Annotated in this window: 107 protein-coding genes, 2 rRNA genes, 2 pseudogenes and 1 riboswitch (1 of these 112 running past the window's edge); of the genes and pseudogenes, 91 read left to right on the forward strand and 20 right to left on the reverse strand. The window is 47.6% G+C overall.

The annotated features are described in order from the left end of the window. From ACFQ3W_RS00005 to ACFQ3W_RS00055, 11 genes are all read left to right on the forward strand, one after another. Positions 1-250 (forward strand): 23S ribosomal RNA (locus tag ACFQ3W_RS00005); the annotation flags it as partial. Between the two features lie 135 nt (positions 251-385). Then, positions 386-502 (forward strand): 5S ribosomal RNA (rrf, locus tag ACFQ3W_RS00010). Positions 503-1,106: 604 nt separating this feature from the next. Further along, on the forward strand, positions 1,107-1,571 hold the full coding sequence (locus tag ACFQ3W_RS00015; protein WP_379315353.1) for a DinB family protein: 465 nt from the start codon (positions 1,107-1,109) through the stop codon (positions 1,569-1,571). Positions 1,572-1,774: 203 nt separating this feature from the next. Further along, complete coding sequence (locus tag ACFQ3W_RS00020; protein ID WP_379315356.1) at positions 1,775-3,406, forward strand: formate--tetrahydrofolate ligase; 1,632 nt, start codon at positions 1,775-1,777, stop codon at positions 3,404-3,406. 93 nt (positions 3,407-3,499) lie between these two features. After that, complete coding sequence (locus tag ACFQ3W_RS00025) at positions 3,500-4,681, forward strand: GNAT family N-acetyltransferase (protein WP_379315358.1); 1,182 nt, start codon at positions 3,500-3,502, stop codon at positions 4,679-4,681. A 211-nt stretch (positions 4,682-4,892) separates the two neighbouring features. Beyond that, positions 4,893-6,239 carry an ABC transporter substrate-binding protein gene (locus tag ACFQ3W_RS00030; protein ID WP_379315360.1) on the forward strand — a complete coding sequence of 449 codons (1,347 nt, stop codon included), beginning with the start codon at positions 4,893-4,895 and terminating at the stop codon, positions 6,237-6,239. A gap of 115 nt (positions 6,240-6,354) precedes the next feature. After that, the gene (locus tag ACFQ3W_RS00035; protein WP_379315362.1) at positions 6,355-7,314 is read left to right on the forward strand and encodes a carbohydrate ABC transporter permease; all 960 of its coding nucleotides are present in this window, start codon (positions 6,355-6,357) and stop codon (positions 7,312-7,314) included. Beyond that, positions 7,311-8,174, forward strand: coding sequence for a carbohydrate ABC transporter permease (locus ACFQ3W_RS00040; protein WP_379315364.1), 864 nt, complete (start codon positions 7,311-7,313; stop codon positions 8,172-8,174). Before ACFQ3W_RS00035 ends, ACFQ3W_RS00040 begins: the two co-directional genes overlap by 4 nt. Positions 8,175-8,259: 85 nt before the next feature. Beyond that, positions 8,260-9,981 carry a sensor histidine kinase gene (locus tag ACFQ3W_RS00045; protein ID WP_379315366.1) on the forward strand — a complete coding sequence of 574 codons (1,722 nt, stop codon included), beginning with the start codon at positions 8,260-8,262 and terminating at the stop codon, positions 9,979-9,981. 37 nt (positions 9,982-10,018) lie between these two features. Next, positions 10,019-11,380: an ABC transporter substrate-binding protein gene (locus ACFQ3W_RS00050; protein ID WP_379315367.1), complete on the forward strand. Its 1,362-nt coding sequence runs from the start codon at positions 10,019-10,021 to the stop codon at positions 11,378-11,380. 18 nt (positions 11,381-11,398) lie between these two features. Then, the gene (locus tag ACFQ3W_RS00055) at positions 11,399-12,991 is read left to right on the forward strand and encodes a response regulator (protein ID WP_379315369.1); all 1,593 of its coding nucleotides are present in this window, start codon (positions 11,399-11,401) and stop codon (positions 12,989-12,991) included. A 113-nt stretch (positions 12,992-13,104) separates the two neighbouring features. On the opposite strand, the gene ACFQ3W_RS00060 is transcribed toward ACFQ3W_RS00055, so the two are convergent. From ACFQ3W_RS00060 to ACFQ3W_RS00070, 3 genes are read right to left on the reverse strand one after another with little or no spacing between them, the layout of a single operon-like run. Beyond that, positions 13,105-15,006, reverse strand: coding sequence for a CotH kinase family protein (locus ACFQ3W_RS00060; protein WP_379315371.1), 1,902 nt, complete (start codon positions 15,004-15,006; stop codon positions 13,105-13,107). Between the two features lie 21 nt (positions 15,007-15,027). After that, entirely contained in the window at positions 15,028-15,732 is a 705-nt protein-coding gene (locus ACFQ3W_RS00065; RefSeq protein WP_379315373.1) for a DUF4956 domain-containing protein, read from the reverse strand. Positions 15,733-15,735: 3 nt separating this feature from the next. Then, positions 15,736-16,449, reverse strand: a complete 714-nt coding sequence (locus ACFQ3W_RS00070) for a polyphosphate polymerase domain-containing protein (RefSeq protein ID WP_379315375.1) — start codon at positions 16,447-16,449, stop codon at positions 15,736-15,738. A gap of 283 nt (positions 16,450-16,732) precedes the next feature. Between ACFQ3W_RS00070 and ACFQ3W_RS00075 the strand changes: the two genes are divergently transcribed. Next, a complete protein-coding gene (locus ACFQ3W_RS00075) occupies positions 16,733-17,956 on the forward strand; it encodes a purple acid phosphatase family protein (RefSeq protein WP_379315377.1) in 1,224 nt (407 codons plus the stop codon). A 486-nt stretch (positions 17,957-18,442) separates the two neighbouring features. Here the strand turns inward: ACFQ3W_RS00075 and ACFQ3W_RS00080 are convergent, their stop codons facing one another. Beyond that, complete coding sequence (locus ACFQ3W_RS00080) at positions 18,443-19,981, reverse strand: DHA2 family efflux MFS transporter permease subunit (RefSeq protein WP_379315379.1); 1,539 nt, start codon at positions 19,979-19,981, stop codon at positions 18,443-18,445. A gap of 159 nt (positions 19,982-20,140) precedes the next feature. Between ACFQ3W_RS00080 and ACFQ3W_RS00085 the strand changes: the two genes are divergently transcribed. Further along, positions 20,141-20,884, forward strand: coding sequence for a TetR/AcrR family transcriptional regulator (locus ACFQ3W_RS00085; protein ID WP_379315381.1), 744 nt, complete (start codon positions 20,141-20,143; stop codon positions 20,882-20,884). Between the two features lie 91 nt (positions 20,885-20,975). On the opposite strand, the gene ACFQ3W_RS00090 is transcribed toward ACFQ3W_RS00085, so the two are convergent. Beyond that, complete coding sequence (locus ACFQ3W_RS00090) at positions 20,976-22,757, reverse strand: SulP family inorganic anion transporter (protein ID WP_379315383.1); 1,782 nt, start codon at positions 22,755-22,757, stop codon at positions 20,976-20,978. Positions 22,758-22,857: 100 nt separating this feature from the next. Continuing rightward, the gene (locus ACFQ3W_RS00095) at positions 22,858-23,187 is read right to left on the reverse strand and encodes an ArsR/SmtB family transcription factor (RefSeq protein WP_379315385.1); all 330 of its coding nucleotides are present in this window, start codon (positions 23,185-23,187) and stop codon (positions 22,858-22,860) included. Positions 23,188-23,387: 200 nt separating this feature from the next. On the opposite strand from ACFQ3W_RS00095, the gene ACFQ3W_RS00100 reads away from it, so the two are divergent. The 14 genes and pseudogenes from ACFQ3W_RS00100 to ACFQ3W_RS00165 all read left to right on the forward strand — a co-directional run bounded on the left by ACFQ3W_RS00100 (position 23,388) and on the right by ACFQ3W_RS00165 (position 37,500). Then, positions 23,388-23,723, forward strand: a complete 336-nt coding sequence (locus ACFQ3W_RS00100; RefSeq protein ID WP_379315387.1) for an antibiotic biosynthesis monooxygenase — start codon at positions 23,388-23,390, stop codon at positions 23,721-23,723. A 58-nt stretch (positions 23,724-23,781) separates the two neighbouring features. Then, positions 23,782-24,537: an exodeoxyribonuclease III gene (locus tag ACFQ3W_RS00105; RefSeq protein ID WP_379315389.1), complete on the forward strand. Its 756-nt coding sequence runs from the start codon at positions 23,782-23,784 to the stop codon at positions 24,535-24,537. Between the two features lie 103 nt (positions 24,538-24,640). Continuing rightward, positions 24,641-25,314 (forward strand): annotated as a pseudogene (locus ACFQ3W_RS00110) (hypothetical protein). Between the two features lie 505 nt (positions 25,315-25,819). Beyond that, complete coding sequence (locus tag ACFQ3W_RS00115) at positions 25,820-26,554, forward strand: ABC transporter ATP-binding protein (protein WP_379315391.1); 735 nt, start codon at positions 25,820-25,822, stop codon at positions 26,552-26,554. After that, complete coding sequence (locus tag ACFQ3W_RS00120) at positions 26,551-27,645, forward strand: ABC transporter permease (RefSeq protein ID WP_379315393.1); 1,095 nt, start codon at positions 26,551-26,553, stop codon at positions 27,643-27,645. Before ACFQ3W_RS00115 ends, ACFQ3W_RS00120 begins: the two co-directional genes overlap by 4 nt. Positions 27,646-27,691: 46 nt before the next feature. Next, positions 27,692-28,360: a TetR/AcrR family transcriptional regulator gene (locus tag ACFQ3W_RS00125; protein ID WP_379315395.1), complete on the forward strand. Its 669-nt coding sequence runs from the start codon at positions 27,692-27,694 to the stop codon at positions 28,358-28,360. 254 nt (positions 28,361-28,614) lie between these two features. Then, positions 28,615-29,403: an alpha/beta fold hydrolase gene (locus tag ACFQ3W_RS00130; RefSeq protein WP_379315397.1), complete on the forward strand. Its 789-nt coding sequence runs from the start codon at positions 28,615-28,617 to the stop codon at positions 29,401-29,403. Positions 29,404-29,438: 35 nt separating this feature from the next. Further along, positions 29,439-30,236, forward strand: coding sequence for a DUF1684 domain-containing protein (locus ACFQ3W_RS00135; protein ID WP_379315399.1), 798 nt, complete (start codon positions 29,439-29,441; stop codon positions 30,234-30,236). Positions 30,237-30,334: 98 nt separating this feature from the next. Further along, positions 30,335-31,942 carry an ABC transporter substrate-binding protein gene (locus ACFQ3W_RS00140; RefSeq protein ID WP_379315401.1) on the forward strand — a complete coding sequence of 536 codons (1,608 nt, stop codon included), beginning with the start codon at positions 30,335-30,337 and terminating at the stop codon, positions 31,940-31,942. 5 nt (positions 31,943-31,947) lie between these two features. Then, positions 31,948-32,946: an ABC transporter ATP-binding protein gene (locus ACFQ3W_RS00145; protein WP_379316335.1), complete on the forward strand. Its 999-nt coding sequence runs from the start codon at positions 31,948-31,950 to the stop codon at positions 32,944-32,946. Beyond that, positions 32,943-33,944 (forward strand): ABC transporter ATP-binding protein, encoded by a 1,002-nt coding sequence (locus ACFQ3W_RS00150; RefSeq protein ID WP_379315403.1) that lies wholly within the window; start codon positions 32,943-32,945, stop codon positions 33,942-33,944. The genes ACFQ3W_RS00145 and ACFQ3W_RS00150 overlap by 4 nt, the downstream gene beginning before the upstream one ends. Positions 33,945-33,963: 19 nt before the next feature. Further along, positions 33,964-34,917 (forward strand): ABC transporter permease, encoded by a 954-nt coding sequence (locus tag ACFQ3W_RS00155; protein ID WP_379315405.1) that lies wholly within the window; start codon positions 33,964-33,966, stop codon positions 34,915-34,917. A 71-nt stretch (positions 34,918-34,988) separates the two neighbouring features. Next, positions 34,989-35,861 (forward strand): oligopeptide ABC transporter permease, encoded by an 873-nt coding sequence (opp4C, locus tag ACFQ3W_RS00160; protein WP_379316337.1) that lies wholly within the window; start codon positions 34,989-34,991, stop codon positions 35,859-35,861. Positions 35,862-36,090: 229 nt separating this feature from the next. Then, on the forward strand, positions 36,091-37,500 hold the full coding sequence (locus ACFQ3W_RS00165) for a deoxyguanosinetriphosphate triphosphohydrolase family protein (RefSeq protein ID WP_379316339.1): 1,410 nt from the start codon (positions 36,091-36,093) through the stop codon (positions 37,498-37,500). A 343-nt stretch (positions 37,501-37,843) separates the two neighbouring features. On the opposite strand, the gene ACFQ3W_RS00170 is transcribed toward ACFQ3W_RS00165, so the two are convergent. Both ACFQ3W_RS00170 and ACFQ3W_RS00175 read right to left on the reverse strand, forming a co-directional pair. Beyond that, the gene (locus ACFQ3W_RS00170) at positions 37,844-38,413 is read right to left on the reverse strand and encodes a thymidine kinase (RefSeq protein WP_379315407.1); all 570 of its coding nucleotides are present in this window, start codon (positions 38,411-38,413) and stop codon (positions 37,844-37,846) included. 88 nt (positions 38,414-38,501) lie between these two features. Next, the gene (locus ACFQ3W_RS00175) at positions 38,502-39,254 is read right to left on the reverse strand and encodes a hypothetical protein (RefSeq protein ID WP_379315409.1); all 753 of its coding nucleotides are present in this window, start codon (positions 39,252-39,254) and stop codon (positions 38,502-38,504) included. Between the two features lie 215 nt (positions 39,255-39,469). Between ACFQ3W_RS00175 and ACFQ3W_RS00180 the strand changes: the two genes are divergently transcribed. The 3 genes from ACFQ3W_RS00180 to ACFQ3W_RS00190 are packed head-to-tail and all read left to right on the forward strand — an operon-like array spanning position 39,470 to position 41,969. Beyond that, a complete protein-coding gene (locus ACFQ3W_RS00180) occupies positions 39,470-39,967 on the forward strand; it encodes a PH domain-containing protein (protein ID WP_379315411.1) in 498 nt (165 codons plus the stop codon). Continuing rightward, on the forward strand, positions 39,964-41,490 hold the full coding sequence (locus ACFQ3W_RS00185; RefSeq protein WP_379315413.1) for a PH domain-containing protein: 1,527 nt from the start codon (positions 39,964-39,966) through the stop codon (positions 41,488-41,490). The genes ACFQ3W_RS00180 and ACFQ3W_RS00185 overlap by 4 nt, the downstream gene beginning before the upstream one ends. Further along, a complete protein-coding gene (locus ACFQ3W_RS00190; RefSeq protein WP_379315415.1) occupies positions 41,487-41,969 on the forward strand; it encodes a hypothetical protein in 483 nt (160 codons plus the stop codon). Before ACFQ3W_RS00185 ends, ACFQ3W_RS00190 begins: the two co-directional genes overlap by 4 nt. Positions 41,970-42,101: 132 nt before the next feature. Here ACFQ3W_RS00190 and ACFQ3W_RS00195 read toward each other — a convergent pair whose 3' ends face one another. The 3 genes from ACFQ3W_RS00195 to ACFQ3W_RS00205 all read right to left on the reverse strand — a co-directional run bounded on the left by ACFQ3W_RS00195 (position 42,102) and on the right by ACFQ3W_RS00205 (position 43,500). Then, positions 42,102-42,374, reverse strand: coding sequence for a hypothetical protein (locus ACFQ3W_RS00195; RefSeq protein WP_379315417.1), 273 nt, complete (start codon positions 42,372-42,374; stop codon positions 42,102-42,104). 34 nt (positions 42,375-42,408) lie between these two features. Then, entirely contained in the window at positions 42,409-42,534 is a 126-nt protein-coding gene (locus ACFQ3W_RS00200) for a hypothetical protein (RefSeq protein WP_379315419.1), read from the reverse strand. Positions 42,535-42,651: 117 nt separating this feature from the next. After that, positions 42,652-43,500, reverse strand: a complete 849-nt coding sequence (locus ACFQ3W_RS00205; protein WP_379315421.1) for a sulfurtransferase — start codon at positions 43,498-43,500, stop codon at positions 42,652-42,654. Between the two features lie 220 nt (positions 43,501-43,720). Here ACFQ3W_RS00205 and ACFQ3W_RS00210 point away from each other — a divergent pair, with 220 nt between their 5' ends. Then, positions 43,721-44,659, forward strand: a complete 939-nt coding sequence (locus tag ACFQ3W_RS00210) for a DMT family transporter (RefSeq protein ID WP_379315423.1) — start codon at positions 43,721-43,723, stop codon at positions 44,657-44,659. Between the two features lie 60 nt (positions 44,660-44,719). On the opposite strand, the gene ACFQ3W_RS00215 is transcribed toward ACFQ3W_RS00210, so the two are convergent. Beyond that, complete coding sequence (locus ACFQ3W_RS00215; RefSeq protein ID WP_379315425.1) at positions 44,720-44,932, reverse strand: hypothetical protein; 213 nt, start codon at positions 44,930-44,932, stop codon at positions 44,720-44,722. A 196-nt stretch (positions 44,933-45,128) separates the two neighbouring features. Here ACFQ3W_RS00215 and ACFQ3W_RS00220 point away from each other — a divergent pair, with 196 nt between their 5' ends. Continuing rightward, positions 45,129-46,085, forward strand: a complete 957-nt coding sequence (locus tag ACFQ3W_RS00220) for an acetylxylan esterase (protein WP_379315427.1) — start codon at positions 45,129-45,131, stop codon at positions 46,083-46,085. Positions 46,086-46,225: 140 nt separating this feature from the next. Here ACFQ3W_RS00220 and ACFQ3W_RS00225 read toward each other — a convergent pair whose 3' ends face one another. Further along, the gene (locus ACFQ3W_RS00225) at positions 46,226-47,224 is read right to left on the reverse strand and encodes a ketoacyl-ACP synthase III (RefSeq protein WP_379315429.1); all 999 of its coding nucleotides are present in this window, start codon (positions 47,222-47,224) and stop codon (positions 46,226-46,228) included. Between the two features lie 239 nt (positions 47,225-47,463). Here ACFQ3W_RS00225 and ACFQ3W_RS00230 point away from each other — a divergent pair, with 239 nt between their 5' ends. The 30 genes from ACFQ3W_RS00230 to ACFQ3W_RS00375 all read left to right on the forward strand — a co-directional run bounded on the left by ACFQ3W_RS00230 (position 47,464) and on the right by ACFQ3W_RS00375 (position 78,618). After that, positions 47,464-49,593, forward strand: coding sequence for a DNA topoisomerase III (locus tag ACFQ3W_RS00230; protein ID WP_379315431.1), 2,130 nt, complete (start codon positions 47,464-47,466; stop codon positions 49,591-49,593). A gap of 77 nt (positions 49,594-49,670) precedes the next feature. Next, the gene (locus ACFQ3W_RS00235) at positions 49,671-49,808 is read left to right on the forward strand and encodes a hypothetical protein (RefSeq protein WP_379315433.1); all 138 of its coding nucleotides are present in this window, start codon (positions 49,671-49,673) and stop codon (positions 49,806-49,808) included. A gap of 114 nt (positions 49,809-49,922) precedes the next feature. Continuing rightward, positions 49,923-50,192, forward strand: coding sequence for a DUF1294 domain-containing protein (locus ACFQ3W_RS00240; protein ID WP_379315435.1), 270 nt, complete (start codon positions 49,923-49,925; stop codon positions 50,190-50,192). Positions 50,193-50,238: 46 nt separating this feature from the next. Beyond that, complete coding sequence (locus tag ACFQ3W_RS00245) at positions 50,239-50,676, forward strand: universal stress protein (protein ID WP_379315437.1); 438 nt, start codon at positions 50,239-50,241, stop codon at positions 50,674-50,676. Between the two features lie 327 nt (positions 50,677-51,003). Then, a complete protein-coding gene (locus tag ACFQ3W_RS00250; RefSeq protein ID WP_379315439.1) occupies positions 51,004-51,732 on the forward strand; it encodes an amino acid ABC transporter ATP-binding protein in 729 nt (242 codons plus the stop codon). 27 nt (positions 51,733-51,759) lie between these two features. Continuing rightward, positions 51,760-52,578, forward strand: a complete 819-nt coding sequence (locus tag ACFQ3W_RS00255) for a glutamate ABC transporter substrate-binding protein (RefSeq protein WP_379315441.1) — start codon at positions 51,760-51,762, stop codon at positions 52,576-52,578. A gap of 168 nt (positions 52,579-52,746) precedes the next feature. Next, on the forward strand, positions 52,747-53,397 hold the full coding sequence (locus tag ACFQ3W_RS00260) for an amino acid ABC transporter permease (RefSeq protein ID WP_379315443.1): 651 nt from the start codon (positions 52,747-52,749) through the stop codon (positions 53,395-53,397). Between the two features lie 50 nt (positions 53,398-53,447). Continuing rightward, the gene (locus ACFQ3W_RS00265) at positions 53,448-54,098 is read left to right on the forward strand and encodes an amino acid ABC transporter permease (RefSeq protein ID WP_379315445.1); all 651 of its coding nucleotides are present in this window, start codon (positions 53,448-53,450) and stop codon (positions 54,096-54,098) included. Between the two features lie 92 nt (positions 54,099-54,190). After that, positions 54,191-55,474 carry a sensor histidine kinase gene (locus tag ACFQ3W_RS00270; protein ID WP_379315447.1) on the forward strand — a complete coding sequence of 428 codons (1,284 nt, stop codon included), beginning with the start codon at positions 54,191-54,193 and terminating at the stop codon, positions 55,472-55,474. 3 nt (positions 55,475-55,477) lie between these two features. After that, complete coding sequence (locus ACFQ3W_RS00275) at positions 55,478-56,377, forward strand: response regulator (protein ID WP_379315449.1); 900 nt, start codon at positions 55,478-55,480, stop codon at positions 56,375-56,377. Between the two features lie 517 nt (positions 56,378-56,894). Then, positions 56,895-58,814, forward strand: coding sequence for a heavy metal translocating P-type ATPase (locus ACFQ3W_RS00280; protein WP_379315451.1), 1,920 nt, complete (start codon positions 56,895-56,897; stop codon positions 58,812-58,814). 200 nt (positions 58,815-59,014) lie between these two features. After that, positions 59,015-59,116: riboswitch (purine riboswitch) on the forward strand. 276 nt (positions 59,117-59,392) lie between these two features. After that, the gene (gene purE / locus ACFQ3W_RS00285; RefSeq protein ID WP_379315453.1) at positions 59,393-59,890 is read left to right on the forward strand and encodes a 5-(carboxyamino)imidazole ribonucleotide mutase; all 498 of its coding nucleotides are present in this window, start codon (positions 59,393-59,395) and stop codon (positions 59,888-59,890) included. After that, complete coding sequence (gene purK, locus ACFQ3W_RS00290) at positions 59,887-61,065, forward strand: 5-(carboxyamino)imidazole ribonucleotide synthase (RefSeq protein WP_379315455.1); 1,179 nt, start codon at positions 59,887-59,889, stop codon at positions 61,063-61,065. The genes purE and purK overlap by 4 nt, the downstream gene beginning before the upstream one ends. After that, positions 61,062-62,360: an adenylosuccinate lyase gene (gene purB, locus ACFQ3W_RS00295; RefSeq protein ID WP_379315457.1), complete on the forward strand. Its 1,299-nt coding sequence runs from the start codon at positions 61,062-61,064 to the stop codon at positions 62,358-62,360. Before purK ends, purB begins: the two co-directional genes overlap by 4 nt. Before the next feature lie 46 nt (positions 62,361-62,406). Continuing rightward, positions 62,407-63,306, forward strand: coding sequence for a phosphoribosylaminoimidazolesuccinocarboxamide synthase (locus ACFQ3W_RS00300; protein ID WP_379315459.1), 900 nt, complete (start codon positions 62,407-62,409; stop codon positions 63,304-63,306). Positions 63,307-63,378: 72 nt separating this feature from the next. Continuing rightward, complete coding sequence (purS, locus tag ACFQ3W_RS00305) at positions 63,379-63,624, forward strand: phosphoribosylformylglycinamidine synthase subunit PurS (protein WP_379315461.1); 246 nt, start codon at positions 63,379-63,381, stop codon at positions 63,622-63,624. A 3-nt stretch (positions 63,625-63,627) separates the two neighbouring features. Beyond that, entirely contained in the window at positions 63,628-64,317 is a 690-nt protein-coding gene (gene purQ, locus ACFQ3W_RS00310; protein WP_379315463.1) for a phosphoribosylformylglycinamidine synthase subunit PurQ, read from the forward strand. Next, positions 64,295-66,538, forward strand: a complete 2,244-nt coding sequence (gene purL / locus ACFQ3W_RS00315) for a phosphoribosylformylglycinamidine synthase subunit PurL (protein ID WP_379315465.1) — start codon at positions 64,295-64,297, stop codon at positions 66,536-66,538. Before purQ ends, purL begins: the two co-directional genes overlap by 23 nt. Beyond that, the gene (gene purF / locus ACFQ3W_RS00320) at positions 66,523-68,001 is read left to right on the forward strand and encodes an amidophosphoribosyltransferase (RefSeq protein ID WP_379315467.1); all 1,479 of its coding nucleotides are present in this window, start codon (positions 66,523-66,525) and stop codon (positions 67,999-68,001) included. The genes purL and purF overlap by 16 nt, the downstream gene beginning before the upstream one ends. Positions 68,002-68,108: 107 nt before the next feature. After that, positions 68,109-69,152 carry a phosphoribosylformylglycinamidine cyclo-ligase gene (purM, locus tag ACFQ3W_RS00325; RefSeq protein WP_379315469.1) on the forward strand — a complete coding sequence of 348 codons (1,044 nt, stop codon included), beginning with the start codon at positions 68,109-68,111 and terminating at the stop codon, positions 69,150-69,152. Then, the gene (gene purN, locus ACFQ3W_RS00330; protein WP_379315471.1) at positions 69,152-69,778 is read left to right on the forward strand and encodes a phosphoribosylglycinamide formyltransferase; all 627 of its coding nucleotides are present in this window, start codon (positions 69,152-69,154) and stop codon (positions 69,776-69,778) included. The genes purM and purN overlap by 1 nt, the downstream gene beginning before the upstream one ends. Before the next feature lie 125 nt (positions 69,779-69,903). Beyond that, on the forward strand, positions 69,904-71,451 hold the full coding sequence (gene purH, locus ACFQ3W_RS00335) for a bifunctional phosphoribosylaminoimidazolecarboxamide formyltransferase/IMP cyclohydrolase (protein ID WP_379315473.1): 1,548 nt from the start codon (positions 69,904-69,906) through the stop codon (positions 71,449-71,451). A gap of 71 nt (positions 71,452-71,522) precedes the next feature. Next, on the forward strand, positions 71,523-72,788 hold the full coding sequence (gene purD / locus ACFQ3W_RS00340) for a phosphoribosylamine--glycine ligase (RefSeq protein ID WP_379315475.1): 1,266 nt from the start codon (positions 71,523-71,525) through the stop codon (positions 72,786-72,788). A 118-nt stretch (positions 72,789-72,906) separates the two neighbouring features. Continuing rightward, positions 72,907-73,128 carry a hypothetical protein gene (locus tag ACFQ3W_RS00345; protein ID WP_379315477.1) on the forward strand — a complete coding sequence of 74 codons (222 nt, stop codon included), beginning with the start codon at positions 72,907-72,909 and terminating at the stop codon, positions 73,126-73,128. Positions 73,129-73,337: 209 nt separating this feature from the next. Further along, positions 73,338-74,600, forward strand: coding sequence for a threonine ammonia-lyase IlvA (gene ilvA / locus ACFQ3W_RS00350; protein WP_379315479.1), 1,263 nt, complete (start codon positions 73,338-73,340; stop codon positions 74,598-74,600). Between the two features lie 434 nt (positions 74,601-75,034). Further along, the gene (locus tag ACFQ3W_RS00355) at positions 75,035-75,979 is read left to right on the forward strand and encodes an ABC transporter ATP-binding protein (RefSeq protein WP_379316341.1); all 945 of its coding nucleotides are present in this window, start codon (positions 75,035-75,037) and stop codon (positions 75,977-75,979) included. 4 nt (positions 75,980-75,983) lie between these two features. After that, a complete protein-coding gene (locus ACFQ3W_RS00360) occupies positions 75,984-76,733 on the forward strand; it encodes a DUF2705 family protein (protein WP_379315481.1) in 750 nt (249 codons plus the stop codon). 53 nt (positions 76,734-76,786) lie between these two features. Then, on the forward strand, positions 76,787-77,161 hold the full coding sequence (locus tag ACFQ3W_RS00365) for a GntR family transcriptional regulator (protein ID WP_379315483.1): 375 nt from the start codon (positions 76,787-76,789) through the stop codon (positions 77,159-77,161). A gap of 18 nt (positions 77,162-77,179) precedes the next feature. Continuing rightward, a complete protein-coding gene (locus tag ACFQ3W_RS00370; RefSeq protein ID WP_379315485.1) occupies positions 77,180-77,881 on the forward strand; it encodes an ABC transporter ATP-binding protein in 702 nt (233 codons plus the stop codon). Beyond that, positions 77,875-78,618, forward strand: coding sequence for a hypothetical protein (locus tag ACFQ3W_RS00375; protein ID WP_379315487.1), 744 nt, complete (start codon positions 77,875-77,877; stop codon positions 78,616-78,618). The genes ACFQ3W_RS00370 and ACFQ3W_RS00375 overlap by 7 nt, the downstream gene beginning before the upstream one ends. A gap of 246 nt (positions 78,619-78,864) precedes the next feature. Here the strand turns inward: ACFQ3W_RS00375 and ACFQ3W_RS00380 are convergent, their stop codons facing one another. Further along, positions 78,865-79,566, reverse strand: a complete 702-nt coding sequence (locus tag ACFQ3W_RS00380; RefSeq protein WP_379315489.1) for a DUF1129 family protein — start codon at positions 79,564-79,566, stop codon at positions 78,865-78,867. 264 nt (positions 79,567-79,830) lie between these two features. On the opposite strand from ACFQ3W_RS00380, the gene ACFQ3W_RS00385 reads away from it, so the two are divergent. The 3 genes from ACFQ3W_RS00385 to ACFQ3W_RS00395 all read left to right on the forward strand — a co-directional run bounded on the left by ACFQ3W_RS00385 (position 79,831) and on the right by ACFQ3W_RS00395 (position 81,931). Further along, complete coding sequence (locus ACFQ3W_RS00385) at positions 79,831-80,055, forward strand: hypothetical protein (protein ID WP_379315491.1); 225 nt, start codon at positions 79,831-79,833, stop codon at positions 80,053-80,055. A 122-nt stretch (positions 80,056-80,177) separates the two neighbouring features. Next, positions 80,178-81,005: an alpha/beta hydrolase gene (locus tag ACFQ3W_RS00390; RefSeq protein ID WP_379315493.1), complete on the forward strand. Its 828-nt coding sequence runs from the start codon at positions 80,178-80,180 to the stop codon at positions 81,003-81,005. A 119-nt stretch (positions 81,006-81,124) separates the two neighbouring features. Continuing rightward, complete coding sequence (locus tag ACFQ3W_RS00395; protein ID WP_379315495.1) at positions 81,125-81,931, forward strand: dioxygenase family protein; 807 nt, start codon at positions 81,125-81,127, stop codon at positions 81,929-81,931. 54 nt (positions 81,932-81,985) lie between these two features. Here ACFQ3W_RS00395 and ACFQ3W_RS00400 read toward each other — a convergent pair whose 3' ends face one another. After that, positions 81,986-82,465, reverse strand: coding sequence for a DoxX family protein (locus ACFQ3W_RS00400; RefSeq protein WP_379315496.1), 480 nt, complete (start codon positions 82,463-82,465; stop codon positions 81,986-81,988). A 227-nt stretch (positions 82,466-82,692) separates the two neighbouring features. Here ACFQ3W_RS00400 and ACFQ3W_RS00405 point away from each other — a divergent pair, with 227 nt between their 5' ends. From ACFQ3W_RS00405 to corA, 4 genes are all read left to right on the forward strand, one after another. Then, the gene (locus ACFQ3W_RS00405) at positions 82,693-83,766 is read left to right on the forward strand and encodes a DUF3048 domain-containing protein (protein ID WP_379315498.1); all 1,074 of its coding nucleotides are present in this window, start codon (positions 82,693-82,695) and stop codon (positions 83,764-83,766) included. A gap of 191 nt (positions 83,767-83,957) precedes the next feature. Further along, entirely contained in the window at positions 83,958-84,572 is a 615-nt protein-coding gene (locus ACFQ3W_RS00410; RefSeq protein ID WP_379316343.1) for a DUF47 domain-containing protein, read from the forward strand. Positions 84,573-84,656: 84 nt separating this feature from the next. Then, positions 84,657-85,640 (forward strand): inorganic phosphate transporter, encoded by a 984-nt coding sequence (locus tag ACFQ3W_RS00415; protein ID WP_379315500.1) that lies wholly within the window; start codon positions 84,657-84,659, stop codon positions 85,638-85,640. 106 nt (positions 85,641-85,746) lie between these two features. Continuing rightward, positions 85,747-86,706 (forward strand): magnesium/cobalt transporter CorA, encoded by a 960-nt coding sequence (gene corA, locus ACFQ3W_RS00420; protein ID WP_379315502.1) that lies wholly within the window; start codon positions 85,747-85,749, stop codon positions 86,704-86,706. Positions 86,707-86,738: 32 nt separating this feature from the next. Here the strand turns inward: corA and ACFQ3W_RS00425 are convergent, their stop codons facing one another. Beyond that, positions 86,739-87,251, reverse strand: coding sequence for a hypothetical protein (locus tag ACFQ3W_RS00425; protein WP_379315504.1), 513 nt, complete (start codon positions 87,249-87,251; stop codon positions 86,739-86,741). Between the two features lie 285 nt (positions 87,252-87,536). Between ACFQ3W_RS00425 and ACFQ3W_RS00430 the strand changes: the two genes are divergently transcribed. The 4 genes from ACFQ3W_RS00430 to rlmD all read left to right on the forward strand — a co-directional run bounded on the left by ACFQ3W_RS00430 (position 87,537) and on the right by rlmD (position 91,923). Beyond that, positions 87,537-87,827 (forward strand): YerC/YecD family TrpR-related protein, encoded by a 291-nt coding sequence (locus ACFQ3W_RS00430; protein ID WP_019639846.1) that lies wholly within the window; start codon positions 87,537-87,539, stop codon positions 87,825-87,827. A gap of 60 nt (positions 87,828-87,887) precedes the next feature. Then, positions 87,888-88,679, forward strand: coding sequence for a sirohydrochlorin chelatase (locus ACFQ3W_RS00435; protein WP_379316345.1), 792 nt, complete (start codon positions 87,888-87,890; stop codon positions 88,677-88,679). A 31-nt stretch (positions 88,680-88,710) separates the two neighbouring features. Next, positions 88,711-89,592, forward strand: coding sequence for a diacylglycerol kinase (locus tag ACFQ3W_RS00440; RefSeq protein ID WP_379315506.1), 882 nt, complete (start codon positions 88,711-88,713; stop codon positions 89,590-89,592). Positions 89,593-90,462: 870 nt separating this feature from the next. Next, a complete protein-coding gene (gene rlmD / locus ACFQ3W_RS00445) occupies positions 90,463-91,923 on the forward strand; it encodes a 23S rRNA (uracil(1939)-C(5))-methyltransferase RlmD (protein ID WP_379316347.1) in 1,461 nt (486 codons plus the stop codon). Positions 91,924-92,229: 306 nt separating this feature from the next. On the opposite strand, the pseudogene ACFQ3W_RS00450 reads toward rlmD, so the two are convergent. Together ACFQ3W_RS00450 and ACFQ3W_RS00455 are read right to left on the reverse strand one after the other, a co-directional pair. After that, positions 92,230-92,415: pseudogene (locus ACFQ3W_RS00450) on the reverse strand (site-specific integrase); the annotation flags it as partial. 172 nt (positions 92,416-92,587) lie between these two features. Continuing rightward, the gene (locus ACFQ3W_RS00455; RefSeq protein ID WP_379316349.1) at positions 92,588-93,409 is read right to left on the reverse strand and encodes a DUF932 domain-containing protein; all 822 of its coding nucleotides are present in this window, start codon (positions 93,407-93,409) and stop codon (positions 92,588-92,590) included. Positions 93,410-93,832: 423 nt separating this feature from the next. Here ACFQ3W_RS00455 and ACFQ3W_RS00460 point away from each other — a divergent pair, with 423 nt between their 5' ends. From ACFQ3W_RS00460 to ACFQ3W_RS00520, 13 genes are all read left to right on the forward strand, one after another. Further along, positions 93,833-94,048 carry a helix-turn-helix domain-containing protein gene (locus ACFQ3W_RS00460; RefSeq protein ID WP_379315508.1) on the forward strand — a complete coding sequence of 72 codons (216 nt, stop codon included), beginning with the start codon at positions 93,833-93,835 and terminating at the stop codon, positions 94,046-94,048. Between the two features lie 64 nt (positions 94,049-94,112). Beyond that, positions 94,113-97,121 (forward strand): type I restriction endonuclease subunit R, encoded by a 3,009-nt coding sequence (locus ACFQ3W_RS00465; protein ID WP_379315510.1) that lies wholly within the window; start codon positions 94,113-94,115, stop codon positions 97,119-97,121. Continuing rightward, positions 97,114-98,388, forward strand: coding sequence for a restriction endonuclease subunit S (locus ACFQ3W_RS00470; RefSeq protein WP_379315512.1), 1,275 nt, complete (start codon positions 97,114-97,116; stop codon positions 98,386-98,388). The genes ACFQ3W_RS00465 and ACFQ3W_RS00470 overlap by 8 nt, the downstream gene beginning before the upstream one ends. Further along, positions 98,385-99,701: an AAA family ATPase gene (locus tag ACFQ3W_RS00475; RefSeq protein ID WP_379315514.1), complete on the forward strand. Its 1,317-nt coding sequence runs from the start codon at positions 98,385-98,387 to the stop codon at positions 99,699-99,701. The genes ACFQ3W_RS00470 and ACFQ3W_RS00475 overlap by 4 nt, the downstream gene beginning before the upstream one ends. Continuing rightward, the gene (locus ACFQ3W_RS00480) at positions 99,698-101,452 is read left to right on the forward strand and encodes a type I restriction-modification system subunit M (RefSeq protein ID WP_379315516.1); all 1,755 of its coding nucleotides are present in this window, start codon (positions 99,698-99,700) and stop codon (positions 101,450-101,452) included. Before ACFQ3W_RS00475 ends, ACFQ3W_RS00480 begins: the two co-directional genes overlap by 4 nt. Before the next feature lie 828 nt (positions 101,453-102,280). Beyond that, positions 102,281-103,168 carry an alpha/beta fold hydrolase gene (locus ACFQ3W_RS00485; protein ID WP_379315518.1) on the forward strand — a complete coding sequence of 296 codons (888 nt, stop codon included), beginning with the start codon at positions 102,281-102,283 and terminating at the stop codon, positions 103,166-103,168. Positions 103,169-103,378: 210 nt separating this feature from the next. Next, entirely contained in the window at positions 103,379-103,915 is a 537-nt protein-coding gene (locus ACFQ3W_RS00490; protein ID WP_379315520.1) for a PadR family transcriptional regulator, read from the forward strand. Between the two features lie 40 nt (positions 103,916-103,955). Continuing rightward, positions 103,956-104,510 carry a flavodoxin family protein gene (locus ACFQ3W_RS00495; protein WP_379315522.1) on the forward strand — a complete coding sequence of 185 codons (555 nt, stop codon included), beginning with the start codon at positions 103,956-103,958 and terminating at the stop codon, positions 104,508-104,510. A gap of 345 nt (positions 104,511-104,855) precedes the next feature. Further along, positions 104,856-105,935 (forward strand): NHL domain-containing protein, encoded by a 1,080-nt coding sequence (locus ACFQ3W_RS00500; protein ID WP_379315524.1) that lies wholly within the window; start codon positions 104,856-104,858, stop codon positions 105,933-105,935. Between the two features lie 545 nt (positions 105,936-106,480). Further along, the gene (locus ACFQ3W_RS00505) at positions 106,481-107,245 is read left to right on the forward strand and encodes an SDR family NAD(P)-dependent oxidoreductase (RefSeq protein WP_379315526.1); all 765 of its coding nucleotides are present in this window, start codon (positions 106,481-106,483) and stop codon (positions 107,243-107,245) included. Beyond that, on the forward strand, positions 107,242-108,489 hold the full coding sequence (locus tag ACFQ3W_RS00510) for a hypothetical protein (RefSeq protein WP_379315528.1): 1,248 nt from the start codon (positions 107,242-107,244) through the stop codon (positions 108,487-108,489). The genes ACFQ3W_RS00505 and ACFQ3W_RS00510 overlap by 4 nt, the downstream gene beginning before the upstream one ends. Position 108,490: 1 nt before the next feature. Further along, positions 108,491-108,973 carry an NUDIX hydrolase gene (locus tag ACFQ3W_RS00515; RefSeq protein ID WP_379315530.1) on the forward strand — a complete coding sequence of 161 codons (483 nt, stop codon included), beginning with the start codon at positions 108,491-108,493 and terminating at the stop codon, positions 108,971-108,973. Positions 108,974-109,166: 193 nt separating this feature from the next. Then, positions 109,167-110,573 (forward strand): helix-turn-helix transcriptional regulator, encoded by a 1,407-nt coding sequence (locus ACFQ3W_RS00520; RefSeq protein WP_379315532.1) that lies wholly within the window; start codon positions 109,167-109,169, stop codon positions 110,571-110,573. A 270-nt stretch (positions 110,574-110,843) separates the two neighbouring features. Here the strand turns inward: ACFQ3W_RS00520 and ACFQ3W_RS00525 are convergent, their stop codons facing one another. Further along, positions 110,844-111,920 (reverse strand): radical SAM protein, encoded by a 1,077-nt coding sequence (locus ACFQ3W_RS00525; RefSeq protein ID WP_379315534.1) that lies wholly within the window; start codon positions 111,918-111,920, stop codon positions 110,844-110,846. Between the two features lie 6 nt (positions 111,921-111,926). After that, a complete protein-coding gene (locus ACFQ3W_RS00530; protein ID WP_379315536.1) occupies positions 111,927-112,499 on the reverse strand; it encodes a TetR/AcrR family transcriptional regulator in 573 nt (190 codons plus the stop codon). 160 nt (positions 112,500-112,659) lie between these two features. Between ACFQ3W_RS00530 and ACFQ3W_RS00535 the strand changes: the two genes are divergently transcribed. The 5 genes from ACFQ3W_RS00535 to ACFQ3W_RS00555 all read left to right on the forward strand — a co-directional run. Continuing rightward, on the forward strand, positions 112,660-112,989 hold the full coding sequence (locus ACFQ3W_RS00535; protein WP_379315538.1) for a DUF485 domain-containing protein: 330 nt from the start codon (positions 112,660-112,662) through the stop codon (positions 112,987-112,989). Beyond that, a complete protein-coding gene (locus ACFQ3W_RS00540; RefSeq protein WP_379315540.1) occupies positions 112,989-114,503 on the forward strand; it encodes a solute symporter family protein in 1,515 nt (504 codons plus the stop codon). Before ACFQ3W_RS00535 ends, ACFQ3W_RS00540 begins: the two co-directional genes overlap by 1 nt. 85 nt (positions 114,504-114,588) lie before the next feature. Then, positions 114,589-114,879, forward strand: coding sequence for a type II toxin-antitoxin system Phd/YefM family antitoxin (locus tag ACFQ3W_RS00545; protein ID WP_379315542.1), 291 nt, complete (start codon positions 114,589-114,591; stop codon positions 114,877-114,879). Continuing rightward, complete coding sequence (locus tag ACFQ3W_RS00550) at positions 114,857-115,174, forward strand: type II toxin-antitoxin system RelE/ParE family toxin (protein ID WP_379315544.1); 318 nt, start codon at positions 114,857-114,859, stop codon at positions 115,172-115,174. The genes ACFQ3W_RS00545 and ACFQ3W_RS00550 overlap by 23 nt, the downstream gene beginning before the upstream one ends. Positions 115,175-115,287: 113 nt before the next feature. Further along, positions 115,288-115,343, forward strand: partial view of a DUF4256 domain-containing protein gene (locus tag ACFQ3W_RS00555; RefSeq protein WP_379315546.1) — the 5' end (the start) only. Its footprint extends 481 nt past the window's final position; the window shows 56 of its 537 coding nt (coding positions 1-56); it begins with the start codon at positions 115,288-115,290; the stop codon falls past the right edge of the window.

The following is a 115,343-nucleotide window of genomic DNA, read 5'->3' on the forward strand; positions in this document are numbered from 1 at the left end:
GGAGCTGTCCTTAGTACGAGAGGACCGGGATGGACGCACCGCTGGTGCACCAGTTGTTCCGCCAGGAGCATAGCTGGGTAGCTAAGTGCGGACGGGATAAGCGCTGAAAGCATCTAAGCGTGAAGCCCCCCTCAAGATGAGATTTCCCAATATGTAAGACCCCTTGAAGACGACGAGGTTGATAGGCCTGAGGTGGAAGTGCAGCAATGCATGGAGCTGACAGGTACTAATCGGTCGAGGGCTTATCCTAAAAAATGTTAAAACGCAAATAAGTTTCGTATCCAGTTTTCAGGTGATCAAACATCTGAACAAAGCTGCAAGTCCTTTATAAGGGCTGATATTTTCTCGCAGCGATTTCGAGAAGCGAAAGCTTCGAAAAATCACGTTTGGTGGCGATGGCGGAGGGGTTCCACGCGTACCCATCCCGAACACGACCGTTAAGCCCTCCAGCGCCGATGGTACTTGGACCGAAGGGTCCTGGGAGAGTAGGACGCCGCCAAGCCATAAAGAGCACTGCCGATCACACGGTGGTGCTCTTTTTTGGCTAAACGGTGTAAGTATTGGGTGGTGCCACGTTAGAGCTAGGGATTAACTGTATTTCGTGCAGTTATTTTTCCGATTTTTGCAGAGTGAGACCAAGTAAATGCAAAAAGTGCAGCTAAATGGCGGAAATGGTGAAGTAGGCGGTAGTGGGCTTGTTTTAAATGCACTTTTTACAACTAAAGTTCAAAAATGAGATATGTGGGGCCAAATAGATGTACTTTTTGCATTTATTTGGCTATTTGTGTTATGGAGTGACTGTCAAACAAGCTATGGCCTCATTTTAAGTGTACTTATTATTGGAACTAAATGGAATCATTCAAAATTTTAGTTAAAACAGATGTAATATATAAATCCACTACAGATGGTTTGTGCCAATTTAAGCTCATTCGAACATTCCAAAAAAGGGAGAGTTTTGACAACATCTGTATGCGTGAGATCTCACCGACGCATTGCACTTCGACCAAAGGTGCTGAGATTGAAATCCATGCTAGTTTTAATTACTCGCTAGCAGGTATTCTTTAATTTTTATCTAATTAATTATGAAATAAAAAGGAGGCGAAGGAATGGAAAAAAGACATCAGGTATTATTTGAACAACTAAAAACTTATCGGACCGAACTGTTAGAATTAGTCAGTGACATCACTGAAGAAGAGGCAAACTTTATCCCTAAAGGCTTTAACAATAACATTCGTTGGAATCTAGGACACGTTTGCCTCGACCAGTATTTGTGGATACGGACTTTGACGATGGAGGAGATACCAATTCCACTCCGATTCAACGAATGGTTTGGATTTGGTACCAGTCCGGCAGATTTTACGCAAGATACACCTTTGCTACCAGAGTTGATCGAACTGCTAAAGGAGCAGCCAGATTTAATCATAGAGCAGAATCAGAACCGAATGGATAAAGAGTTTCCGCCAACGGACATGGGAATGCAAACTATCGAACAAGTCCTTGTGAGAACCATTTTTCACGAAGGCCTTCATTTTGGAGCAATTTTGGCTTTACGAAGACATTTACATTTATAACCTTTAAGTTAATTTCATAACGGTAAGCCCTGCAGAGGGCTTTTTCTTTTTATTGACCGTCCATACCCGTCATACAAATTTACACGATTTGTTCATTGGAGAAAGAATACCTATACGCATATTAAGGCGCTTTTCATGTACAATAATAACTATGTGATTTGTAAATTTTCACGAATTATATTAGCTGGAGGGTACCTACAGGAATGAAGCCAATTTTGGAAGTTGCCGAATCTTTTGGAATCTCAGAAAAATATCTAGAGTTGTACGGCCATTATAAGAGCAAATTGGATTTATCTCTTTGTTCTGATTTGCAAAATCGGCCTAACGGAAAGCTCGTCCTTGTTACAGCGATGAATCCAACACCAGCCGGGGAAGGTAAAACGCTAACGACTATTGGACTCGCCCAGTCTTTAAATGCCATTGGGGAGCCAACGATTGCAGCATTAAGAGAGCCATCACTCGGCCCGTGCTTCGGTATGAAGGGCGGTGCAACCGGCAGCAATAAAGCCCAAATCATGCCGTCGGAGGATATCAACTTGCATTTTACCGGCGATTTGCATGCTATTACTTCTGCGCATAATTTGCTTTCTGCGATGATCGATAACCATATTTTTCAGGGGAATGCGCTGCAAATTGATCCTGGGCAAATTTTATGGAAACGTGCCATGGACATGAATGACCGTAGTCTGCGACAAATTGTTGTAAGTCTCGGGGATGGAAACGGAAATGTTCATGAATCCGGCTTTATGATCACAACGGCTTCAGAGGTAATGGCGGTTCTCTGCCTTAGTGAAAATTTGGATGATCTCAAAAGTCGACTTGGACGGATGATTGTTGCTTACACCATAACCGGTGAACCTGTTACAGCTCTGCAAATCGGTGCAGTTGATGCCATGACCGTGCTGCTGAAGGATGCCATCAAGCCGAATATGGTTCAGACGGCGGAAGGAACACCAGCTATTGTCCATGGTGGACCGTTTGCAAACATAGCTCATGGCTGCAGTAGCGTGATCGGGACGAAGACAGCGCTGAAGCTGGCGAACATCGTCGTGACGGAAGCAGGGTTTGGTGCTGACCTAGGGGCTGAGAAGTTTTTTGACATCAAATGCCGCCAAGCGGGATTAGTTCCATCCGCAGCCGTACTTGTCGTGACGGTAAAAGCTCTGAAATATAACGGTGGAGTCCCTAAAGCAGAAGTGGAAAAGCCGAATACCGAGGCATTAAAAGCAGGCTTGGCCAACATGAGACGACATCTAGAAAATATTGGAAAATTCAGCGTTCCTGTTATGGTAGCGATCAACCATTTTACAAGTGACACGAATGAAGAGCTGCAGCTTGTCAGCGAAGAATGTCAGAAGCTTGGGATTAAAGCGGAAATTTCCGATGTTTGGGCCGAAGGAAGTCAAGGCGGGCTTAAAATGGCGCAGACGCTTCGTGATATTTTGCAGCAAGGAATGTCCCGGTTTACTCCTCTCTATCCGGAGGACATGGAGATCAAAGCCAAAATTGAAACGATTGTAAAAGAAATCTATCGCGGCGGCGGAGTACAATTCAGCGCAAAAGCGGCAGCGAAAATCGCGGAGTTTGAGCGTCAAGGCTTCGGACGTTTACCGGTATGTATGGCGAAAACGCCATACTCTTTTTCCGACCAGCCTCGTTTATTGGGAGCACCTGAAGGATTTATCGTTCAGGTGAAGGATGTGACGCTATCCGCGGGAGCTGGCTTTGTTGTAGCCCTCACAGGCAACATCGTGACGATGCCCGGTTTGCCTAAAGCTCCAGCAGCTGAGCACATTTATCTTGATGAAGATGGAGAAGTAGCTGGCTTATTATAATCATTATTCTAAGTGAAGATTAGATGATGGTGATTGACATCATTGGTCATTTCTGCCAAACTCATCGTAGAATCCGACTACTTCTAAAATGGGGTGAGTTTGTTGGAAATCAGACAATTGACCGCGCAAGAATACGATGTAAGCTTGGCTTTAGCAGAATATGCCTTTCAGTACAAATTATCGCCGGAGGAGCGGGAGAAGGGGCGCGAAAGGTTCATCCCGGAACGCATCTGGGGTGTCTTTGAAAATGGAGAATTGCTTGCCCGTTTAGGATTGCTTCCCTTTCAGACATACTTACAGGGCAAAGCCTTCCGGATGGGCGGAATCGGAGGGGTATCGACCTGGCCGGAGAAGCGGCGGAGCGGATTGGTTAGCGGGCTTCTGTCCCGGGTGCTGGTTCATATGAAGGAACAAGGGTGTTCCCTGTCTTTTTTGCATCCTTTTTCCATTTCATTTTACCGAAAGTTTGGCTGGGAGGTTCTGTCTGATTGCAAGAAATATACGATCAGCTCGGAGAAGTTTCCGGCAAAGACGAAAGTAGTCGGCTCGGTTAAGCGTGATGTTAAAGATATAATACTGCTTGACCAGATATATCAAACCTTCGCCCAAAAGTATAACGGGGCTTTAGTGCGCGATTCCGCTTGGTGGGAGCGGGGGGTCCTAAACAAAGAGATATATTCTGCCGTTTATTTTTCGGAGGCAGGTGAACCTGAAGGCTATACGTTCTACAATATCCAAAATAGGGAGCTGCTGGTCGAGGAGTTTATCTTCTTAAACAAGACGGCGCATCAAGCATTATGGACCTTTCTCGCCAATCACGATTCTATGGTGAATCAGGCGGTGGTAAATCGTGTGCCGGCGGATGATATTTTGCCGTTCATGCTCCAGGATCCTCGCTGCAAGCAGGAATACATCCCTAATGGTATGGCTCGCATAGTCGACGCTAGCGCCTTTGTCCGCGAATATCCGTTTCAAGCCCCGGCTGCTCATGTTCGGATAAATATCAATATCGAAGATTCATTTGCTCCCTGGAACGATGGATGGTGGAGCCTTGATGTTTCCACGGACGGCACAGGCCGACTCGTTAAGTCAGAACAGGGCACCTCTAGCTCGGGCTTGGTCTGCGATATAAACACGCTAACGGCCATGCTGATCGGATACAAAAGGCCTAAGGAAATGCTTACTTGCGGACGCTTGCATGGTTCAGAAGCGGAAGCTACTGCTTTAGAACAGCTCATTCCTCGTAGTACAACGGCATTGTTTGACTTTTTCTAAACCAAATACCGTATTCATAAGCAACTAATTTCATACGTATTGAGACAAAACCGATCATTGCCTGTAAAAGGGTAGGGTCGGTTTATTTTTTGTCTCCACAGGTAATCAGAAAAATTCCAACCATAAATCGCAATATTACCTCCTCAAAAAATGTATCCGTTTTCGTTAGACTAAAAATGCAAATAAGAAATATAGGAAGGGGTTATACGCAATGAAGACAAGAAAGATGTGGGCTGTTCTGCTGGTTGCTGTTCTAATGCTTTCGTCATTGGCAGCTTGCGGCGGCGGAAACAACAAGGCAAACAGCGGCGGATCCAATGCTCCTGCAACGAATGAGAGCAAAGGATCAACCAACACGGGAAAAGATTCCAATGAGAAGATCGAGCTTACCTTCTGGTCGCTCGGAACAACCAACTACGAGGATCTTGCTAAAGAATATACGAAGGAGCATCCGAACATTACGTTCAAGTTCCAAAATACGTCCGACCAAACGGCGCATCACAACAACCTGACGACGGCGCTGTCTGCAGGATCGGGCGCACCTGACATTTTCATGTTGGAAATCGGATTCATGGAACGCTTCATTAGCGCTCAAGACAAATTCTACAACCTGTATGATCTTGGGGCCAAAGATATCGAAAGCAATTATCTTGACTGGAAATGGAAACAAGCTTCATCCAAGGATGGTTCGTTTCAATTGGGCCTTCCAACTGACGTAGGTCCAACCGTTGTGTACTACCGGACCGATTTGGCTGAAAAAGCCGGATTACCTACAGATCCAGATCAATTCAGTGCAGCAATTGATTCTTGGGATAAATTTGCAACCGTTGCCAAACAGTTTAAAGAAAAAACCGGCAAGCCTTTCGCTGATTTAACGGACCTGGTGTACAACGCATTGCGTGACCAATCTCCTGACCAAATTTACTTTAACAAAGCGGACGGCGCCTTTATCGGTGATACTAACCCGCAAGTGAAGAAAGCTTTTGATTATACTGTAAAAGGTATTCAAGAGGGTTGGATTGGCAACTGGACGCTTTGGTCTCCAGAATGGCAAAAAGCGATTAACGACGGCGATTTCGGGGTTATGCTCGGCCCGGCTTGGATCGCAGGTACGATCAAAAATGGTAAAGACTCCGCAGGCAAATGGAAAATTGCCCAAATGCCTGAAGGCGCAGGCAACTGGGGCGGCTCTTTCCTGACACTGCCTAAGGAAGGCAAGCATTCGAAGGAAGCTTATGAGTTTATTTCCTGGCTCGTTAACAAGGATAACCAACTGAAATCGTTTAAGGAAAGCGGTTTGTTCCCTTCGATACCAGCTGTATACAAAGAGCCAGCATTTAGTGATCAAAAAGACGATTTCTTCGGCGGTCAAATAACTGCACAAGCGTTTGCGAAATCGGCAGAACGCGTAAAACCGGTCTACTACGGACCGCTGCACGACCAAACCGATACGATCATCAAAAACGCACTGAAGAACGTGCTGGAGAAGAAATCCGATCCTAAGAAGGAATGGGATGACGCTATGAAACAAATCAAGACTTTGGTGGATCGCAGTTAAGACCACTCTTACAAAATAAACGGTGATTATAAAGCCGTATGCCTTTCAAATTCGCAAGAAGAGCTTCTCTTCTTGCGAATTTGGATTTATCAAAAACACCCTAGGAGGTACTTCCATGGCTGATACAGCTACCGCTCAACCGGTCCAGCCTATGCCGAATAAGAAGCGGTTTTGGAATGAGACCCGGCGAAGCCGGGCAACGGCGTATGCATTTATATCCCCCTTCTTCATATTGTTTGCCATATTTGGCTTATACCCGATTCTTTTTACATTCTATTTGTCGTTTTACAAATGGGATGCGCTAGGACCGATGAAATATGTCGGGTTCAAAAACTATCACTTGGTAACCAGTGATCCGACATTTTGGATTTCCTTCAGCAATACGCTCATTATGGGCTTGATGGGTACGGTACCACAGCTGATCGTTGCGCTGCTTGTCGCCGTTATGCTCAACTCGGCCTTGAACAAATTTAAGAATACGTTTCGGATTCTATATTTCATGCCGAATATTACTTCCATAGTTGCCGTTACACTGGTGTTTAGTACGATGTTCGGGAACAATGGGATGGTCAACTGGCTGCTGAACGGCATGGGGCTTGAAAGCGTTCCTTTCAACTCGGGCTGGTGGGGCGTCAAAATTGCGATCTCTACCATGGTGATGTGGCGCTGGATGGGCTATAACGCCATTATTTTCTTGTCAGGTTTACAGAGCATTCCAACGGATGTATATGAAGCTGCCCGCATTGACGGCGCTAACCGGGGACAGCAGTTGCTCTACATTACGCTGCCGCTTCTTCGTCCGTTCATCCTATTCGTTACACTGGTGTCCACCATTGGTGCCCTGCAATTATTTACTGAACCTTATGTCTATCTCGGACAATCAGGTACAGGCTCAACACGTCAGGAAGGGGTTACGATGGTAACCTATCTTTATAATGAGGCGTTCGGGAACGGCTTCTTTGGCACGGCTGCTGCTACTGCGGTTCTGTTGTTTATCGCCACGATTTTATTCTCTGTCTTGAACATGGTGCTTTCTAGCCGCATGGGCGGAGATACTGGAGGGAAAAGAGCATGAGTACAGTCGCAGCAAAAAAAAGAAAACCGGACGATCCTGGACTCGTATCCAAAACGTTGTTCAACCTTGTTCTGATCATCGGGGCCCTTCTATCGATATTCCCGTTTTATTGGATGTTCGTTGTTGCCACCAATGAGAAGAATGCTGCGTTCGAAATGCCGCCTCTGCTAGTTCCGGGGATGGAGTTTTTCAACAACTTTCAGCGCGTGCTCGAGCGGACGGATTTTTTCCAGTCACTGCTTAACTCGATCATCGTCGCTTCGGCGGTAACCGTTTCGGTCGTATTTCTTTGTACGCTGGCCGGTTATGCCTTTGCCAAATATGAGTTTCCGCTCAAGAAGACGCTGTTTGTTTTTGTTATTGCCACGATGCTCGTACCTGCGCAATTGAGCGTTTTGCCTCAGTATGTTATTATGGCAAAGCTACATTGGATCGATAGCTATAAAGCGCTAATCGTTCCGGCGATGGTCAATGCGTTCGGGATTTTCTGGATGCGGCAGTACATTTCCTCCGCCGTCCATCCGGAATTGTTAGAAGCCGGGCGGATCGATGGCGGCGGACACTTCCGTATTTTCTGGAATATCGCGATCCCGGTAGTTACACCGGCTATGGCTACACTCGGTATACTGAATTTCATGAACGTATGGAATGATTTCTTCTGGCCGCTAGTTGTGCTGAAAAATAAAGAGCACTATACGATTCAGCTGGCGCTTCAGCAATTGTTCACCAACAAAGACGGACTGGATTTCGGGATGATTATGTCCGCCACCTTTACGGCTACCTTGCCTCTATTAATCGTGTTCCTGCTATTCAGCAGATGGGTTATTGCCGGGTTGACTTCGGGTGCCATTAAAAGTTAACGGGAACAATCTCCTTTTTCTGCAAGGAATATGAAGTATAACGAAGAATAATAGTGTTAGGAGATTATTGGGAGGACGCAAAATTATGAAGCTCCGTCGAAAAATCTTGCTGGCTATTATTCTTCTTGTGTTTATTCCCGTCATTTTGATGGGAGGCATTTCGTACTTCAGTTTCTCCAACGCGATGGAGAAGAAATCGAGCAATTTCTACTGGGTGTCCTTACTCGAAACGGACCGCAAGCTGAAATTCGCCCTAAATGAAGTGACGACGGTGTCGAATTCGGCGATTACACAGCCTGTCATACAGAAGATATTAAAGCAGCCTAATTTTGTCGTAACGTACGAACAAAAGCAAGATATCAACAATTTAATCAACCACCCGATGATCACCTCCTTCGGATTGTATTCGAAAGATAAACTGATGTATCAGTTTAATGAAGCGATGTCGTACGAGGACCTGACGAAGCAAAGCTGGTATGGAGCGATGAAAGCAGCCGCAGGGCGCCCGGTTTGGGTAGGCCCCGGCGAGAACGGGACCGCTTCCACGGGGAAACCGGTTTTGATTCAGGCACGACTCATCAAAGATTACTATTCGTTGGAGGATGTCGGGGCATTGGTCATATACATCAAGCCAGACATTTTGGATCAAGTATTTTGGGATGCCGCCACTCTAAAACAGGGGGATATTCTGCTGGTCAATCGTCAGGGGAATATCGTGTTTGACAAATCAGGCGAGCACATTGGGGAACAGACGCAGTTTCCTTTTCTAAGCGAGGATGAGTCAAATGGAAAAGGTTATTACACGGATAAGTATCAAGGTGAAAAATCGTTAATAACGTATTTGCCATCCCATAACAAAGATTGGTATTTGGTAGCGATTACACCGAGTAAGCTGATCGCTTCAGAATCGTTGTCTATTCGGAATATTGCCATCGTACTCGTCCTGGTCTCCCTAATATCAGCGTTTTTGTTTGACCGTTTCTTTGTACGCCGCCTGGTGAGAAGCATTATCAGCGCCGTGAATGGGATGAAGCGGGTCCAGCAGGGGATATTTGTACCGATTACGACTACGGTGCGAGCAGATGACGAGACGGACCTTTTAGTCGATGGCTTTAACCGGATGAGCACACAAATTAACGAGCTCATCCAGCAGGTACAAACGGAACAGGCGAGAAAGAAGGAAGTTGAGCTGCAAGCATTGGTAGCCCAGATCAACCCGCATTTTATTTACAACTCTCTGGAGTCGATTAATTCCTTGGCTGTACTGCAGGGCAATAAGGATATTAGCAAGATGGTGATCTCCTTGGGTAAGCTGCTGCGAATCAGCATCAGCGAGAACCAGCAGCTCATCCCGATTTCCATGGAACTTGAGCATGTGAAGCATTACTTGGACATTCAGAAATTCCGCTTTGAAGACAAGTTTGAGTATCATATTGAAATTCCTGAATCGTTAAAATACTACAAAACCCAGAAGCTCATTGTGCAGCCGATCGTAGAAAACGCACTTTATCATGCAATCGAACCGATGGAACAAAACGGTTTTATTTCGATTACGGCCAAGGAAGATGATCGGGACATTCTGATCGATGTGATGGATAACGGCCCGGGCTTCGACCAGGATACATTGCTGCATTTATGGAGCAAGGATTGGGCCACCTTGAAGAAATATCGTGAGAACGGCGTTGGTCTGAAAAACGTACATGAGCGGCTTCGCATTAGGTTTGGCGGGTATTACGGCATTATGATCTGCTCGGCTCCCGGATATGGATCGATTATCCGAATCCGAATACCGAAGATCCTATTATGACTGCCAGGCCAAACATAAAGATAAGGGGGAGCCGCCCATGAGGATGAAGATAAGAAAATGGGTTTCAAATTGGGGCTGGATCGTGCTTTATGCCTTAGTGCTTGCCGTTTCGGTGCTGATTATCGCAGCGGATGGACATGAGCCCATTGAAGATAGCCAAACGGAGAAAATTACGCTTACGTTTCGTCATTTCTGGATTAAGGAACACGACAGGCAGATGCTTAACATTATTGAGGATGTGGTTGATTCGTTTCAAAAATCTCATCCCAACATCAAAGTCAATTTTGAAGGGATGGACCAGACCGTACACCGTGAGCAGAAACTAAAAAGTGAAATGGTTACGGGAACGCCGCCGGACATGTTTGTTCTTTTTGGCGGGGCGGAAATCGAGCCCTATATTCGCTCTAATCGGCTTATGGATTTGACGGTATTTGCCCGGAAGAATGGCCTGGAGGATCAATTTCAGGATCTGCACTTGTGGACCTATAATCAACGAATTTACGGCCTGCCGTTGGAAGGAAATGCGGAACCGCTGTATTACAATAAAGAGATTTTTAAGGAGCTTGGGCTGGAGCCGCCTACAACGCTGGGCCAATTAAACCGGGCGGTGCGTGTACTAGGCGCAAGCAAGTTTGTTCCCTTTGCACTTGGCAATGAAGAGCGGTGGCCGGCGGCGATTTTCGCACATTATTTGATGGACAGATACGCTGGGCCAGAGCTGATCAATAAGCTTGCTCAAGGCGACGAGACGGCAAGCTTTAATAACCCGCAGTACAAACACGCCTTTGAGCAGCTTGAATCGTGGATCAAACAGAATGCATTTAGCATCCCTGCTAACGATTTGTCCACCGAAGAAGCCATCGATTTGTTTACTAGCGGCAAAGCGGGGATGTATTTGAATGGGAACTGGGATATCAACCTGTTTCATAGCGCCAAGGCCCCCGAAAATTTTCAAAATCAGGTCGGGGTAATCCCGTTTCCTTCTGTGCTGCCGGGTGGGGAGAAATCGATAGCCGGGGGCTACACGATCGGAATCGGATTGTCCTCGAATCTGGATGCAAGCAAATGGGAGGCGGCGCAGGAACTGCTAAAGGCACTTTATACGAAGGATGTCCAGCGGCGTATTGTTTACGAAGGCCTGCGCATTCCTTCGATGAAGATATCGTATGACTCCGACAAGACCGGCCCTGTATTCACGCAGGTCATTCAGCTTATGGAACAAAGTCAAAGCAGTTTTGTTCCCTATGACAATGTTCTGTCGCCTGAGGTTAACAAAACGTTTCTAAAGGTTATTGAAGAAATGATCAGTAGAAGAAGCAGCCCGGAAGAAGCGCTGAATCAAATTCAGCAAACTTCCGACCAATATTGGAAACTGCGAAGAAGCTCCGCTCCTAATTAACGCTTTGGAGGTGCTCGTATGGAAGCGAAGGAGGAGAAGTACCGGGTCATCCTGGTGGATGACGAGCCGGTGATTTTACGCAGCTTGAAAGTAGCCGTCCCTTGGGATGATCTGAACCTGGAAATCGTGGGTGAAGCGCGCAACGGCGAGCAGGCGCTTAAGCTGGTCCGTGAACTCGCGCCACATATGATTATTAGCGATATTCGGATGCCCGGAATTGACGGCATTACTTTGATGAAGGAAGTGCTGGCTGAGGACCAAAAACGCTTGTTTATCTTTATTAGCGGATATGGCGAATTTGAATACGCCCGTGAAGCGCTTCGGGAGGGGGCTTTCGATTATTTGCTGAAGCCCATTGACCACGAAGAACTGATTGAGATGATACAAAGGGCCAAGCGGACACTGGAAAAGCAAATGGAAAACGAGAAGCTCCTGCATTCGGTGCAGGTGTTATCGTTGCTTGCTCGCGAACGAATGTTTGCTGAATTTATTGAAGGCAATCAGGGGCAGAGCCCTTTGCAGCACATGCGCTGGCTGGAAAATAGCGAGCTGCAGCAGCCTTACTTTATGGCAGTAATTCAGCTCGATCACTATATGAAGCTGAATGAACGATGGACCCCTGAGGAGCGGAGACTATGGCTGTTTGCAATCCGTAACATTTTAGGCGAATGGTCGCTCGACCATGGGGCCTTGACGGTATTTCCCTTTCATGCAGGGGAATGGGTTCTGCTCTTCCCAAGCTCCCTTAGCGGTAGTAAAGAAAGCCTTGGCAGCGATGTAATTCGGCAAATCAAAATCAATACGAAGCTGTCCTGCTCGATTGGCTTCAGTCAAACGACATCGGGGATGGAGCAGCTTAGCGAGGCTTATCAAAGCGCGGCCAAAGCGCTATATCAGCGGTTTTACAGCGATCAGGAGGGGGTATTCGTCGACTCCAACCAAGAGCTTGTAGCAACTCGTGAAGGCAAGTATCCGAAGCATCTGGAAACCGTTCTTCTGGAAAGCATACGGACTCTGAACAAGGAGCGAATGCTCGCTTCATTTGACGAAACGAAACAGTACATCGAAGATCAGGCTTTCTCCAAGGAAATGGCGGAGCGGGTTATTGTGGAGCTCACCGTCGTCCTGTATCGGCAATTCGAGCATATGAATCTGCTCTTGGAGTGGTCGCTGGAGGGTTTGCTGCAGGAGCTGCACTCACTGGGGACGCTGAATGACATTTTCGAAACGCTTAAGTCCAATTTCGGCAAATGGCTCATGGAGAGCAGGGAAAACCAATCGAAGGAAAACGTTCAAACGGTTATTGCCAAAACACAGGAGTACATCGCCAACAACTATCATAAGGATCTTAGTATTGAGGAAGTGTCGGAGCTGGCTGACTTGAGTATCAGCCACTTTTGCCTGTTGTTTAAGCAAGTCACTGGGCTTACCTTTCTGGAATATTTAACGCAGTGCCGGATCGAGAAGGCCAAATACATTTTGAAGAACAGCCAAGTCAAGGTGTATCAGGTGGCACCGCTTGTTGGTTACCAGGATCCGCGGTATTTTACACAGGTGTTTAAGAAGGTTACCGGCATGACACCGACCGAATACCGGGAAGAAGAAGCTTGAATAGATTAGCATATATAGGAAAAAGGCGCGAGCTACGGGGGAGTCCCGAAACTCACGCCTTTTGTGCATAGCCGGTAAGTGGATGGAATGACTGAACTGTTTATTTGTAAAACTCACTGAGGTGGTTTTCTTTTTGCAAATGTGATGAACACACCAACCAAAACAAGGAGTATCAAAGATAGACTATAGATGATGACATCGTCTTGGCTGCCGGTAGAGGATTTGGAGACTTGCCCGGCTTGCCCGAATTGTCCGGGATCTCCGCCGCCCATCGGTCCGCCACCTCTAAATCCGCCTTGGCCTCGGAAACCGTCCGCCTGTGTACCTTGCGGCGGGTCACCCGGCGGGTTGCCCTGGGCTAAATTGCCTTGCCGATCGCCAGGGAAACCTTGTCCCTTCTGTCCTTCCGGCTTTCCTTGGTTATCAGCCTGGCCACCTCCAGAATTTCGATCTCCCATCTGCTGCATACCCCGGCCCATGCCGCCTCCCATACCACCGCCGCTCCCTGAGCCATCTCCAGCCGAAGCGATCGTTCCGTCCAGCTGCTGCTGAATGCTTTTGATCTGGCTGGCGTTTGTTGTAATCAATTGAGATACGCCTTGCTCATATTCCTCGTAGCTGTAAAAGGAACGGGGGTCAGCTTTTACATAAGGGGAAATAAGCTTGGACAACTGCTGTACTCGCTTCGAAAAGTTTTGGTCTGCCAGGAAACCTTGGGCAGCTTGCTGCAGGATTTGGTGGTATTCCGTCTTGTATTCCTCCACCGCGAGCAGCTTGGCTACCAGAGGTCGTTCGGCTAAAGCGCCTTGAGTTGGTTCATCGATTAACAGACTCGTTCTGGCTTGATTCGTTCCGGCGTCCTTTCCTTGAGTCTGGCTTTGATCCGTGGGCGGGGTAGGCGGCATTTGACTCCCGCCATTTTTAGCTGCGCCGTCCCCGACTGTACCGTCCGGTGCTGCCGCATCATCCTGTGCCGCCGCGCCGTCTGCCCCAAAGCCGCGCCGTCCCATACCCCCGCCCAAACCGCCAAAGGCCATGTTGTAGTCCCAAGGAAGAATAGAGAAGATCCCTTCATCCTCATATAGATAGTAGTTCTGTTTATTTCCGCCAATGTAGCTATCCATATTGTTCGTTAGTACATTAAGTGCAATGTAACCTAACGATTCCTGTACATTGATGTATTTTTCGTAGTTGGTGCCATTGTTCAGTTCGTTCAGCATTTTAATCAGGATGTTATGGTTGGTCGTCTCCGATTTGAGCGAAAGTCCCGTATAGGCATCCGGATCATCTCCTAGCCAAGTCAAATCGCTACCATTTCCGCTCATTTCACCCTTATACAGCGCTCCATAAGCATTGTCAAAATTCCGTTCCAGATAGGAGGTGCCGATTTGTTCGACGGCCAAGTAAAAGCCCCACAGCTTACCGTTAATGTATACATTGACAAAAGAGTGCTTCGGTGTAGGCAAGCCCATCGATTCGGAGAGCTCATAGGCGAGAAATTCGCGCATATACGAGGCGTCGCTGTAGCCATTGTTTAGGTTGATTTTTTGAATACCGTCCAAGGTTTGATCTACATACTCGTCAAAAGACAGCTTGAAGCTGTAACGGTCGGAGTCGGACATTTGCACGACGCTGCGCAGGCTCAAATTACCTTTCGTCCGAATTCCAATGTTGTCAAAGTGTTTTCCATTATAGTCGACGGTAGCTGTCTTGAATTGTTCGGCGCTGGCATTGTCCAGCATATCCTGAAAATCATCCGGGTCGAGCGTAATTTTCACATCGATGACCTTGTCTTCCGGAAACACCTCTTTATCCAGCTTTTGTTCTTCTGCGGAGACCGCTGATTTCGTTAAACTATTTTGGCTTACATTAGCGGTGTTGCCGGTCTTGTTCTGGCTGGTTACCTTACTGTCGGTGTCTGTTGCAGCCAAGTTAAATGCATCGCAGGCCACCAGGTCAAACAACAGAAGTACTGCGCAAAAACCAAGCAGAAGCCTGGATCTCAGGCGCTTCATCCTCCTCACCTCTGCTTTCATTTACGATACGTAATCTCCATTGTAGCTGATCAACACGGCATTTTTTACGCCGCCCAGCTCGCTAATCTCATTCACGAATTTACCTTCCCGATCCCGCAGGCGTACCTCCAGCGTCATTTCAATGTTGCCGGGAGTCACCGTTTTTTGCTTCACATTGTAGCGTTTGACCATCTTACCGATTTGCGTATGGACTAGCTGCTCGTTCTCATCGCTTTCGCAGTTGATGACCAGTAAATAAGGGGCTTCCATCGGTGCGCTCTTAATAAACAGGAACAGGACAAGCCCTACTAAAGCCGAGCCGATCGCCGCAAGCGTAAAAAATCCGGCCCCTGTTACAATACCGGCTGCAGCGGCCCAGAACAGGAAAATGAGATCAGTTGGATCTTTGATCGGCGTTCGAAAACGAACGATCGATAATGCCCCGACCATACCGAGTGACAGGACAAGGTTCGAATTGACGGCGATAATAATCATCGCGGTTACCATCGTCATCCCGATGAGTGAAACATTGAAGCTCTTGGAGTATAGAACTCCGCTAAACACCCGCTTGTATAATGTGTAGATGAATAGGCCAATTAGAAAAGCAATGGCGAGCGTAATAAAAATTTTGCTTAGGCTAATGTCAGAAGTAAAATTGTTGACGATCGACTTCTTGATGATGTCGCCAAAATTCGTTGCCGTATCCGTGGTTTGCGATGTATTCATGAATCAATAATCCTCCCAAGAGTTGGTTTTCAAGTATTTGCGACAGATGACATATTTGGACGCCGATTGCTGGGTCAAGCCTTCAAGCTGCAGCGCTGCCCGGAGATATTCAGGAATATACTCATCATATTTCACTTCAAGAATGATCAGGTTGTCATCGATGGCCGGCACGGCCTGGAGCTTTTTATCGAATAAATCGACGGCGTGCAGCCCGGTGCGAAGCTCTTTGTCAAATGTGATGCGTACATTTCCGTTCCGACAAACAAACGGTTCCCTAATGTAATCAACGATGACACGCGGCGCTAGCAGCCGATGCTTCATTTCATGATACAGTTCCAGGAGCAGTGGCTTGTCTGGTACGTCCAGCACCTCGATATTTCCGGCGATGATAGAGTCAACCATGTTCCGGGTTATCGGCTCCTTGAGCTTGGCGATATAATCGCCTTTCTTGATTTTTTTCTCAAAGTGAATCAAGCTGTCTTGCTTGTTGTAAATCCGAATCCGGTATTTGCGCCGGTCTCCAATGCCGCCTAATTTCTCATGAAGCGCTGTATTGTCAATGTCATCAAAATACAGGCTGCGGATGTGATACTCGCCGCTGTGCCCTGCATGCTCGTCATACGCTGCCAAACCTAACATTCTTTGACGAATCACGTAATATTGATGCCGATTGATCATGAATTTTAGTTCATGGCGGTAGTTCAACTTATTATTCAACTAGCTGCACACCCCTTTTCCTCAGCCCCCGTGTTTAACAAAATCTATCCTACCAGCGCTTACTGATTGCTTACTTAATACAAACTGAAAATAAACTGAATGTTTTAACATAGAATTTACAAATTGAATGGACGGTTGCTTCTTTACGGAGGGCGGATTGCCTCAAGGAAGACATTTGACACTGTCGGGACGGGAGAAGTATCTTAGGAGGGAATCGTTTTGAAGGGGGAAGATTCATTTCTTTTTCGGAAGGAGCATCTTACTCTTGGGGAGTCGTAAAAATATGATCTGGATATTTGTTGGGATATGCATCTTATTGGCGGTCGGTCTGGTGGTGCGGCAAACGAAGCCGAGTAACGTACAGCCGCCTACCAGCCCCAAATCGATAGTAACTACGTTTAAGGGAGACCCGCAAACCACACGGGCGTTTACTTGGTATACGGAAAGTGTGGAGGGACATGCTATGCTGCAAGTAACCGAGGGCACTAAGGTTGATTCGTGGGATCGACCAGACATCCTTACGTTTACGGCAAAATCGACGCAAATCAATATAGGTGGTGGGAAGCGGCAGTATGCGCATCAAGCGGAGGCGATCTGTCTGAAGCCTGGCACATCGTATACATACCGGGTGGGAAGCGAACAATCCGGGGCATGGAGCGATCCGGCCGTGATTGTAACGGAACCAGTGTCGCCAGAGACGTTTACTTTTGTGAACGTGACGGATTCCCAAGGGGAGTCGGAAGCGGATTTCAAGGCATGGGGGCATACGCTGGATCAGGCTTTTGGAAAGTTCCCGGAGGCTAGCTTTATCGTGCATAATGGAGATTTGACGGAGGACCCGGATCAGGAAAAAGAGTGGGATTCCTTTTTTGGACAAGCGGCTAAATGGTTGGTTAAAATTCCGCTGATGCCGGTCACAGGAAATCATGACGAAATTCAGGGGAATGCCGAACGGTTCACATCGCATTTCGCTGTGCCGGCAAACGGGGCGGAGGGGGCGATCCCAGGGACCAATTATTCTTTTAACTATGGTTATGCGCATATTGTAGTGCTTGATACGGAATCGAACCTAAAGGCGCAGACCTCCTGGCTGCGCGCAGATTTGCAAAGCAATCGTCAGCCCTGGACCATCGTTGCGATGCATAGACCGGCATATGGTGGTAACAGATATGAGAAAATTGAGGACTGGATCAAGGTGTTTGACGAATTTGGCGTTGATTTGGTGCTGCAGGGGCACAACCATGAGTATTCACGGTCTTATCCTTTGAGGGATGGGAAAATCGTTCCGGGCGGTGAAGGAACGGTGTACGTCATTGCCAATACGGCAGGTCCTAAATTCAACTCACTGAAAAAGGACAAGTACTATCACGCAGTGCATTTCCAAAACAACAAGCAGATGTTTGCCGCAGTGACCGTCAGCGAAAGAGCGTTATCTCTTCAGGCTTATGATGCGGACGGAAAGCTGCTTGATGAATTCACTCAGCAACGCAGTAGAAGCGGTGATTAATGGGCAGAAGATGGAGTTTTTAGGACGTACTGTGCGTTTGCAACAAACTCCCCCCTTACTCCCAGCCGCTCTGCTCTCGGATCTACTCTATTCTCAGAGTCGCTCTACTCTAGGGTCAGCTACCACTGACTTACTTCTTCTTGTCCTAGACTGAATAAATGCATTTTTATACAGCTAAACAACGCCCTATCGCCAGCTTTGATCGATTAGTTGCAGAAAGTGCAGCTAAAAGGAACGAAATAGCTCTGCGAAGCTCAACTGGCCCATTTTAGTTGTAGGTTTTACAATTAAAATCCAGAAAAACCCGATTTGTCACAAAATAAATGTACTAAATATATTTAATGGTAGATGGTGAGAGAGGAGAGAATCCATTTCCTCTCCATCTGCTAGCGTATGAGTTACCGCCATACAAAAAAACGCCCGAAATTTGTTTCGGACGTTTTTTGCAATTGTAGCCAATAGCTCAAGGCGCAGCAGCGCAGGGGGTTAGCTGTTGACTCCATCCACGGAAGTAACGGCATCAATCTCATCTTGTTTTTCCACTTGGTTCAATTTGCCGCGCCGAAGCAGTAGGCCTAGAAGTGCACCACCAATGGCCACGAAAATCATGATATGGAACGTATCATCGAAGCCTTTAGCCAAGACGACCTGGGTCGCTTTTTTCATCGCTTCGGCCGACATTTGCGGAACGGCGCCGGCCTTCACGGCCGCCTGAGCGGCTGCTGCCTTCATTTCGTCCGCACGGAAGGTCGTTCTCGAGGTCAAGATGGTCACGAGCGTGGAGACGGCGAGCGAGCTAATGACCTGCTGCATGGAGTTCGTCAGTGATGTGACCCGGTTAATCAGCGGCTTTGGCGCTTTGTTCAGCAGATGGGTGTTCATCGGCATCGTCATCAGGCCCATGCCGGCCCCGCACATGATGAGCGGTAAAATGATATCGCTGCGCTGAGTCGTCAGATCCACGAAAGAATACTGGTAAAGCGCTCCGGAAACGAGACCAAGTCCAGCAACGACCAGCCATCTGACACCGATTTTATCGAAAAGAATGCCGGCAATCGGCATCATAAGGCCGGACGCGATCGCCTGCGGCAGCAGGGTCAGGCCGGTATCGAACGCGCCGAAGCCACGGGCCTGCTGCAGAAACTGTGGTAGTAGGAACAGTGCTCCGTAGAGGGCAAATTGGCCCACCCATTGCACAATAATACCGGCGCAGAAGTCAATCGACCGGAAAATACGGAGCTCGAGCAGCGGCGTGCTCGTTCTAAGCTCGGCGACGATGAACGCGGCGAGCGCTACGCCGCCTACGATGAGGCCGATGATCGTTTTCTCCGAGGTCCAGCTATCCGCCCCTTGGCTGACGCCGTAGGAAAGGGAGGCGAAGGCGAGCGGTCCGAGGACCATCCCCCATTTATCGAAACCAGGCACTTTATTTCTTTCTACTTTAGGAAGCTTGCGGAGCCCGATAAGCAGGCAAATGATCCCGACCGGAATGTTGATGAGGAAAATCCAACGCCACGATTGATATTCTACGAGCCAACCCGACAGTACAGGACCGATGGCCGGGGCAAACAGTACAGGAATCCCCATGATCCCCATAACTACGCCGACTTTGTTCATTGGGCTCAGCCTGTAGACGTAAGCCATGGCAACCGGCAGTACGCAGCCGCCGCCTAAGCCCTGCAGCACTCGGAAGGCGATGAGCCATTCGGCTCGATTCGGCGTAGAGCATAAAATGGACCCGATCGTGAACAGCACGACAGCTCCGAGAAAAATATTTTTCGCTCCAAAACGGTCGGACAGCCAGCCCGACAACGGGATGACAGTGGCCTGAGCCAGCATATAGCCGGTAACGACCCACTCCAGCGTCTTCAGATCCGTATGAAAATCTTTGACAAGTGTGGACAGAGCAACATTCATCGCCGTGTTGTCGAGAACAACCATGAACACTCCGGCAATAATCGCCAGAAGCGGAACCAGAATGTTGCGCAGCCGGAATTCCGATTGAGGCTTTAACGCTTGCTCCATTTTCTACCCCTCCTATACGACCGGTGATCCGTCGTTGCCTCCCGGCCGATTTCTCTTTATAATGAGTCTGACGACAAACATGCGGACAATTGTCCGAATAACATCTCTCAGTTTACGGACAATTGTCCGTTGAGTCAAGAGCATATAGGGGGCTAATCCATGAATCCATCCGAGAAACCGCCAGAGGACGTATTTGCTGCTGAACGATATGCCAAACAAGATACCCGAAAAGAAGTGACCCACCTGCTAATAGATGCAGAACAGCCTGAGGAGCCAGGGCTGAAGAACTCTCAACGCCCCAAGCGGGAGGACGATCCATATAAGGCGCGAATTCTCGACGCCGCCCGGAAACTGTTTGATAAGCATGGACTGAAGGACGTCAGCATGTATCAAATTGCCAAAACGGCGGGAATCGGTCAGGGCTCGCTCTACCGGCGTTATGCGGATAAAGGTGAAATTTGTTACGAGCTGCTGAAAAACTACTCCGAGCGTTTGTTAACCGGATTGGAGGAAGACGTTCGTTCGGTGGAAGGAAATTTCAAAGCCAAGGGAGTATCCGCTATGGATACGCTGCTTTCCAGCATTAAACGGATTGTTGATTTTGTCGATGAACACGCCGAGTTGCTCATGGTGATCAAGTCCGAATTTAACGGCAAAAGGCAGCCCACCCAGTTTGGGCATCCATTGTTTGTGCGGCTGAATGCGATTATCACCGAGATGTTAAGGCAGGCACTGAACGCTGGAGAAATTTGTGATATCGACCCGCAGTTTATGGGAAGTGCTTTGATTGCGGTGTTAAGCCCGGATTCGTATCTGTACCAACAGAAATACCAGGAGACAAGTAAAGAGGAAATCCTGAAGGGCATCGTTCGCATTTTGCGTGCGATGGCGCCACCTAAATAACGTAATTAACGTAAAAAAAACCTCCGAGGCAGCCAAGTCGATCGACAGGGTGGCCTCGGAGGCTTAGTATGCACGTTTTTAATGTGAGATGTTAGAAAGTCACTTTGCCTTCACGCACCAGCGGGCCGGCCAGATCGGAAATGGCGTGGCGTTCGGATTCCGCTCCGCAAAGTTTGGAGCATTCCCGGAAGGCGAAGTGTCGGCAGCCCTGGCACTTTTGGCTCTCTATTTTGCCAAGCGCGTAGTTTAAGGCTACACCGGTATGCTCAAAAAAGTGCTCTTCGCCAATGAGATTGTAACAGCCCGTTTTCTTCAGCAGTTTTCGCGGCTGCGGACGCAAACCGGACACGATGACCGTTACGTCCGAGCTTTGCAGCTTTTTCACAAGTCCCGAGAAATTGGCTTCCCCGGTCGTATCCATAAACGGAACTTTCCCCATGCGGATGAGAACAACATGAAGATGCCGCCCGTCTCCGATCTGCTCATGAAAATTTCGTTCAAACGTCTGTGACGCTCCAAAAAACAACGGTCCGTCCACGGTAAAGATGGCTACTTGAGGGCAATCGTGATCTTCAGTAACCATATGGGCCTTAACCTTCTCGTTGGAGGAGGACGGGTCGGGGAGCACCTTGTCTACGGTCAGCAATTCGCTCATCCGTTTGACGAACAACACGGCTGCCAGTACCAGACCGATCTCCACGGCTGTCGTAAGGGTCGTAAATACCGTCAACAGGAAGGTGACGAGCAGAACAAGGGAGTCTCCTGTCCGCGTCTTCAGCATATGGGCAAAAGCCTTGCGTTCGCTCATGTTCCAGGCTACCATCATCAGAATTGGCGCCATGCTTGCCAGCGGGATCGTGGAAGCATACGGAGCGAACAAAACGACGATTAGCAGTACCACCAAGCCGTGCATAATGCCGGACATCGGCGAAACGGCGCCGCTCTTGATGTTCGTTGCTGTACGAGCAATGGCGCCGGTTGCCGGAATTCCGCCGAACAACGGGGTAATGATGTTGGCGATCCCTTGTCCGATGAGCTCTCGGTTGCTGTCGTGGCGGGATCCGGTCATTCCATCTGCCACCACGGCCGAAAGCAGCGATTCGATGCTGCCGAGCAGAGCGATAATGAGCGCAGGCTGCACCATCGGCACGATGTTGTCCCATGTCAAAGGCAGCATCTCCAGATGGGGCAAGCCGGCGGGAATATCGCCATAGGCAGAGCCGATTGTAGTCACCTTGCCTGGGAAGAGCCAAAGTGCAGCTAGCGTCGAGAAGATGATACCTACAAGAGAGCCCGGTACCTTAGGAAGATATTTCGGCGTTAGCAGAAGGGCCGCAAAGCAGATGCAGGCGGTCAGGATACTGTACATATTTATCGAAGGCAGGCGCAGCACGATCTCTTTCATATTTTCAAAAAAGTACTCATGCCGTTCTACACCGCGAAGTCCGAGAAAGTTCCCAATTTGGCCGCTAAAGATCGTCACGGCGATTCCGGCGGTAAAGCCGATCGTCACCGGTCTCGGGATAAATTTGATGAGTGCCCCAAGCCGGAGCAGGCCCATCAGAACGAGAAAAATCCCGGCCAGAAAACCGGCAATCAGAAGGTTCTTATAGCCGTACTGCATCACAATGGCGAGCAGAATCGGAATGAAAGCTCCGGTTGGACCTCCGATCTGAAACTTTGACCCCCCGCAAAGCGATATGAGAATCCCCGCAATGATCGTCGTGTACAATCCGAACTCCGGCTTCACTCCTGAGGCGATGGAAAAGGCCATCCCGAGCGGAATGGCTACAATACCGACAATGCATCCTGAGATCAAGTCCTTGCGAAAGGATTGAACGTTATAATTTTTGTACCTTCCTGTCCACTTCATTCTTAATACCCTTCTTTTCTAAATGATCTGCTGCACTTTCTCCTGCTGTCTTTAACGCAAAAAATTTCCCCAGCCCGTCGGGGAAACTTAAACCATAATCCTATTTTTGGCTCCGAATCTCTTCCAGCAGAGAGATGGACTCGACTAAATGGTTGTCGAAAATTTGACGGGCAACCGCGAGTAAATCCTTGAGCAGCGGATCTCGCAGCGAGTAAACGACCGTAGTCCCTTCTTTTACCGTATTAACGAGGTTTTTGGCCCGAAGCACGGCTAATTGCTGGGATACGGCTGACCCTTCCGAACCGAGTATGGCCTGAAGTTCATTGACATTTCGCTCACCCTCGCTCAATACTTCCAGAATACGAATACGCATCGGATGGGCGAGTGCTTTGAAAAATTCGGCTTTAAATTGCTGTAGGTTCACGTCCATCAAAATAAACTCCTTAAAATCTGAAATTTCATATCTCTGAATCTTTGCATATTTAACATAATAGCATAGGAATCATTTTTGTGTATAGAGAAATTTAAGGTGTTTGAGGATGAATATTGAAAATGGTATCATTAATAATGATAATCATTATCAATGTGGTGGTGAAGTGAATTCACATTATGCCAGGGGAGGTAAAACGGATGTTTGTGATGACAAGAACGATGATCATTGAGAAAGGAAACAGCGATAAAGTGCTGGCTAGGTTCAGCGCGGAAAGCCCGATCGATCAAATGGACGGACTGGTGGATATCAGCGTAATGATCAATCGGCAAAGCAAGGAACACGAAGAGGTAATCGTCGTCATCCGCTGGGAGTCGCAGGAGGCATGGAAAAACTGGGAGAAAAGCGAGGCGCATATCCAAGGACACAGGAATAGCAAGGGTCAGCAGCCGCCTTCTTTTATCATTAGTACTACGGTGAACATGTACGACGCCCAGGTGGTCAAGAAAGGAAAAGCATTTTTAGGCGGGGCATGATACACTAGCAATTGAACTCATTCATTACTATAGGAACGATCTAGCAAGGAGACTTAAAATGAAGCTGTTATCATGGAATGTCAACGGTTTGAGAGCTTGTGTGGGCAAAGGGTTCATGGACTATTTTAATACGGTGGATGCAGACATCTTCTGCCTACAGGAAACGAAGCTGCAGGAAGACCAGATCGAGCTGGACCTCGGCGAGGCGTATGAGCAGTATTGGAACTATGCGGAGAAAAAAGGGTACTCCGGGACCGCTGTGTTTACACGGATCAAGCCGCTTTCGGTACGCTACGGGATGGAGGAGGACTATGAGCCGGAAGGGCGCATCATCACGCTGGAGTTTGAGCGCTTTTATCTTGTCACTGTCTATACGCCTAACGCCAAGAGGGACCTGTCCCGCTTGGATTACCGGATGGAGTGGGAGGAGCGGTTCCGCGCATATCTCAAACAGCTGGACGAAACGAAGCCGGTCATCGTGTGCGGGGACTTGAACGTTGCGCACAAGGAAATCGACTTGAAGAACCCGAAATCTAATGAGGGCAATTCCGGATTTACGCCGCAGGAACGCGAGAAAATGACGAACCTGCTGGAAGCCGGGTTCACGGATACGTTCCGATATTTTTACCCGGACAAGGAAAATGTGTACAGCTGGTGGTCGTACATGCCAAAGATACGCGAACGGAATGTTGGGTGGCGGATCGACTACTTTCTGGCTTCTTCACGTCTGGAGCCGACACTTGTGGAGGCGGGCATCGATTGCCACGTCATGGGCAGCGACCATTGCCCGGTAACGCTGACCATTGAGCCGTGATATAATCAGGAATAGACGAAGAACGTCCTTTTGACCTGCGAGGTTAGCGGGTAAAGGGGCGTTCTTTTATTTTTAGCGAGAAGTGGGAGATAGTATGGATATGATGGATTTTGATCAGTCACATCAAGCGTTTATTGAGAGGCACATGGTAGGCAGATCGGGAGAAAGGAAGGGACGTCTGCAAAGAGGGCATAATTATGCTGAAAAGCTGCTGCTAAAAACGTGTGGTGGCCGCTCTTTGGAACATTAGAGCATTTGCACCCGGAATATGAAGTGTACGATTGGAACCGGAAGTCTCAGTTTCTCGATTTCGCTTTTTTACCGCCTTTCGGGCAATTCGGCATTGAATGCGACGGTTTCCAAAGCCATGTGAAGGAGATGGATCGGGAAAAATTCAGCTATGCGCTAAACCGCGATACATTTCTAACGGGAATGGGCTGGAAAATGATCCATTTTTCCTTTGACGATGTGCAAAATCGCCCGGAGGTTTGCCGCATGCTATTACACCTGGCCATTGGACCCTACGGGAAATTGAAGCAGGCGGCGGATCCGCTTGCGCTTGCCGACCCTTTCGAAAAGGAGGTATTACGGTTGGCATGGAGTCTGGGAAGAGCGATTCGACATAAAGACGTTTCGAGCTACTGCTTGGTGAACTTTCGCACAGCTCGCAAATGGCTGAACGGTCTAGTCGAGAAAGGACTGCTGCGACCTGTTACGGGTGGGAAATACATCTGTCATTATGATCTCACAGATAGCTACACCAATGGGCTAGTGTAGTTACGTAAAGGGGGGAGATGATCGGGGAGGAAGGTGACGGGTGTTACAAGGATTGGGTTTACGAAATCCCAAGCTACCGTCGCCTTCTCCATTAAACTCACCTCAAATGGGGCTTTTACTATCCTGTCATTGAAGGAATGTTGTATTTCATACAACAATTCGTGGGCTGATTGGGGGTATCTTAGTGTATTGTTGTATTCCGTACAATAATTTTGCGGTATTTAGCGGCCAAAAGGCTAAAATGTTGTATACAATACAACAATCGCCGTGTTAGCTCCCCGCAGGCTCCCAAAATGTTGTACGTTGTACAACATATTCTCTCAGAAGGGGATTAAGCTGGCTGTAATGCCTCAGAGTAAAGAGTTTTGAAGCTAATAATAAAAAAATTCAAAAAATGAGTGATTACTCACTTGACTGCTCCGCAGCGTGGGAGTATAGTTGAATCATCGAAAGTGAGTAAGTACTCACTTTTATAATCCAACCACCTCTTAGAGGAGTGAATGAGATGGATAGACAACAGGAAATTTGTATTCAGGCTAAGAACGTAATTCGCAAATTTGATGAAAAAGAAGTGCTGCACGGGATCAGCCTCGATGTGCGCAAGAGTGAAATTTTCGGGTTGCTCGGGCCGTCAGGCTCAGGCAAAACGACCTTCGTCAAAATGATCTCCGGCATCGACGAGGCGACGAGCGGGGAAATTGAGGTGCTCGGCACTCGGATGCCAAAGCTTACGATGATGAACCGTATTGGCTATATGGCTCAATCCGATGCGATGTATTCGGAGCTCACGGCGAAGGAAAATCTTGAATTTTTTGGCGCGTTATTCGGACTCCGGGGAGCAAAGATGAAACAGCGGATCCAGGATGTGATGGAGCTTGTTAACCTGACCGAGCATCTGAAACGCCCGGTTAGCGCCTATTCCGGCGGGATGAAGCGGCGCTTGTCGCTCGCTATAGCGTTGATGCATGAGCCGGAGGTACTGATCCTCGATGAGCCAACGGTTGGGATCGACCCGGTGCTGCGCAAATCGATTTGGGACGAATTTGAGCAACTGAGCCAGAAAGGAACAACGATCCTGGTCACGACGCATGTCATGGACGAGGCTGACAAATGCCATCGACTTGGTATGGTGCGCGATGGCAGCTTAATCGCCGTGGGAACTCCCGAAGCGCTTAAGCAAGAGACCGGCAGCGCCACGATTGAAGAAGCATTCCTGTTCTATGGAGGTGTACGCAAATGAGAATTCAGGCCCTGATTGTTCGAATTACTCGCCAGTTTATTCATGATAAACGCTCGATGGCTTTGCTGATCATCGCCCCGCTTCTAGTGCTGTCCATGATGTTTTTGGTCTTTAACGGTGACCCGTATCAGGCCAAAGTCGGTACGTTGAATCTTCCGGCTCCCCTATCTAAAGCCTTGGACGCATCCAACGCAACAGTAACGAATTACACCACGGATGAGGAAGCGGAAGAGGCACTGGCAGACCAGAAAATCGATGCCATCATTCGGATCGACGGAAACGTTCCACACATTAAGCTTGAGGGCAGTGACCCTACGAAAAACCGGGCCGTTATGCTGCTGATTCAGAAGGCGATGCAGACGGGAACAGCCCCGATGACTGCAGCACAGACACAAACTCAAACACAAGGTGCCAAAGCGTTGCCTATTCAAGCTTCTGCTGCGAAGTCACCGGCTCCGGTTTTTGAATATTTGCACGGCAGCGCGGATATGTCTTCTTTTGACAGCTTCAGCCCGGTACTGATCGGTTTATTCGCCTTCTTCTTCGTCTTCCTGATCGCTGGCGTATCTTTCCTGCGGGAGCGCACTACCGGTACGCTGGAGCGGCTGCTCGCTACCCCACTGCGGCGTTGGGAAATCGTTACCGGATATATGCTCGGCTTCGGTATTTTCACCAGTCTACAGGCGGTGCTCATTGCCGGGTATACGGTTGGTGTACTTGGGAGCATGATGGTCGGCTCATTCTGGTACGTGCTGCTCATTATGCTGCTATTGTCGGCAACGGCTCTAAGTTTTGGCACTTTACTGTCGGCGTTCGCTGATTCGGAGTTCCAAATGATTCAGTTCATTCCCATCGTCATTGTACCGCAGGTATTCTTCTCCGGTCTGTTTGATCTGGAAAGCATGTCGCCATATCTAAGCTGGATCGCTTATATTACGCCATTGAAATACGGTGCTGACGCCCTTCGCAATGTGATGCTTCGCGGTGAAGGCTGGAGCTCGATCGCAATGGATGTCTATGTTCTGGCCGGATTGTCTCTCGTCTTTATGGCGGCCAACGTCCTCGCATTGCGCAAGCATCGGAGAATATAGTAATCTTGTGAGAGGCATTGAATCGTAATAGAAAGGGGATACCTCTATGTCAGACAAGCAAGAACAGTGGCTGGAGGATCTTATCCGGCTATCCGCAGAGGACAAGGAGAAAAAGACCGAAAAGCAGATGAAAATTTTGGAGGCTGCGGTCGAAATCTTCTCGGAAAAAGGATATGCCGCCACCTCAACCAGTGAAATCGCGCAAAAAGCGGGCGTTGCAGAAGGAACGATTTTTAGGCACTATAAAACGAAAAAGGATCTCCTATTGTCCATCGCAGGCCCGATTGTTTCGAAATTGCTTTTTCCGTTCGTTATTCGTGATTTTGTGAAAATGATCGATCTTCCTTATGAACGTGCTGACGATTTCTTCCGGGCGATTGCCAAAGATCGATTCAAATTTGCCCGTGAAAATACGAAAATCATCAAGATTATCATCCATGAGCTGCCCTTTCAGCCAGAATTGATGGAACAGGTTAAGGTTTTATCTACAGAGTATGTGGTCAAACGAATCAAAAAGATCATCATTCATTTCCAGGAGGAAGGGCAAATTATTGAGGCGCCGCCATGGCGAGTGATGCGAACGGGTGCCAGCGTTTTGATGGGCATGATTTTAACCCATTTATTTATTTTGCCGGACTTTCCTATCGATGAAGACGAGGAAATTGAGCGAACGATCGATATACTCATGTATGGGATTGCCGGCCGAAAGGAATAGATGAAGAGAAAAAACCCGCGTAAGGACGAAAGTCGTCCTTACGCGGGTTTTTGCATTTGTTGGCTTAGTTATCTGCAAGTTTTCTGAATATTAAGAATTATTATTATAAAATAGTTGTAGTTAATAGGCAAATTGTGGTTTACTACTTATCAATATGACTAGAAAGCGAGTGTGCGTTAATGTTTGCTACTCTGAATGGTACCCGCATTTTTTTCGATGTGGAAGGGTCTGGCTATGTTCCAGAGCGTGATCGAATGCGTCACCGGCCAGTATGTATTGTTGTTCATGGAGGCCCGGGGAGTGACCACGCCGATTTCAAACCCTGGCTATCGCCTTTGGCAAATGATCTACAAATCATATATATGGACTTACGGTCCAATGGGCAGTCGGATCGGGTAGATCCGGCAATCTGTACTCTGGAGCAGCTTGCGGATGATATTGAGGCGCTGCGCATCTATCTTGGACTTGAGAAGTTTACTTTGCTGGGACACTCTTTTGGGGGAATGGTAGCGCAAGTTTATGCAGCGCGGTATCCGGAATCCCTTAACAAGCTTGTGCTTGTATGTACGGCCCCCAGCTATGACTTCTATAAAGAGGCTCTTACATATGCACAAAAAGTGGCATCACCGGAGCAACTGCAGTTCATTCCGGATTTGTTTGAAGGACGCATTGAAGATGAGCCGCATCTCATCCGCTGGTGGGATCTCTGCTATGATCTATATTTTCATACCCATGATGAAGAACTGATGAGAGAGACCGGCAATCGACCGATCGGCTCGCTTGAAGTGTCCAACTACACTTTTAAGCATTTCATGCCGCAGTACGATGTCCGTCCGAAGCTGCCTTCGGTACATGTTGAAACGCTGATTGTCGGCGCGAAATACGATTGGATCACGCCTGTATCACAGTCAGAGGAAATCTATCGTTTGCTGCCGAAGTCACGGCTTGTGATATTTGAGCACAGTGGGCATATGCCTTTTATTGAAGAAAATGAAGGTTTTATAGATTTGGTTTCCGGCTTTATTGTCGGTGAGCAAAAATAGCAGTAGAAAATACCATGAAAGTTAAGAGGATAAATATGAGAGATTTGCAGATTTCAGATTTTACAGGTTGGCGGCAAAAACGTCAGCAGTCGGTAGCCGGGTTTCAGGGCGATTTGACACTGGTTGGACTCCATCGGATTGAAGAGCCAATGCACATAAAAGGGATTCCAGGGCTATGGGCTCCCCTTGCCCCAGAGACACCGGGACTCACCTTAACGGTAGCCGAGTCCGATGCAATCACCGTGGACGACCAACTAGTAGACGGGACGGTACAGCTCTACGTGGACCGCTCGGTGGTAAGATTTTCACGTACTTTAACGGCTACGGCTACAATGCAGCCAGGTTCACCTCATCTGCTGGCGGTTTGGGACGACAATGCGGATATGTTGCAGGCTTATCAAGGTATTTCTTCATTTCCTTATCATCCCGAATGGGTCATCCAAGCTGAATTTGTGGCAGAAGCGGCGGATCGGACGATGGCGTTTTCCCATGTGGATGATACGGATGGATCTTTGCGATACCATAAGTCACCCGGAGACATCACTTTTATGAAGGAAGGGGTCAGTTACCGACTTACACCGTTTGCTTCCGATGGTAGTTTGCTCATTATTTTCGGGGATCGGACCAATGGGGATACCACTTACGGGCTGGGAAGAATGCTGCTTGTGCATCCGGAACAGGACGGCTCGGTTACGCTTGACTTTAATCGCAGTTTTCTGCCGCCCTGCGCCTTTTCCCCTTATTTTAATTGCCCGATTCCACCGGCCAACAATCGACTGCCATTTGAAATCGATGCCGGGGAGAAGCAGACATTGTTCTTTAAAATTAAATAATTTAATATTGACAGGATGAGACATGCAGAATACTGTTAAATCAGAGATGAATAATATGAATTAATCAAGGAGTGGACAGCGTGAAGGTTAGTTTTACTATGAAAAATCTATTAGCTGTTGTTCTTAGCGCAGCTTTATTGGTATTGCCAGCATGCAGTCAGGCTTCGACATCTTCTCCTACCGCAGCAGGGACAGGGGCATCGTCGAAAAAGGTCGTTAACGTAGGGGTTACCTATTCGCCCAATACGCTGAATCCATTGTCCCCGGTAGGCCTTGTCTCCACGTATGTGACGAGCCTGATGTTTCTGCCATTGGTCGATATTGACGAAGACCTGACGTTTAAGCCGATGCTGGCGGATTCGATCAAAACGAGCGATAACAAGACGTTTACAATTAACCTGAATCCTAATGCGAAATGGACGGATGGGACTCCGGTTACGGCGGACGATGTGATCTTCACGTTGAAACTGATGACCAACGCAAAGGCTGCTTCAACTTATGCTTACATGTTTGCGATTCTCGAAGGTGTGGACGATTCGGGTTATTTGCCGGAAGGATCAACGGATATCTTGGGTGTGAAAAAAGTGGACGAGCATACACTTACGTTTACGACGAAGGCACCGACGACGCTCAACATTTTCCAAGATACGATCGGCCGCTATTTGATGACGGTCCCGAAGTCCGCTCTTAAAGATGTAGCTCCGGAAAATATCAATAAAAGTGCGTTCATGCAGAAACCGACGGTAACGAACGGTCCTTTCAAATTGGTAGAATACAACCGGGACCATTTTGTACAGCTGGAAGCTAACAAAAATTATTTCAAAGGTGCTCCGAAAATCGAGCAGTTGAACTTCAAAGTGTTGCAAGGGACGGCGATTTCCGCCCAGCTTCAAAGCGGTGAAATCGATATGAACATCCCATCGGCTGGGGTAATCCCAATCAACGACTATGAGAAAATCAAGAGCTTGGCTAATGTGACGACCGTGGAAGGGCCCCCTGTGGCTACCCAGTTGATGTATATGAATGAGCAGACCGTACCCGATGTGAAGCAAAGACAAGCGATCTCCTATGCGCTTAATCGTGAACTGATCGTAAACAACCTGCTTAAAGGTTCAGGGGAAGTGACTGACGGCTTTTTCACAAGTTACAGCCCTTACGTGGATTCCAGTGTGAAACCGGTCGCTTATGATCCGGATAAAGCCAAGAGTTTGCTGCAGGAATCTGGCTGGGATTCCGGGAAAACGTTGACCTTATCTGTTCTGTCCGGGGATAGTACATTGGAACAAGCGGCTAACATTATCGGGGAAAATTTAAAGAGCGCTGGAGTCAACGTCAAGATCCAAATGGCTGACCTCGCAACTTTGATCGATACCATTGTTAAAACGAAATACGACTTGGCCATTCTTACCGTATCCATGACACCGGTAAATCCGCTCCCTGATGTAGCGTATTTCTTGCAGAAGGGAAACCCGAACGGCTATAACAACCCTAAGGTAGACAAATTGCTGGCTTCGCTCAGTGCGGAGACGGATGAAGCGAAGATAAAACAATATTATAGTGATCTACAAAAGATTGTCGCACAGGACGTACCGATGCCTTCTATCTACGCTACCAAGCCGCTAGGCGCTGTGAATAAGCGGGTTGCAGGGGCGAAACCGAAAGATTTCGGTATGTTTATCAATGTAAACGAGTGGGATGTTAAGTGATCGATATGGAAGATTTGCTCAAGGTCAGCCACCTCCAAACTGCCTTTGACAGTGAACGTGGGCAGTCGATCAGCGTCGACGATGTCAGTTTCCGAATGAAGCCAGGCGAGACATTGGCTATCGTAGGAGAATCGGGAAGCGGGAAGAGCGTTACGGCCCTGTCCATCATGCGTTTGCTAGGAGGGGGCAGCCATATTCTGAAGGGTCAGGTGCTGCTTGACGGCACCGACCTCCTCAAGCTCGATGACAAGGCGCTGCAGGAGATCCGTGGAAATCAAATCTCGATGATCTTTCAGGAGCCGATGACATCACTGAACCCAGTGCTTACGATCGGCTATCAAATGTGTGAAGCCATTGTGCTTCACTTGAAGCAGAGTAAGAAGGAAGCCCGCCTCAGCGCCATTGAAATGTTGAAAAAGGTTGGACTGCCGAGAGCCGAGGAGATCATGAACGAGTATCCTTTCGCCCTATCGGGTGGAATGAGACAACGGGTCATGATCGCGATGGCTCTTTCTTGCAAACCGAAGGTTTTAATTGCCGATGAGCCTACGACCGCGCTGGATGTAACGGTTCAGGCACAGATCATGAAGTTGATGAAGGAATTGTGCGCAGAGGCGGGTACGGCCATTCTCCTCATTACACATGATCTGGGTGTGGTTGCGGAAATGGCCGACCGGGTACTTGTTATGTATGCCGGGCAAGTGGTGGAGGAGACGGATGTGTTCACACTCTTTGAACATCCACAGCATCCTTACACGAAAGGATTACTAAAGTCGATTCCAAGACTGGATGCTGAGGATAACGAAGGTCTTGAATCCATACCAGGGACGGTGCCAACACACTATGAGACGATTCCTGGCTGCCGGTTCTACAATCGCTGTTTTATGGCGACTGATAAATGCCGGCAATTAACTCCCGAGCTGATTAAGACCGGAGAGGATCATTTATCCCGCTGCTGGGAAGTCAAGGGCTACGAGGACCGGGTAGGAAGGGGAAACCTATGAACCATCAAAATCTTGCAGGCATTGAAAGCTCAGCCCCCCTTATTACTTTAGAAAATGTGAAGAAGTACTATCCGATTCACAAAGGAATTATTCATCGTACCATCGATGAGGTCAAGGCTGTTGATGGTGTAAATTTCAGTATATATCCCGGGGAGACATTGGGACTCGTCGGTGAATCCGGCTGCGGCAAATCAACGATAGGCAGAACCATCGTTGGTTTGGAACAACCTACTGCGGGGCGAATTGTGTTCGAAGGAGAGGATATTACCGATCTGTCGGCCCGTGAAATGATTAGGCTAAGAACAGAGATGCAAATCGTGTTCCAGGACCCTTATTCCTCACTGAATCCAAGGCAACGGGTCGGGGATCTATTGGCGGAACCGCTGCGAGTTCACCGCATGGTTGCTGCCCCCAATATCGACAAGGAGGTAGACCGACTGCTGGAGCTAGTGGGGTTGCCGAGGGACAGCAAAAAACGATTTCCACACGAATTTTCGGGAGGTCAGCGGCAAAGAATTGGGATCGCCAGAGCTCTGACCCTGCGGCCTCGGCTGATTATTTGCGATGAGCCGGTTTCGGCGCTGGACGTGTCCATTCAGGCACAGGTATTGAACCTGCTCAAGGATCTCCAGAAGGAACTAAAGCTGACTTATTTGTTTATTGCGCACGGTTTAGGTGCGGTCAAATACGTCAGCGATCGGATCGCCGTCATGTATCTTGGAAAAATCGTAGAGATGGGTACGGCCAAGGAACTATTTTCGAACCCGAAACATCCATATACAAGGGCATTGTTCGATGCGAGTCCTATAGCCAATCCGCGGCTCAGGGACCGAGAGAAAATGGTGCTGGCCGGGGATGTTCCAAGCCCGGTCAATCCTCCGCAGGGATGTCGTTTTCATACCCGATGTCCGATGGCGACAGAACTCTGCCGGGAACAGGAGCCGGAGCTGACGGGAGATCAACTTCATGCCTCCGCCTGCTTCTACTCTGAGACTTAAGATCCGAGGTGTTTTTCCATTGTTCAAATATGTATTTAGGCGGTTGCTGATTGCCGTGCCGGTTCTGCTTGGCGTGACCGTTATCAACTTCATCATTATGAAGATGGCGCCAGGAAATCCCGTTGACATGCTTATCAGTCCGCAAATTCCGGCGGAGGCGCTGGAAGCGAAGCGAATCGAGCTGGGGCTGAATGCTCCGGCTTATATGCAGTACTGGAGCTGGTTTACTCACTTGCTGCAGGGGGATTTAGGATACTCCATGGTGACTTATGAGCCGGTGGGACAAATGATTTGGTCGCGGATCGGCCCTACCTTGCTGCTGATGGGTGTCTCCTTGATCCTCGGCGTGGCCATCGCTGTTCCGCTGGGAATTCTGAGCGCCAGAAAGCAGTATTCCAAATTGGATTATGCGGCGGTTACCGGATCTTTTCTAGGTATATCGATTCCGAACTTTTTTCTCGGACTGGGGCTTATTTATATTTTTTCGTTATGGCTGAAAATACTTCCTTCCAGCGGGATGACGACTCTCGGGGGGAACGGTGGGTTCGTCGATGTACTGCTGCATATGGTCATGCCGGTCATTGTGCTTACAGCCAATGTGGCGGGGAGAAACATCAGATATGTGCGCTCCAGTATGCTGGAGATTTTGGAGCAGGACTATTTGCGGACAGCGCGAGCCAAGGGGCTTAAGGAAGTACTGGTTGTCAACCGGCATGCGGTGAGAAATGCATTGATTCCGATTGTGACCGTACTTGGGATGGAGATCCCTATTTTGTTCGGTGGAGCGGTTGTGATTGAACAAATATTTTCTTGGCCCGGAATTGGTCAATTGACGATGTCTTCCATCATGAACCGGGATTATTCTACGATCATGGGACTTAACCTGATGGCTGCGGTGATCGTGATTATTGCCAATTTACTCACAGATATTGTGTATGCCCTGGTTGATCCAAGAATCAAATATAGCAAATAGAGAGTGGCGGTAACATGAACCTTTTTAAAAGATACTTTTCAGGGCATACGGATATGCAGAACGAGCAGGCGATGAACTGGCAACTGGGAGAGGAAGCGGAAGACTCCTTCAAGAGGTTGTTCTGGCGCAGGTTCAGACGTCATAAGCTGGCGGTTGCCGGACTGGTGGTTATCGCCGCGCTTACGTTGTGCGCCATTTTTGCCCCTTATTTAACACCGTATAAGCCTACGGCCATGACAGATAGCTTTGGCGCAGCTCCCTCGCTGCAGCATTGGCTCGGCACGGATGAGGTTGGCAGGGATCAACTGACCCGCCTTATTTTTGGGGCCAGGGTATCACTAGCCGTAGGGATTGGAGCGATTCTCATCTCGGCGATCATCGGAACGCTCTTGGGGCTTGTGTCCGGTTATTTCGGAGGATGGGTCGACGGCGTGATCATGAGATTGACGGATGTTTTCATGTCGTTCCCTTACATTATGCTGATCCTGGTCGTGGCAAGCATCGTTGGTCCGGGACTTACGAACATCATTCTGATTCTCGGCTTTTTAGGTTGGCCGGGGGTGGCTAGGCTCGTTCGTGGCAGTGTGTTATCTGTGAAGGAAAGTGATTATATCAAAGCGAGCGTGGTGCTCGGCTTTAAATCCCCGCGTATCCTGTTCGCTCATATTCTTCCGAATACGCTGGCGCCGATCCTGGTCTATGCAACTTCAGGGGTGGCGGGAGCTATTTTGGACGAAGCAGCGCTTAGCTTTCTCGGCCTTGGCGTGCAGCCTCCAGCACCGAGCTGGGGAAATATGCTGGCCAGCGCCCAATCGCTTACGGTGCTGACTTCTCAGCCTTGGCTTTGGATTCCGCCTGGCCTCATGATTGTATTGACCGTGCTCTCGATCAACTTTATCGGTGATGCGCTCCGTGACGCACTAGACCCGAAGAACAACCGGTAACGCTCTGGTGATATGCAAATCTAATTAATCTAGTAAAAAGCCGAGTGTGTTATCCGCTTGGCTTTTTTCACTGGATGGAGAAATGGCCAACTAAATATATGAAAATGCATCCGCGCTCATACTACGCTGTTGCTTTCAGCATTCTAGAATAAGCTTTATGTTATACAGCGGCAAAGCTATAATATCATAAAGCATATCATTTGAAACGGTGAGCAGGGAGTGAGGCATGATGGATATCGAACAATTAAGAGAGCATCGGCAGTATCCCGATAATATCGGGCATGAAACGAACCGTGCGACATTTGAGCGTGACTATTCACGGCTCATCCATTCGCCGACGTTCCGCCGCCTTCAAGGGAAATCGCAGGTGTTTGGGGCTGGAACAGGTGATTATTACCGGACGCGGCTGACGCATTCGCTCGAGGTGGCCCAGATCGCCAGGGAAGCCGCCCGCAGCCTGCTGCGGGCTTACCCCTCCGTCGCATCGGAAAAGGCGGCTCATCCAGGGTTAATCATTGATCCCGAAGTCGTGGAGTGCGCGGCGATTTGCCATGATTTCGGCCATCCTCCGTTTGGCCATAAAGGGGAAGAGGTGCTTGACGGCATCCTTGAGCAGCTTAAGGAGGATAAGATTAAGCAGGAGTTAAGCGGCCGAAGTGTGTCAGTAGATGAGGAGAAACGAGTGCGTGAGGCGGTTCAGCGAAAATACGAGCATTTTGAAGGCAATGCGCACAATTTCCGGTTGATGATGTTCCTTGAGAAGCGTGAAAATATCGACGGATTGAACTTATCTGATGCCGTCTTGCTCGGCACGAATAAATATCCTTATCCCGGAACGGTGATCAAAAAAGGTCTGTACCAGCATGAGTGGGAGTACATCGCCTATGTCAGGGACCGTTGGGAAATGCCGGAGGGAAAAAAGACGTTTGAAGCACAGCTCATGGACCTGTGTGATGACATCGCTTATTCGGCGCACGATCTTGAAGATGGCATCAAAGCCGGAAAAATCGAGGTGCATGAGCATTTTTTGAAAGATTCGCACATTGAGCGTCTCATCGTTGAGAAAATTATGACCTTGGACGATTTCTTCTGGCACGGCTGGACGCCGGAGCAGGTGCGAGTCAAGGTGGAGGAAGTGCTGGATTCTTTCTTGTCGATCTGGAAAACGAAAATGCCGATCTGCGATCATGATTATTCCCGAACCCGGCGGGAGGTCAAGGCCTACTGGGTTAGCCTCTTTGTAGGCAGCCTGGGGGTTACCGAGGATGGAAACTGGCAGAAGGTCACCTTTGTCAAAGAGGGAAAAGAAGACGAGGACATGCTCCGTACCGTCAGCGTACTCAAAAGCTTCGCCTGGGTGACGATGATCCGCGATCTTCGGGTCCAGCGTCTGCAGAAGCGCAGCGCCTGGGTGATCAAGCGGTTGTGGGACGCCTTCGTCGATCCGGTTACCTCGAAGTCGATTATCCCCGGCGACTGGCTGCGCCGTTTTGACCGAGATCAACAAAAAGCAAATCCGATCTGGACATGGGAGCATATGATCATCGACTATATTGCGGGCATGACGGATGCCTACGCCGAGAAAATCTACAATGAGCTTTACGGGTTAAAGGTCGGATCGATTTATGATTTAGATTAGAAGGACGGGTCGTAGTAGTTGCATTTAGTACAGTTAAATCTTGCCACTGATGGCCGTTTTTGAAATCTAGTTGTATTAAAATCCAGAAATCCGTAATTTGCCCGGAAATAGATGTACGAAATGCACTTAGTGGTGTGAATTCACGCCGCAAAAGTAACTTGAGGAAGATGGGGAGGAGCAACCCAAAGGGGAATGGGCATGGAGCGAAAATAAAGCAGAAATGGTTCGTGAAGCAGAACAGAAGAGGGATGGGTATAGGATGAAACCCATACCCATCCCTCCCATCACTCCGATGTAGAAGTCTAAGCTAACTCAAAGGACGCCGCCAGGCGTTTTTCTTTTTTCATAGTGGCGGGTTCGCGTGGCATTTTCGGCAAACCGGATAATATGATTCGTTGCCGCCGATTTGAATCTGCTCGCCTGTATAAACGGGTTTGCCGTTCTCAACCCGCAGGTTCATCGTCGCTTTCCGTGCGCAGAACCAGCAGATCGTTTTCATTTCCTCGATTTTATCCGCGTAGATGAGCAGAAGGCGGCTGCCCTCGAATAACTGGTTCTGGAAGTCGTTCTTCAGCCCAAATGCCATGACGGGAATATCCAGTTCATCCACGATCCGGACGAGCTGTTTGATGCTGCTTTCGCTAAGAAATTGGCATTCATCCACAAGGATACAATACAGCTTAGGAGTATGATTTTTGACGATGCCATAAATATCCGTATCCCCGCTTACCGGGATAGCTTGTCTGCGCAGACCGATTCGGGAAGAGACATATCCTACCTCATCGCGGTTGTCCAGGGCCGAGGTGAAGAGGAGCACCGGTTTATTCTGCTCTTCATAATTGTGAGCTACCTTTAAAATTTCAATCGATTTGCCGCTATTCATTGCTCCGTATTTGAAAAATAACTGTGCCAATCCAGGACGTTCCTCTCTATTTGGTGATATCGCGCCCGAGACTTTACTGCGCCGGGAAGCATGATTATTCTATCATAAAATAATCCTATTATTTAAGCGGAATCTGCTTGGACATTTCTTCAAATTTCTTCAGTACAGGGGTAACATGTGGCGTGATCCGTTTTAAATATTTAATCGAAGTCTGTCTGAACAGTTGCGTGTTCTCTGTCAGGTCATCAACCACCGAGTACTGCTTGCTGATGGTCCCCTTTTTATAGTCTACGAAAAACAGTGATGCGTTCTTCCATGCCTTGACCATATCCGTCATATTCTCGTTAATCGTCATAACATACAGCGTTTCATCGCCATTTTTGTAGGTAAAAGCGTAATCCGGGTCCGCGACGGCGTGCTGAGCACGGTATCCGCTGAGAAACTGGCCTTTCTTGAACGTTCCGATCCGAAGGTCCTGCATAGAGATTGTACCGTCCGTTTCTCTTATCGATTCATGGCAGGTTCCTTTGCCGGTCATTGAGTCATCGCTCCAAGCCCCGTTATAGACAACCTTGTGAGTCTTTCCCTCTTGATCGACATACTCGTTCATATATTTGCCGCTACCTGAGCGCTTGCCGTAGGCAAATTGACCGGAGTATTGCTTCTTGTCTCCCCAAAATATCGTTCCTACGCCATTCGGTTGACCGTTTGACAGCTCGCCATAGTAGGTGGTGGAATCAGATAACTTAACCCATTCTTTTGCAGGAGCTGCCTGAGCTGAGGACACCTCCATAAGCGAAGCGGTTGCGAATGTAGCAACCAGTGCGAGTGGTAGCACGACAAGCGTTACCTTTTTCATCAACTTTCTCATCTATCCTATCTCCTTTTCCTGGTTAGGGACCTCTATTTATCGTTTACATTATACACCTATGCTTCTGAAAGAATCTCCGCCTTCTAGTCTAAATCAAAGCGTTGAACGTGGGAAAAAAGATGGTTTTCTGTGCTCATTATTGAGTTTATGCAAATTGATAAATAGAGTGATGCTTGCTAAACTAGGGAACAGTTGGAATTGTCAGGAGTGATGTTATGGATTCGCCAATCGAAGCGCCGAATAATCGACTTTCTAAGGATTCGGTTAAGATTTGGATGATCAGCGAGACCTTGCAAAGTGCTGTGATGCTCTTGCTGATGGGCATTCTGCTGTATTTGGACTATCGCCTTTCATGGGTGGTGTGGGTCGGATGGATTTTAATAGCCCTAACACTATTATTTGTGTTGCTCTCTATTTGGTCGATTTTTTTCAGACCTCAGATTCTATATGCCCACTGGCGTTATGCGGTAACGGAGCAGTTTTTGCAGTTGAAGTCCGGTTCCATTACAGAGGTGAATGAGCTGGTCCCAATGACCAAAATTCAATCGGTGGCGACAAAGCAGGGGCCACTGCTACGAAAGTATGGCATGTATTCCATTTCCGTTAAAACAATGGGTTCCACGCATACGATCCCGATTTTACCGGAGGAGGTCGCTATGGAGCTGCGTAACCAGATTGCTCACTATGCAAAAATAAAAGAGGTAGACGAATGACGACAGCCAAACGATATCATCCTCTTGTGATGCTGCTAGGAGTATGGAAGCTGGGAAAGAGCAGCATATACTTTTTTATTCTATTATTTGTTTTGAAAATGGGCTCACACTCAAAAACGGTTACCTACGGCAGACTGGCTCTTCTACTGATTGTTGGAATCGGGCTGATTGCTATCGTGTGGCGATGGCTGAACCGGCGCTACCAGGTTGATGGTGCTTCCTTTCATCTGTACCAGGGATTCTTTATCAAATCAAAAAGAGTTATTCCGTTTGCGAAGGTTCAAAATGTGAACAGGCATATTTCGTTGTTCCATCAAGTATTCAAAATGACTTCTATTCGTTTCGAGACGGGAATGGAAGGGGATGAATCAGCGGTAGAATTCAGCGTTATTTCTCGTGCTGAAGCTGACCGATTGGAGGGACTCGTTTCCGGTCAGATGAATGGTGATCTCGAGGCTGCCGAAGAGGGTGAGGTGGCAAGCGAATTGCCATTACAGGCACAGATCCAAGGTTCCAATCGGACGCTGCACTTCAGCCCAACCCGTAGGGACTTGATTAAAGCGTCCTTTACCTCGCTCAGCTTTCTAGTTCTAATTCCTGTTCTGTACTCGCTTTATGAGAAGGTGAACGACTTCGTCCATGTCGATGTTGAAAAGGAAGCCAAAGGATTACTTACGGTCATCTTAGGCTCGTGGTGGATCGGTTTGGTCGTTATCTCAGTACTTATCATCGTTTCGATCGGACTCGGAATCGCCAAAACGATGTACAAATACGGGAAGTATGAAATATCGTCGGACTCGGACCGAATATATATATCAAAGGGGCTGCTGGAGAAAACGGCATTTTCAATCTCCAAGGATAAGGTTCAGGCTATTGAAATTAAACAATCGTTTATGAAACGACTGCTCGGGCTGGCGGAAGTAAAACTAACGACGGCGGGCCACTTGGGTGAGGAAAAAGAGGAGGTTAATTCACTGTATCCTTTTTTGCCACTGAAGCAGGCCTATTCGATCATTTCCGAAATTTTGCCGGCATACGAAATTACTTCGGAGATGGAGGCTCTTCCGAGAAAGTCGCTATGGGCTCGTATGTTACGACCGAGCTGGATCTGGATCATCGCGACAGGTCTATTAATTTACTTCAAGCCTTCTCTATTTGGACTGAAGCAAGCATGGTGGCTGCTGTCTGTGGTTCTGCTGATCTGGATCGCTGCTTCGAGATATTTTAACTACTTGTTTACCCGGTATATCATTCGCGACCAATTCATTCAGTTTCGAACCGGCGGCTTTACCTCTAATCTGTTCGTTTCAAAACGGGAGAAAATCGTTGAGGTAAAAGTTACCCGGAGCTATATCCAGCGAATATTTGAACTTGCATCAATTTGTACGGTGAATCGGGCTCGGCCAATCCAGCATCATGAGGTACATGACATCCCTTTAAAGGTTGCTGAAGCCTTCTATACGTGGTATATGGAAAGAATGCAGGAGATTAAGCTAGATTCGGGGAGAGAAGACATAACATGAACGCATATCCTGTTGCTATTGAGGAATTCCACAATACGATTATGATGCTACGCGGCATTACGGGGATTGAAAGCGGGGTTGAAAATTTAGAACCGGTAGATTCAGTACTGCTTAGGCAGGCCCCGTTCGCGCATCTTCCTCATGCTGCCTTATACCGAACCGGGGGTGGACTCGAAAATGAAGTCTTGATCCAGTTCGAAGTAATGGTAGATTACTCACTAGAAAGTATGTTATCTATAGAATTTCTGGCGTGGTTCGTACGTGATTTCGCTAGAGGAGGGACGAAAATTCAGCTAAGGCCCTTCGCTCTTCCGCCGGACACTCCTTTTGGAAGACAACTGGGAACATCGCTAAAATATCACCTTGAGCTTTTCATGGACGGTGTAGAGGATAGCTTGGAGCCCGTCTACGATGTGATCCGCAGGCTTGATCTTTCCTTAAACAAAGCGATCGACCTTTATGAAATTCCGTTGAAATAACAAATGCCATTATAAAAGAACCTTTGAAGGTCCTCACACTCAGTCTTTACAGGCGTACAGCCAATGTGTAGACTAATGAGTTTAAAAGGGGGACCTTCAGTATTTCCTGTGATCGTAGAACTTACTAGATGGTTATAAATTTTTGATGGAATCCAGTATTTCTCCAAGCGTAACATCGCTTAGCTCATTAAGAAGCTTATCTGCTTTTGTTTTCTTGCGCAATGATCCGCCGAGTACAATTTGTATGTTCTTATTCTTGTCTATGAGAACCGAGTCTACAGATAATGCCTGACTTAATAATCCGGTAATTACCGCTAACTGCTGGGGGGTTAGCCCGGCGAGAAAACTCAAGTCTAATCCGTTTGACGGTGGGCATCCTTTTTTATTGTCCGAACGTTTAGGCATGAGGTCCCCCCCTGCGCACTTCATTTTTTTCCTTTTACACGGAGACGATGGTGTCTGACTCTCCCCCGCCACCATCGCTCCCAAGCCCGAAAATAAAGGAAAGACTGATTACGACAACAACGATCAGTGTAATCCTCCTCTTTATCTCATCATTGTCCATCTTTATATATCCTTTCCTGCCCGCAGGCTGTAGTTAACGAATGAATCGCGTCTATTGGTATTATATTTCTGCAATTGGAAAGTGTGAGGGTCATTTGGTGGGGAGAGGCCTCGGCTTTCACTCATCCCCGGTCGCTACCGGGTTCTCCTCATAGCTGATCCAGTCGCTCCAGCTTCCCGCATACAGCTTGACCTGCTTGTAGCCGAGACGGTAGAGAGCGAGCACATTGGGGCAGGCGCTAACGCCGGAGCCGCAGTAAATAATGACCTCCCGACCGGAATCAATCGCCGCAATCACAGAGGCAAACTGTTCCTTTAACTGGTCGTTACTCTTCCAAGCTCCCGCCTCGTTCAAAACCTGCTTCCAGGACCTATTAATCGCTCCCGGTATATGCCCGGCCTTCGCGTCGATCGGTTCCTGTAGACCGGCATAGCGTTCGGCATCCCGCGAGTCAACCAGCAGTACATTGGGGTCATCCAGCGATTGGCGCACCTGCTGCATATTAGCTAGCATTTCTGGCCTTGGAGTGAATTGAAAGGAAGCCGGAACAGTAATCCGCTGTTCAGCTGTTACGGGATAGCCACTATCTTTCCAAGTGCTGAAGCCTTCGTCCATCACATAAACGTTGTCATGCCCTAACCAATGCAGCAGCCACCATAACCGGGAGGCATTCATACCCCCCTGATCGTCGTAGGCAACGACACGGGTGTTGTTGCTGATTCCTGCCCGGCCAAGACGTTGGGTCAGCATAGCCGGATCGGGCAGAGGATGCCGACCGCCATGTACGGTAACCGGTGCCGAAAGATCCTCCTTCAGATCAAGATAGACAGCGCCGGGAATATGCGATTCTGCATAAGCTTCCCGACCGGATTCCGGACTAGTAAGCTCAAAACGGCAGTCAACAATTACGAGATCCGGCTCATAGAGGCGGGCAAGCAACCACTTTTTTGACACAATCGGATTCATCCTATTTCTCTCCTAACCTTTGATTTTTAGCTGGTGCGGACATCGCCGACCATTCTTTCCCCAATGTAGCACATGGAGCAGCCGGGTACAATTAAGACAAACCGCTTATCCAATTAGGCACAAATCATTGAGGATATAGTTCGATTTCGCTATAATGTGTAGTGGTCTATAGCGGTCTAGAGAATCAATAATTGACGAGAAGCAGGGAGTCTTAAAACCTATGAATACTAGCATCAAGTCGTCCGGTAAGTACGAAATCCTCTACGTCATCGGGATTATCGCCATTTCATTCTCTTCCATTTTTGTCCGCTGGTCGGACGCAGAGGTTTCGGTCATCGCCATGTATCGGCTGTACTTGACGAATTTGCTGATGCTTCCTCTTCTGTGGAAATATCGTAAAGAAATGTTTCGGCTTACGGGCAAACAATGGGGGCTATTGCTGTTTTCCGGTCTCATGCTGGCGCTCCATCTTTTATTGTGGATGGCATCTTTGCGGTTGACGACAGTGGCCAGTTCAACGGTGATTTTGACCTTAGAGCCGATTATCGTGATGTTTGGTTCGTTTTTTCTATTTGGCGCATCGATTAACAGGGGAATGATCGTAGGAATTGGTCTTGCACTGATTGGCTCCATCGCTATCGGTTCAGGGGATTTTACCATGTCAGGCAAGGCTGCGACAGGCGACTTACTGTCCATGCTTGGTACGGTTGCTATCGCGGTGCATGTGTTGGCCGGCAAACAGCTGTTAAGTCACTTAAGTGCTTTTGTTTATAACTTCTGGGTGTTTGGCATTGCAGGAACGGCGCTCGCTTTGTATAACGTGTTTAATGGCTTCGCATTTACCGGTTATTCTTCGCGGGAATGGGGGATATTCCTGTTGCTCGCCGTTGTTCCTACGTTGTTCGGGCATTACTTGTTTAACTGGCTCATGAAAGTGATCAGTGCATCAGCCGTTTCGATGGCCGTCCTAGGTGAACCTGTATTTGCTTCGCTGCTCGCTTGGGTACTGCTGAAGGAGAGCCTTTCCGCGCTGCAGCTTTGGGCGGGTGCTCTCATTTTGTGCGGGGTGTGGATTTTCATCCGGTATGGGAAGGAAGCTCCGAGTCCTAAGCCTAAAAAGCTTCTGGCGACAGGAAGAAAAGGGGAGGTTCGCCAGTAGAGGCTGTTTGTCAGCGTGATCAATTAAGCTATATAGGGACCCGGGCACGTTTTTGGTAGATCACTTTCTCAGCTCATAAAACTGACAATCCCGGCGTGAATGATATGTCAGATCATCAACTCCGGACTGCGTAATGATCGTATCGTCGGTAAAGCGGATAATGATGCCGCCGGTATCGATCAATTGGTCGTTCTGGAATACGCGAATGCGAAGATGCCGATCCATCGCTTCCTGAAAATCTTGTTCGGTGATCAGTTCTCTAACGATAGGCATAAACAGTTTCTCCTTTAATATGAATTCAAGTGAACAAGTACGATATTTGCTATTGTACCTTGATGGACTATGGATATACAATTTGCCAGGAAATAGCTGCACTATTTGCATTTAGTTGAGAAGTAGAGATGTTCTCGTGAAAGTCATATGATAGAGTAGTTACAAATACATAATAAGAGCAGTGAGGTATCGGAGAATGGGAGCAATTACGCAAAGATTGGCCGATCTGGCAGAATTTCGTGCGGAGCGCACGGCAAAAGAGGATTTTGACGACTTTTGGAGCCGGACGCTCCAGCAGTATAAGACTAAACCGCTCAATGGAAAAAGACAACGCATAGAGACCTACATGCAAGGCGTGTCTGCTCATCATATTACGTTTGAGGGCTTTGACGATACCCCGCTTCACGGCTGGTATTTAATCCCAAATGATAGTGGGGCAGATCGCAAGCATCCTTGCTTGGTCATCTATCAAGGTTACAGATGCCAAAGAGGACTGCCGGAGTATTACGCTACTTGGCTGATGATGGGCTATGCGGTGTTTATATACGATACACGCGGCCAGACGGGCGAGTCCGGGAATCGGCTTGTATCAGGCAGCGGGATCATGACGGGCTGGATGACGCAAGGCATCATGGAGCCGGATGCTTTTTACGGCAAAGCGTTGGTGATCGATGCATGGAAGGCGCTAGAGTGGGTGAAGGAGCAGCCGGAGATCGATCCGGATCGGATCGCGGTGTACGGCACGAGCCAAGGTGGCGGTATGACTCTGCAAATGGCGGCATTAAGCGATGTCCCGAAAGCAGCCGTTGCTAACGTACCGAATATGTGCCACTTGGAATTCGCACTTATGAATTCAACCGGTTCGGTGACCGAAATCTCCGAATTCCTGTACAGACATCCTGGTTCGCTGGATCGGATACTGGATACGCTGAGCTATTTTGATAACCTTAATCTGGCCCAAAAGATAAATATCCCCGTGCTGTATTCCGCCGGACTTAAGGATACGATCTGTTTGCCGGAAACGATTGCAGCCGCATATAACGGCAACCCTACCGCAAGCAAACGCCTGTGCTTGTATCCATTTATGGGGCATGATGATGGAGTCGACGAGCATAAGGCATTGATTTATGCTTTCCTGCGGGAGCATTTATAAGAACGAAGAAGCTGCACATTAACTTAAAAAGAAGCCTCCCCTTGGTAATGGGAACTATGCAACTGCGAGATGAGCAACCATTCCAACCAAGGAGAGGCTTTTTATTTATACAGACCCATTGGTGCAAAACCTCAATGCTTTTACGACCTATTAGGAACGCCCCAGCGTAAAACAAGTCCGGCATGTGTCAACCCGCTGCCAAACCCATACACAAGCACACGGTCGCCCGGCTTGAGCTGGCCCGCATTGACGCCGACTTGCAGCGCAAGCGGGATCGAAGCCGACGATGTGTTGCCCATCTCCTGTACGCTCTGCAGTGTTTTAGCCAGAGGGATGGAAGACTTCTCGCAAATCGATTCGATCATCCGCAAATTTGCGCTGTGAGGAACGAACCAGTCGATGTCGTCGCGGGTTAGCTCGGACTGATCGAGCAGCTGTTCAATACCTGCGGACACGGTGCGCACCGCCCATTTGAATACCTCGCGGCCGTTTTGCACGATTTTTCCCTTGCCCTCGAGCGGCGTTCCGTCCATATGATCCGCTAACCCGGACCGATACACATGGATGCCGCCGGCTCCATTCGTCCCGAGGATGAAGGATTCGAAACCCGGTTGCTCCGGATCGAATTCGACCAGGAAAGCTCCCGCGCCATCGCCAAACAGAATACACGTGCTTCGGTCGGTGTAATCCGTAATTTTGGACATCGTCTCCCCGGCAACCACGAGAATTTTCTTGTGCATTCCTGAACTGATCATGCTGTCGGCCAAGTGAAGGGCATAGGCAAAACCGGCGCAGGTAGCGTTTAGATCGATAGCTCCGGCCCGTTCCATGCCAAAATGCTTTTGAATCCGGCACGAAACCGTTGGAAACGAATAATCCGGTGTGGTAGTAGCAGCGATAATGAAGTCGACATCGTCCAAGGAGACATTGTAGTGCTGCCGCATTTGTTCTGCTGCCTGAATGCACAGGTGCGAGGTAAATTCGTCGTCCGCGGCGATATGCCGTTGTTTGATCCCGGTGCGCTGAACGATCCATTCATCACTCGTTTCAACCATTCGTTCAAGGTCTTCATTGGTCAGAATGCGTTCTGGTACGTATGAACCAATGGCAGTTATACGGGCTTTAGAAAACAAGGTCAATGAAATCACTCCTTCAATGGGTTATAAGCGTCTCATCCTATTATCAGGTATTAGTACCAGGTGCTAAATCGATTATAGCAGAAGTGTTCAATATTTCCAAGTGGGATCAAATCATTATAAATACAGCTTACCCAACCATTAAAGATTGGAATCCATTTATAGGAGCAGAATGGTCACGCTTATTGCCGAGAGGCACGGAGTGTTATAATGTAGCTTTGAAGGGAGTGTTTTTGGAACACATGAAAACGCTGGTACTGGCGGAAAAACCGTCCGTTGCTCGGGAAATCGCTCGGGTGATGGGGAGCCGCGATAAGCATAAGAGCCATTTTGAAGGACCTAAATATGTAGTGACCTGGGCGCTGGGACATTTGGTAGGCCTGGCAGAGCCCGAGGATTATGACGGAAAATACGGAACGTGGGCGTTGGAGGATTTGCCGATTCTCCCAGGGAAAATGAAGCTGAAGGTGCTGCGGGAGAGCAGCCATCAATACAAGGTAGTGCAGCAGCTTATGCGTCGGCAGGATATCGGCGAGCTCATCGTTGCAACAGATGCCGCCCGGGAGGGCGAGCTTCTTGCCAGATGGATCATGGATATGGCGAAATGGAACAAGCCGTTCAAGCGGCTGTGGATTTCCTCGCAGACGGATAAGGCGATCAAGGAAGGATTCGCAGCGCTGAAGCCGGGCACCCAGTATGAACGGTTGTATCAATCGGCGCGCTGCCGGGCCGAAGCGGACTGGATGATCGGGCTGAACGTTACAAGGGCACTTACATGTAAATTTGGATCGCCGCTATCAGCCGGACGGGTACAAACTCCGACGCTTGGCATGATTATGCAGCGGGAGAACGAGATTTTAAAGTTCCGCTCGGAGGAATACAGCGTGTTGCGCGCCGATTTAGGCAAGTTTGAAGCGACATGGAGAGGGAAAAACGGGGATTCGCGCCTTTTTGACAACGAGCAGGTAAGCAAGCTGAAGACCAAGCTGGAGGGACGCTCCGGGAAGATCGTAAAGCTCGTGAAGAACGAAAAAACGATTCCGCATCCCCTTGCCTATGATCTAACGGAGCTGCAGCGGGACGCCAACCGTTTGCTTGGCTTCTCGGCGAAGCAAACGTCGAACGTGCTGCAGCGTTTATACGAGCAGCACAAGCTGGTTACCTATCCGCGGACCGATTCCAGGTATTTGACGTCCGATATGACAGATACACTGAAGGAGCGGCTGACGAACGTAGCCGTTGGGCCATATGCACCGCTTGCCCGTCCGCTGCTACGAAAGCCGCTTCCGCTCAGCAAACGAATCGTCGACGACAGCAAGGTGACGGATCACCATGCCATCATTCCGACGGAGCAGACTGTGCTGCTAAACGCGCTGAGCCCCGAGGAACGTAAGCTGTACGACCTCATCGTACGGCGATTCATCAGTCTATTTTATCCGCCGGCTCGTTTCGATCAAGTGTCGGTGACGGTGGACATCGACGGTGAGCTGCTGCATGCCAAGGGGACAACGATCAAGGACAGCGGCTGGCGCGCCGTTTATGGCGGAGAGTCCATGGAGGATGAGGATTCGGATCATGAGGAGGAGAGCGAGTCCACCCTGCCTGAGCTCAATCAAGGAGAGACGGTTACGGTGAACCGCTGCTTGATTACGCCGGGCCGAACGCAGCCTCCAAAACGTTATACAGAAGCGGCTCTACTTACTCAAATGGAGAAGCATGGCCTTGGGACGCCAGCCACTCGTGCCGACATAATCGAGAAGCTGGTGAATTCCGATACCATCGAACGACAAGGCAATTATTTGCACCCGACCGGAAAAGGCAAGCAGCTGATCGAGCTGGCTCCGGCCGATCTTCGCACACCGGAGCTGACTGCCCGCTGGGAGGCAGAGCTCGAACGGATCGCCCGGGGTCAAGGTAAGCCGGAGCCTTTCCTCGGAGGAATCCGAGAAATGGCGACCGGACTCGTGCGAGGCGTTAAAAATAGCGAAGCTTCGTATAAGCCGCATAATGTATCCAATAGCCATTGCCCGGACTGTGGCACCCGATTGTTGGAGAAGAAAACAGCGCGAGGCCTCATACTGGTCTGTCCCAAAGAGGACTGCGGATACCGCCGCTCCGGAGAGAAACGCCTGTCGAATCGCCGCTGCCCGCAGTGCCATAAGAAGATGGAGCTCAAGGAGGGCAAGGCGGGAATGTACGTTCAATGCTTGGCGTGCGGCATTACCGAGGTGTTGGACAAGGGGAATGACTCCAAGCACATGAACAAGCGGGAGCAGCAAAAGCTGGTCAAACAATATTCAAAGCCGGAAAGCGCCGGCGTAAGTCTTGGAGATTTGCTCAAGGCAGCGATGGAGAAGAAGAATAACTCCTAGCATGGGCTTACAGGCAGGCCGAACAGCCGCATAAAAATGGACATCATACGGGACGCTAGATACTGGAGGTGATGAGGATGCCGCATCATAAAGCGCGGAAGACCGAAAACCGGCAGAACAAGTCTAGCATTCTGGAGGAAACCATTTCCGCCAAGCCCAAAAAGCAGGCTGATTATCCACCCAACTTGAATGAGATTGCCAAGAACGAAACATAGGTTAAATGGCTGGTGCTCCCCGAAAGGGGAGCTTTTTTCATACGCCTAAAAGGGTTATAATAGACTTAAGATAGCTAGCAAAATAAAGGATGATAACGATTACAGAAGGAGGCGGTGAATACGAAAACGGGCTTGCTGCTTTGGTTTGTGTTTATTAATACGGTGGCCTATCTGGTCATGTCCGATGATAAACGGCGTGCCCGGCAAAGACGCGAGCGGATTCCCGAGAAAACTTTGTTTCTGCTTGCCTTGATCGGTGGAGCTCTTGGAGTATTGCTGGCCATGAATGTGAAACGTCACAAGACGAAGCATATTAGCTTTCGGGTTGGTGTTCCGCTGCTGCTTCTTCTGAATGCCATCATTTACGGGTATTTGCTGATTTAGCCGAATTTATCATATTTCTTTATACCAGAAAGAGAGGTGCTTCCTTATGTTATTCAAGAAAATAGTAGCTGCGTACGACGGTTCCAAAGCGGGCAATAAAGCGCTGGACAAGGCGATCGATTTGTGCAAAATGACGCCTGGAGCTACGCTCGAGGTACTGCATGTGTATGATTTTCCACGGTTTTATGTGGCAGATGGGTTTGCCCCGGTACCAACGTCCGTTAACCAGGACTTTTACGAACTGGCCCAGCGGACGGTAGATGAAGCAAGCCATCGTCTAAAGCTAGCCGGCTTGAATGATGCCAAGGTTGAATTGGCTCAGGGGCAGCCTGCGGAAATGATTCTTGAGTACGTGAAGGAGCACGGCAACGACCTGATCGTCATTGGTAGCCGTGGTCTCGGCGGAATTCGCGAGTTCGTGCTCGGCAGCGTCAGCCATAACGTCGTCCAGCATGCTCATATTCCGGTGCTGGTCGTGAAATAGGAGTTAGTAGAATAGCAGAATCGAGGGTTGCCTCTGATCATGAAAATGGTCGGAGGCAGCCCTTATTTTTTTTGCCCAAAGTGAAATCAAACCAGTGTCAGAAACCATTACATGTCCTCTGATAAAAAACGTTAATCGCAGTAAAAAAAATGAATTATCTCACAAAAAGAGTAGAAAAATTTATTGGCAAATTCCAGTTTAACGTAGGAAACTGTAGGATTACATAGTTGCTAAAGTAAGGTTAATTCCAATGTTACTATATTTAACATAAGTAATCGGCTGGGGTATAGAAATCGAATCTATAAACATACGTAAGGAGGGCTGTCGTTGATCAACTTTCATCAGGTAGATAAACATTATGGACATTTTCACGTACTGAAGGGCATTGACCTGCACGTTCAGGAAGGAGAAGTGGTCGTGGTCGTCGGCCCGTCGGGTTCCGGTAAAAGTACGATGCTGCGTTGTATCAATCGGCTAGAAACGATTACAAGCGGTGAGCTGACGGTAGACGGGGTAGCGATAAACGACCGCAAGACGGATATCAACAAAGTACGCCGCAACATTGGCATGGTATTTCAGCACTTCAATTTGTATCCTCATAAAAAAGTAATTGACAACATTACACTGGCACCGATTAAAGTGCTCGGTATTTCAAAGGAAGAAGCCGAGAAAACGGCTTTGTATTACCTCGAAAAGGTCGGCATCGTCGATAAGGCGCACGCCTATCCGTCTCAACTATCCGGCGGGCAGCAGCAGCGTGTAGCGATTGCGCGGGGACTGGCGATGAAACCGAAGATTATGCTGTTTGACGAACCTACTTCGGCGCTCGACCCGGAGATGGTTGGCGAGGTGCTCGACGTTATGCGGGCGCTGGCTCGCGAAGGGATGACGATGGTCGTCGTTACGCATGAGATGGGCTTTGCTCGTGAGGTAGCGGACCGGGTTATTTTTATGGATCAAGGGCAAATCGTCGAAGAGGCGGAGCCTGAACAGTTTTTTGCTAATCCGCGCGAGGAGCGGACACGTTCTTTTCTTAGCCGTGTGTTAAGCCATTAATCATTTCAAATAAAGGGAGGAACACAAATGAAAAAGAGCTGGAAGCTGTTAAGCGTTATGATGGTCGTTGCTTTGTTCGTATTGGCGGGCTGCGGAAACTCAGGTGATAAAGCGGGAGAGAGCGGTTCTGGCGCTTTGGGAAAAATCAAAGAACGCGGTAAGCTTGTCGTCGGCGTTAAATTTGATACGAAGCTGTTCGGTCTGAAGGACCCATCCTCCGGAAACGTTGAAGGTTTCGATATCGATATTTCCAAACAAATCGCAAAGCATATTTTAGGTGATGAGAACGCCGTTGAATTTAAAGAGGTAACCTCCAAAACGCGCATCCCGATGCTGAATAACGACGAGATTGATATGATTGTCGCCACGATGACGATAACAGAACAGCGAAAGAAGGAAGTCGATTTCTCTGATGTCTACTTTCAAGCCGGACAATCGCTGCTCGTAAAGAAAGGCAGCCCGATTAAAGGGATTGAGGACGTTAAGGCCGAGACGACAGTTTTGGGAAGCAAAGGGTCTACATCTGTAAAAAATATTAAAGAAAAGGTGCCTGGCGTGAAGGTGCTGGAATTTGATAACTATCAAGATGCCTTCAACGCACTTAAAGCGGGTCAGGGGGATGCCCTGACTACGGATGACGCCATCCTTTACGGAATGTCCGCGCAGGATTCAAGCTATGAGGTGGTCGGAAAGCCGTTTACAGATGAGCCTTACGGTATTGCAGTTCAAAAAGGCAACAGCGATATCGTGAAGGCGATCAATGACACGCTGAAGGAGCTGCATGATAGCGGCGAATACGACAAGCTGTACGAAAAATGGATAGGCAAGGCGCCTGAAAAAGAATAGGAATCCTTCACGGGCGCACATATCGTAGGCAAGCTGAGCTGCGATTCGAATAAGCGAAATCGAGAGGATGGAAACGGGGTAACCTGTCGCCCATCCTTTCGACTTATATAACGACTTGGCGTCAAGCGACGAAACAAGCCTATTTTTGAGCTAGCTGGAGGTGAAAGCATGGACTTTTCAATATTGATCGATTATTTTGGCACTTTTATGGAAGGCTTTAAGGGGACGGTGCTCTCAAGTTTAATCGCACTAATAGGCAGCTTTTTGCTGGGAGCCGTGATCGCGGTGTTTCGCATGGGCCCTGTTCGCGGACTTCGCTGGTTTGGAACGGGGTATGTTGAATTTGTCCGTAACATTCCTTTGCTGTTGATAGTTTATATTTTTTATTATGGTCCATCGGCATTGGGATCGTCGCTTGACGGGTTCACGGCGGGAACGATCGGTTTGGCGGTGTATACGTCCGCGTTTATCGCAGAGGCCATTCGCGCCGGCATTATGGCGATTCCGAAGGGGCAAACCGAGGCGGCTCGCTCGTCAGGTCTGACGTATAACCAAACGATGCTGCACATTATTTTACCGCAGGCCATTAAGCTGGTTATTCCGCCACTGGGCAATCAGTTTATTAACCTTATCAAAAACTCCTCGGTGCTGACCATCGTTGCCGGCCTTGACCTGATGTACTTTGCGGATATCATTAACACCGACACATATAGAACATTTGACACTTATATCTTTGTCGCTCTGTTCTACCTGGTGCTTACGTTGCCGCTCAGCTACGGTGTACGGGCCTGGGAGCGAAGACTGCAGCGCAAGTATTAATACACGAATCATAATCAGTCCCTAGTTAGAGGGCTGGAAGGAGGTAAACCATGGACTTTGCCGGTGCGTATTCTGCGGAAAATCTCAAATTTCTGTTGGATGGTTTATATGTTACGCTGATCGTGGCGTTCGCAGCCATTGTGCTAAGCTTTGTGTTTGGCTGCATTATTGGCGTTATCCGTTATATGAAGATTCCGGTGCTGTCACCGATCATGCTAGTGGTTGTCGACTTGATTCGGAATCTGCCGCTGCTGCTGATCATCTTCTTTATGCGTTTTGCCCTGCCGGAAATCGGCATTAAGATGGATTTGATGACGGCCTCGATCGTCGGGTTGACGATTTTCGAAGCGGCCATGATCGCCGAAATCGTCCGGGGTGGACTCACCTCGATCGACAGGGGACAGGTCGAAGCGGCGCGTTCTTCAGGTCTTGGGGCCGTACAAACGCTGTGGCATATCGTACTGCCGCAGGGCTTGCGTCGTATGGTTCCACCGCTCGTGAGCCAGTTTATATCCTTACTCAAGGATACCTCGCTCGCAGTCGTCATTTCTCTGCCTGAACTTATGCATAATGCGGGTATTATAATCGGGCACGGTTACACCTACACCATTCCGACGCTGCTGCTTGTAGCGCTTATCTATTTCATCGTCAATTTTTTACTGTCGCAATTGTCAAGACGTTTCGAAGCTCGAAGAGTTTAACCGTTTGCCTTTACAGGCCCGGATAAAGATGGATTTCTGCCATAATTATGGTACTATTATGGACAATATCTATTCGCGGGAGCCAGGGCGTGATGGAACAGCTATTTACTAAACATAAGTTTATACAGATTGGAATCGTCGCCTTAGGAACGGCGTTGGCCGGAGAACTGAAGTTCAACCCGTTCGGCGGCGATATTTTTCGAATTGGCCTTGGCAGCAGTGTATTTCTGCTGTTTTTGCTTTTACTGAGACAGCTTTCGTACGTGACTACGGGTATAGTTACCGGAGTCGTTGTGCTTGTGTTTCGAAACGGATTGGATATGGCCCTCACCGATCTGACATTGGTCCAAAGCCTCAGCAGACATGGTTCCGCAGCGGTTTACTATATTGTTTTTGCTTTCGGCATGAGCATTATCAAGCCTCGGCTGGACCGGTTTTACCCTCTGGCACTGGGGGCGATAACGGCGATCATTGACCTTATGTCAAATGAAGCCGAACTGCTGACCCGGCTAATTGTGCAGGGAACGACCTATTTCCAGTGGAATGAGTGGATGTTTTTGATGGCTATTGCGATGCTGCGTACCTATTTCACTACCGGGATATACAGCAGTATCGCTGTAAGTCGAATGCGGATCGTCCAGAAGGAGCAGAGTCGGCGGATTGAGCAGATGCTGGGCTTTGGTTCGGGGCTGTACGGTGAAGTATTTTACTTAAAGAAATCGATTTCAACGCTGGAGAATATTACGCTGGGCAGCTACGAGCTGTCCCGTGAGCTTAATAACGAGGAGCAGCAGGGGCAACGACGAAAGTTGATGCAGATCACCCAGCAGATCCATGAGGTGAAAAAGGATTCACAGCGCATACTCGCCGGATTGGTCAAACTTGTCGACCGGGAGATGACCGGTGACATGCCGCTGCTGGGACTGCTCCATTTTACTATCAAAAGCAATCTGAAGTATGCCGACATGCTAGGCAAACATATCACTTTTACGCAAAGCACTAACACTAACTATGCCACAGTTAGCTACCTGCCTTTGTTAACGGTGCTTAACAACCTTACCGCCAATGCAGTGGAGGTCATCAAGGATAGAGGACAAATTCATTTGGAGGTTCGCGAACAGGGAGAGATGACCTTGTTTGCCGTGTCCGACAGCGGCGCGGGTGTCGATGAACGTGACCGAGATCTCTTGTTCGAGCCTGGCTTTACGACAAAATTTAACGATGAAGGCGTTGCCGCTACGGGGATCGGCCTTTCCCATGTACGCGATATTGTGAACTTGTTCGAAGGGGAAATTACGGTTGAAACGAGCTCTAAGCTTGGAGGCGCGGTATTTCAGGTTAGGATTCCTACGCATAGGCTGCGAAAGGAGGATTAGATCATGCCGCTTTCTTTCTGTATAGTGGACGACGACGCGAGTGCAAGAAGAATGCTGCAGCACATCATTGAAGATAGTGGTATAGGGGAGGTCATGGGTACGGCAGGTGATGGGCAAGAGGGTATGCGACTGGTATTAACCGAAGCGCCTGACATCGTACTTATGGATTTACTAATGCCCGACCAGGATGGGATTGAGACGATTAAACTACTGCAATCCCAAGGCTGCCGTTCCAAATTCGTAATGATTTCGCAAATCGAGAGTCAGGATATGGTTGGCCGGGCGTACCGGAGTGGAATCGAGTTTTTTATCCGCAAGCCAATCAACCGGATCGAGGTGGAGACGGTGCTGCGCAAGGTAAATGAGCGTTACGCCATCAATCTGTATCTGGATGAGATCAAATCGACGTTAGAGAAGCTTGAAGGGCTGAGGCTCGCCCCTCCTGTTCCGGCTGCGAAGCGGACCGCGCGCGAGGCGCTGCAGCCGATTTTGATGAATTTAGGGCTAATCGGTGAAAGTGGGAGCCGCGACATGGCCACGATCATGGAGATTTTGCTGGAGCGTGAGGATACGGGAACTTTGCCCCCGCTAAAGGATCTGTACCGGAAAGCGGCTACTAGGTACAAAACCAACCCGGAGGATATTGCCAAAGAGGTGAAGGCTATAGAGCAGCGTCTGCGGCGCGCGCTAACAGTAGGTCTGTCAAATTTGGCTTCCCTCGGCCTGACGGATTACGGCAACCCGCGATTCGAGTATTATGCGCCGCTCTATTTTGATTTTGAAGACGTGCGGCTGAAGATGAAAGAGATTGAGGAAGGCAAAGAGTCAAGTAAGGTAAAGGTGAATATTAAAAAGTTTATACAAGTGCTCTATTTGGAGCTGCAGGAGCAAATGAAGCTGTAGTTTGAGGCGGGCTTGACCCGTTCTAATCGAATAAAAGACTCATGAAAAAAGGTGGGAACCGGGTTCTCGCCTTTTTCTATGGGGATTTAGAAGGGGGGACTGGGAATTTGGTCGGGCTAGTTGGTCTGGTGAGGGAATAGGTGTGATGATCTGCAAACCTCGGAGAAAAGTGATATCTAATCGGTAGGTTCAAGATAATGTTGTAGTAGATGCATTTTATACATCTAAATCGAACGAAACAACAAAACCGAGCAAGTTAGATTTAAAGAGTGCATCTAAAATCGAGAAAAACGCAGACATATGCAGTAAATGGTGCGTTTAGATGTACATTTTACAACTAGATCAAACAAAATGGACTATTATGATGGAATAGATGTACTTAATACAACTAATCGGCGGACTGGTCGCTGCATGCTAATTGAGGATGAAAATCATTATTAATAATTATTATTATTTTAGAATAATTATTGATAAGTGAGTGGTTCTACGCTAAAATAATTCCATGGAGGGATTTGCCATGGAAGCTAATGTGAGAACGCTAACCTGTGTTGACCAACCGCAAAGCGGGCTGCTTCATAAAATCAAGCCGCATGCCGAACTCATTGCTGCCTTAGCAAGCGGCGGGTTCATTTTGGCTGGATGGCTGTTGGACGCATATCATTATCAAGCGCAAGCTGTTGCTCTTTTTTTGGTTGCCTATGTTGTTGGAGGTTTTGCCAAAGCCAAGGAAGGTATAGAAGATACGATTGCAAACAAGGAATTGAATGTTGAACTGTTAATGATCATCGCGGCGATTGGTTCCGCGTGTATAGGCTACTGGGTGGAAGGTGCCGTTCTAATCTTCATATTTGGACTTAGCGGGGCGCTGGAAACGTATGCGATGAACAAGAGTAGAAAGGAAATATCAGCGCTCATGGCGATGCAGCCGGAGGAGGCCTGGAGGGTCATCGACGGTATAGAGGAAAAGATTCCGGTTTCCCAGCTTAATGTAGGTGACAATATCCTGATCAAGCCTGGGGAGCGCGTCCCGGTCGACGGTATTATTTTGGAAGGGATTACAACGGTGGATGAATCAGCGATTACCGGTGAATCGATTCCGGTGACGAAGTCTCCCGGCGGAGAAGTGTTTGCGAGTACGGTAAATTTGCGCGGTTCCCTTGTGGTTGCCATGACCAAGCCGAACAGTGAGTCCCTTTTTCAAAAAATCATCATGCTCGTGCAGAGCGCGCAAAGCGAAAAATCACCTTCTCAGCAGTTTATCGAACGCTTTGAAGGGCCTTACGTAAAAATTGTGTTGGCGCTGGTCGGACTGCTGCTGGTATTGCCGCCATTTGTACTAGGCTGGAGCTGGATGGAGACGTTCTATCGCGCGATGGTGTTTCTCGTCGTTGCTTCGCCTTGTGCTTTAGTCGCTTCAGTAATGCCTGCGACCTTATCGGCTATTTCGAACGGCGCCCGCCGAGGTATTTTGTTCAAGGGCGGTGTCCATCTTGAAAATCTCGGCAAGATTAGAGCGATCGCCTTCGATAAGACAGGTACACTCACAAAAGGGAAACCAGAGGTTACCGATGTTATGGTCCGTGACGATTTAAGCGAGGAGGAGCTGCTGCTTCACGCTGCCTCACTGGAGAAATATTCGCACCACCCACTTGCCGCCGCCATTGTACATTATGCTGTCAACAAGCAAGGAAAGCCGCTAATTATCCCCAAAAACATGGAGGATGTGGCTGGCTCCGGGGTGCAAGGAAGCATTGAGGGTCACCTGTGGAAAGTAGGCAATGCGGGGTTTGTAGGCCGTGAGGATGCAGAGCAGTTTCGTGAAGGCATCGCGGATGAACTCGCGAAGGATGGCAAAACGGTTGTATTCGTTCGTGATGAGCTTGGCATTGCCGGACTTATTACTTTGAAGGATGCTGTACGCTGTGAATCGGCGGATGCAGTAAGTTCCCTGCATGAGGAGGGGCTCCATACCGTCATGCTGACTGGAGATATAAGTCAAACCGCGGTCGTGATTGCGAAGGAAAGCGGAATTGACTCCTATTACGCTTCGTGTTTGCCAGAGATGAAAGTGGAGAGGCTTAAGGAATTGAAGCGGCGCTTCAAGACGATCGCCATGGTTGGTGACGGCATTAACGACGCACCTGCGCTGGCTACCGCAACAGTCGGCATCGCCATGGGTCAGGGGACGGACGTCGCTTTGGAAACGGCCGATGTCGTGCTGATGAAGAACGAGCTGCCAAAAATCGCGGAAGCCATTCGGTTGTCCAAGAAGATGAACAGGATCATCAAACAAAACATTACTTTTTCCGTAATCGTTATCGCCCTTCTTATCGTCTCCAACTTCATGCAGTCACTTGCTTTGCCAATGGGCGTGCTCGGACATGAAGGCAGCACGATCTTGGTCATTTTGAACGGATTACGACTGCTTCGGCTGTAAAGTGCAGGAAATGAAATATACGAAACAAAAGTTTGGATACAGATGCGCGAGTGCAGAAGTTGCATAGCTTTGGCGGCTCGCGTATTTTTGTTGCATTTATTCCGAAAAAGCGAACATTTACTTTTTCCAAACTATAAATGTTCGGGTTTGAGTTGACATGGAGTGTCCGGGATTGATAAACTAATCATGTAAAGGCGGTTCTGACGCCGAATATTATAACTCGTATAATGCCGGGGATAAGGCCCGGAAGTTTCTACCCGAGAACCGTAAATTTTCGGACTACGAGCGAATACGTGAAGGTAAGGCCGTTCCCTTCCGGGAAGCCTTCTTTTATTATGAGCCTGGGCATTATGTACCGGGCTTTACGCTGCCGGTCAGGCTAAGCGTAAGCGCAAGGCACGTTAGTGCTGCCTTGTTGCGTTGCCTAAGCTGTGCCAGCGCTGCCCTAGCGTATTCTCTCATGGTCCGTGAATTCTCGAAAATACTCGTTATTTTCCGGGAGCTTTCGGACCTTTTTCAGTATCCGGCCTTAATTTGGATAAAATGAAAGATAGAATTTACAGAAAGCGGGTTGAAGCATGACAGCACAGGTTGCGGTAATCATGGGCAGTAAATCGGATTGGGAGACGATGTCTCATGCATGTGCCATTTTGGAGGAACTGCAAATTCCTTATGAGAAAAAGGTCGTTTCCGCTCATCGCACTCCTGATCTGATGTTTGAGTTTGCCGAACAGGCTGCAGAGCGAGGACTCAAGGTCATTATCGCCGGTGCGGGCGGTGCGGCGCATTTGCCGGGGATGGTTGCAGCTAAGACAACCTTGCCGGTGATTGGTGTCCCTGTGAAGTCTGCGGCTTTGAACGGGCTTGATTCGCTGCTGTCGATCGTGCAGATGCCGGGCGGTATCCCGGTGGCCACCGTGGCTATTGGAAAGGCTGGCGCCATCAATGCCGGGCTGCTTGCGGCACAAATCCTAGGGGCGTTCGACCCGGAAGTGATGCAGCGGACTCAGGAGCGCCGGGACCGCATTCGTGACGAAGTGCTTGAGAGCAGCGATGACCTGGGGGTGTCCGAATGATGAGCGAAGGCGGCCGCGTTTTGGGGCCGGGTTCAACGATCGGGGTGCTCGGCGGAGGTCAGCTTGGCCGGATGATGACGCTGGCCGGAACGAACCTCGGATATCGCTTCATCACGCTTGACCCTACGCCGAACGCTCCTTGCGGCCAGGTGGGCGAACAGATTGTCGCGAAGTACGACGACCAGGCTGCGGCCCGCGAACTCGCAGAACGCTCGGATGTAATCACGTACGAGTTCGAAAATGTGGATGCCGGCGTCGCCGCGCTGCTGGAGGAGCTGTCGTACGTGCCGCAAGGCAGCGGTCTGCTCTATACGACCCAGCATCGGCTGCGTGAGAAGCGGGCTGTTGAGGCAGCTGGCGTGAAGGTAGCGCCTTATGTGGCAGTTAGTAGCGAGGACGAGCTAAGGACAGCGGTAGCGAGGCTCGGCATCCCGTCGGTGTTGAAGACGGCAACGGGCGGGTACGACGGCAAAGGACAGTGGGTAATTCGCTCCGAAGCGGAGATCGGCCCAGCCTATGCCGAGCTGAGCAAAGCGGGAACGGAGCTGGTGCTGGAGCAGTTCATTCCGTTCGTGAAGGAACTGTCGGTCATTGCCGCTCGCAGCCCCCGAGGGGAGATCAGAACGTTCCCTGTAGCAGAGAACGTCCATGTGGACAACATTTTGCACGTATCGATCGTCCCGGCCCGGGTGGAAGCGCATGTGCTTCAGGAAGCGGAGCGCATGGCCGCACGAATCGCCGAAACGATGGGCGCCGTTGGACTGTTAGCCGTAGAAATGTTCCTGACGGAGGACGGCGAGCTGTTTGTGAACGAGTTGGCGCCACGTCCGCATAATTCAGGGCACTATACAATGGAAGCCTGTACGACGTCGCAATTCGAGCAGCATGTCCGGGCCATCTGCAATTTGCCGCTTGGCGAAACGAAGCTGCTGACCCCAGTTGTGATGGTCAATGTGCTTGGCGAGCATTTGGATAGCGTTGTGGAAGCGATGACGAAGAATACCTGGGATGAGGCAAACACTGGATTAATGGTGGTCCCGAAAGTACACTTATATGGAAAGAGCGGATCCGCACCGAAACGGAAAATGGGGCATATTAACCTGCTTTGCCGGGATGTGCAGGACGGGCTCAATTGGATAGAGCAAACCAATATTTGGAGGAATGGACACGCATGATCGAACGTTATAGCAGACCTGAAATGAGAGCAATCTGGACGGAAGAAAACAAATTCAAAGCGTGGCTTGAAGTAGAATTATGCGCCTGCGAGGCTTGGGCCGAGCTCGGCGTGATTCCGAATGAGGATGCCGCACTGCTGCGCCAAAACGCTTCATTTAATATCGACCGGATTTATGAAATCGAGCAGGAGACTCGGCATGACGTGATCGCATTTACCCGGACCGTCTCCGAAAGCCTTGGCGCGGAACGCAAGTGGGTGCATTACGGCTTGACCTCGACCGATGTGGTCGATACGGCGCTTGGGTATTTGCTGAAGCAGGCCAATGAAATTTTGGAACAGGACATTATCCGCTTTATCGATATTTTGAAAGAAAAGGCACTAGCCTACAAGGATACCCCGATGATGGGACGGACGCATGGCGTGCATGCTGAACCGACTACGTTCGGCCTGAAGATGGCGCTTTGGCACGAAGAAATGAAGCGGAACCTGGAGCGCTTCCAACATGCGGCGGACGGTGTGCAATACGGTAAAATCTCCGGTGCGGTCGGCACGTACGCGAACATTGACCCGTTCGTAGAGCAATTTGTTTGCAAGAAGCTCGGGACAAAGGCGGCACCGATTTCCACCCAAACGCTGCAGCGCGACCGCCATGCGGAGTATATGGCTTCACTGGCGCTGATCGCTACATCGCTTGATAAATTCGCCACAGAAATTCGGGCTCTGCAAAAGAGTGAATTCCGTGAGGTGGAGGAAGCCTTTGCCAAAGGGCAGAAGGGCTCCTCGGCAATGCCGCACAAACGCAACCCGATCGGCTGCGAGAACATCTCCGGTCTGTCGCGCGTCATTCGCGGACATATGCTATCGGCCTACGAAGATGTAGTGCTGTGGCATGAACGCGACATTTCCCACTCCTCTGTGGAACGGGTTATTTTGCCGGACGCCACCATGCTGCTGAACTACATGCTAAACCGTTTTGGCAACATCGTGAAAAATTTGACGGTGTTCCCGGAAAACATGAAGCGCAACATGGGCCGCACCTTCGGCGTACCGTTCTCCGGCCGCGTCATGACGAAGCTGATCGACAAAGGCTTCAGCCGTGAGCAAGCGTACGACACCGTGCAGCCGCGCGCGATGCAGGCGTGGGAGACGCAGCGTCAGTTCCGCGACATTATCGAGGAGACGACGGAAATCACCGCCGTGCTAAGCAAGGAAGAAATCGACGACGCCTTCAACCCGGCATGGCATTTGAAGCATGTTGATACGATTTTCCGTAAGCTTGGTTTGGTCGAGTAGATTGTTGCATCGAAATCGAGAAGAAGTCTAGAGGAGGACAGCGAACATGTCATCACAGGCAATTTCCACGGCGACGGAGCTCGTGAACGCCCCGCTGCTTTACAAAGGCAAGGTTCGGGAACTATATGACCTTGGGGAGCATTATTTAATCGTTGTGACCGACCGTATTTCTGCATTCGATTACGTACTTGAACCTGCGGTACCCGATAAGGGCAATGTTCTCAATCGACTGAGCGCATTCTGGTTCGAGCAAACGAAGGGCCTGATGGAAAATCACGTCGTGCACAGCGATGTTACGCGGCTCGGGGATGCGATCCGCAAGGAGCACGAAGCAACGTTAAAGAATCGCATCATGGTGACTCGCAAAGCGGAGCGCATCGACATTGAATGCGTGGTGCGCGGGTACGTCACCGGCGGCGGATGGCGGCAGTACGAACGAACTGGGGAAATCAACGGGATTAAGCTGCCGAGTGGATTGCGCAAAAATACCAAGCTGCCGGAGCCGATCTTTACGCCAGCGGCTAAAAACGATGTAGGCCATGACGAGGACATTTCCTTTGAGGCTATGGCGGAGAAGGTTGGCCTAGATTTGGCAGAGCGGCTGCGCAGCCGCAGCCTGGAAATGTATGCTTTTGCCCGTGATTACTGTGAAGAACGCGGTATCATCCTCGCCGACTGCAAGCTGGAATTTGGACTTGTGGACGGCAAGCTGATTTTGATTGATGAAATTTTTACACCGGATGCGTCGCGGTTTTGGGCCAAAGAAAACTATGCGCTCGATATCGAGATCGACAGCATGGACAAGGAACCGGTTCGTACCTATTTATCGGGCTCCGATTGGGATAAGAACAGTCAGCCTGATCCGCTGCCAGCGCATGTAGTCGAGGAAACGACCCGTCGTTATCGGGAAATTTACCGCCGGCTGACCGGGCAGGAACTAAGCTAAAATCACTTTTTTGAATAGATGCTTCAAGCGGCTACAGCCGCCCAAACCATAACTAGGGGGAACACGAGGAATATGATTAAAGCGAGCGTTTATGTCACCATCAAGCAAAGCGTACTTGATCCGCAAGGGGTTGCCGTACAAGGAGCGTTGCATTCCATGGGCTTCCGGGAAGTAGAAAGCTTACGGATCGGCAAATACATGGAGCTGCAGCTCGACACGAATGACCGGTTCGAGGCAGAAGCCCGAGTTAAAGCGATGTGCGAGAAGCTTTTGGCTAATACGGTTGTTGAAGATTACCGCTTTGAATTGGAGGGCTAACTGATGAAATTCGCAGTACTCGTATTTCCCGGTTCCAACTGTGATATCGACTGCTACAAAGCAGTGGAGCACACGTTAGGGGAAACCGTCGATTACGTATGGCATACCGCTACCGACCTTTCGGCTTATGATTGCATCATCGTGCCCGGCGGCTTTTCCTACGGTGACTATCTGCGTTGTGGCGCTATTTCGCGGTTTGCTCCAGTTATGGCTGAGGTCGCCAAAGCGGCCGAGGAAGGCAAATACATTCTTGGTATCTGCAACGGGTTCCAGATATTAACCGAGGCTGGATTATTGCCGGGAACGCTCCGCCGTAATATGTCTCTGAAATTCCGCTGTCACGACACGCTGCTGCGGGTCGAGAATAACGATAATCCGTTCACTTCCCAATATGCGGCCGGAGAGGAAATAACAATTCCGATCGCTCACGGGGAAGGAAATTATTACTGTGATGACGCAACTTTGGCCAAGCTGCAGCAAAATGGGCAAATCATATTCCGCTATGTTAACAATCCAAATGGTTCGGTAGACGACATTGCGGGGATTTCCAACGAACGCGGCAACGTGGTCGGCATGATGCCGCACCCGGAGCGGGCGGTAAACAGCTTACTTGGCTCGGAAGATGGCAAAAAAATGTTTACATCCATATTAAAGGCTTGGAGGGATCGGCATGAGTCAGCAGGTGTCCGCTAAAGAACCGACTGCAGAACAAATTGCAGAGCAGAAAGTTTACAAACAGATGGGCGTTTCGGATAGCGAATATGAGCTGATTTGTGGTTTTCTCGGCCGTAAGCCGAACTATACGGAAATCGGTGTGTTCAGCGTCATGTGGTCCGAGCACTGTGCTTATAAAAATTCGAAGCCGCTGCTGCGGCGTTTTCCGACGAGCGGCCCGCGGGTTCTGATGGGACCGGGCGAAGGCGCCGGGATCGTTGATATCGGCGACAATCAAGCAGTTGTTTTCAAAATTGAAAGCCATAACCACCCATCGGCTCTCGAGCCATATCAAGGTGCTGCAACAGGGGTCGGCGGGATTATCCGGGACATTTTCTCCATGGGAGCAAGACCGATCGCCTCGCTGAATTCCTTGCGTTTCGGTAAACTCGAGAGCGAGCGCGTGAAATATTTGTTCGAGCATGTCGTTGCCGGGATCGCCGGTTACGGGAACTGCATCGGGATTCCGACTGTCGGCGGCGAAGTCGTGTTTGATGACAGCTATGACGGTAATCCGCTTGTCAACGCGATGTGCGTGGGGCTGATCGATCATGATAAAATCCAGCGCGGCGTCGCTAAAGGCGTCGGCAACCCGGTATTCTACGTAGGACCACCTACAGGGCGTGACGGTATCCACGGTGCGACGTTTGCGTCGGAGGAATTGACGGAGGAATCCGAAGCAAAACGTACAGCGGTTCAGGTTGGCGATCCATTTATGGAGAAGCTGGTCATGGAAGCATGCCTCGAGCTGATCGATACCGGCATTGTGCTTGGCATTCAGGATATGGGTGCGGCGGGTCTGACCTGTTCCAGCTCCGAGATGGCAAGTAAGGCTGGAAATGGTCTGGAGCTGTATCTTGATCAGGTTCCTCAGCGGGAAGAAGGAATGACAGCTTACGAAATGATGCTGTCGGAATCTCAGGAACGGATGCTGTTCGTGGTTGAGCCGAAGGATGAAGCGCAGGCTCTCGAAATTTTTGAGCGCTGGGGTGTGATTTGCGCCAAGGTCGGTAAGGTGACGGACGACGGTCGTCTGAAGCTGTTCCATCACGGGGAACTGGTTGGTGATATGCCAGTGACGGCGCTCGTGGACGAGTGTCCGATTTACAGCAAGCCTTCTACAGTGCCTGATTATTATGAACAAAATGCCAACGTCGATACTTTACGATATGAAGAGATTACCGATCTGGGCGGAGCGTTAGAGCAAGTGCTGTCTTCGCCTTCGGTTTCCAGCAAAGCTTGGGTTTACAATCAATACGACTTCATGGTTCGCACCAGCACTGCCGTTCGTCCGGGATCGGATGCAGCTGTCGTTACGGTGGATGGTACACGCAAGGCGCTCGCCATGACGACGGATTGCAACGGACGGTTTGTATATCTCGATCCGGAAGTAGGCGGACGCATTGCTGTAAGCGAAGCAGCTCGCAACATCGTATGCTCTGGCGCTGAGCCGCTGGCGATTACGGATAACCTGAACTTCGGCAGTCCGGAAAAGCCGGATATTTTCTGGCAGATGGAACGTGCGGTTGACGGCATGGCGGAAGCTTGCCGCGAGCTGAATACGCCGGTGATCGGCGGTAATGTCAGCTTGTACAACGAAAACGCCAAAGGGGCGATTTACCCGACGCCGGTGGTAGGTATGGTCGGTCTCGTTCATGATACGGACCATATTACGACCCAAGGCTTCAAGTCCGAAGGAGATGTGATCCTCCTGCTCGGTGATACGTATGCGGAGCTTGGAGGAAGTGAAGTCCAAGCTGTCGTGCACGGCGTTACGGAAGGTCGTCCACCGAAGCTGGATTTGGCGGTCGAGAAACGTTTGTTGAACGCTGTACTTGCGGCCATTCAAAATGGTCTCGTTCGCTCCGCGCACGATTTGTCCGAAGGGGGCCTTGCCGTTGCTTTGGCAGAATCCTGCATCAGCGGCGGGCTTGGCGCCAACGTAGACTTAACTACAGAGCTTCGTCCGGACTTAGCGCTGTTCAGTGAATCGCAATCCCGGATTTTGCTGTCGGCGACTCCTGAGAAAGCGGAAGAGCTTGCGGAATTCATCGTCTCGCACGGCGTGCCTGTTCATCAAATCGGACGGGTAGGCGGTCAGGAGCTTGCAGTTTCCGTGAATGGAACACCTGCTGTGAAGAAGGCGGTTGAGCAATTGAAACGCGTCTGGGAGGATGTCATTCCATGTCTGATGCAGTAATGCCGAAAGCGTTGTGGACAGGGGCCCATTATAACGAAGGCGCGGTACATGACGATCCTTTCGATACATTAAGAGAGGAATGCGGGGTATTTGGCGTTTTCGGTCATTCGGAAGCAGCTTCACTATCTTATTACGGCCTGCATGCCCTCCAGCATCGTGGGGAAGAGAGCGCCGGCATTTGTGTAACAGACGGTAAGGAATTTAATTTTCATCGCGGAATGGGTTTGGTCAAAGAAGTGTTTGACCGCGACAAGCTGGGTTCGCTGGTGGGCGACCGTTCAATCGGTCATGTTCGTTACTCCACCAGCGGCGACAGCCGCTTGACGAATGCCCAGCCGCTTATCTTTAAATATCGCGATGGCGATTTGGCGGTGGCAACGAACGGGAATATCGTTAACGCTCCGAAAATTCGCCGCGAGCTGGAGCGCAGTGGTTCGATTTTTCAGACAACGAGCGACACTGAGGTAATTGCTCATCTGATCGCTCGCTCGCCGAAGGATTTTGTCGAAGCGGCCAAGGATGCGCTGAGTCAGCTTATCGGGGGCTTTGCGTTTCTGCTGCTTACCAACGACAAACTTCTGGTAGCCAGCGATCCGAACGGGCTGCGACCACTGACGATGGGGCGGCTAGGTGATGCATACTTGTTCTCCTCCGAGACTTGTGCATTTGAGGTGATCGGCGCAGAGACGATTCGTGACATCCAGCCTGGCGAGCTTCTAGTGCTTGATGAGAACGGGCTCCGCGAGGAGCGATATGCCGAACCTCAGCGGAAGGCGCTATGTGCTATGGAGTATATCTATTTCGCCCGCCCGGACAGTGACCTGAACGGTTCGAATTTACACGCAAGCCGTAAACGCATGGGCCAGGTCATGGCGCAGGAGTCTTTCGTTGATGCGGACGTTGTCACCGGTGTCCCCGACTCCAGCATCTCCGCCGCTATCGGTTACGCCGAGCAGACGGGTATCCCTTATGAGCTCGGCCTTATTAAGAACAAATATACCGGCCGGACGTTCATCCAGCCGAGTCAGGAGCTGCGCGAGCAAGGGGTCAAAATGAAGCTGAGCGCGGTGCGCCGGGTGGTAGAAGGTAAACGCGTCGTCATGATCGATGACTCTATCGTCCGGGGAACAACCTCACGGCGGATCGTCAACCTGCTTCGTGAAGCCGGAGCGACGGAGGTTCATGTGCGGATTACCTCTCCGCCATTCCAAAACCCTTGCTTCTACGGTATCGACACGCCGGATCGCGGAGAGCTCATCGCTTCCTCGAAAACGGTCGAAGAAATTCGCCAGGAGATCCATGCGGACTCCTTGCAGTTTTTGAGCCCGGAAGGCTTGATTCAGGCTGTAGGCGGTGACAATGCCAAGGATTACAAGGGCGGCCTGTGTATGGCCTGCTTCGACAATGACTATCCAACCCGTACAGATTTTGACGGGGAGGAGAAATTCGGCTGCACGTGCTAGATTGGTGTGACTACATGAGAGATATTTCATGGGATAAATGAAAAAGGCTAGATTTTAAATGTGTTTGATTGTGAGGCTTAAATAAACCTAAGGAGTGTGTCCCTTTCGTGTCAGAAGCATACAAGAACGCCGGTGTGGATATCGCAGCCGGAAATGAAGCGGTAGAGCGGATGAAAAAACACGTCAAACGGACGTTTCGTCCGGAAGTCATGACGGATTTGGGCGGCTTCGGCGCCTTGTTCGGCTTGAACAAAGACAAATATGAAGAACCCGTTCTCGTCTCCGGGACGGATGGAGTCGGCACGAAGCTGAAAATTGCTTTTGCGATGGATAAGCATGATACGATCGGCATCGACGCGGTAGCCATGTGCGTAAACGATGTGGTCGTTCAAGGGGCGGAGCCTTTGTTCTTTCTCGACTACCTTGCTTGTGACAAAGTCATTCCGGCCAAAATCGAAGCGATTGTCGCCGGGATTGCCGAAGGCTGCAGTCAGTCCGGCTGTGCCCTAATCGGCGGCGAAACTGCGGAAATGCCGGGGATGTACGCCGAAGGGGAGTACGACATCGCCGGGTTCACCGTTGGCGTTGTCGATAAGAAGAAAATCGTAAACGGAAGCTCGATTGCTCCCGGGGATACGGTGATCGGCCTCGCTTCCAGCGGCGTGCATAGCAATGGCTTTTCCCTTGTGCGCAAGCTTTTGCTTGAACAGGAAGGTTACAGCCTGCAGGATCAGCTTCCTGAGCTCGGTGGCGAGGCACTTGGTGATGTGCTGTTAACGCCAACGAAGCTCTATGTTAAGCCGGTTCTTTCGCTTCTCGAAAAGGTGGATGTAAAGGGCATGGCCCACATCACGGGCGGCGGTTTCATCGAGAACATCCCGCGCGTTTTGCCGGACGGTGTCAACGTAGATATCGAATACGGGTCCTGGCCGATATTGCCGATTTTCACGCTGATGCAACAAAAAGGCAATGTGAGCCTGCGCGATATGTTTACAACGTTCAACATGGGGATTGGCCTCGTCATCATCGTCGCAAAGGAGCAGGCTGAGGCCGCGCTTACAGCTCTTCGTGCAGCAGGAGAAAGTCCATTTACAATCGGTAAAGTAACTGAAGGAAGCAAGGTCGTGACGTTCACAGGAGCGGAAGTGTAATGGCGAAGCCGTATCGTGTTGCCGTGTTTGCTTCCGGACAGGGCAGCAATTTTCAAACCTTGGTGGACGCTTCAAAGGCAGGGTGGCTTGGGGCCGACATTGTGCTGCTTGTTTGCGACAAGCCTCAGGCTCCTGTCGTTGAACGAGCCCGAAAGGCCGGGGTTGAATGTTTTCTGTTTGACCCTAAAGCTTATGGGCGCCGCGAGGATTACGAGCAAGAAATCACTGCCGAGCTTAACAAACAGCAGATCGATTTGATTGTGCTGGCCGGCTACATGCGCTTGTTGACTTCGGTTCTGGTTGAACCCTATGCCGGACGAATGATCAATATCCATCCTTCGCTGCTTCCAGCCTTTCCGGGAAAAAATGCGATAGGCCAGGCTTGGGAATATGGGGTCAAAGTAACCGGTGCTACTGTACATCTGGTAGACGGTGGGATGGATACGGGAGCGATTGTCGCTCAGGCGGCGGTGGAGATCACGGAAGGTGACATTATCGAGTCGGTCGAGGAGAAAATTCATGCGGCCGAACGAGATCTATATCCTAAGGTGGTATCCTGGTTCGCCCATGATCTTGTCCATGTAGAAGGTAGAAAAGTGAGGATTTTGTCTAAGCCGGAAGCCTAGAACTGATATCAATTACTATGGTTAGCAGCAACCTTTGAACTTTGTTTTTATGAAGCCGCAGGGGTTTCGATATTTCCCGAGAAATATCGGGGTCATTATTCGCCAAAATAAAGGAGGAGCCGATCGTGAGTATCAAAAGAGCGCTCGTGAGCGTGTCGGATAAAAAAGGGATCGTGGATTTTTGCCGCGAGCTGGCGCAATTAGGCGTAGAAATCATTTCGACAGGGGGGACGAAAAACCTGCTGTCGAAGGAGGGAGTGCCGGTGATCGGTATTTCCGAGGTAACCGGGTTCCCGGAAATTTTGGACGGACGCGTGAAGACGCTGCATCCGGCTGTGCACAGCGGATTGTTAGCTGTACGCGACAGTGCGGAGCATCAGGCACAAATGAAAGAGCTGGGGCTTGATTATATCGACCTGGTAGTCGTGAATCTATATCCGTTCCAAGAGACGATTGCGAAGCCAGACGTAGCGTATGAGGACGCCATCGAAAATATAGATATCGGCGGACCAACCATGCTCCGCTCAGCAGCCAAAAACCATGCGTTTGTCAGCGTCGTTGTTGATGCGGATGACTACAGCACGGTGCTGGATGAAATTCGTGCAGACGGGGACACAACACTGGACACGCGTAAACGGCTTGCGGCCAAAGTTTTCCGCCATACGGCGGCTTACGATGCCTTGATTTCCGACTATTTATCCCACGTGACCGGCGATCCGCTGCCGGAGCGTTATACAGTAACTTACGAGAAAATCCAGGATCTTCGTTACGGCGAAAATCCGCACCAGAAGGCGGCGTTTTACCGCAAGCCGTTGGCTGCGGCTGACACATTAACGAATGCCGAGCAGCTGCACGGCAAGGAATTGTCTTATAACAATATCAATGACGCTAATGCGGCATTGCAAATTGTTAAAGAATTTACCGAGCCGGCTGTCGTAGCGGTTAAGCACATGAACCCTTGCGGCGTAGGGATCGGTACCAGTGTCTACGAGGCTTACCGGAAAGCGTATGAATCCGATCCGGTGTCGATTTTCGGTGGTATCATCGCAGCAAACCGGATCATTGATGCGGATACGGCGATGCAGCTGAAGGAAATTTTCCTTGAAATTATTTTGGCGCCGGGCTTTACGGATGAAGCTCTGGAAATCCTGACGAAGAAGAAAAACATCCGTCTCCTGAAGCTTGGCGGCTTGGAGCTTGGAGAAAACCGCAAAAGCCAATTTATGGTTACCTCGGTGGACGGCGGTATGCTTGTTCAGGAGAGCGATGTGCATGCGTTGAAGGAATCGGACCTGAAGGTCGTTTCCGACCGCAAGCCTACGGAAGAAGAATTGAAGCAGCTAATGTTTAGCTGGAAAGTCGTTAAGCACGTGAAATCCAATGCGATCGTGCTGGCTAAAGATGATATGACGATCGGCGTAGGCGCTGGACAAATGAATCGCGTTGGCTCAGCCAAAATCGCTATTGAGCAAGCGGGTGAAAAAGCTAAGGGCAGCGTGCTCGCGTCCGATGCGTTTTTCCCGATGGGCGATACCTTGGAGGAGGCGGCCAAAGCGGGCATTACCGCTGTGATCCAACCGGGCGGTTCGGTTCGGGATGAGGAATCGATCAAAGTCGCGAATGAGTACGGCATAGCGATGGTATTCACCGGAGTTCGTCATTTCAAACATTAAGCCGCGTGATGACGGCAGACCGCTGCGGCGGCCTGCCGTTTTTGCTAACAATCGGCATGAGGAGGAGACGTATGGATATTTTGGTGGTTGGCGGCGGCGGCCGCGAGCATGCGATCTGTTGGAGCCTTGCAAAGAGTCCCACGGCGGACACGATTTACTGTGCGCCGGGGAACGCCGGCATCGGGCAAATTGCAACGCTTGTTCCGATCCAGGTTCATGAATTCGACAAACTGGTGGCGTTCGCTCAGGACAAGCAGGTAGGGCTTGTCGTGATCGGTCCTGACGATCCGCTGGCGGAAGGCATTGTGGACGCTTTTGAAGCGGAGAACATTCCCGTATTCGGACCTCGAAAGAACGCGGCCCATATTGAAGGCAGCAAGACGTTTATGAAGGATTTGCTGAAAAAATATAACATTCCGACAGCGGCTTATGAGAAGTTCGACAACTATGATGAGGCCCTGGCCTACCTGCATACTCAACCGATCCCCGTAGTGATCAAGGCCGATGGACTTGCCGCAGGAAAAGGCGTAACTGTGGCTTTCAGCCGTGAGCAGGCGGAATCCGCACTCAAGGATATTATGGTGAGCAAAGTCTTTGGCGATTCCGGGAGCCAGGTCGTCATTGAGGAATTCATGGAAGGACAGGAAATGTCGATTCTCGCTTTCGTGGATGGGGAAGTTGTTCGCCCGATGGCCGCCGCTCAAGACCATAAACAGGTGTACGATGGCGATAAAGGACCCAACACCGGAGGCATGGGGACGTACTCTCCGCTGCCGCATATCGCGAACAGCATCATTGCGGAAGCGATTGAAACGATCATCAAGCCGACCGCAAAGGCGATGGTGGCCGAAGGTCGTCCGTTCCGCGGCATTCTATTTGCCGGGCTGATGATTACGCCGGACAACAAGCCGAAGACGATTGAGTTTAATGCTCGGTTCGGTGATCCGGAGACCCAGGTCGTTTTGCCACGTCTCAAAAGCGATTTGCTCGAAATTTTCTTAGCTGCTGTGAACGGAACTTTGGATCAAGTTGAGATCGAGTGGAGCGATGAGGCAGCGGTTTGCGTCGTGCTCGCTTCCGGCGGATACCCGGCTTCCTATCCGAAAGGTTTGACGATTCACGGCTTGGATCAATCCAAGGACCAGCTCATCTTCCACGCCGGAACGGCAAGAAATGAAGCCGGCGAATGGGTCACGAACGGCGGACGCGTGCTTGGCGTCGTTGGCATGGGGCCGGATATTGCATCCGCCCGGGACAAAGCCTACCAAATCGCCGAAGGGGTCACTTTCGAGGGAAAACACTGCCGTACCGATATCGCTGCCAAGGCGTTAGTCTAACTCGTTCTTTCCACGAGCATACGGTTACCCTCCAAGGATAATTCAAGCCAGCATGGCGCATATTAAGAGGTAATGGGATGTCATTCCTAATTATCCGGTTACGGGAGGCGCCATCAATATGAGTGAGAAGATTAAACGAATGCTGCCGGTATCGCGTGAAAAGGTGGAGGTCGACGGTGTATTCCGGGACGAACTAGGCCGGGAGGAGCTTTTGCGAAAAGGCGAAGAATTCCCTTCTGATCCGGTATACGGTACGATGGAATGGGAACTAACCGAGCTCGCTCAAGTGAACAATTCCAAGGGCGAAACCGATGCACGTTTGATTCCTAAAAAAGATTAACTCATGCGCCCCTCTTTGCACCGGCCTTTAGTTGGTGTGACATAAAGGGGCGCTTCGCTATATTTGACATCATGTTCTTTTTATCACAAAATGAAGCGTGCAAGGTGGAGGCAGTAATCTTGACAAAATAGCGCATACCGCTTGTATTCCAGGCGGCTTCAGGTGTAATTTAATTAGAAAAAGCGATGGAATGAAGTGAGGAGAAACCAATGAATCAGGCTGAACGACAAACGGTAGGTATGGAAGATATCGTCAAAGCGCATCATGTGCTCAAAGAGGTTGTAGTAAGAACCCCGCTACAGAGGGATACGACATTATCCTTGCGATACGATTGTAACGTGTATTTAAAGCGGGAGGACCTGCAGGTCGTCCGTTCGTTTAAAATTCGCGGGGCGTACAACAAAATACGCAGCCTTCAGCCCGAGGACCTGGAGAAGGGGATCGTTTGCGCCAGCGCTGGAAACCATGCCCAAGGCGTGGCGTTTTCGTGCAACGCTTTAGGCATTCAAGGCAAAATATACATGCCTAGCACGACGCCAAATCAGAAGGTAAAGCAGGTGAAGCGCTTTGGCGGTACACATGTCGAGGTTGTCCTGATCGGGGATACGTATGACGATGCCTATGCAGAAGCGATGAAAGCCTGCCGCGAAGGAGGAATGACCTTCATTCACCCGTTTGACGATGCTAAAATCGTAGCAGGAAATGGAACGATCGGGATGGAGATCATGGAGAGCCTCAGCGTTCCGGCTGACTATGTATTTGTAACGATTGGTGGCGGGGGACTCGTATCAGGCGTAGGCACGTATTTAAAAACCGTCAGCCCGCAGACGAAAATTATCGGGGTTGAGCCGTCCGGCGCGGCTTCGATGACCGAAGCCTTAAAGGAAAATCAGGTAGTAACCCTGGGTACGATCGATAAATTCGTTGATGGCGCCGCCGTAAAGAGAGTCGGCGAGCTCAATTTTGACATTTGCACCGAAATTCTCGACGATATCGTCAAGGTGCCGGAGGGCAAGGCGTGTACGACGATCCTAGAAATGTACAACGACAGCGCCATTGTTGTAGAACCAGCGGGGGTGCTGCCGGTCTCAGCTTTGAACATGTATCAAGAGCAGATTCGCGGCAAGAACGTCGTATGCATCATCAGCGGTGGCAACAACGACATTGACCGGATGCAGGAAATGAAGGAGCGTTCTTTGATCTATGAAGGGCTGAAGCATTATTTCCTCATCAACTTCCCACAGCGCGCCGGAGCACTCCGCGAATTCTTAGAAGAGGTACTCGGCCCGAATGACGATATTACCCGGTTTGAATATACGAAGAAGCATAACAAAGAAAATGGCCCAGCCCTCGTCGGTATCGAGCTTAGCGACCGTTCTGATTATGAAGCGCTGATTGGCCGCATGGATTCCAAAGGCATCGCCTACACGGAGCTGAACCGCGACCTGAATTTGTTTAATTTGCTCATATAATAAGCTATGACTAAAAAGCCTTCTCCAATTTATTGGGGAGGTTTTTTTGCGTTTAAGCACCTCGATCATAATAGGGGTAAAAAATGGTCTTATTCTTCGCCGTTTTGGATTTCTCGCGTAAATAAGGGAATATTTTGTACCTATTTTCGAATGAATGGAGGAAAAAGGCTATTTTACTGGGATGTTTGGTGAAATAAGGCCAAAATGTTCCCCTATTTTTTGAGAAAGAGGCTGTTTCGCCGAAATAGGGCCATAATTTTCCCTTATTCCACCGATTGGCTCCCCTCCCCAATATTCATCACCTGCAATTGCCTACAACTCTAAATATTTTATCAAAATCAGCTTTACAACACTATTTAACTAGTGTACTATTTAACTATGACACTGGTACATTGAGAAAAGTTAGAGGAGTGAGTGGAGTGGATCAGAAGTTGATGAAGGAGCAGGAAGCTCCTGTCGTTTTGTCCGTAAAGCAAGTGACGAAAACGATCGGCAAGAAGAACATTGTCGAGAAGCTGTCTTTTGACATTCGGCGTGGAGAGATCGTTGGTCTCCTTGGACCGAATGGTGCGGGGAAAACGACAACCATCCGCATGATTGTTGGGTTAATTAAAATGAGTGAAGGCGATGTACTCCTGAAGGGACAAAGCATTCGGCACAATTTTACCAAGGCAATTTCCCATATCGGGGGCATTATTGAAAACCCTGAGTTTTATCCGTATATGACCGGCTATGATAACCTGAAGCAATATCAGCGAATGACCCCAGGGATCACTGAAGAACGGATTCGTGAAGTTACGAAGCTGGTGGGACTTGAAGGGGCTATGAAGAAACGGGTGAAGGCTTATTCGCTCGGCATGCGTCAGCGGCTCGGCATCGCTCAAGCTTTGCTCCATGATCCTTCGGTGCTGATTCTGGATGAACCCACGAATGGACTAGACCCGGCTGGTATCCGCGAAATGCGCGATTACCTGAAACGTATTGCCAGCGAGGAAGGCATTGCCGTTCTCGTTTCAAGCCATCTGCTCGCGGAAATGGAGCAAATGTGCAACCGCGTCGTTGTCATTCAGGAAGGTAAATTCGTGACGGAGAGCACTTTAGGGGAAACCCACGAAGCGGAGACGGAAAAAGTAAATGTGACGTTCCGTGTCGACGATGCCGAGTTGGTCAAAACCAAGCTAGAACAAATGGAAGATATACGTATTCTTGGACTGTCTCCTGAACGTAATGAAGTCATGGTCGCTGTCCGCAACAAAGCAATTCCTCAGATCGTAGCGGCACTCGGCGCTGAAGGCATCGGTATTTACCGCATTGAAGAAATTAAAGAGTCTCTTGAGGATGAGTTCCTGAAATGGACGGGAGGTAATCAAATTGCGTAGTTTCATGAATTTAGTCGTTAACGAATGGTTGAAAATGTTCAAGAAACGCAGCTTTTTCATTCCATTTGCGGTGATATTCGGCATGATAGTCATCATGCTTGTTGTAGTCAAATATTTCGGATCATCGGATGAAACCATCTCTGGCCTTGCGCTCGCAACCTCGGTGGTTTCAGATAACGGGATGGGCAGGATACTGCTTTACCTCATTATCATCGCAACCGCTGGAACGGTAGCCAAAGAGCATAGTCTAGGAACAATCAAGCTTTTGTTGATTCGGGCGCAAAGCCGCAGCAAAATTTTGGCTTCCAAATACGTGATGGTACTGCTATATACCTTGCTTATCTATGCATTTGCGATTGTTATATCTTTAATTTCCGGAGGACTTATGTTTGGTCTTCAAGATCCCAATACGAGCTGGAGCGATTTGTTTCAAGACTTACTGTATAGAGTGATCTATTCAATCATCTATGTGACCATTACCTTTATGGTCGGAATTCTTACCCGTTCGAGCGGAGCAACGATTGGTGTAGGCATGCTTTTGACCATGCTTGAAAGTCTTATTGTAGCATTACTGTCCAAATATCAATTTACCAAGTACTTGATTTTTGCCAATACAAACCTGTCTGTGTACAAGGATGGACATCCGCCTGTCGCTGGGATGACGATGACTTTTTCTTTAGTGGTGATCGCGGTTTACATGATCTTGTTTCTTAGTGCCAGCTTTGTTACTTTTAATAAACGTGATGTCGCTTAAATGAATATGAGGATCTTACCTGAGGCATTGTGGCGGAAAGGAGCAACCCGATCGTGACCATCGAATTCGACAATAATCTGCCGATCTATTTACAGATCATGAATTATTTAAAGAGAGAGATTGTGACCGGCAGATTGAAGGCTGGGGACAAGATCCCTTCTGTACGTGAATTGGCTGCTGAGCTGCAGATTAACCCGAACACTGTTCAACGGACCTTTCAAGAATTGGAGCGTGAAGCCGTCGTGGAGACGAAGCGCGGACTGGGAAGATATGTGACGAGTGAGGAATCGAAAATTATGACGATCAAAAAAGAGATGGCCGGAGATTTGTTAGACCGCTTTATCGGCGGAATGCAGGAGCTAGGCTTTTCCAATGAGGATATCGCGGATATTGTCGCCGAAGCCGTTAAGAAGGATAACCGCCGGTAGAGAGGGGATGGCAGATATATGGATAGCTTGCTGGAAATCAAGGGAGTATCGAAAACGTACGGGAGCAAACATGCGCTGCGCGGTGTCTCTCTGAATATACCTAAGGGAAAAATCGTCGGACTGCTTGGCACGAACGGAAGCGGAAAAAGTACATTAATGAAAGTTACTGCCGGATTGCTCCCCGTATCGAACGGCCAAGTTAGCATTGACGGCATTCCCGTGGGACTCGCGACCAAATCGATCGTTTCCTTCATGCCAGATAAGCCGCTCACGGAATCGTGGATGAAGGTTCGCGACGCGGTCGGGTTTTACCGCGATTTTTATCAGGATTTTGACGAGGAGAAGGCTCGCCAAATGCTTGATTTTATGAACTTGAATGAGAAGGATCGGGTCAGCACCTTATCGAAAGGGATGAATGAGCGGCTGCAATTGACGCTGGCGATGTCGCGCAATGCCAAGCTTTATTTGCTCGATGAACCAATTGGCGGCGTTGACCCGGTTGCCCGGACGAAAATTTTGGATGCGATCGTGGAGTTTTACAGTGAGGAGAGCAGCTTGATCATCTCGACGCATCTGGTCCGTGATATTGAGCGAATTTTCGATGAGGTCGTATTTATTCGAGACGGTGAAATTGTCATGCATGAGGAAGTCGAGGACTTGCGAATCAAGCACGGGAAAAGTGTGGATGACCTGTTTAGAGAGGTGTTTGCCGAATGCTAAAGCTGCTTAAATACGACATTAAACGGAACCTCGATTCATTTTTGAGTATGATGGCCATACTCGTTATCGTGCAGGTGTTGGTATCGGTAATCGGAAAGATGCGGGGCTGGGAGAATGCCATAATAATAGGCTTAAGCTTGATATTGTATATAGTAGCTGCAGTGATGATTACCGTAGCGGTCTGCAAGACATTTGCGACCAATTTGAAAGCTTATCACCGCAGACTGCTGCCGGTTCACCCGATCTGGACGATCTTTTCCACGCTGCTTTTAGGATTTATCGCAATGATTGTATTCTTCACCATTTTAGGGATTCACGCTTTCTTATATGGTCAATTCATCTCTGACTTTGGCTCATTCTCAAACATGGATTGGAGCGGGTTGATAGAGCCCATTTTTGTAGGTGTTTGGAGCTATGCGCTAACCCTGTTAATGATTTTTATGGCCATTACGATCGGAGCTAGCGTTACAATCAATGGGAGGGGTGCAGGATGGATTGGCATCATCGCCTTTTTCATTATCCAAAACGGGATGAATTACGTGGAGTATCTGCTGTTTGGCGAGAATAAATCCACCATGGTGCAGTTTGAGTTCAGTTCAAACGGATTTAAGGGAAGTACGGGGGTTGCTGAGAAGCTCGATTTATTCTCGTGGGGATCGTTTCTCTTTGAATTAGGCTGTGCCGGACTAATGGTTTATCTCATTTCTTATTTGATAAGCAAAAAGGTAGCGATTTAAGCTATACCCTGCCCGGAAAGATATAAGGGTAACAATATCCCCTATTTAGGCGAAAAGTGAGCATTTCGCTGGAATAGGGGATATTTATGTACCTATTTTCGGAAATACGAGCCCAAATAGCAATGGATCTGCAGAACGTCAGGGAATAGGTACATAATTTACCCCTATTCTTTAGATGAGAGCCCATGTTGTTCAAATAAGGCCATAAATGTCGCTTATTTGTGTCGGTAGAGCGGTATAAGGAGGCTACAGTTTCGGACGACGCCCGAAAAAGAAAATCTGGCCCGCCAGTCCAATAGCGAAAACAATCAAACATTCCCAAGGAGAAACGATAAGAACCGGCAAGATTCGGCCAAGCAGCATACCTACTGCAACCAGAGCTACTGCGCCGACAATATAGATGCTCAGAGCCTTTAAATCGAACTTTTGCTGAGTTCGTGGTGTGTTCGTAGAACTGTCATCTTCTTTTCCGGCAGAATTCATAAAACGGGTAACTAATTCAATAAGCACTACCGAAAGGCCCGCAATGATGATCAGGGAGGCGACGCTGATTTCGGAATATGCCTGACCTCCGCCAAACCATTTGCTAAAAAATCCGGTCATCATATAAATAAAGAATACCCAGGTCAAGGCCACCCAAGGAATCATCGTATAGAACTTGATCTTCTCCGGAAAAGTCTGCGGTTTTCTCGCGATGATGTCTTCCTCCAGCTTCTCACAATAGGCTATCGGATCGCTGCCGAATAACTTCGAAGCGGCGACGCCCTTCTCTTGGCTTTTCACAATTTTTCGTGCGAGATGAAGCAGTACTTCTTCCTTTTTGCCCTCTGACAACGAGTTTGAATCGGAACGAAAAAAACGGAGCATCTCTCCAAAATATGCATTGTTCTCAGGCGACATTTGGCGCGTGCATTTTTCAATCTCTCGGGTTACTTCCTGAACTTGCATAGCCTTCTCCTCTCAGGTGTTTGGCTCGTCCAATTTTCTTCGAGTAGTATACTGCAATTTTTGCCCCCTTCGCAAGGAGCTTGGAAAGGCATGGCTATGATCTCGTCTCAGCTTACTGAGGCCTATTACGACATTTATGTGACTTAGGAATAAATAGAGGCTCTATCTTCAAAAACTACAAACCTGTGCACCCTGCGGTCGCCATAAACTGTGGTTTAGCAGAAATGTGCCAGAAATAGCATAAGTTGCGGGAGGCGAATCCACATGGGAAAATTTGAGTCAGAACTGACCCGCAGGTATTTGCTGAACAGCAACTCCCGGGGCAGTCTGGAGGAAGTGGTGTCAAATGAAGTGCGCCAGGAGGAAGAAGGCCCGCTTTGTGGAGATGAGGATTGTACCGAAGATGAGCATTTAGGAAATCATCAGTTTATGAAGCAATGGGAAGGAAGAAGCAAAACATACGCCTTCTTCCAGCAGTCTTACGAGTAAAAGGTGGGTCCATTGACACCTTCCCCCTTCAATGATAAGATAAGTTTCAATAATTCATATTAAACTTATCGGAATAAGTATAATAAGTCGATTCAGACGAACGAAGTGGGGGAGGAAGTCATATGGAAAGGCAAATCGTCATCAAGCATGAGAACGAGGAGATTGCAGCCAGCATCCATTATCCGGCAAAAGGAAAACAGGAGGGACGCTGTAAGCTACGGGCACCGCTCGTTGTCATTTGTCATGGCTTTGTCGGCAGCCGGATCGGAGTAGATCGGTTGTTTGTCAAAACTGCACGTGAGCTTGCCACGGAAGGGTTCCTCGTCGTTCGGTTCGACTATATCGGCTGCGGGGAAAGCAGTGGCAATTACGGTGAACATGGTATTGACTCATTAATTGCCCAGACCCGTACGGTGCTTGAATATGGGCTTGACTCATTTGATATTGATCCTACACGAGTAACGCTAATTGGACATAGCTTGGGCGGAGCGGTGGCTTTACTTACCGCCGTGAAGGATCGCCGGGTGAAAAACTTAGTATTATGGTCGCCCGTTGGCTATCCGTTCACCGATATCGTCAAAATTACGGGACGCCGTGTGTATGACAACGCGATAAAGAATGGCAGAGCCGACTATCTTGGTTATGGCTTTACTTCGCATTTCTTTGATTCATTAGGCACGTCACAGCCTTTTCAAGAGGCTACGAAGTTTACTGGGGATGTGCTGGTGGTGCACGGCACTTCCGATGAATCCATCCCCGTCGATTATGCTTTCTTATATCAGAAGGTGTTTTGGACGCGGCCGGAAGGGCGCTGTGATAAAGAAATATTGTTTCAGGCCAATCACACGTATTCCTCTGGAGAGCACCAATCCGAACTTATCCGCAAAACGAGACATTGGCTCGGAGGTCTTGAAGCGGTCCAAACGGACTGGCAGCATTGGATGATCTGAACAGAAGAAAGCTCTCGGACTATGATAGGAATAAGCCTGTTTTAACGCTAAACTGGTAAATAACTCCCTATAAGGATACAATGGAAGTATAATCAATTTGGCGTAGGGAGGTTTGCAACATGACGCAGCCTGCATTGTTTATTGCACACGGATCGCCGACATTGGCTATCGAACAAAATGCGTACACGAGCTTTCTTAAGCAGTTGGGACAAGAGACTCTCAAGCCGCCCAAAGCCGCCCTGATCTTCTCTGCTCATTGGGACGATTCCACCCAGTGGCTGACAACGGACCGTACGCACCTGACACTGCATGATTTTTACGGATTTCCTGAAGAGATGTATTCCATTGAGTACCCTGTGTCCGGTCATCCGGAGCTGAGTCAGGAGATCGAGGCAATCTTCCACGCTCACAATTTGCCATACCGGCTATCCGCCGGAAGAGGACTTGACCACGGAGCTTGGGTGGTGCTGCGCTCACTGTTTCCCGAAGGAAATATCCCGGCGGTGGCTTTGTCCGTCGACTCCAAACGTTCCCCGGAGGAACAGTATGCCATAGGAAAAATGCTATCAGAACTGCGGCAAAAGGATGTACTCATCATCGGAAGCGGCGGGTTGGTCCACAACTTGCGGATGCTTGGTGAAGAAGGAAGCGAACCAGCGCCTTGGGCGGTAGAGTTCGATGCGTGGATCAGCGAACAGCTTACCGGTTGGAATTTACGCCAGTTGTTTGATTATGACAAAAAAGCTCCTCATGTTCGGACGGCAGTGCCGTCTTACGGTAAGGAGCATTTTGTTCCTCTGCTTTACGCTATGGGGGCGGCTGATGATGACCGGCGTGCGGCCAAGCTGTTTCAAGGTTATCAATATGGAAGTCTCAGCTTGAACTGCTGGATGTTCGGTGGAATGCACCAAGCGAACCATGAATAAAAAAGATAAGCGCAGAACCTATAATGGTTGCTGCGCTTTTGTTTTTTCATAATTTTAGTGAGAAGCAGAGCCCCGTCGGAAATAAGGGGAGATGAAATAATCCAAGCCGATTCTTCCGGCATTGGCCCCGGCGACAACGATAAACATTTCCAGAAGGAGCATTTGCGCATTGGTGCTTACGGTTCCAGAGAACAAGAAGGCGAAGTTCATCAACATGCCAAAGAAAGCGGCAGCCCAGGCAAATACGCCAAGAATAAGACCTGCCCCAACCAAAAGCTCCCCCCACGGTACAAGAACATTAAACAATCCAACATTGGGTAGAGCAAAATTTTCAAGAAAGGTTGCCCACCATTGCTGTACGGCCGGATGTTCTCCTCCCGTTTGGGCCAAGGCTCCCTTCATAAAGCCTGAAGCGTCAAATCCTCCGGTAATTTTCCCCCAGCCGGAAGTTAACCATTCATACCCCAAATATAAACGGATTGCCGTAAGCAACCAAGAGGCTACAACACTTTCCCGCAACCATTTAACGATCATGCGCCTCATCCCTTTCTGCAATATTTTGTGACAGAAGTCGAGCCTATATTGAGTATTTTGCCCTTCCATGTTTGTTATCATCATAGTGGGAAATATTAGAAACTTCAATATTTAGTTAAAATTTTAAACATGTGTGAATTTGCCGCATTTTCTGATCTTTCCCGAAAGATCGCATTCGACGTATAATGTTAGAAAATGCTTGGAATAACGGAGAGGAACGATATAATTTGAAATGGTCGAAATTTGTAGTTTTAGGGATGCTGTCCGCCGCATTGATGCTCGTTTCCGCTTGCGGGAATGCGGCTGAGGAGGCTAAGCAGGTTGTACCTGCAGAGGAAGCGACGCCACAGCAGACCACACCTCAGGAACAAAAAGATATAGCGCCTGCGGCTCCAGCCTATACCGCACCGCTTACGGGCATGCCGCTGGACGAGCCGTTAACTGGGCGGCCGTTAGCCGTAATGGTCAATAACGCTCCCGCAGCCCGGCCTCAGTCGGGATTAACCGATGCGGACATGATCTATGAAGTACTTGCCGAGGGCGGGGTAACCCGGCTCGTTGCCATTTACCAAAGTCATATGGAAGCCGCAAAGATCGGACCTATTCGCAGCATTCGCCCCTACATGATCGATTTGGGCGAAAGCTATCATGGTGTACTCGTCCATGCCGGGGCGAGCAACGACGCCTATGCGATCCTTCAGCGACAGCATAAGGAGGACCTCGACGAGATAACGAACGCGAGTCGTTATTTTTGGCGGGACAAGTCCCGCAAGCCTCCGCACAATTTGTACTCGAATCCGGAAAAGTTGCTGGAAGGTGCAGCTAAACGGAAATATGCGATAGAAGATACGAAGGTTCCGGGATACTCTTTTTACAAAGAGGATGAAACGCCTGTTTCCGGGGAGTCTGTCAGCAAGCTGGAGGTTAAGTTTCAACTCAGCAATTATAAGGTTAGCTACGAATATGACCCGGCGTCCAAGCAGTACAAACGGTTTGTTAATGGTAAGACGCATATGGATCTTGAGACCGGGGAGCAGCTAAAAGCTACTAATGTTGTTGTGATGGGAGCCGACCACAAGGTCATGGACGAGGTTGGGCGGCTGGATGTGGATTTACAGCTTGGGGGAGAAGCGCTCCTCTTTCAGCGTGGCCAGATGATTCGGGCTCAGTGGATCCGCCGGGCGGACGACATTATCCGGTTCATTAAGGACAATAAGGAGCTTCCTTTTTATCCGGGAAATACCATCATCAATGTAGTGCCTAATTCACCAAACTTCGACAGTCATGTTAAGACAGAGTAACAATATTGTAAATAATGTTTGTATTTTTATGGAATGTAAAGGATAAGCATGTCAGAAAAAGGGGAAATATAAGCGAAAGAACGTGAAATGTTTGCAACAATATTAACTATCTGTTAACTAGTTGTGATAAGATAGTCAAGGTTGTATATAACGACCTTTTGAAATACCTCATAGAAGAAAAGGGGATAATGATGCGAATTAAGAAAAAAGACATCTTTTTCCAAACTTTGGAGAATATGGCGGACACTATCGTGCATTCGGCGGATTATTTCGCCCAGCAGGTCGCTGAATTTAAGGATGTAGAAATGTTCGCTAAGAAGATGAAGGAATTCGAATCCAAATGCGATGAATATACCCATACAATCATCGTTGAACTTAATAAGACGTTTATTACGCCGATTGAACGCGACGATATTATGCACCTGATCACTGCGCTTGATGACGTTATCGACGGTCTGGAGGCTTCGACTTCCCGTTTTTTCATGTACAACCTGTCGGAGCCGGACGAGCACATCGCACACTTCGCAGAGATTTTGCGGAATTCGGCGTATGAAATTCAAAAAGCAATCCACCTGCTTTCGCAGAAGAAATTGCTGGCTATTCGCGAATACACCATTCGTTTGAATGACTTGGAGAATCAGGGCGACGAAGTGCTGCGGATCTGCATCAAGGAACTGTTCATGAAGGTGAAAGATCCGATTGAGCTGATCAAGAAAAAAGAAATCTACGAACGGTTGGAAACGACTACAGACGCTTGCGAAAAGGTTGCCAACATGCTGGAATCCATTATCATGCGTAATTCTTAATTGCTTCACTGCTCATAATCGATATTCGGGAGGTTTGAATTGCGCGGATTTACATAAAGACAACTATCTGTGCAAAGATAAAATATGGATACAATGATCATATTTATCGTCATTATTCTGGCGCTTGGCTTTGACTTCATTAACGGATTCCATGATACGGCGAATGCGATTGCTACTTCGGTGTCCACACGAGCCTTAAAGCCGCGGACGGCGATATTGATGGCGGCGGTTATGAATTTTCTCGGGGCCATGTTGTTTACAGGCGTAGCGAAGACGATCGGTGGAAGCGTGGCGGATCCAGCCAAGCTGGACAATGGTCTTGAGATTTTAGTTGCTACGCTGCTGTCTGCGATTATTTGGAATTTGATCACTTGGTGGTTCGGAATTCCGTCTTCATCCTCGCATGCTCTGATCGGGTCGCTGGCGGGAGCGGTGTATGTCGGGGCTGGACCGGACAAGCTGAATTGGAGCGGCTTTACGACGATTATCGAGGGCCTGCTTCTCTCCCCGGTCATCGCGTTTGTCGTCGGTTTCATCATCATGACCATACTCAAATGGATTTTTGCTTCGCATAGTCCGCATACGGTGAACAAAGGCTTCCGCTCGATGCAAATCATCACTGCGGCGCTTCAAAGCTTCACTCACGGTACAAATGATGCGCAAAAGGCGATGGGGATCATCACCTTTGCCCTCGTGACCGCCAAGTTTCAGGATCATATGGAGGTTCCGATTTGGGTAAAAATTGCCGCCGCCTTGTCCATGGCGCTAGGTACGTCAATTGGCGGCTGGAAGATCATTAAAACGATGGGGACGAAAATATTCAAGATCGAACCGATCAACGGGTTTGCATCGGATGTTTCCGCCGCTTCGGTTATCTTCGGAGCAACGTTGTTTCATTTACCGGTAAGCACTACGCATGCTATTACGTCCGCTATTTTGGGCGTAGGATCGGCAAAACGCTTCTCCGCCGTACGCTGGTCGATGGCCGGAAGGATCGTTATCGCTTGGGTCATTACTATTCCGATCGTTTTCATCATGGCCGGAGGAATTTACAAGCTGCTGTTCTAAGCAAATGAAGCATTAGTGGAAAAGCCAATCTGCTGAAGATTGGCTTTTTTTGAATCGTAAAACAAATTGCGCTATAGTGATTGCTAGTGAAAGGGGGAGGGCTCATTTGATTAGAGTCATGGGGATGACACACGACCACAAGGTGGAGACGGGAATCCCGCTAGAGCGGATCCAAGATGGGGACTACGTGTGGACTTGGGTCGATTTTAGCGAGCCGACACCGGAGGAGACCGATCTGTTAGGATCATTTTTTCAATTTCACCCTCTGGCGATTGAGGACTGTTTACATGTATTGCAGCGGCCCAAGCTCGATTATTATGAGGATTATCAATTTTTGGTGCTGCATGCCCTGGATCCGGGAACTTTGGCAACGGTGGAAGTTAACTTATTTTTAGCCGATAAATATTTAGTGTCCTTTCATCATCAAGATTTGCAGGAAATGGACGAGGCCTGGGACAAAATGCTGAAGCGGTCCCATGAACGAAAAGTGTGGACGCACGGCCCTTATGCCGCTACATATATCGTGATCGACAGCTTGGTGGATCAGTATTTCCCATGTGTATACATCATCGAAGATGAGCTGGATGAGCTTGAGAATACCGGCAGTCGTGAATCGGTGGAGCTGCTGATGAATCAGGTGTTCGACCTGCGAAGCAGATTGCTGAAGCTGCGGCGCACGATCGTGCCGATGCGTGATTTGATGTACCGGATTTTGAATTCACAGCACGTTCAGGGCGAGAAGGAACCGCGTGCTTATTACGCGGACATTTACGACCATTTGCTAAAGCTGTCGGAGATGATCGAGTCGGACCGTGAAATGACGGCGGATCTGCGGGACTCCTACATATCGCTAAATTCCAATCGCATGAACGGAATTATGAAAACACTGACCGTCATCACGACGATCTTTATGCCGCTAACGCTTATTGCCGGTATTTACGGCATGAACTTTAAAAATATGCCGGAGCTCGGATGGAGGTACGGGTATTTCACCGTACTCGGCGTTATGATCGGGCTCAGTGGCTGGATGATTCTCTGGTTCAGCAGACGGGGCTGGTTTAAATAAAACGGTCTTTTAGCATGAAAAAAACCGCCGGATTAACGGCGGCGCTTGGTGGACTTACCTCGTTTGCTTGTGCTGTTGCGGCTGCGTGAGCCGGATGAGCCCTTGCGCGTGCTTTTCTTGCGGCTGTTTTTGCGGCGCTTCGGACTATATTCATCCAGCCCACCGCCCTGGAGCTTGGCGCCTTTTTTACCTCCCGGCAGAAGCCCGGCAAACATTTTCGCCATCGGGGCGAACTGCTGAACGGTTTGCATCACCTTCTGCACTTTTCCCACCGTTGCCAGAATACCTTCAATACCGCCCAGACGTTCAACGATGCCCTTCAGGTCGCCGAGGTTTGGGAGCGAAAGACCGCCTCCCGCTGCTTTGGCCGCACTTTCCGCTGCCTCTCCGGGGAGAGAAGCGGGAACTGGGCTCTGCGGGGCTAAAGGCACGAGGGCGGACGCTTCCGCCTTGACCGATTCATAAGGATTCACTCCCGGGTAGTAATTCGAATAAGGGTAAAATGATCGCTCCTGACTTTGCCGGGGAGCATGATAATGTGGCATGATATCACATTCCTTTTTGGATATTTTGACGCAGCCGTTCTTACCTATCAAAATTAGGGTTTTTGGCTGCCGCAGCTGAGGCTTTTCCTTAAATAGGCGTTTGTATTACTATACTGTATGTGCTCCGGGCGGCGGGCGTATGGACGAATGTCCCGGTTTTGGTAGGCCTTTGCGGATTTTGGGCGTTCTTTCTGTAATGCGTGAAATCGTTAATGCTTGAAAAGGAGGACTCCGCTCGAGTACAATGGAATTGGGGTATCAGAAATGGTAGGGGATGATTATTCAGTGCAACTCAAGAAGTTGAATGATAAAACAATTGATCAATTATTTGAAGCAATCCTAACTTTGAAAGACATTGAGGAATGTTACGTTTTTTTTGACGATCTCTGCACGGTTAATGAGATTCAATCCTTGTCCCAGCGGCTGGAGGTTGCTCGCATGCTTGGCAAGGGAAATACGTACAATCAAATTGAAGCGGAGACGGGTGCCAGCACGGCAACGATTTCTCGCGTTAAGCGCTGCCTCAATTATGGCAACGACGGTTACAAAATGACATTGGATCGTTTAGGACGATAAGCAGTGAAACCGAAAAGGGAGCAACAGTCAGAGCCGGCGGCGGCAGAGTGTCATAAAGAGTTGTCTGCCGCGGGCTCTGTGCCAGGATCAAAACCAGGGGTAATTGTCATCAGTCACGGCTCTCCTGATGAGAGCTGGGTGAAGCTGGTGGACAGTGCTGTACAATCCTTGGCCGAGTCATTACCTCCGGACCTTCCGGTCGAATCCTCATTTCTGGAGGCGGTGGAGGGACGGCTCATCCAGGACGGGATTGATCGTCTGGAAGCAAAGGGAGTGACTGATATGATCGTCATTCCCTTGTTCGTATCTTCCGGAAGCACACATATTGATGAAATCGCCTACGCGTTGGGCATGAAGGAAACACCGGAGAAGGAAACCGACCTTGAACGTTTTCGGTTGTCTGCTCGGGTGTATTTTGGCGAGCCTATCAATGACGATCCGCTGATTGCTGAAATGGTATGGGACAAGGCTAAACCGCTGTCAGTGCGCCCGGATCGAGAGGTGCTGCTACTGGTTGGGCACGGGAGCGTACATCCCGGATTTTTGGAGCGTTGGGAACGGGGGATTCGTTTGCTTGCGGCTCGTACCGGGCAGGTTAGCGGGCTGGCGGGTGGTGCTGATTATGCCCTGCTTAATCCCGATAGTGTGCGCAGCAAGGTTGCTGCTTGGTCGGGGCGGGGGTACGATGTAATCGTGGCACCCTTGTTCTTAAGTGCTGGCTATTTTACGAAAACGACGATCCCTTTGCGTCTGGACGGGCTTCCATACAAATACTCGGAAGAAGCCTTGCTTCCGCATCCGCTGCTGTCCCGCTGGATGTTAGGGCAAATATTGAATATAATGGGATCATGAACAATTCGACAGATCAGGTGGCGTTAGTGGAATGAAGAGAGCTAGGTTGATTTATAATCCGACCTCGGGAAGAGAAGAAATGCGGCGGCTTTTGCCGGATGTGCTGGAGCGTCTTGACCGGCATGGGATTGAAACGTCCTGTCATGCGACGACAGGAGAAGGAGATGCTACCCGCGAGGCGGCCGAAGCGGTCAGTCGGGGGTATGACATCATTATCGCGGCCGGTGGAGACGGGACGCTGAACGAAGTTGTTAATGGCATGGCCGGGAAGGACAATTTGCCGCCGCTCGGCATTTTTCCGCTGGGTACAACGAATGATTTTGCCAGAGCAATGGGGATTCCCAGACGGTGGGAGGATTATTGCGACCTGGTTATTGAGAATAAAACAAGACCCATCGACATCGGCAGGGCGAACGGCCGTCATTTCATTAATATTGCGGGCGGAGGCTCGTTAACCGAGCTAACCTATGAGGTGCCGAGCCGACTGAAGACGTTGATCGGCCAACTGGCCTATTATATGAAAGGCATCGAGAAAATGGCCAGCTTGTCGCCGACGCAGTTAATCATTCAAGCCGAAGGCTATGAAGTGATCGAAGGCGAATTCATGCTGTTCCTCATCGCGAACAGCAACTCGGTCGGCGGCTTCGAGAAGCTGGCGCCGGATGCGAGCATCGACGACGGCATGCTGGATGTGATCGCCGTAAAGAAATGCAACCTGGCGGAATTCATTCGCCTGGTGACCATGGCGCTGCGCGGCGACCACTTCAACGATCCGCACGTCGTTTATTTCAAGACGCCGCGGATGGAGGTTACTTCTCCAGGCCATGTTTTGATAAATCTGGATGGTGAGCTTGGCGGCGAGCTGCCGGGCGTGTTTGAGATTTTGCCGCAGCATTTGCAGATTTTTGCTTGAGGGTGAGGGGCAAGGGAACGAGGCAAGCGTCAAGGAGCAAAAGGCAAGTGGGACGAGGCAAGGAGTAGGCCAGGGAAGACTCTTGGTCAGCGGTAGCTGTAAAGCATAAGCAGTGGAGATTTCGGGTTGCCTGTAGACCTGAGCAAATGAACAGTTTGGTGGTAGATGATCCCCCGCCGGAACCGGCGGGGGATTTGTGTGAGTGTGAAACTTGCCTGATCGGGGCGCTGAAGTTGCATAATGCATAACAAGTTGATGCGATTTTGTTTAAGATGAGTGTAGGGAAGAATGATGTATGGTATAGCTAGTGGTGAATAGACCAAGGTGGCAAGGTGCTTTCGCTTGTGCAGTAATTTAGAGTAGAGGGCCGCTCAAGGGAATTGGAAATGTTGTACTCCGTACAACAATACAGGCTAAAGGTGTCTCTAGAGCGGGATAGTGTTGTACGAAGTGCAACAATGTATCGAAGAAACACCTATTGATGAAGATGAATGGATGAAAGATACATGTTAAAGGATGAAACTCAAAAGGATTAAAAGACGAGTGTTGATTAACAAAGATGAAAGATGAATAAAGTAACAAAGGACTTAAGAATAGCGGTAGAAAATGGGTAGGAACTTTTTATATGAAAAATTCCTCTTTGGAGATATAAAGGAGTATTCGATGTCAAAAAAGCGTAGTGGCGGGAATGTAAAAGGAAACATGGCAGGCAATCGTGGAAAGGGCGGACGTTCACTTGAGGGGAAAGTATCAGCGGATTCCCAAGTCAAGGTGACTAATGAGGACAAGTTGGCCCTCGGGTTAGAAGGGGCCTCGCGCGCGGAGATTCCGGTAGCTAAAAATGACGAGGTTGTGGTGGACATCATCGGGATGAACCACGATGGTGAAGGGGTGGGCCGGGTCGAAGGCTTCACACTGTTCATTCCAGGAGCTCTTCCGGGCGAAAAGGTCCGCGTGAAGGTGCTCAAGACGAAAAAGCAGTACGGCTACGCCAAACTGCTTGAGGTGGTAGAGCCGAGCGCAGACAGGGTGGCCCCGCCCTGCGCGATCTATGACAAGTGCGGCGGCTGCCAGCTGCAGCACTTGAGCTACGCCGGGCAGCTCGCGTGGAAGCGACAGCACGTCATCGACGCGCTGGAGCGGATCGGCAAGCTGCCCGTGGCGGGCGCGGCCAGCGCAGCGCCGCGGGAGGGCGGCGTGGCGGCGGCGACTGGCGCAGCGGCACCCGCGCCAGATGCCGCTGCAGCCCCATCCACCGATGCCCGCCCAGGTGGCGCGCCAGCAACGGAACGCGCCATCGTCGTACGCCCGACGCTGGGCATGGACGAGCCTTGGCGCTACCGCAACAAGGCGCAGGTGCCCGTCGGCGTCACCGACGGCGGCCTCGTCGGCGGCTTCTACGCCCGCGGCAGCCATCGTATCGTTGACATGGAAACGTGCCTCATTCAGCACGAAAGCAACGACGATGTGGTAGCCCGTGTGAAATCCATCGCCCGCCGCCTCGGCATTTCCGCCTACAACGAGGAAACCGGACAAGGTCTGCTTCGTCATGTCGTCGTCAAAGTAGGCTTCCGCACCGGCGAGATGATGCTGGTGCTGGTGACAAACGGCAGCAAAATCCCGCATGAAGACGAGTGGATTTCCGCCATTCAGCGGGAAATTCCAGCTGTCGTAAGCATCTGCCAAAACATCAATACCCGCCAAACGAACGTCATCTTTGGCGATACCACTCGCGTCCTCTGGGGCCGCGAGGTTATTTACGACTATATCGGAGACGTGAAGTTTGCGATTTCTGCGCGTTCTTTTTACCAAGTCAATCCGGTACAGACTGAAGTACTTTATGGCAAAACCGTGGAATACGCCAGTTTAACCGGACAAGAGACCGTCATTGATGCGTACTGCGGCATCGGAACGATCTCCCTGTTCCTCGCGCAGCATGCCAAGCGGGTGTATGGCGTCGAAATCGTCAAAGAAGCGATCGAAGATGCACGCGTCAACGCTGAGCTTAACGGGATGCACCATGTGACTTTTGAGGTCGGTGCTTCTGAGGACGTCATTCCGCAATGGAAAGAACAAAGCATCGAAGCCGACGTCATCGTCGTCGATCCCCCGCGCAAAGGCTGCGACCCGCGCCTGCTGGAAACGATTCTGGAGATGAAGCCGGAACGCGTGGTGTATGTTTCTTGTAACCCAGCCACCCTTGCCCGCGACCTGCGCATCCTCGAAGACGGCGGCTACCGTACCATCGAGGTGCAGCCGGTGGATATGTTCCCGCATACGACACATATTGAAAATGTCGCATTGCTTGTAAGAAGTGATACAGGAATTTAAAATTCCTGATTTATAAGGGTCTATAGACTGATACAGCAATTTAGAGAGCGTTATAACAATGGGGGGGCGACGAGTTGTCGTAAAATTATCGTAAAGTTATGTGCAAAAACAAAATAAGACAGCATATAAGAAAGAAAAAACGTTGGGAGACATTAATTATCCCAGCGTCTTTTTATCTGTATCCTTAGCATCCAAAATAAACAGGTTCTCAAACTTATCTACAGCGGCTTGATCGGCGGAACAGTGGACATGCCCGTAAATGTTCATTGTGGTTGTGATGCCTCCATGTCCAAACCTCTCTGAAATTAACTTAGCATGGACGACTTGATTAATGAGCAGCGTTGCAGATGTATGCCGCTGGTAATGGAACCGAATGTACCAAAAACCGTTTTTCTTTATGAATTGTCGGAACCAAAGGTATGGGCGTTCGTGGTGAAAGGCTCTACCATCAGCATGGGAGAATAAAAAGAAGTGTTCGCCGTCACCAATCATATTCCGCTCGTAAACCCGGTAAGTGTAATAATGTCGGAGATCCTTCAGCACAGAGGGAGTGCACTTTCCGTTTGAAATTCTATGTTTTTGGCTCCTTTACAATAATTTGTCCTTTTAATGATATAGAAACGCTTTGTTGTACGTCGATCACATCAGTTCTCCAGTCAACATGTTAAAACTTAAGCCTAAGCAATTCGCCCCGCCTCATCCTAGTGGTCAAAGCCAACGTTATCATAATCCGCCAATGGTACGGCACCTTCTGAAGGGCTTGTAACATGGCTCTAATCTCTTTTTCATCGTATGAGATTATTTCTTTATGCACTACTTTTGGTTTTTTCATTTCTGCAGCTGGATTGTCTTTATTTGATCGAGCTGTAAGTTTCCAAAATGCGGGCAAAATCCGGGTATTCATATTTATCAAGTACGTGTTTAGCGTTTTCCTTCTAGCTGCTTGTCTGCGTATTTTTCTTTCCATAACTCCACAAATTGGCTGAATGTAAGCTTTGAGGGTGATATGTAGCTCCCAGCCTCGACTTCTTATTTGAATTTTGCGTCGGATGTATTTTTCATCCACACCGCGTCCAAGGCTGACGGTAAGCTCCCATGAATTTTTTCCGCGTTGACGATTCCGTTTAGCGCTGTTCAGGGCGAGATTCATAGTGTTTTGACATACGCTGCGGATAGGGGGAATGGCGACTTTAATGCTACCGCTACCATCTTGACTATTTGCGAAGACAAGGTAGGGAGTAATGCGATCCCCAGCCACGATATAATTGTGCGGCAATTTGGCGAGAAGCCAGACTTTTCGACCGTTATGCAGACTACCGGCGGTTTCATACCGGACACCTTCACCTAGCAGCTCATCGGTGAAAGCAAAATCTTCATGGTTGTTTACAACGGAGTAGCGATTAGAAACAACACCAATTACTTGATTGTTCGTTGACCTAACGTTAGCCTTAAAACCAGCTACTTCAATACCGTCATCTCTCTGGATCGATTTTTGAAGTAAATCCCAATCGAGCCCAGCCGCGTATAGTGCTCATTCTGAACTCAATGCATGATCCACTCGATTACCTAATCCATACCATGGTGCTTCCCTTGTGTAGAAGATGGATTCAACTTCGTGTGCCACTACTATCAACTCCTTAACATTGGTTTTTATAAAAGCAGCCATTTGGCGTGTTTTCAGAAAATAAAGATGACCGATATAGCTTGGGGAAGCTATATCGGTTATTCATGGATATAATATAGAATTGAAAAGCTAGACTTTGCACAGGGGAACAAATATAAGTCGAGTCAATGAATTCTTAAATTAGAGTTTTTTCAGTAGTGCATATTGTTACTAGCTTTCCACAAAACGCTATAGCTTGTGATATAATTTGTTGTGGTTAGCTGTGTAATAACGAGGTGATTCTTAATGGAGTTAAGTGAAGTGATAAAAAAAGCGCGTTTGGAGCTGTGTTTGTCTCAAGAGGGGCTTGCGCGTGAACTTCATGTTGGATTTACATCTGTGAACAGATGGGAGAATAATCGTACTAGGCCGAATCAAATAGCCCGTCATGCTTTAATAGAGCTTTGTATGAATAAAAACATTAGTCCTGAGCTGATTGAGTTGCTCATGAAAACAAAGTAGGCGTTGCATAGTTTTGAAAAAGGGCTTTGGCAATTACTATTTTATAGTTATGAGGAGATTAGTCATGAAATCTGAAAAGCAAATAGAGCTAGAGTTTATTGAAAAGCTTCGAGATTTAAAATACACATATCGGGAAGATATTCAAGACAAGGCGGCACTTGAAGCTAATTTCAAAGTGCATTTTGAAAGACTAAATCGTGTAAAGTTAAGCGATTCTGAATTTGCACGCCTAAGAGATAGTATTATTACCGCAGATGTGTTCACTGCGGCCAAAACTTTACGAGAAATCAACACCTTCAAACGTGATGATGACACGCCGCTACAATATACTCTTGTAAATATTAAGGACTGGTGTAAAAATGAATTTGAAGTGATAAATCAGTTGCGCATTAATACGGATAATAGTAATCATCGTTATGATGTTATCATCCTTATCAACGGTGTTCCTGTTGTTCAGGTTGAGCTTAAGTCACTACAAATCACACCTAAAAAAGCAATGGAGCAAATTGTAGAATATAAAAATGACCCAGGTAATGGTTATACAAACTCATTACTTTGCTTTATGCAGCTTTTTATTGTGAGTAATGAGAGTAACACATATTATTTCGCGAACAACCAGAAGGAGCACTTCTGCTTCAATGCAGACGAGCGCTTTTTGCCGATTTATCAGATGGCAGACGAAGAAAATAATAAAATTACTCATCTTCATGATTTTTCTGATAAGTTTTTGCTAAAATGCACTCTTGGACAATTAATAAGCCGTTACATGGTACTTGTGGTAAGTGAGCAGAAATTAATGATTATGCGACCTTATCAGATTTACGCTGTTAGGGCAATAATGGATTGCATCGATCAGAATCGTGGCAATGGATATATATGGCACACTACCGGAAGCGGTAAAACACTAACATCATTTAAAGCATCAACACTTTTAAAAGACAATCCAGAAATTGAGAAGTGTTTATTCGTTGTTGACAGAAAAGACCTTGATAGACAAACTCGATTAGAATTCAACAAATTTCAAGAAGGCTGCGTTGAAGAGAATACAAATACAGAAAGTTTGGTTAAGCGCCTTACTTCGGATGATTATCGTGACAAAGTTATTGTTACGACAATTCAAAAGCTTGGACTTGCTCTTGATGAGGACAGCAAGCGCAATATAGAGAAAAAGAAAAAGGGCGAAGCCACCTACAAAGAGCGTCTAGCAAAACTAAGCGATAAGCGTATTGCTATTATTTTTGACGAATGTCATCGCTCCCAATTTGGCGATAACCATGAAGCAATTAAAAACTTCTTCCCTAAAGCACAGCTTTTCGGCTTTACCGGAACACCGATATTTGATAAAAATGCAACCTATAAGAAAATTGATGGAACGGTTGGTTCTTATGTCACAACAAAAGATGTTTTTGAAAAGGAACTGCATGCCTATACCATAACGAACGCCATTGACGACCGCAATGTGCTGCGCTTTCACATTGATTATTTTAAACCGGATGATATTAAGAAAGCAGCAAAAGCCTCTGACACTGTAAGCAAAAAAGCGATTGCTGAAACAATACTATCAAAACACGATGCTGCTACGAATGGTAGACGCTATAATGCTATTTTTGCTACAGCCTCTATAAACGATGCAATAGAATACTTTGAGATCTTCAAGGCGTTACAAGAGGAACGCAAAAAGAATGAAGACGAAAGCTTTAAGCCACTGAATATTGCCTGTGTTTTCTCTCCACCGGCTGAAGGAAACAAAGATGTTAAGCAGTTACAAGAAGACCTACTACAAGAAAAAGCGGATAACGAACAAGAGCCAGATAAGAAAAAGGAAGCACTTAAAAACATCATTGATGACTATAATAAGCAGTACGGCACAAACCACAGCATAAACGAATTCGATTTATACTATCAAGATGTGCAAAAACGCATCAAAGACCAAAAGTACCCTAATTCCGACTATCTTCACATTAACAAAATAGACATAACAATTGTGGTGGATATGCTTTTAACCGGATTTGATTCCAAGTATCTAAACACCTTATACGTTGATAAAAATTTAAAGCAACATGGATTAATTCAAGCATTCTCAAGAACAAACCGTGTTTTGAACGACACAAAGCCTTATGGAAATATTCTTGACTTTAGAGGACAAGAAAAAGATGTAGATGAAGCAATAGAGCTGTTCTCGGGAAAAGAAAACAGTAGTAAGGCAAAAGAAATTTGGCTTGTCGATCCGGCTCCTGTTGTGGTTGAAAAGCTAGAAAAGGCGGTTGCTGAGCTTGAGAAATTTATGGAATCACAAGGGCTAGAATGCAAGCCGGAACAAGTAAACAACCTTAAGGGTGATGGCGCACGAGGTGAATTTATCAATAAATTTAAGGAAGTGCAGCGACTTAAAACGCAGCTTGACCAATATACAGATATTAAAGAAGAGCAAGTAGCAAAAATTGAAGAATTGTTGCCGGAAGACACTTTGCGTGCGTTCCGTGGTGTGTATATTGAAACAGCTCAAATGCTAAAAGCACAGCAAGGCAAAGATTTTAAGGATAAAGATCCTGTGGTCGAAGAACTCGATTTTGAGTTTGTTCTGTTTTCCTCTGCCATAATTGATTATGACTACATCATGTCGCTAATTTCGAGATTTACACAACCGAATGTGCCTAAAAAAGAAAAAATGAGCCGTGAACAGCTCATTAGTTTGCTCTGTTCTAATTCAAATATGATGGAAGAACGTGAGGATATTATTGCTTATATCAACTCCTTAGAAGTCGGGAAAGGGTTGAATGAAAAGGAAATAAAGACCGGATACCAAAAATTCAAAGAAGAAAAAGCAGCAAAAGAAATTGAATCAATTGCAAACAAACACGGTATTGAACCTACATCGTTGCAAGCATTTGTAGATGAAATTATAGTGCGCATGATTTTTGACGGTGAAAAACTAAGCGATTTGTTGGAGCCACTGGAGCTTGGCTGGAGAAACAGGACAAAGAAGGAACTAGAATTAATGGAAAATTTAATGCCGCTGCTTAAAAAGCTTGCAGACGGACGTGTGATTGCGGGGTTAAATGCGTATGAATAAGAAGGAAAAAACAATACTTCCGCAGTTGAGGTTTCACAGATTTAAAGATTACCCAGCATGGAACATTGATAATTTCGGCAACATAGTTGTTCCCGTGGAAGAACGAGCAGGAACAAAAAAATACACTCTTATGAGCGTTACATCTGGCGTAGGGTTGATTCCTCAAATTGAAAAGTTTGGTCGAGAAATAGCTGGTAGTGCCTATAAAAACTACTATGTAATCAAGAAAAATGACCTTGCTTATAACAAAAGTGCAACAAAGCAATTCCCGGAAGGTTATATTTCAATGCTTAAAGAGTACGAAGAAGCCGCTTTGCCAAATAGCATTTTTACTTGTTTTCGTGTCACTGATAAGGAGTGTGACCCCAGATTTTTTGACCACCTTTTCCACAACAACTACCATGGTTCATGGTTACGAAAATATATTGAAGTTGGCGCTCGTGCGCATGGTTCGTTAAGTATTGACACGCAGCATTTATGGGATATGCCAGTTGCATTGCCAAGGATTGAAGAACAACAAAAAATTGCCGATTGCCTGTCCTCACTTGATGACCTTATCACCGCAGAGGATAAAAAGCTTGAAGTTTATAAAGCACACAAAAAAGGGTTGATGCAGAAGTTATTCCCTGCCGACGGAAAAACTGTTCCAGAATGGAGATTTCCGGAGTTTAGAGGTAGTGGCGAGTGGGTAAAAAAGAGCCTTGGTCAATTGGGTGAGCTTGTCTCAGGGCTAACCTACAGTCCAGATGATATTAGAGAAAGTGGTTTGCTTGTTTTAAGATCGTCAAATATAAAGAACAACGTCATCACATTAGATGACAACGTTTATGTTAGAACAGATATTAGTGGTGCCAATCATTCTGTAGAAAATGATATATTAATTTGTGTGCGAAATGGTTCAAAAGCTTTAATAGGTAAAAACGCGATTATTCCAAAGGGCATGCCTTTATGTACTCATGGTGCGTTTATGACAATCTTTAGAACGAAGTTCTCGAAATTTGTCTTTCAACTACTCCAATCAAACAGTTATGAAAAACAAGTCAAAGCTGATTTAGGTGCAACCATAAATTCAATTAATGGATCCCAATTGAGAAAATATGTGTTTTATATTCCGAAAGATATTAAAGAACAAGAAAAAATAGCTAACTGTCTTTCTGATTTAGACACCCTTATAACTTCACAAGCAGAGAAAATTGAATCTTTAAAAGTGCACAAAAAGGGCTTGATGCAAGGGCTGTTCCCTTCTGTAGAGGAGGTGGGGGAATGAGTTACAATGTTCCTTCGAAAATGGAGAAAGAATCCTTTGAGTCAATGATTCTTAAGAAATTAAACAATGATAAACTCAGTCACTATAAAAAAATTTTTAATGATAATTACAAATGTCCTAGGAATTCGGAAGAATATACCCTGAAAGAAAACTTATCCGATGAATTGCTGGCGAAATTAGACTTTGTCCTTAAAAGAATCGGATATAATCAATTTGATACAATTAAAGATATTGCTGAGTATTTCAGGATGCTGTTAGATGAAAAGAAGAACATTGTACTGTTTGCATATAACGGTACAGGTAAGACGAGGCTTTCTGTGGAGTTTAAATCATTAGGTCAGCAGTTACTTGGTGATACGGGAGAAAAAACAGCTGACACATTGTACTATAATGCATTTACTGAAGATCTTTTTTATTGGGATAATGATTTAGATAATGATACCGAACGATTATTAAGGTTAAATAGCAACTCTAGATTTTTTGCAGGACTAGATGAATTAGAAATGGAAAGCAGAATTCGTCCATTGCTTCACCGATATGCGGATTTTGATTTTACTATTAATTATGAGACTTGGGCAATTAGCTTTTCAAGAAATGTACTAACTTCAGGCACTACTAATAGGATTGATAATATAAAAATATCCCGCGGCGAGGAAAACATCTTTGTTTGGTGTTTCTTTCTTGCTGTTGTGCAATTGGTAGTGGATAAAGTAGAGTCGTATAATTGGGTTAAGTATATTTATGTCGATGACCCTATTTCTTCTTTGGATGACAATAATGTTATTGCTGTTGCATGTCATTTGGCTCAAATAATGAGTGGAAATGATGTAAAAGTAATTGTTTCATCTCATCACACCCTGTTTTTTAATGTTTTATGTAATGAAATTAATAGGGCAGAACATTTATTTTTACAGAAAAACACCAAAAATGGTACATATATAGTGAAAGACACCACTAAAACACCTTTCTTTCATCATGTTGCATTGTTGAAAGAATTGAAAAAAGCGTCTGACTCAGGTGAACTATATACGTATCACTTTAATATTCTTAGAAATATATTAGAAAAGACAGCATCTTTTCATGGATATGCACACTTTTCTGCTTGCATAAGAAAGGGTGCGGAGGAGGATGAACCTGTCCATACCAGACTGGTTAATATTATCAACCATGGGGGCTATTCTTTATTTGATCCTAAAGAAATGGTTGAAGAAAACAAAGAGCACTTTAAAAATATACTAAATAATTTTTTAGATGAATATAATTTTAATAAAAAACTATTTGAAGACGATCAAGTTCAGGAGGAGCAAGAATGAAAGATACACAACAAAAACAGTTAGGTGCAACCCTGTGGGGGATCGCCGATAAACTGCGTGGAGCTATGAATGCGGATGACTTCCGTGATTATATGTTGTCATTTCTCTTCTTGCGCTACCTTTCAGATAATTATGAAGAAGCAGCAAAAAAAGAGCTTGGTAGCGATTATTTGAACTGTGCAGATAGAATTAAAAGCATTGCTATTGCCGGCAAGCAGGATGAGACTATTAACTTGATAAAAGAACAGGCGGCTGAATACTTCAGCAAACAACAACTGGAGGAAAAAGCAAAAGACATGATGTTAGAGGAGCATCTTGCATCATTAGAAAGCAATAAGTTAACCCCACTCATGCTTTGGTATAATGATAATTTAGACCAGGTAGCTATGTTTGAAAAACAAATGCGCCGTAAAGTACACTTTGTAATAAAGCCACACTACCTCTGGAGTAATATATATGAATTAGCTCGCATCCAGAGTAAGTATCTATTAAAAACCTTGCAAGCAGGTTTTAAGTTTATAGAAAATGAATCATTCGATAGTACATTTCGTGGGTTATTTTCAGAGGTTAACCTTGACTCAGACAAACTCGGAAAGAATTATGAATCGCGAAATACAATGTTGTGTTCAATAATTACTGAAATAGCAGAAGGATTAACTGATTTTCCTAACGAAAGTGATATTTTAGGTGACGCCTATGAATATTTAATAAGTCAATTTGCAGCGGGTTCAGGCAAAAAAGCAGGGGAGTTTTATACACCCCAGCAAATTTCAACCATTCTTTCTCGCATAGTTACTCTTGACAGCCAAGACCCAAGCACAGGCAAAAAGAAGCAGCTCAAAAACGTGCTTGACTTTGCGTGTGGCTCCGGCTCGCTTCTAATTAATGTTAGAAAGCAGCTTGGTGCTAATAGTATCGGTCAGATATACGGACAGGAAAAGAATATCACAACGTACAACCTTGCTCGGATGAATATGCTTCTGCATGGACTTAAAGATTCTGAGTTTAAAATATTTCACGGAGATTCTTTGCTAAATGATTGGGACATACTTAATGAAATGAACCCATCAAAAAAATTAGAATGTGATGCAGTAGTAGCCAATCCACCTTTCAGCTACCGGTGGGAGCCTAATGACACTCTGGCAGAGGATTTTCGTTTTAAAAGTTACGGACTTGCTCCAAAATCAGCGGCCGACTTTGCATTTTTACTTCATGGATTTCACTTTTTAAGTGGCGAGGGGACAATGGCAATCATCTTGCCTCATGGTGTTCTGTTCCGTGGCGGCGCGGAGGAAAAAATCAGGACAAAGCTACTCAAGGATGGGAATATAGATACGATTATTGGTTTACCGGCTAACCTGTTTTTCTCAACAGGTATTCCGGTTTGTATTCTTGTGCTTAAGAAGTGTAAAAAATTTGATGACGTGCTGTTTATCAACGCAAGTGAGTATTACGACAGAGGTAAACGGCAAAATGTCCTTATGCCGGAACATATAGATAGAATAGTTGACACATATCAATACCGAAAAGAAGATGACAAAAAGTATTCACGCCGCGTCTCTATGGAAGAAATCGAGAAAAACGACTATAATCTGAATATATCTCGATATGTGAGTACGGCTGCAGAAGAAGAAATCGTCAACCTTGCAGATGTGAAAGAGAATTTGGATGAAATTGAGGATGCTATTAACCAGGCAAAAGTTAGGCACAACCAATATTTAAAAGAGCTTGGTTTACCTGAGTTGCCATAAAGCGAGGATTTTGTTATCTGAAAGTCGTAATAGATCGCCGTTATGCTGCTAAGTAATACGGCGATTGGCAGAATACATGAAGTTTTTTTTGTGGTTCACCCCGATTTTATAACAACTGATTTCAAGAAAATTGATATTTGCGATATAAAGCGACTTTAAACAGATGCCGCGGCAACAAGGTCGCTTCCCGTGGACGAAACCTCCGTCTGGATAATTTTGTGCCCAGAACTTGCTCAAATTTTGCCAACTCTACTCACTCAAAAAACCTATAAAACGTTTTTGTCTCATAGGTGGCATGATGTATAGCAAATGGGCTGGTTTCCTAAACAACTTATTGCTACAGCATTAACAGCTTTCTGGTTGGGGACGAATTGGGGACGAAAACTGCTGATTCGATCAAGACGGCAACCAAACAGAACCATACAAGAATCGATAAAAGCCTTATGAATCAAGGCTTTAGCATGCAGTGGCATATGGGAACCAAATATCCTATGTTTCCGCATACGGTGCACGTGAGTCGGTTGCTTTGTTAGTGAAGAATATGTAGGACACAAATAACCACCTGATATTCATAATAAACCTGTGCTAAAAATCGAATAAAGCCGTGATAAAATGGGGGAAGGAATGAATGGCGAACTGGAAAAAACCAGATCCATCAAGCCTTTCCCCTGTTTTTTTATCATGACATTATTCAGATTATAATAAACCTGTGCTATTAAATGTTGGGTCAAAAAATTGAGAAAAGGACTGTTTTATAGCAGGAGAGTTTATTTATATGGGCAGCGGGTTATATAGCATGTAGACAAGCAGGAACGGGGGGGATATGTTATGGCACACGTAAAGGCAAATGGCATACAAATTGAGTATGAAATTTTTGGAATGGAAACTAATCCAACAATAGTGCTTATTGGAGGAAATGGTGCTCAGCTAAATTTTTGGGAACCCGATTTTTGTGAAATGCTTGCAAAAGAGAATTTACAAGTTATACGCTTTGATAATCGCGATGCGGGATTGTCTACAAAATTCGATGAGGCTGGTATTCCTGATATGGAAAAAATATACCAGGCGGCACACGAGGGAAAACCAATTAAGACAGCATATACATTGGAGGATATGGCTGATGATGTGGTTGGTTTGCTGGATGCGTTGGAAATAAAGAAGGCTCACATCTGTGGTGCTTCTATGGGAGGTACGATTGCTCAGGTTTTTGCCTATAGGCATCCTTCGCGTATATGCAGTTTAATTTCTATTATGTCATCTACAGGTAATCCGAATAATCCACAAATATCACCAGAAACGTTGGCGATTGTTACAGCAACACCTCCAACTGGACGGGATGCATATATTGATTATACACTACGTATGTGGAAAAATATTTGGAGTAAGGGATTTCCTTTTGAAGAAGAACGTGCAAGCCGGTATTGTGAAGAAAGCTATGATCGTTCTTATTATCCACAAGGAGCTGTACGCCAAAATGCAGCGTTGGTTGCTAATGGGGATAGGAGACAGCATCTTTCATTATTAAAAATACCAACTCTAGTAATTCACGGAACTGAGGATGTATTGTTTCCTGTTGAAGCAGGAAAAGATACAGCACGCACAATACCTAATGCTAAATTACTTTTGATCGAAGGAATGGGACATGATATGCCTAAGGGAACATGGAAATGTATAATCGAAGCCATTGTTAGTCAGGTAAACGACACGTCTCATTGATGTAATGGGGAAACATGAAAATTTGCGGGAGTATTTTCTAACGAAGATACCCCGTTTTTTTTATGTCCTTTTTTAGACACTCATGCTAATTTAAGTTCGTTCGTATAAATCTGGTATCAAGCGAATTGACAAAATAAATAGCAAGGAGTAGTGTAAAATTATATCGAATCGATATATAAATAAACGATATAAGTTACGAAGGAGGAAAGTATGTTAGAGTTTATAATTCTTGGTTTCCTGATGTGTGGAGAAACAAGCGGATATGATCTAAAACAGTGGATGACAAAATCTACTTCCTATTTTTTTGATGCAAGCTTTGGAAGTATCTATCCAGCGTTAAAGAGATTGGGGGATAAACAGTTAGTTATTTTTAAGGAATCTGTGGAGGGAAGCAAGTACAAAAAAGTGTACCAGATTACCGAAACTGGAAAAGAAGCTTTTATGAAGTGGATTGCGGAACCGATTGCTTTCGAAAAATCAAAGCAGGATCATCTGGTGAAGATTTTCTTCTATGAGTTTCTTCCTAAAGAAAAGGCCATTGCCAATTTAAAAGAGCTTATCGAGGTAATCCAGCCAATTGAAAAGAATTTAATCAGTCAGAAGGAGGAAGCAACCGAGAAATACGATGTTAATCAGTTCTTCTATCGATATGCAACAATGGGTTATGGCATTGATTATTATCGTTTTGTCATGAACTGGTGCAACGATATGATTACAAAACTTGAAACTGATACAGAAATGATGTGAAGCGAACGCCTCAACTCGCAATGAGAAAGGATAATTTAACATGAAGATAGTAACGATTATGGGAAGTCCAAAGAAGAATGGAAAAACTGCTACAGCACTTAAATTATTTGAGGGAAACATGCTTGCCCACGGAAATGATGTAGAAAGAGTCAATGTAACGGATTATAAAATTAACGCTTGCCTTGGCTGTTATGCTTGCATGGCGAAAAAAGAGGAGTCTGGTTGTATTCAAAAGGACGACGCGCAGTCTGTTTTTGAGAAAATGGCTGTTGCCGACACGATTGTGATTGCCTCTCCACTTTATTCATTCGACTTAACAGCACAGATAAAGCCTATCATAGACAGGTGTTTCAGCCTATCAAATACCGCTATCCTCAATGGAAAGCGCATGGCACTACTTATCACTTGCGCCGGTCAGGTTGAGAACAATACTGATCTCGTACAGGAATTTTTCCGCAGGGCTTTTGATGGCGAGAACGGAGGAATGTTTCATACAGAATTAGCAGGCAGATATGTAGTGCCGTATAGCGACTCTCCGGATTTTATCGAACGGGCAAAAAAGACCGCAGATACGATGTTTAACGAATTAGAATGATACTGAATATACCCTCAAAAAATTCTTCTATCGATATCGGGTGTCGCAACATTTCGTACAAATAATTGACCGTCTTTTCGTTGGACGGTTTTTCTTTTGTCAAAAAACAACATTATGGTTTAACATAGCCTTTATTTTAGGTGAATAACAGCCACATCTTAATGTAAAATAGATACCTATTTACCGTCAGCACTCATCCCATGTCGAGACCATAGTCCTGTTGCAAAGAAAAAATGTTGTTTTTTTATACATTGTGATATATCTATTTGTTTTAATATGACACACACGTGTCATATTTTCCAAGATATAATTGTTATAATTTAATAAAAGATAGGGGTATCTAAATTGAACAAGTCTGAATGGTTGAAAGGAATCGTACATACTTTTATCGGTATTGGTCGGCCTGGATACAGTGGAGATGGGGGAATTGCTCAGGAAGCTCTCATAAATGGACCAGCAGGAGTAGCTATTGATAGCAATAACGATGTTTATGTTGCTGAAATTTTTAACAATGTTGTGAGAAAAATTGATACAAGAACTAATATTGTTACAACTATTGCTGGATGTGGAGATAAGGGGTTCAGCGGTGATGGTGGACCAGCTGTTAAGGCTAGGCTTAATGGGCCAGAAGGTGTGTTCGTTGACTTATACGGAAATATATACATTGCTGACACTTGGAACCAACGAATTAGAAAAATTGATTCTAAAACTAGAATCATTAAAACTATTGCAGGGAATGGAGAAGCTGGATTCAGCGGCGACTTTGGGAATGCCTGTGATGCCAGCTTGAATTGTCCCTCTGGTGTTGTCAGTGATTCTATAGGTAATGTCTATTTTAATGATTACAAAAATGAAAGGATAAGAAAGATCGATATAAATGGAATAATATCTACCTTTGCAGGAACTGGGGAACCTGGATTTACTGGAGATGGTGGTCCAGCTAATCAAGCTAAAATTAATGATGTCTATGGGTTAGCAATTGATAAGCATGATAATCTTTACTTTGTTGATAGCCTTAATTTCGCGATTAGAAAAATCAATATTCTCTCGGAAATAATTAATACTGTTTGTGGAAAAGGTAAGCCAGGTGAAATTGTTGAGTATGAGTGTATAGACCGTTGTTATCTCGGAGGGAATGCACATCCCAAAGGTACAGTTGGCGGAGACGTACCTCACGGTCTTGATGTAAGTAATGAAGGATACATATTTATTGCAGATACAGGTGTAAATAGGCTTAGAATAGTTGACCCATTTGAAAATCAAGTGTATACCATTGCTGGAATTGGGAAATGCGGCTACTCCGGTGATGAAGGAATTGCTCTAGAAGCAAAAATAAATATACATGGAGTAAGAGTTGATTTAGAGAGTAACATATATTTTGTGGATTTTCATCATCATGTTGTTAGAAAAATTACATTCAAATAGTGCTGGTTCTGTAACTTTGCCAAATAGATCAGATCGTAGGCCACACCAGGTTCAAGCGGCATCTTTTTTATCTACTCAAGGCATGTGTGTTTATTGGATACTAAAAGTGCCGAAGATTGCAGCGTAAAAATGCTCAAGTCAATGCAAAAAAAAAGAGGCACTTGTCAGCACCTAAATATCACCCTATCGTTAGGTTTGCGAGAACTTGACGAAGGAGACTGGAAGGATGCTGAAAATGCTTCAACAGCAGTATATCAGATTTTTACGTGATGGGTCCCTTCATGGATGTGGTGGAAGTAAAGACCAACAGTTACTTACCTACAAGTTGCTCGTCGTCTCATTCCATTACAGCAATACGCCCTTTGTGTATCCAACGCCAGCCGAGAAGCGCTCCTTCTACCTATGAGGCGGTGTCACACATTTTCTCGAATTATTAGAGTAAATTGTAGATCTGTATGCAATTTAGCATCTTCTTTCTACCCAATATGAGAGAATACCTGTACACGAGATAGAACAAATATTTGTTGAAGGACGGTACAGGGAGCATGAGAAAAAGGATAGCAATTGTAACTGGTGCAACAGGTGGTATTGGAAAAGAATTTGCAAGATTGCTCATGAAAGAGCCTGTGGACGAAATATGGGCTGTGGCAAGGAATCAAGAGAAATTAGAACTTTTAAAGTCTGAATACGGAGAAAAAGTTATACCCTTGTCCAAGGATTTATCGAGTACAAAGGACTTATGTGAGATCGGTGAGTTACTGGAGGATACAAAGCCGGTAGTGCAATATCTGATTAATAATGCGGGTTTAGCAAAAATGGGTTCGTATAAGGATTTTACATTAGAAGAAATTGAAAAAACCATAAATGTTAACTGTAAAGCACCTGTGATGCTATCAAACTTATGTATTCCGTACATGGAAAAAGGCAGCTGCATATTGAATATTTCCTCAGCCTCTGCTTTTCAGCCAACCCCATACATCAATCTCTATGCAGCTTCCAAGGCTTTTGAAAGAAGCTATTCTAGAGCTTTAAATGTAGAGGTTGCTTCCCTAGGAATAACAGTAACAGCTGTATGTCCAAGCTGGGTGGATACAGAGATGCTGGAGAAGGAGATAAATGGACATAAAGTCAAGTTTCCTGGTTTGGTTACAGCAAAAGCAGCAGCAGAACAAGCGATGAAGGATGCTAAGAGAGGAAAAGATATGTCAGTCTGCTCTTTTTATGTGAAGTGTCAGCACTTGTACGTAAAGCTGATGCCACAAAAACTCTCTATGAAAATCTGGATGAATGAATTAAAGAAATATCTATGAGCAAACAGATCATCACGGAACGGACGAATCTTTTTGAACCCAATGTATATATTGGCATGTACGTAGAGATAGATGGAAGGCCGCCAGTAAAATTGCTTAAAGAAGCCATTCAAAAAGCATTTCGAAGAAATGAACTCACCATGTCCAAGGTAATTATTGATCAAATGGGACGAGCATATTATCAGAAACTAGAGCAAAGCGGATGCAAGGTCATAATTACAGATAGGGAATGGAAAAAGATATTTGAGGAAAATGAAAAACATCCATTTGCAATAAAGCATGGGGAACTGATGCGGGTGTTTGTAAAAGAAGACGGTAGTATTTTTTTTATGGCGCATCACCTGGTTGGGGATGGAAAGTCAATTATTGTGCTTTTGCAGGACGCATTAAAGTTGTTGACAGGAAATGAAGTTCAATATAAGCCGGCCAATATGGTTACCGAAGATTTTTTACATAAAAAAGCAAAACTTAACTTTATGATGCGGAGATACATATCACATCTAAACACCGTATGGAAAAGAGAGGGACAGTACTATTCCTGGGATGTTTATGATGCCATACATAAGAAATATTGGGGCGGGCACACCTCCAATATTTTGACGCATACCTTTAGCAAGCTAGAAACAGACCGGATTAAAGAGATGGCGAGGGCGGCTAAAGTAACGGTAAATAGCTATCTGATTAGCTCAATCCTTTTTGCCAATAAAGGGGTAAATGAAGTAGGGATAGCGATCGATATCCGTGAGAATGATCATTCAATGTCAAATCAGGTATCTGGCATTGCCATACCCTGTACATATGTAACCCGATCAAAGATACAAGATAATGCAAAGGCCATTCATAAAAAAATTTCTAAAATGTTGAATTCTCCAGCAAAGAAATACTTCGTACTGCTTTTCTTGGCAGAACTTTGTCCAACACTCATCGATGCAGTATTACTTGCCGCACATGGACAGACGCAGAATAAAACAGCGAAAAAAGTGGCGTATGCTTTGGGCTACAAAGGAAAGAAGAAAAGGGATTTAGGTGTTTCTAACCTTGGTGTGATTAATATTCAATCTGATTATGGAAAATACAAAATAAATAATATCACTTTTGTACCACCATCCGTATCCTATGCTGAGCACATTATGGGGATATCCACAATAAATGAGAGAATTACTATTACTTATCATGGCATGAAGGAGGATGAGGAAACCAGCTGGTTTGAATTTGTAAAAAAACATATTGTAGGTGGTATCTGAAATGAAGAACAGGGACTGGCTATTTATAGACGAAAACAGAATTCATAATTTCCGTAGCACCGGAGTTTTAATAAATGACGGAAAAATCCTCATTCAAAGGGGAATTCATGATACTGAGTATGCCCTTCCTGGAGGACATGTTGCTTGGGGGGAAACAAGTGCGGATACGCTTATCCGTGAATATAAGGAAGAGATGGGTGCGGATATATCAGTTGAAAGACTGATTTGGGTGGAGGAAGTCTTTTGGAAGTGGGGGGTACGAGATGCTCATACCATATGTCATTACCATCTAGTCAGCATAAACAGTCCCACGCAGATTCCGCTAAATGGGGTTTTCAAATCACTGGAAACGGATGAGTCCAGATTGATTTTTCAGTGGGTTGACGTTAATGAATTACAGCATTACAAGGTCTACCCTGTTTTTATTAAGGATAAAATTACTAATTTATCAGATGGAATTGAACATTTTGTATCCCGCGATTAATTAGTACAAATGTTGAGAGGCGTAGAAGACATCGGAAGGTTTGATTTTAGATTTAACGTCAATTTGATTATTTTCGGCTTGAATAGTCATACATACATTTTTGTTGTGCTTTATATTTAAGCTGTGCGATGGATAAATAAATGCAGGCCTCTCTGCAGAAAGGAGTAGAAAAATTGTGATATGGATCAAGCGAATGGAAAAGATTCTTGACTATATTGAAGAGCATTTAACTGAAGCCATCGACTTTGATGAAATAGCTAAACTTGCCTGCTGCTCGAATTACAATTTTCAAAGAGTATTTTCATTTTGTATGGAAATTCCGCTGGCGGAATATATTAGAAACAGAAGAATGAGCACAGCGGCTGACGAACTTCGCACTTCTGATATAAGGATACTGGACATTGCAGTTAAGTATGGCTATGAATCACAAGAAGCTTTTTCCAGAGCGTTTATGAAATTTCATGGGGTAACTCCTAAACAGGCGAGGAATGCTAATGTTAAGCTTAAGGTTTGTCCAAAAGCAACATTAATGTATAAGGAGAGCAATAAGCCTATGAATGCATCAAGTTATTTTTTGGAGAAAAAGCCTACAGGAGAACTATTAAGAAATAAACCCCCTAGTCCGATAACTTTGAATTTCCCCGTCTCTATGTGGTCATATATGGAATATACGGGTTATAATTCTAATACGATGCAAACCTACACATTAATAGCAGCTTTGTGCGGAGATACGTATAATGCAGGACTAGCCCTCACAGAAGACTATGGCATTCTGACCGCTGTTGAACAGTTCGGTTATAAATGTGATATATATTCCACACGACAAAGTGACATAAATTATATTCCGGAATCGGAACTAAGAGAGCGCATCATAAATGAAATTATAGTAAATAAAAGACCGGTTATAGCTGTAAATGTGGTTGATTGCTGCTTTGGAGGGGTTATTGTCGGATATAAAGATAGTGGTGAATGTTTATTGAACTGGGGGTATTTCCCGTTTGATTTTTCCGATAACCCTCAGCCAATAATAACGGAATGCAGAGATTGGTACGGAAAAACACAAAAGGTCATATTTATTGATAAATGTTTGAATTTTCATGTCGCCTTGAAACAAATATATATAAACGGTTTGAAGAAAGCAGTCGAATATCTGGGAAATGCTAGAGGACTTAAGACAGAGAAGTTTTTCTTGGAATGGAGAAACCGATTAATGGAGAATGAACCGTTAATCAGCAATGATTATTCCTTAATTGACCCTATGTGGTGTGATTATGCCGAAAAAAGATTCTATGCCGGACAATTTATGTTGCAATTAAAAGCTTTCCTACCTCAATACGAAACAAAGCTAAATCAATTATGGGATATATTTGGAAGGAAAATTAATAGCTTAATGTACGAATATATTGATAAAGTGGATTTAACTCCGGGCGCTGATTGCGATAGCATCAATAAAGTGAAATTAAATGATGAAACAATACGAAAAGAAATGTGCGAAATTGTAAATAGATGCGAGGAAGAAGAACGAAAAGCAGCAAGTCTTATTAGTGATATAATCACTATGCTCGATTTAGAAAAGGATTTAAGCATCACCGAAAATTAGTTATAGACGTGAAAAGCCCAAATAAACTGACTGGGCTTTTTTTGTGAATATACGTGCTATTAGAAGGTTGGCTACGTATGAGGCATATTAGCGACCCAAACCTTGTATTTAAGCGGTCAACCTGAGCTAAATTTTTGACCTGGGGTAAGCAACTCTTGAAATACCTTTGTTATTTTGTATGTAGCCGAAAAAAATGCTCCAAGACGCTGCTGATCCTCACTGCCGTACAGCTACAGTTGGTTTGTGGCCGAGCCGAAACAACAAAAAGCCCTATCGCTTCTGCAGCAAACCGGCTACCTCAGCCTGCCTTGCAAACAGCGCACAGCCGCCAATATGTTCTTCTGCTTCCAGCCCACTTTCCCGAATCTGCCTGAACAGCATGGAGTTTAGCGCATCACGCAGGCTTCCGAATCGAAGATTCACGTCAGAGTATGGAGAAAAAGGACAGGGCTCCGCGTCGCCGAAGGCATTAATGTGAAAAAAGCCACGACCGGCGGCAAGACACCCGCCAAGCACCTTCTCGTCTCCCGGAAACGAGAGAAAAAGAATACCGGGAAAGTGATCTCTTAATGCAGTCAGCCGCTGTTCCAGGAACCCCCGCTCGGCTTCCCCCGGCGCCAGCTCCACGCTTCCGTCTACGGGAACGTATTCTACAAAGAAAACCAGGCGGCACCCGATTCCATATAAAGAGGAAAGAAAAGTCTTCTCCGTGACGGCCCTGAGATTCTCCACTGTGACCGTGATGGATACCCCGAAAAACAAGCCGAGGCGGTCCATGTCCGCCATAGCGCACCGCACTGAGTTATAAATCCCATGGCCTCGCCGACGGTCCGTCTGCTCCTGATCACCCTCAAGACTGACCACCGGGATCAGGTTCCTGTGTCCGTCGAAACGCGCCAGCATCTCCGGGGTAAAGAGCGTTCCGTTGGTGAATACCGGGCACAGCAGTCCGGAAGCTGCCGCTTCGTCCAGCACGTCAGGCCGCGCCAGCGGTTCCCCGCCTGCCAAAAGGGCAAAGGATACACCCATGGCTTTTGCCTCCCGAAATAGCTCTCCCCAGCGCGCTGCGCTCATCTCCGTTTTGGCAATCTGGTCCGTGCAGGTGTGGTTGGCACGGGCATAGCACCCCGCACAGTGCAGGTTACACCGGGTTGCAACGCTGGTAATCAGAAATGGTGGCACGGGATTTCCGGAAGCCTCAGCATGCAGGCGTTTTCGCGCTGCCTCCCGCTGCGTTTTGGCGGCCTGTGTTAGAAAGCGCAGCTCCTTGGGGCTTAGCCGGGAGGAGAGGATCACATCCCGAACCATCCGGCCAATGGCCTCGTTCATGTATTGTGTCAGTTCCACAATCTGTCACTCCTTCTTCTCGTCTGGCAAAAGCAGATTCAGCTGCATATCCAGAACGCGGTTGGCGGTTTCCTCATCAGCCAGGTTCAGCCCGGCATACCGTAGAAACGCATCATCCCGGTAAAAGGCTAACTGAAGGAAAGAGACCATTTCATAGGCGATTACGCGGCATTCCGTCTCATCCCGGCTGCCCCCGAAATGTGCCCGGATTTCCGGTAGGATGTACTGCGGAAGCGTGATTTCCTCCTCCAGAAGCAAGTGAGGAACATACAGCCGGGTATAGCGGCGGTATTTCAAAACCACCAGGCAGATCTGCCGCAGGATGCCGCGCAAGCGCTCCTTAGGGGGCTTCGCCGGGTCATGTGGAAACCTGAAAAGCTCCGAGGAAACATCCATAATTTCCGATACGGCCTGCGCAACCAGCGTATCTTTGGAGCCAAAATAGTAATTGATCATGGCAAGGTTTACGCCTGCGCGTTCGGCGATCTGTCGTGACGTAACCTTTTCCGGCTGCTTTGCTTCCTCCAGTAGGGCAATGGTCGCCTGCAACAGGAGAACCTTTTGATTTTCTTCTTTCATGTTTAGACCTCACAATTAAACGTGTATTAAACATGTTTAATTATAAAAATCGAGGTTGATATTGTCAATAGAAGAAGTGCTATTGTCCTACGCAAAGTCTCCCCTGCATATAATGAACCTGAAACGCTTACATATATTGGATGATCGTGAAATTTAGTTAATGATTGGAGGGAAAGGTATGGATGCGAAAGGAAAAAGTTATCTCAAGGTGTGGCAATCCACCAAGTTCAAGACGCTGCTCTTCCGTAAAAAAAGGTTTATTATCCCGGCGACTGTCTTTTTTCTTCTGTTTTATTTTGCGCTCCCCATCTTGACCTCTTATTCGGATGTGTTGAACAGGCCGGCGATCGGCCCGATTTCGTGGGCCTGGGTGTTTGCGTTCGCGCAGTTTGTCATGACCTGGGCGCTGTGCATCATCTACTCGCGCGTGGCTAGACGGTTCGACCGTCTGGTGGATGAAATCAAACGGGAAATGGGGGAGTCACGATAATGGCTTTCACTTTATTTTGTGCGATTGTACTGCTTACGCTGGTCATTACTTATTTCGCCGCCAAAAAAACGAACAACACCAGCGAGTTTTACACGGCGGGCGGTGGGCTTAAGGGTTGGCAGAACGGAACGGCGATCGCCGGCGACTATATGTCTGCGGCATCGTTTCTCGGCATTGCCGGTTCTATCGCATTAGTTGGCTTTGATGGCTTCTTTTACAGCATCGGTTTTCTGGTCGCTTATCTGGTTGTGCTATACCTAGTCGCCGAACCGCTCCGCAATTTGGGCAAATATACGGTGGCGGACATGATCGCCGCCCGCTTTGCCAACAAAGAAGTGCGCGGCATTGCAGCGCTGAATACGATTGCGATCTCGATCTTTTACATGATTGCACAGCTTGTCGGAGCGGGTGCGCTGATTAAGCTGCTGCTCGGTCTCGATTTTGCCACCTCCGTTCTGATCGTTGGCGTGTTGATGACCGTTTATGTCGTTTTCGGCGGCATGCACGCCACGAGCTGGGTACAAATCACGAAAGCAATTCTGCTGATGGGAGGTACCCTCGTCATCTCGGTTATGGTTTTCGCAAAATTTGATTTCAGCCTGACGGGCATGTTCGAGCATATGAAAACGGCGACGCCGTTACTGGAAAAATACCTCGATCCAGGCAACAAGTACAAGGTGCCGCTGGAGACGTTGTCGCTGAACCTGGCGCTAGTGCTCGGCACAGCCGGGCTGCCGCATATTTTGACTCGCTTTTTCACGGTTAAGGACGCCCGTACCGCCCGCAGCTCTGTCGTCTACGCCACCTGGATTATCGGCATCTTTTATGTGATGACCATCTTCCTCGGCTTTGGTGCCGCCGCATTCGTTGGCGCTGAGCAGATTACGGCCGTCGACAAAGCTGGCAACATGGCCGCTCCACTGCTGGCTAAGGCGCTTGGCGGCGACTTCCTGTTCGCATTCATTTCGGCGGTCGCGTTCGCGACGATCCTCGCCGTCGTCACCGGCCTCGTCCTGTCCGCGGCATCCGCCTTCGCGCACGACTTCTACGGACAGATCGTCCGGCGTGGCAAGGCGACCGAACAGCAACAGCTGCGCATGGCCCGCTGGGCGTCGATCGGAGTATCTGTCATTTCCATTGTACTGGCACTGTTCGCGCAGAAAATGAACGTCGCCTTCCTCGTCTCGCTAGCGTTTGCCGTCGCAGCAAGCGCAAACCTGCCGGTCATCCTGTTTACCGTATTTTGGCGAAGATTCAACCGGATGGGGGCTATCTCCGGCATGCTCGTTGGTTTGTTCAGCACCGTCATCCTTGTGGCTCTTAGCCCGAACGTATGGGATCCGGAACCCGGCAAGGCGATTTTGACCGGAACGGCCATATTTCCGATGACGAATCCGGGGATCATTTCGATACCGCTGGGTTTCCTTGCAGCGTTTATCGGCACGCTGTTTTCACGCAGTAAAGACGAAGCCAAATACGCCGAAGTGCTCGTTAAAGCGAACACGGGCGTATAGCCGGATAGTGACGGGGCGTATTTGAACGCATAGCCTAAAATAGGTATAATTAAATCAAAATATAGCTATGCAAGGGGAGTGCACGATGTTAATCAAGCCGTCGGCCAGTATCCGGCAAAATTATAATGAAATTGCTGATTTATGCAAAACTACTGGGGAACCGATTTATTTGACCAAAAACGGCGAAGGAGATCTCGTTGTGATGGACATCGAAGCGTTCTCCCGTCGCGAGAAGATGCTGAAGCTAAGAGAAGAACTGCTTGCTGTTCAAGAGGATCGCTTGGCTGGACGTAATGGCGTATCGCTGGACGAACTGGATGCGTATTTGGATAGCGTTATTGAAGAGGTTCAACATGGAAAGAACACCCCAATATAAGATTATTGTTTCTGATCGGGCCCGCCAAATGCTGGCGAGTCATTTACGTTTTCTTGCCGAGAAGAGCCCAGCAGCCGCTCGTAACACGAAAAACGAATTGATACAAGCAATACGTTCATTGACAAGGATGCCGGAACGCTATCCTTTTCTGGATGCAGAGTTTATACCTCCAAACAAATATCATAAGATGTTTGTGGAGAAGTGGTATCTGGTGTTGTATCAGATACAAGATGAGATCGTGTATGTTGATCACATTGTAGATTGCAGACAGGATTATCGCTGGCTGGTACGATAACAAGTCCATAGGAAAAGCGATAGGATCCCCTGACAAAGGGGGTCCTTCTGCATTTATTTAGGTGTATTCGTGTTATATTTTATGGAAAGCACTAAATAAGGAGGAGGGATTATATGTCAAACGAAGAACTGCTCTATGTGTTGCAAGGCCGTTTTGAGAAAAACATGAA

Source organism: Paenibacillus puldeungensis (assembly GCF_042678945.1).
Classification (GTDB): domain Bacteria; phylum Bacillota; class Bacilli; order Paenibacillales; family Paenibacillaceae; genus Fontibacillus; species Fontibacillus puldeungensis.

Coding starts and splice junctions, on each gene's coding strand:
- ACFQ3W_RS00015 (WP_379315353.1), top strand. CDS start 1,107: ATGGAAAAAAGACATCAGGTATTATTTGAACAACTAAAAACTTATCGG.
- ACFQ3W_RS00020 (WP_379315356.1), top strand. CDS start 1,775: ATGAAGCCAATTTTGGAAGTTGCCGAATCTTTTGGAATCTCAGAAAAA.
- ACFQ3W_RS00030 (WP_379315360.1), top strand. CDS start 4,893: ATGAAGACAAGAAAGATGTGGGCTGTTCTGCTGGTTGCTGTTCTAATG.
- ACFQ3W_RS00035 (WP_379315362.1), top strand. CDS start 6,355: ATGGCTGATACAGCTACCGCTCAACCGGTCCAGCCTATGCCGAATAAG.
- ACFQ3W_RS00040 (WP_379315364.1), top strand. CDS start 7,311: ATGAGTACAGTCGCAGCAAAAAAAAGAAAACCGGACGATCCTGGACTC.
- ACFQ3W_RS00045 (WP_379315366.1), top strand. CDS start 8,260: ATGAAGCTCCGTCGAAAAATCTTGCTGGCTATTATTCTTCTTGTGTTT.
- ACFQ3W_RS00050 (WP_379315367.1), top strand. CDS start 10,019: ATGAGGATGAAGATAAGAAAATGGGTTTCAAATTGGGGCTGGATCGTG.
- ACFQ3W_RS00055 (WP_379315369.1), top strand. CDS start 11,399: ATGGAAGCGAAGGAGGAGAAGTACCGGGTCATCCTGGTGGATGACGAG.
- ACFQ3W_RS00060 (WP_379315371.1), bottom strand. CDS start 15,006: ATGAAGCGCCTGAGATCCAGGCTTCTGCTTGGTTTTTGCGCAGTACTT.
- ACFQ3W_RS00065 (WP_379315373.1), bottom strand. CDS start 15,732: ATGAATACATCGCAAACCACGGATACGGCAACGAATTTTGGCGACATC.
- ACFQ3W_RS00075 (WP_379315377.1), top strand. CDS start 16,733: ATGATCTGGATATTTGTTGGGATATGCATCTTATTGGCGGTCGGTCTG.
- ACFQ3W_RS00080 (WP_379315379.1), bottom strand. CDS start 19,981: ATGGAGCAAGCGTTAAAGCCTCAATCGGAATTCCGGCTGCGCAACATT.
- ACFQ3W_RS00085 (WP_379315381.1), top strand. CDS start 20,141: ATGAATCCATCCGAGAAACCGCCAGAGGACGTATTTGCTGCTGAACGA.
- ACFQ3W_RS00090 (WP_379315383.1), bottom strand. CDS start 22,757: ATGAAGTGGACAGGAAGGTACAAAAATTATAACGTTCAATCCTTTCGC.
- ACFQ3W_RS00095 (WP_379315385.1), bottom strand. CDS start 23,187: ATGGACGTGAACCTACAGCAATTTAAAGCCGAATTTTTCAAAGCACTC.
- ACFQ3W_RS00100 (WP_379315387.1), top strand. CDS start 23,388: ATGTTTGTGATGACAAGAACGATGATCATTGAGAAAGGAAACAGCGAT.
- ACFQ3W_RS00105 (WP_379315389.1), top strand. CDS start 23,782: ATGAAGCTGTTATCATGGAATGTCAACGGTTTGAGAGCTTGTGTGGGC.
- ACFQ3W_RS00115 (WP_379315391.1), top strand. CDS start 25,820: ATGGATAGACAACAGGAAATTTGTATTCAGGCTAAGAACGTAATTCGC.
- ACFQ3W_RS00120 (WP_379315393.1), top strand. CDS start 26,551: ATGAGAATTCAGGCCCTGATTGTTCGAATTACTCGCCAGTTTATTCAT.
- ACFQ3W_RS00125 (WP_379315395.1), top strand. CDS start 27,692: ATGTCAGACAAGCAAGAACAGTGGCTGGAGGATCTTATCCGGCTATCC.
- ACFQ3W_RS00130 (WP_379315397.1), top strand. CDS start 28,615: ATGCGTCACCGGCCAGTATGTATTGTTGTTCATGGAGGCCCGGGGAGT.
- ACFQ3W_RS00135 (WP_379315399.1), top strand. CDS start 29,439: ATGAGAGATTTGCAGATTTCAGATTTTACAGGTTGGCGGCAAAAACGT.
- ACFQ3W_RS00140 (WP_379315401.1), top strand. CDS start 30,335: ATGAAAAATCTATTAGCTGTTGTTCTTAGCGCAGCTTTATTGGTATTG.
- ACFQ3W_RS00145 (WP_379316335.1), top strand. CDS start 31,948: ATGGAAGATTTGCTCAAGGTCAGCCACCTCCAAACTGCCTTTGACAGT.
- ACFQ3W_RS00150 (WP_379315403.1), top strand. CDS start 32,943: ATGAACCATCAAAATCTTGCAGGCATTGAAAGCTCAGCCCCCCTTATT.
- opp4C (WP_379316337.1), top strand. CDS start 34,989: ATGAACTGGCAACTGGGAGAGGAAGCGGAAGACTCCTTCAAGAGGTTG.
- ACFQ3W_RS00165 (WP_379316339.1), top strand. CDS start 36,091: ATGGATATCGAACAATTAAGAGAGCATCGGCAGTATCCCGATAATATC.
- ACFQ3W_RS00175 (WP_379315409.1), bottom strand. CDS start 39,254: ATGAGAAAGTTGATGAAAAAGGTAACGCTTGTCGTGCTACCACTCGCA.
- ACFQ3W_RS00180 (WP_379315411.1), top strand. CDS start 39,470: ATGGATTCGCCAATCGAAGCGCCGAATAATCGACTTTCTAAGGATTCG.
- ACFQ3W_RS00185 (WP_379315413.1), top strand. CDS start 39,964: ATGACGACAGCCAAACGATATCATCCTCTTGTGATGCTGCTAGGAGTA.
- ACFQ3W_RS00190 (WP_379315415.1), top strand. CDS start 41,487: ATGAACGCATATCCTGTTGCTATTGAGGAATTCCACAATACGATTATG.
- ACFQ3W_RS00195 (WP_379315417.1), bottom strand. CDS start 42,374: ATGCCTAAACGTTCGGACAATAAAAAAGGATGCCCACCGTCAAACGGA.
- ACFQ3W_RS00200 (WP_379315419.1), bottom strand. CDS start 42,534: ATGGACAATGATGAGATAAAGAGGAGGATTACACTGATCGTTGTTGTC.
- ACFQ3W_RS00205 (WP_379315421.1), bottom strand. CDS start 43,500: ATGAATCCGATTGTGTCAAAAAAGTGGTTGCTTGCCCGCCTCTATGAG.
- ACFQ3W_RS00210 (WP_379315423.1), top strand. CDS start 43,721: ATGAATACTAGCATCAAGTCGTCCGGTAAGTACGAAATCCTCTACGTC.
- ACFQ3W_RS00215 (WP_379315425.1), bottom strand. CDS start 44,932: ATGCCTATCGTTAGAGAACTGATCACCGAACAAGATTTTCAGGAAGCG.
- ACFQ3W_RS00220 (WP_379315427.1), top strand. CDS start 45,129: ATGGGAGCAATTACGCAAAGATTGGCCGATCTGGCAGAATTTCGTGCG.
- ACFQ3W_RS00230 (WP_379315431.1), top strand. CDS start 47,464: ATGAAAACGCTGGTACTGGCGGAAAAACCGTCCGTTGCTCGGGAAATC.
- ACFQ3W_RS00235 (WP_379315433.1), top strand. CDS start 49,671: ATGCCGCATCATAAAGCGCGGAAGACCGAAAACCGGCAGAACAAGTCT.
- ACFQ3W_RS00245 (WP_379315437.1), top strand. CDS start 50,239: ATGTTATTCAAGAAAATAGTAGCTGCGTACGACGGTTCCAAAGCGGGC.
- ACFQ3W_RS00255 (WP_379315441.1), top strand. CDS start 51,760: ATGAAAAAGAGCTGGAAGCTGTTAAGCGTTATGATGGTCGTTGCTTTG.
- ACFQ3W_RS00260 (WP_379315443.1), top strand. CDS start 52,747: ATGGACTTTTCAATATTGATCGATTATTTTGGCACTTTTATGGAAGGC.
- ACFQ3W_RS00265 (WP_379315445.1), top strand. CDS start 53,448: ATGGACTTTGCCGGTGCGTATTCTGCGGAAAATCTCAAATTTCTGTTG.
- ACFQ3W_RS00270 (WP_379315447.1), top strand. CDS start 54,191: ATGGAACAGCTATTTACTAAACATAAGTTTATACAGATTGGAATCGTC.
- ACFQ3W_RS00275 (WP_379315449.1), top strand. CDS start 55,478: ATGCCGCTTTCTTTCTGTATAGTGGACGACGACGCGAGTGCAAGAAGA.
- ACFQ3W_RS00280 (WP_379315451.1), top strand. CDS start 56,895: ATGGAAGCTAATGTGAGAACGCTAACCTGTGTTGACCAACCGCAAAGC.
- purE (WP_379315453.1), top strand. CDS start 59,393: ATGACAGCACAGGTTGCGGTAATCATGGGCAGTAAATCGGATTGGGAG.
- purK (WP_379315455.1), top strand. CDS start 59,887: ATGATGAGCGAAGGCGGCCGCGTTTTGGGGCCGGGTTCAACGATCGGG.
- purB (WP_379315457.1), top strand. CDS start 61,062: ATGATCGAACGTTATAGCAGACCTGAAATGAGAGCAATCTGGACGGAA.
- ACFQ3W_RS00300 (WP_379315459.1), top strand. CDS start 62,407: ATGTCATCACAGGCAATTTCCACGGCGACGGAGCTCGTGAACGCCCCG.
- purS (WP_379315461.1), top strand. CDS start 63,379: ATGATTAAAGCGAGCGTTTATGTCACCATCAAGCAAAGCGTACTTGAT.
- purQ (WP_379315463.1), top strand. CDS start 63,628: ATGAAATTCGCAGTACTCGTATTTCCCGGTTCCAACTGTGATATCGAC.
- purL (WP_379315465.1), top strand. CDS start 64,295: ATGAGTCAGCAGGTGTCCGCTAAAGAACCGACTGCAGAACAAATTGCA.
- purF (WP_379315467.1), top strand. CDS start 66,523: ATGTCTGATGCAGTAATGCCGAAAGCGTTGTGGACAGGGGCCCATTAT.
- purN (WP_379315471.1), top strand. CDS start 69,152: ATGGCGAAGCCGTATCGTGTTGCCGTGTTTGCTTCCGGACAGGGCAGC.
- purD (WP_379315475.1), top strand. CDS start 71,523: ATGGATATTTTGGTGGTTGGCGGCGGCGGCCGCGAGCATGCGATCTGT.
- ACFQ3W_RS00345 (WP_379315477.1), top strand. CDS start 72,907: ATGAGTGAGAAGATTAAACGAATGCTGCCGGTATCGCGTGAAAAGGTG.
- ilvA (WP_379315479.1), top strand. CDS start 73,338: ATGAATCAGGCTGAACGACAAACGGTAGGTATGGAAGATATCGTCAAA.
- ACFQ3W_RS00355 (WP_379316341.1), top strand. CDS start 75,035: ATGAAGGAGCAGGAAGCTCCTGTCGTTTTGTCCGTAAAGCAAGTGACG.
- ACFQ3W_RS00360 (WP_379315481.1), top strand. CDS start 75,984: ATGAATTTAGTCGTTAACGAATGGTTGAAAATGTTCAAGAAACGCAGC.
- ACFQ3W_RS00370 (WP_379315485.1), top strand. CDS start 77,180: ATGGATAGCTTGCTGGAAATCAAGGGAGTATCGAAAACGTACGGGAGC.
- ACFQ3W_RS00375 (WP_379315487.1), top strand. CDS start 77,875: ATGCTAAAGCTGCTTAAATACGACATTAAACGGAACCTCGATTCATTT.
- ACFQ3W_RS00380 (WP_379315489.1), bottom strand. CDS start 79,566: ATGCAAGTTCAGGAAGTAACCCGAGAGATTGAAAAATGCACGCGCCAA.
- ACFQ3W_RS00385 (WP_379315491.1), top strand. CDS start 79,831: ATGGGAAAATTTGAGTCAGAACTGACCCGCAGGTATTTGCTGAACAGC.
- ACFQ3W_RS00390 (WP_379315493.1), top strand. CDS start 80,178: ATGGAAAGGCAAATCGTCATCAAGCATGAGAACGAGGAGATTGCAGCC.
- ACFQ3W_RS00395 (WP_379315495.1), top strand. CDS start 81,125: ATGACGCAGCCTGCATTGTTTATTGCACACGGATCGCCGACATTGGCT.
- ACFQ3W_RS00400 (WP_379315496.1), bottom strand. CDS start 82,465: ATGATCGTTAAATGGTTGCGGGAAAGTGTTGTAGCCTCTTGGTTGCTT.
- ACFQ3W_RS00410 (WP_379316343.1), top strand. CDS start 83,958: ATGCGAATTAAGAAAAAAGACATCTTTTTCCAAACTTTGGAGAATATG.
- ACFQ3W_RS00415 (WP_379315500.1), top strand. CDS start 84,657: ATGGATACAATGATCATATTTATCGTCATTATTCTGGCGCTTGGCTTT.
- ACFQ3W_RS00425 (WP_379315504.1), bottom strand. CDS start 87,251: ATGCCACATTATCATGCTCCCCGGCAAAGTCAGGAGCGATCATTTTAC.
- ACFQ3W_RS00440 (WP_379315506.1), top strand. CDS start 88,711: ATGAAGAGAGCTAGGTTGATTTATAATCCGACCTCGGGAAGAGAAGAA.
- rlmD (WP_379316347.1), top strand. CDS start 90,463: ATGAACCACGATGGTGAAGGGGTGGGCCGGGTCGAAGGCTTCACACTG.
- ACFQ3W_RS00460 (WP_379315508.1), top strand. CDS start 93,833: ATGGAGTTAAGTGAAGTGATAAAAAAAGCGCGTTTGGAGCTGTGTTTG.
- ACFQ3W_RS00465 (WP_379315510.1), top strand. CDS start 94,113: ATGAAATCTGAAAAGCAAATAGAGCTAGAGTTTATTGAAAAGCTTCGA.
- ACFQ3W_RS00470 (WP_379315512.1), top strand. CDS start 97,114: ATGAATAAGAAGGAAAAAACAATACTTCCGCAGTTGAGGTTTCACAGA.
- ACFQ3W_RS00475 (WP_379315514.1), top strand. CDS start 98,385: ATGAGTTACAATGTTCCTTCGAAAATGGAGAAAGAATCCTTTGAGTCA.
- ACFQ3W_RS00480 (WP_379315516.1), top strand. CDS start 99,698: ATGAAAGATACACAACAAAAACAGTTAGGTGCAACCCTGTGGGGGATC.
- ACFQ3W_RS00485 (WP_379315518.1), top strand. CDS start 102,281: ATGGCACACGTAAAGGCAAATGGCATACAAATTGAGTATGAAATTTTT.
- ACFQ3W_RS00490 (WP_379315520.1), top strand. CDS start 103,379: ATGTTAGAGTTTATAATTCTTGGTTTCCTGATGTGTGGAGAAACAAGC.
- ACFQ3W_RS00495 (WP_379315522.1), top strand. CDS start 103,956: ATGAAGATAGTAACGATTATGGGAAGTCCAAAGAAGAATGGAAAAACT.
- ACFQ3W_RS00505 (WP_379315526.1), top strand. CDS start 106,481: ATGAGAAAAAGGATAGCAATTGTAACTGGTGCAACAGGTGGTATTGGA.
- ACFQ3W_RS00510 (WP_379315528.1), top strand. CDS start 107,242: ATGAGCAAACAGATCATCACGGAACGGACGAATCTTTTTGAACCCAAT.
- ACFQ3W_RS00515 (WP_379315530.1), top strand. CDS start 108,491: ATGAAGAACAGGGACTGGCTATTTATAGACGAAAACAGAATTCATAAT.
- ACFQ3W_RS00520 (WP_379315532.1), top strand. CDS start 109,167: ATGGAAAAGATTCTTGACTATATTGAAGAGCATTTAACTGAAGCCATC.
- ACFQ3W_RS00530 (WP_379315536.1), bottom strand. CDS start 112,499: ATGAAAGAAGAAAATCAAAAGGTTCTCCTGTTGCAGGCGACCATTGCC.
- ACFQ3W_RS00535 (WP_379315538.1), top strand. CDS start 112,660: ATGATTGGAGGGAAAGGTATGGATGCGAAAGGAAAAAGTTATCTCAAG.
- ACFQ3W_RS00540 (WP_379315540.1), top strand. CDS start 112,989: ATGGCTTTCACTTTATTTTGTGCGATTGTACTGCTTACGCTGGTCATT.
- ACFQ3W_RS00545 (WP_379315542.1), top strand. CDS start 114,589: ATGTTAATCAAGCCGTCGGCCAGTATCCGGCAAAATTATAATGAAATT.
- ACFQ3W_RS00550 (WP_379315544.1), top strand. CDS start 114,857: ATGGAAAGAACACCCCAATATAAGATTATTGTTTCTGATCGGGCCCGC.